Below are 115,343 nucleotides of genomic sequence, written 5' to 3'. Positions count from 1 at the left end.
TTAATGCATGAACTGAAAGGTTTAGGATTAAACGTTCAATTAGAAGAATAACAAACAGTGAAATGTCATCAAGTCTTTTTAAGGCTTGATGATAATCATATATTTAGAAGCCTCTTTAGAGGTCATTTTTACAATTTTAATTCGAATCCATTACCATGGCAAGAAAAAACGAGAAGTACACTGTAAAAAAGTTTAATAAAATCTCAATTGGATTATCATCTCCAGAATCTATTCTAGGAATCTCTAGAGGAGAGGTGTTAAAACCAGAAACAATTAATTACCGTACACACAAACCAGAAAGAGATGGTTTATTTTGTGAGCGTATTTTTGGTCCTGTAAAAGACTTTGAATGTGCTTGTGGTAAATATAAAAGAATTCGCTACAAAGGAATCGTTTGTGACCGATGTGGTGTAGAAGTAACAGAAAAGAAAGTGCGTAGAGATAGAGTAGGACACATTAATTTAGTGGTTCCTGTTGCTCATATTTGGTACTTTAGATCATTGCCTAACAAAATGGGATACCTTTTAGGTTTGCCATCTAAAAAGTTAGACATGATTATCTATTACGAGCGTTACGTAGTAATTGCTCCAGGTATTGCAAAAAATGCTGAAGGAGAACCATTGCAAAAAATGGACTTCTTAACAGAAGAAGAATACTTAGATATTGCAGAAACACTTCCGCAAGAAAATCAATATTTAGATGATGCAGACCCAAATAAGTTTATTGCTAAAATGGGTGCTGAATGTTTAATTGATTTGTTAGCTCGTATCGATTTAGACGAACTTTCTTATGAATTAAGACATAAAGCAAATACAGAAACATCTAAACAACGTAAAACTGAAGCGTTAAAACGTTTAAATGTTGTTGAAGCATTTAGAGACTCTAATAAAGAAAGAGAAAATAAACCAGAGTGGATGATTATGAAGGCGATTCCAGTGATTCCACCAGAGTTACGTCCTTTAGTGCCGTTAGATGGTGGTCGTTTTGCAACTTCAGATTTAAATGATTTATACAGAAGAGTTATTATCAGAAACAACCGTTTAAAAAGGTTAGTTGAGATCAAAGCCCCTGAAGTTATTTTACGTAATGAAAAGCGTATGTTACAAGAATCTGTAGATTCATTATTTGATAACACACGTAAATCATCTGCAGTTAAAACTGAATCTAACAGACCGTTAAAATCATTATCAGATTCATTAAAAGGGAAACAAGGGCGTTTTCGTCAAAACTTACTTGGTAAACGTGTTGATTATTCTGCACGTTCTGTAATTGTTGTTGGACCAGAATTAAAGCTATCAGAATGTGGTATCCCAAAGGAAATGGCTGCCGAATTATACAAACCTTTTGTAATTAGAAAATTAATTGAAAGAGGAATTGTAAAAACTGTAAAATCTGCAAAGAAAATAATCGATAGAAAAGAGCCTGTAGTTTGGGATATTTTAGAGAATGTTTTAAAAGGACATCCTGTATTATTAAACCGTGCTCCAACGCTTCACCGTTTAGGAATTCAAGCTTTTCAACCAAAATTAATTGAAGGAAAAGCAATTCAATTACACCCATTAGTGTGTACGGCATTTAACGCCGATTTTGATGGAGATCAAATGGCTGTACATTTACCATTAGGGCCAGAAGCTATTTTAGAAGCGCAATTGTTAATGTTGGCTTCTCATAATATCTTAAATCCTGCAAATGGTGCTCCGGTAACAGTTCCTTCTCAGGATATGGTACTTGGATTGTATTATATGACAAAAGAAAGAATCTCTACTCCAGAAGTTCCGATTAAAGGAGAAGGTTTAACTTTTTATTCACCAGAAGAAGTAAACATTGCTTTTAACGAAGAAATGGTTGACTTAAATGCTGGGATAAAAGTGAGAACTTACGATATTGATGAAAACGGAGAACAAGTTCAAAAAATTATTAAAACAACAGTTGGTAGAGTTTTATTCAACGAAGTTGTACCTGCAAAAGCAGGATATATTAATGAAGTATTAACTAAAAAGAACTTACGTGGAATTATTGGTGGTATTTTAAAAGCTACTGATATTCCTACAACTGGCGAGTTTTTAGATAATATTAAAAACATGGGATATAAGTTTGCATTCCAAGGAGGATTATCATTTAGTTTAGGTGATATTATTATTCCTGAAGAAAAAACATCAATGATTGCTGATGCTAATGAAGAAGTAGATGTTATTATTGCAAACTATAACATGGGAATGTTAACAAACAAAGAACGTTACAATCAGGTAATTGACATTTGGGGTTCTACGAACAACAGATTAACAGAATTATCTATGAAGCGTTTGCGTGAAGATCAACAAGGGTTTAACTCAGTTTACATGATGCTAGATTCTGGTGCAAGGGGTTCTAAAGAACAAATTCGTCAGTTAACTGGTATGCGTGGATTAATGGCTAAGCCTAAAAAATCTACAGCTGGTGGTGGAGAAATTATTGAGAATCCAATTCTTTCTAACTTTAAGGAAGGATTATCGATTTTAGAATACTTTATTTCAACACACGGTGCTCGTAAAGGATTAGCCGATACAGCATTAAAAACAGCTGATGCTGGTTATTTAACGCGTCGTTTGGTAGATGTTTCTCAAGATGTAATTATCAACGAAGAAGATTGTGGTACTTTAAGAGGTTTAGACATTATGCCATTAAAGAAAAATGATGAAATTGTTGAGTCATTATCAGAAAGAATTGAAGGGCGTGTTTCTTTACAAGATGTATTTGATCCAATTACTGATGAATTATTAGTTAATGCTGGACAAGAGATTTCTTCAAAAATTGCAGAAAATATCGAAAAATCTGCAATTGATAAAGTTCAAGTTCGATCTGCATTAACTTGTGAATCTGAAAAAGGAATTTGTGCAAAATGTTATGGTCAGAGTTTATCTACTCGAAATAAAGTGCAAATTGGTGAAGCAGTTGGTGTAATTGCAGCACAATCTATTGGAGAACCAGGTACGCAGTTAACATTAAGAACTTTCCACGTTGGTGGAGTTGCAGGAAACATTTCTGAAGATAACAAGTTGGTAGCTAGTTTTGGAGGTAAAGTTTCTATAGAAGATTTACGTACGGTAAAAAGTAAAGATGCAAATGGAGAAGAAATTGATATTGTAATCTCTAGAACTGCAGAAATTAAAGTTGTTGATAAGAAAACAGGAATTACGTTAAGTACAAATAATATTCCTTATGGTTCAACTATCTTTAATAAGGATATAAAAACTATTAAGAAAGGTGATGTAGTTTGTCAATGGGATTCATTTAATGGTGTAATTGTTTCTGAATTTGGAGGTAAAGTTCGTTTTGATGATTTAGAACAAGGTATTAATTACTCTGTAGAAATTGATGAACAAACAGGTTTCCAAGAAAAAGTAATTACAGACTCTAAGAATAAGAAAATTATTCCTTCTTTAATTATTGAAGATAAAGATGGTAACGCTTTACGTTCTTATAGTTTACCAGTTGGGGCTCACTTAATGATTGACAACGGAGAAGCTGTAGAATCTGGTAAAATCTTAGTTAAAATTCCTCGTAAATCAGGAAAAGCTGGAGATATTACAGGAGGTTTACCTCGTGTAACAGAATTGTTTGAAGCGCGTAATCCTTCTAATCCTGCAGTAGTTGCAGCAATTGACGGAGTTGTTTCTTTCGGGAAAATTAAGCGTGGTAATAGAGAAATTATTGTTGAGTCTAAAACTGGTGATGTTAGAAAATACTTAATCAAGTTATCTAACCAAATTTTAGTACAAGAAAATGATTTCATTAAAGCTGGGATGCCATTATCAGACGGAGCAATTACTCCAATTGATATTTTGAATATTCAAGGACCATCTGCAGTACAAGAATACTTAGTAAACGAAATTCAAGAAGTATATCGTTTGCAAGGTGTAAAAATTAACGACAAACACTTTGAGGTTGTAGTACGTCAAATGATGCGTAAAGTTAGAATTATTGATTCTGGAGATACACTTTTTCTAGAAAATCAATTGATTCATAAAAATGACTTTATCATTGAAAATGATGCAATCTACGGAATGAAAGTTGTTGAAGATGCAGGAGATTCTGAAAATTTAAAAGCAGGTCAAATCATTACTTCACGTCAGTTAAGAGATGAAAACTCTATTTTACGTAGAAACGATAAAAATTTAGCATCAGCAAGAGACGCTCAGCCAGCAACAGCAGAACAAGTGCTGCAAGGTATTACAAGAGCTTCGCTACAAACTAAATCGTTTATCTCTGCGGCATCGTTCCAGGAAACAACAAAAGTGTTAAATGAAGCAGCCGTTAATGGTAAAATAGATACTTTAGAAGGATTGAAAGAAAATGTTATTGTTGGTAAGAGAATTCCAGCAGGAACAGGTATGAGACAATACGATCATATTATTGTAGGTCCAAAAGAAGAAATGGAGCAAAATCTATAAATAATAAAAAGCCTACAAATTAATTTGTAGGCTTTTTTAATACTATTTAATATGGAAGATACTAAAAACGAACAAGGACAATTAAATATAGAATTAGATGAAACTATTGCAGATGGAACCTATTCTAATTTAGCAATTATCAATCATTCGGTTTCAGAATTTATTGTTGATTTTATCAACGTAATGCCTGGAGTACCAAAGGCAAAAGTAAAATCTAGAATTATTTTAACGCCACAACACGCTAAGAGATTAACGAAAGCTTTGGCAGATAATGTACAAAGATTTGAACAAGCTCATGGTGAAATTAAAGATTACGAACAACCACCAATTCCAATGAATTTTGGACCAACTGGAGAAGCATAAAACAAAAAACCGAAACTAATTAGTTTCGGTTTTTTTTATGGGTACTTTTTATTAAAATATTATTTTACTTTCACAGGTTTCAATTCTTCAAAAAAGAAATCGTCATTAGGTACATCAAAAGTAAAACCTGTGACTTTTAAATTATTGTTTGTGTTAATCTTAATAGTTCCGAAACTAAACCAAGCTTGTGGATAATCCCAACTTATTTTCCAAACATCGTAATTCCAATGTGTTAATGTAGCAGATAGTTTAGGTGAATGTGAAAACTCTAATTTCAGTTTTCCTTCTTTTTCTGTAATCGTAATTTTACCATATATATCTGAATGATATTCGCCAACAAAATCTTTTTCTAAAACGGTAGGTTTTGTGTTTAAAACTCTACTGTTTATTCTGTCAGAAATACGTGTGTCATTTTTAATATTTTTATTGGTGTTTTCTAAATAATCTTTAGACCAATCTTTATTGGTTTTTACGCCTAAAAATTTATCCAAAGCATAATAAGTTGCAGCCATAATTGGACTTTTCGGTCCATTTGTTAAGACAACAACTCCTAAGTTTTCATCAGGAATTAACGTAACTGCTGTAATCATTCCATCATAACCACCAGTATGTCCAACTTTCATTCTTCCTTGGTAATCACTTAATCCCCAACCTAATCCATAGGAATTAAAATGTCTGTTAAAATCATTTTTTGTTGTGTGATCTACATAATGATTGTTGTGTGGCGTCCAAACTAAATTTCGAGTCAATTTAGATAAGATTGTTTTCTCGTTGTGAACTCCGTTATTTAAATTGAAAATCATCCATTTTGCAACATCAGAGACACTAGAGATTAATCCTCCAGTTGCAGCAACGTTGTCCCATTTTGCCCACGGAATTGCATAATTCTTATCGTCTTTTCTTGCGTGTGGTGTTGCGTAATTTCCTTTAGCATCTAAATCATTAATAGAATAAATAGTTCTATTCATTCCTAAAGGATTTAAAATGCGCTCTTGAACATTTTGCCCCCAACTTTTACCAGTTACGGTTTCAATAATTTCACCAGCAGTTATAAACATCAAATTAGAATACCCATAACCAGCTCTAAACTCGTAAGCTTGTGGAACATATTTAATTCGTTTGATGATTTCTTTTGCAGGTAAATCTGATTTGTACCAAATATTATCTCCGCTAAAATTTCCCAAACCAACTCTATGACTTAATAAATCTCTAATGGTTGTATGATTGCTAACCCATTCATCATAAACATCAAAATAGGGCAAATGTTTTTTTACTCTATCATTCCAGTTTAGTTTTCCTTCTTGCACTAACATTCCAATTATTGCAGACGTAAATGCTTTTGAGTTTGATGCAATTGCATACAAAGTATTTTCATCTGGTTTTTTTGATTTACCAACTTCTAAAACACCATAATTTCCTGTAAAAATAAGTTTTCCATCTTTTACAATACCAATGGTTGCGCTTGGCACATCCCAATCTTTAACCATTTTGTTAAAATATTGATCGAGTTTTTTAAGATTTACTTTTGATTTGGTTTGCGCTTGTAAAACAGTTGTAAAAAGGAGTTGTATAACAACTATATATATAATTTTTTTCATTGAATGATTTTTAGAATGATAGATAACGAAGTTAACTATTTTAAAAAGAAAATTCAAGTGAAAAAGGAACTGTAAGAGATTTTAAATTTTTCTTGTTCTATCCAATAAATAAAAATCTGCCAATACCAAAGCAGTTAATGCTTCTACAATAGGAATTGCTCTTGGAACCACACAAGGATCGTGACGGCCTTTACCATGGATTTCTGTAAGATTTCCTTCAGAATCTATGGTTTGTTGATTTTGCATAATGGTGGCAACTGGTTTAAAAGCTACACGAAAATAAATATCCATTCCGTTGCTGATTCCACCTTGAATTCCGCCAGACAAATTGGTTTCTGTTTTTCCGTCTGCGTTAAAAATATCGTTGTGTTCGCTTCCTTGCATTTTTGCACCACAAAATCCGCTACCAAATTCAAAACCCTTTACAGCATTGATGGATAACATTGCTTTGCCTAATTCGGCATGTAATTTATGAAAAATAGGTTCGCCCAATCCAACAGGAATATTTTGCGCAACACATGTAATTGTTCCACCAATAGTATCGCCTTGTTTTTTAATTTCTTTGATTTTTGCAATCATTTTTTCTGCGGAAATTGCATCTGGACAACGAACAATATTAGCATCCGTTTTAGTAAAATCTAATTCTTGATAAGGTTTGTCAATAAAAATATCTCCAACAGAAGAAGTAAACGCATTGATATTTATATGCGCAATTAATTGTTTTGCCAATGCTCCTGCAACTACCCAATTGGCAGTTTCTCGAGCAGAAGTTCTTCCACCACCACGAAAATCTCTAATTCCGTATTTTTTATCGTAGGTAAAATCAGCGTGAGATGGACGATACACATTGGTGTTATGAGCATAATCTTTTGATTTTTGATTGGTATTCTGAATTTGAAAACCAATTGATGCTCCAGTGGTAACTCCTTCAAAAATTCCTGATAAAAACTGAACTGTATCTGGTTCTTTACGTTGTGTAACAATTGCCGATTGACCCGGTTTACGTCTGTCTAATTCTTTCTGAATAGCATCAAAATCAACTTTCATTCCTGCAGGAAAACCATCAATAATTCCGCCAATAGCAATTCCGTGAGATTCGCCAAAAGTTGTCAATTTTAATAAGTTTCCAAAAGAATTAAACATGGTCTTTTAATTTTAAAGATATGAGTAGCGAAGTTACTTTTTTTTCTTAGAAAAACCACAATTTTATAAGTTACATATTTTATAAGTTGTTATAAAATCGAGGTCATTATCAATTATAAAAATAATTGTAAAAAAGCTAAAAATTCTTTTAGGAACTCAAAAAAGATTCTATATTTGCATCCGCATTCAGGGAATACTTGATGAGACACTTGGAGAATTGGCAGAGTGGTCGAATGCGGCAGTCTTGAAAACTGTTGACTGTAACAGGTCCGGGGGTTCGAATCCCTCATTCTCCGCAAAAAAAACCTCAAAACAATTTGTTTTGAGGTTTTTTATTACACTTTTAGTAAAACTTTCTTTATTCTTTTTCGTCTTTATCCTTATCTTTTGGGTTTTCTTTTTCTTTCTGATTCTTAAAGCCAATCGTAGCTCTAGATTCACGATCTTTTTTCTTTAACTCTTCTTCTAGTCTTTTGTATCTACTTATATCTTTAATAGTTACAACTACAGCAACAATGTGATTTTCATTATCAATTATTGGTCTACCGCTTAATAATACTCGTCTAATTTTATGCGTTGCCGCATCTAATAATAATACATCAATATCATCTGTAATTTCGCCAACTAAAGCTCGTTCTGCAGGTAAATCTTGAACAGGAAACGTTTTATTTCCGTCAGGATAAAGTACTTTAAAATGATCTGAAAAATTAATAGATATCTTAGTGTCATCCTCAATTCCAAAAAGCTCATTGGCTACTTTGTTGGCTAAAATTACTTGTTTATCAGTGGTTGCCACTAAAACACCATCACTAATATTTTCTAGAATCATATTTAGTTTTTGTTGACTTCCATATAACTCGTTCAAAATTTGTTCTTCCTCTTCCTTAAGTTTTAGTTTTTCTGTAATATCTCTAACAATAGCGTATAAATTTCCTGTTTTTGTGTCTGAAGTAGCATTCCAAGAAAGCCATTTTATACTTCCGTCTTTACAAATCCAACGGTTTTTAAAATTTACAAGATTATTTCCTTCTTCAAGGTTTTTAATTTCTTGTTCTGTTATTGGAATATCTTCGGGTAAAATATATGTAGTAAAAGGATTTTCTAAAAGTTCTTTGTTACTATAACCTAAAAGTTTACTTAAAGAAGGATTTATTTTTATAAAATGATCTTTAGAAGCAATTACCAAACTATCTATTGATAAATTAAAAAAAGTGTCGGCTGCTTTTAAAGATTGTTCATTTATTTTCCGAGCTGTTATGTCTGTAGAAATATTTCCGATAGCATAAGCTCTTTTTGATGCATCAAATAATGGAAATTTAACCGATAAATAAGTATGTAAGCCATCTGGCGCTTCAATTATTTCTTCAACCTGAATTTCTTTACCAGCTTTTAAAGCTTCTAAATCTGTGCTACGATAAACATCGGCAACTTCTTTTGGTAAAAAATCGTGATTGGCTTTTCCTTTTAAATCTTTTTCTTTTGATTCGAAAAGTGATTGGTAATATTTGTTGACTAATAAATATTCGCCATTTAATTTTTTTACTGAAATAGCATTGCTTGTATTATCAATAATAGCTTGTAAAAGCTTTTCGTTTTTTATTAGTTCAGATTCAGATTGTTGTTTTGCTTTTAGCTGAGCTTTTAGAATAAAAAAAACGGTAGTTAACATTCCTAATGAAAGAACAATTAATACTAAAGAAATCCAATGCCAAAAGGTATCGTTAGATAAAAGTATTTGTCTTAAGGAAACAAATCCAAGTACAAAAACAACACTTAAATTAATAATATAACCAAACAGAATCTTTTTTTCAAAGGAAAATTTCATATAAAATATTTTAAGTAGCTAATTTAATAAAGTTCTGTTTTATACTACATACTATTTTGAAAGGTTAATAATTACTTTTTCTAGTTTATTACTTACTTTATTAGCAACGCCTTCTAATTGACTATTATGAACAGCTTGCATAGAAACCATTGGATTTATTGCAGCAACTTCAATAGTATTTTCAGCAATTTCTTGCACTATAATATTACAAGGCAACATAGTTCCGATTTTATCTTCAGCAAGTAAAGCTTTGTAAGCAAATGGCGGATTACAAGCACCTAAAATTTTATATTTTCTAAAATCAACATTTAATTTTTTATGTAGAGTTTGTTGAATATCAATTTCAGTTAAAATTCCAAATTCTTGTTCTTTTAATAATTCGGTAACTTTTTTAATAATTGCATCAAAATCTCCGGTTACAGTTGTGTTGTAATAATAACTCATAATTTTATTTTTTAAGTTCAATACTAAGTTTAGCAAGCATCATTAATTCCGATTTATTTAAACCAGCAAACGAAGCAGCTATTTTGTTTGATGTTTCTAGAATAAGTTCTTTTATTTTTGGTGTAAATAATGATGGATGTTCTGTTTTAAAATCTAAAAAAGCATCAAAACAAGTTTCTGCTTTTGGCAAGGTATTATACAGCCAATCAAAAACAATTTCTATTTGAAAAGCTGCATCAGAATAAAAATCATCATTAATAAGATCAATTTTTGTCCATTTATTTATTACAGTTTCCTTTAAAACCTTAAACTCTATTTCTTCTACATGTTTGTCTGATGCTGCAATTGCATAAAATAGCTTACCAAGACTTTGGTAAAATGCCAATAATGTATCTTGTGATGGTTTCATTGTAAATTAATTTATCAAATCAAATTTATACTATTCTATGATGATAAGGTATGATATAAATCAGTAATTTAGAAATAAAACGAGCCTTATTTTTACACTTAACAACTACTTTTAATTTAGCTAAAAATACAAACTAAATAGTAAAATATTTTTAATGTACTTTTTTGATAATGTTTGCTTTACGTGCTGTTTTAAGTTTAAGTTGCGATGTTGTATAACATGACATATATCATGGTTTATCTCCTAGGTATTGCTTATATTTAAATTAATATAAACCATTAAAAAACATACAATGAAAAAAGTACTTTTACCAACAGATTTTTCAGAAAATTCTTGGAATGCAATACTCTATGCGCTTAAATTGTATGCAGAAGAAGAATGTACTTTCTATTTATTAAACTCAGTAAAATTGAAAGCTTCAAGAGCATCAAATCTTTCTAATAAGTTAATGCGAGTTGTGCATGAACAAGGAAAAGAGGAACTGTTAGCATTAAAAAATTTAGCAGAAATTACAAGTAAAAACGCAAAACATACTTTTGAAATAATTCTAAGTTCAGAAGATTTAGAACAATCTATAGATACTGCAATTGTTAAAGATAATATAGATCTTGTTGTTATGGGAACAAAAGGAGCAACAGGAGCAAAAGAGTTCTTTTTTGGAAGTAATACCGTAAAAATTATAGAACAAGTAAAACTATGTCCGGTTTTGGTTGTGCCAGATGATTACAATTTTGCTGCGCCTCAGAAAATTGCTTTTCCAACAGATTTTAATCGTCCTTATAATTTATTGGAGCTAAAACCACTTATTGATTTAGCCGAGATAAAAGACTCTAAAATTAAAATTTTCCATATCAATCAAAAAGAAAAATTAAGCGATAAGCAAGAGCGTAATTTTGAGACTTTAAAAGACTTTATCAAAAAGTATGAACATGATTTTTATTGGGAACCAAAAGAAGAGAAAAAGGAAGTAGAAATAAATAATTTTATTAAAGATTTAGGAATAGATATTCTTGCTATGGTTAATTACAAGCATAGTTTTATAGAAAGTATTACAAAAGAACCTGTCATAAAAAAAATAGGATTTCAACCAATAATTCCTTTTTACGTTATACCAGAACAATAGGTGTAATGCATTACAATTTTAACTAGTTTTATTTGTAAACTAATAATAACTAGAAGAGTATTTAAAGAGGTAAGTTATTGTTTTACTTACCTCTTTGTTTTTAAAAACTGTTACGGTTTTATAAACAAAGGCAATAGATAGATTTTATAGCAATACGTATTTTTAAAAAACATACATGAAAAAAGAGGGCATTGAAATTATTAAAGCATCCGGAAAAAAAGTAAAATTCTCTTTACCTAAATTAAGAAAATCATTAAAGAGAACAGGAGCAGATGATGTAATTATAAATCAGATTTTAAATAAAGTTAGAGACGAATTATATCAAGGGATTTCTACCAAAGAAATTTACAACAGAGCTTTTATTTTATTAAAAAAGAAACAAAGAAACTTTGCGTCAAAATACAAACTTAAGAAAGCCATTTATGAGTTGGGTCCAACAGGATTTCCTTTTGAACGCTTTATTGGCGCGTTGCTAAAATATTCTGGATATCAAATTGAAATAGGAGAAGTTTTACAAGGAAATTGTGTTACTCATGAAATTGATGTAGTTGCTCATAAAAACTATGAAACTAGTATTGTAGAATGTAAATTTCATGGAGAACAAGGTTTAAACTGTAACGTAAAAATTCCGTTGTATATAAATGCTCGGTATCAAGATGTAAAAAAACATTGGAATGCTAACAAAAAAAATGAATCAAATCTTACAGAAGGTTGGGTGGTAACCAATACAAGATTTACCGAAGATGCGCTACTTTATGGTAAATGTGCTGGTTTGTACCTTTTAAGTTGGGATTATCCTAAAAATAATGGATTAAAAGATAGAATAGACAGATTAAGATTGTATCCAATAACGGTTTTAACACTGCTTACAAATAGGGAAAAACAATTTTTATTAAGTAGAGAAATTGTGCTTTGTAGAGAACTAATGGATTCTTCTTTTTTCTTAGATTTTTTAGAAGTTTCAGAAACTAGAAAAGAAAAAATTTTAAATGAAGTAAAACAACTATGTAATAATTAAATTTTTTGAAATGGATAATTTTGCAAAAATAAATTTTTTAGGAGCTTCGGGCACAGTAACAGGTTCAAAGTTTTTGATAGAAGCAATGCAGCAAACTATTTTAATTGATTGCGGAATGTTTCAAGGAATTAAAGCATTAAGAGAACTAAATTGGGAGGATTTATCAATTGATGCAACAAAAATAGATGTTGTGTTGTTAACACACGGTCATTTAGATCATGTTGGTTATTTGCCAAGATTATTTAAACAAGGTTTTAAAGGAAAAATTATTGGAACAGCGCCAACGCTTGCAATTGCAGAAATTATTTTAATAGATAGCGCTAAAATACACGAAGAAGACGCAAAAAGAGCAAATGAAGAAAAGTACACAAAACACAATCCGGCGTTGCCATTTTACACCAAAGAAGATGCGTTAAAAACCATTGAATTATTTCAAGTAGAAATAGATGATAAATGGATTTTCTTATCAGAACATATTTCTTACAGATTTCAATATAACGGACATATTATTGGTGCAACTTTTATAGAGTTAGACATCAACGGAAAAAGAGTTGTTTTTTCTGGCGATATTGGTAGAGATGATGATTATTTGCTAAACGACCCAAAGAAACCAGAATGGGCAGATTTTTTATTTATAGAAAGTACTTACGGAAATAAATTACACAAAGAGGAAGATTTAGAAACTGTTTTATCAGAAATAATTTTAGAAACCATTCAAAAAAAGGGAACTCTAATTATACCAAGTTTTGCAGTAGAACGCTTGCAAACGTTAATGTATGTTCTTTGGAAATTGTATCAGAAATACAAAATACCAAACATTCCTATTTTTGTTGATAGCCCAATGGGAAATAATGTTTTAGAAGTTTTTAGAAGATTTCCGAAATGGCACAGATTGTCAGATAAAGAATACAATGCAATGTGTAATCATGTAAACATTATACAATCTTATAAAGAAACTTGGGAAACAATTGACGACAAAAGAGCTAAAATTGTAATTGCAGGAAGCGGAATGGTAACTGGCGGAAGAGTGTTAACATATTTACAGCAATTAATAGACGAAACAGCTACAACAGTTTTATTAGTTGGTTATCAGGCAGAAGGAACAAGAGGAAGACAATTACAAGACGGAGCACACGAAATTCGTTTTTATGGCAAATATTATCCTGTAAAAGCAAGCATTAAAAATATTGAAAGTTTATCTGCTCATGCAGATCAAAAAGATTTAATAAATTGGATGAGCAATATAAAAAACATTCCAGAAAAAGTATTTTTAATTCATGGAGAACCAACTGCTTTAGATGCATTTAGAGTTAAAATAAAAGAAACATATCATTGGAATGTGGCAATACCAGCTTTAAATGATGTAGAAGAATTAATGATTTAAAATTGTACTTCTTTTAATGAGATTACTCAATTATTTGCGCTACGCTACCACAAGATAACATGGCATCTCCAAAATAAGGATTCAATATTTTTTCTTCTTTACTTAACCAATACGCGCCATTATTTGCATCTGCCATTGGGCAAAACTGACGATATACTTTTTCTTGAATTCCGAAAGTTTCTACTGCGCCAATTAAATTTGTAGACAACTGTATAAAGTGATTTCTATGTTCTTTAATATTAAACGTTTTAGAAATAGCAGTAACAGCAGTTTTAATTTCCTTTTCAAAAGACATCCATTTTTCGTGCGCATTCTTATCTTTTAAAAGTTTCATATCTACTTTTACTACGCTTTGCAATACATTTTTTGCAGCTGTAACTACTTTATTTTCATCATCATTTACCAAAATGTTTTTTAGTGTGATATAGTTGTCAAAAACCACTTTTAGCTGCTTCTGAAATGTTGAAGAAACATTTAGCCGCTCAATTTTTAAAGTAGTTGTTGCTTCAGTTTCAAGATGATTTTCGTGCCCTGTAGTTGTTGCTCCGCCAGTTTTGTTCATCATCGATTTTTTGCCTTGCAATTGTGCAGAAGCGTCAATAGTAAATGTTCCGTTGGTTACAATTTCATCTCCATCGTTTAATCCGTCAACAACTTCATAATGTTCTCCAATTTTATTTCCGATAGTAATTTCTTTCATTTCAAAAATCGGCTCCGTTTTGTTGGTTTTTACATAAACAACAGAGCGTTTTCCTGTCCACATTATTGCAGAAGCCGGAATCATTACTACTTGTTTTTTTGCAGAAATAGTTCCTTTAATTTTTCCTTCTACAAACATTCCAGGTTTTAAATTGCCCGCAGCATTATCAAGAACAACTCTTAATTTTACAATTCTTGTTTTGGTGTCTAAAATAGGATCAATAAAAGTTACTTTTCCTTTAAATTCTTTATTAGCAAAAGCTTTGGTAGTTATTGCAACTTCTTGTCCTTTTTTAAAGAGATCTATTTGATTTTCATACACATCAAAATTTGCCCAAACAGTACTTAAATTTGATACTTTAAAAATGGGTTTTCCGTCCATAATATGCGCGCCTTCACTAACAGAAATTTCAGTAATTACACCAGAAACATGAGAATATATTGTAAAACTCGTTTTTATTTTTCCGGTTTTTAAAACTTCTTCTATTTGCCCATCATGAATTTTCCAATTTTTAAATTTATTATACACAGCTTTGTAAAGCTCAGGTTGTGTTTCTCTTAAACTATACGTTGTTATTAATTCTTGTTGTGCAGTTGTTAATTCTGCTGAGTATATTTGAGCAACAGCTTGACCTTTGGTTACTTTTTTTCCTAAATACTTTACATATAATTTTTCTATTCTTCCATTAAAATGAGCAGGCTGAATTGCTGAATTGTCTTCGTTTTCTACAATTTTTCCCGATAGTTTTATCGCTTTATCTTCTGTGTTTCTTTTTCCAATAATTGATGTTCTAACATTTGCCAACGCCATCGCATTTTTTGTCAGCTTAAATTCATTGGCATTTAATCCATCTGCACTTGTTTCTGCAGGAATTAAATCCATTCCACAAATCGGACAATCGCCAGCTTCTGGTTGCATTATCTGCGGATGCATAGAGCAAGTCCACATTTTTGCTGTTTCCGAAACCTCAGAATGTTCGTGTGCTGTTTTTTCGTTAGAAGAAGTTCCGAATAAGAACCATCCTAAAAGTAAACCAGCAAATAATAGTACGATATAACTTATATATTTTTTCATGTTGTTTATTTTATTGCTTTAATTTAAAAGGAAACTGAATAGTTATCTTTTCCCAAGAAAGATGAATACTACCTTCAGAATCATTAATTTTCTTTACGCTATACTCTAAATGTTCTGTAATTTCATCTGAAACAATTGGTGTAATATTGAAACGAAGTACATCTTCTTTTGCATCATATTCATCTTTTCCGTGTTGATCCCAATTTTTATTAATCATTATTGTCCAATCTTCCTTTGATGGAATTGTAAAAAGACCATATTTTCCTTTTGGAAGAACTTTGCCATTTATTACCAGATCTTTACTGGTTTCTATCCAAGTTGCATTATGTGCACCAGCCTGCCAAACAGCATCATAACCAACCAATCCACCAAAAATAATTCTGCCTCTAACACCTGGAGAAGAGTAATCGATATGAATATGAGCATCTCCAATCATTGCCATGGCAGATGTATGTGGACTTAATACTTTCTTTTTAGGAGTTTTGTCTTTTACAGGTGTTGTAACATGGTTTTCATGTTCGTTTTTGTCTGTTTTTTTTACCACATTTTTACAGCTCAACACTAACAATGATACTACGAATACTATTATTAAATTTTTCATCTTTATGTATTATAATTTAATATTTCTTAATCTTAAGGCATTTGCAATTACTGATACCGAACTAAAACTCATTGCTAATGCTGCAATCATAGGTGATAATAACAATCCAAATATTGGATATAAAACTCCAGCAGCAATTGGTACTCCTAATACATTATAAACAAATGCAAAAAAGAGGTTTTGCTTGATGTTTTTAACAACTCCGTGACTTAGTTTTTTTGCTTTTACAATTCCTTGTAAATCACCTTTAACTAATGTTATGGTTGCACTTTCAATAGCTACATCAGTTCCGGTTCCCATAGCAATACCAACATCAGATTGTGCTAAAGCTGGTGCATCATTAATTCCATCGCCAGCCATCGCAACAACTTTACCTTCTTCTTGTAATTTTTTAATTTCGTTAAGTTTATCTTCAGGAAGACATTCTGCTTTATAATGTTTTAGATTTAACTGTTTTGCAACAGCATTGGCAGTGTTTTTATTATCTCCTGTTAACATAATTACTTCAACTCCATTTTTTTGAAGTTCTGTAATTGCATTCTTACTGGTTTTTTTTATCGCATCAAAAATAACAACATAACCAACTGCTTTATTTTCTACTGTGATGTAAGAAACCGTTTTACCTTGCTCTTGTTCTGCAATTACATTATTTAGTAAATCATTTGAAATTGCAATAGAGAATTGTTCTAATAATTTAGCATTACCCAAAGCAACTTTTTTAGCATCAACTGTACCAATAACCCCTTTTCCTGCAATTGCTTCAAAATCGTTTACTTTAGTAATTGATACTTTTTTAATTTTTCCATAATTAACAATTGCTTCAGCTAATGGATGTTCGCTATATTGATTTAAAGATGCGATGTATTTTAGCAGCACATCTTGTTCTATTTGATTTACAGAAACCACTTTTTCTACAGATGGTTTTCCTTCGGTAATTGTTCCTGTTTTATCAACAATAAGTACATCAACTTTATTCATTTTTTCTAAGGCTTCTGCGTTTTTAATTAGAACACCAGATTGTGCGCCTTTACCAACACCAACCATTACCGACATTGGTGTTGCCAATCCTAAAGCACATGGACACGCAATAATTAATACAGCAATAGCATTTACAAAAGCAAAAACATAGGCTGGTTCTGGACCAAAGATTGCCCAAACAAAAAATGTAATTATAGAAACGAATATTACAATTGGTACAAAGTACTTAGAAATTGTATCTGCTAATTTCTGAATTGGCGCTTTAGAACGACTTGCGGTATTTACCATATGAATGATTTGAGAAAGTAGCGTTTCAGAACCTACTTTCTCCGCTTTCATTACAAAAGATTTTGTTCCATTTATGGTTCCAGAACTTACTTTATCATCAATATTCTTATCTACAGGAATTGGTTCTCCTGTTATCATAGATTCATCAATACTACTGTTTCCTTCAACAATACGTCCATCTACAGGAATTTTTTCACCAGGTTTTACACGCAATAAATTGCCTTGTTCAATTTTATCAATTGCAATTATTTCATCAACACCATTTTTTACCAAAGTTGCTGTAGATGGTACTAATTTTAGCAATTCTTTAATTGCGCCACTAGTTTGACTGTGTGCTCTTGCTTCTAATAATTGTCCTAACAATACCAAGGTTAAAATAACTGTTGCAGCTTCAAAATAGACATGAACTGCACCAGAAGCTGATTTAAACTGACTTGGAAAAACATCAGGAAAAAACATGCCGAAAATACTAAATAACCATGCAGCGCCAGCTCCAATTCCGATAAGTGTAAACATGTTAAGGTTCATCGTTTTTATCGATGTCCAAGCACGTTTAAAAAACATCCAAGTTGCATAAAATACAACAGGAATTGATAATACAAACTGAATCCAGTTCCAATATTTTTGATGCATCAGCTCAAATAAAGGATTTTTGGTTAGCATTTCGCTCATTGCAATTATAAAAATTGGCAAAGTGAATATTGATGCTACCCAAAATTTCTTCAAAAGTTTTTTATATGTTTTTTCTTCAGCAGAAATATCAGCTTCTGCAGGCACCAAATCCATGCCGCAAATAGGACACGAGCCAGGTTTGTCTTTAACAACTTCTGGATGCATCGGACATATAAATTCTGTGCTTGTAGAAGCCAAATTTCTTTCCTCTACTAAATCCATTCCACACACAGGACAATCTCCAGCTTTATCATAAATTTTATCGCCTTCACAATGCATCGGACAATAAAAAGTTCCTGTTCCTTTTCCTTTTGGTTTTTCCTCTTTTTTTACTTCGTGATGGTGTTGTTCTCCCAAATTGTGGATGCTATATTGTTCGCCATCATTTTTTAAAGCATTTTGAAAAGTTTCAATAGAAATATGCGCATCCATCTTAATTGTAGCTTCTGCTTTTTCTAAATTTACAGATGCGCTAGAAACACCATCTATTTTTGATAGTATTTCTTCAACGTGACTTCTACAACCGTTACAGGTCATTCCGTGAATGTGATATGTGTGCTTCATGGTATTTTATTTTAAATGTTATCTCTTAATTATATAAACCATTTAATAATTTCTGTTTTCCCACTTTTGTATAATTTTCTAAAAACTAAAAAGCGTTGTAAATCTTTTTATACCAAGGATAATTAGATGAATTATTAGTTCGCTTTATAATCTTCATTTTTTACATAAGCCATTTTACAAGTTGGGCAATTACCTTCTTTGTCGCTTCCACTTCCTTTACAATGCATTGGACATACGTAAGCAGATGTGTGTTCTTTACCTAGCTTTTCTGTTTTTGTAGCAGCGTCTTTATTTTTTACATAATCCATTTTACAAACCGGACAATTCCCTTCTTTGTCGCTTCCACTTCCTTTACAATGCATTGGACATACATAAGCAGATGTATATTCTTTACCTAACTTTTCTGTTTTTACAGTTTCTTCAGTTTTGTTTGTATCTTCTTTTTTTGTGTCTTTACAAGATACTGTTGTTAACATTACTCCTAATACTAGAACTCCTAAAATTGTTTTTACTGTTTTCATTTTTAATTAAATTTATAGTTAATATTTATTTTGATTTTACTGTTTTAAATAATTGATAATTGTGGTTTGCAAATAATAATTGTGAATAGCTTCTATTTGATTGATTTGAAATTTTAATTGTAATTCTTGAATGTCTAAAATATCATTAAAGTTAATAGTTCCGGTTTCGTAATTTTTTAGCAATAATTCTTCTGCTACTTTAGCTTGTTTCAAATTTTTATTTTGAGTATTATATTTAATTCGAGATTGATTACGCAAAGAAATAGCTTTTGATAAATCTGCTTTTAATGCATTTAATCGATCATCTTTTTGAAATTGCAACACTTCCTTGTGCAGTTCATTTTGTTTAGTTTGTGATGTGTACTTCTTATTAAAAATAGGTAGCGTTATAGATACCATCGGCATTATCATATCTTTAAAAGGGCTAGTAATCATTCCGTTACTTTCTTGATTGATATACTCCAAACCAACACCAATTTTTGGTTTTTTTTCTTTTTGATTTAACAGCTCCGAAACTTCAACAGATCGATACAGCTTATCATATTTAAGCAATTCTGGATTTAAAGCGAGCATTTCATAATCATAAAGAGTATCTTCTTCGGGAATTTCCAATGAAGAATCTACTGTTACAATGGTATTGTAACTCTGATTTAACAAGCTGTTCATTGCTGCTTGAATTCCGTTATACTGTTGAATTAAAACTGCTTTTTCTTGATTAAGTTCATTCTGCCTTATTTGTAACTTCAAAACATCTACCGCAGATGCTTTACTTACTTCTAACGCAGTCAATGCTAAACGTTCATAATGTTTTAACAGCTCAATATTTTTATCAAGCACTTTTTGTTTGGCATTAATTTGATAGAGTTGGTAATACAATTGAGAAACAGAAAGCACCAATTTTCGCTTAGCGATAGTTACTTCTACAAACTCAGCTTCTGCCAGTGTTGCTGCATAATTTTTTCTTGCGGATATGGTTCCAAACCAAGGCAGCATTTGCATTACCGAAACCTTAAAACGTTGCATTGGCATATTCATTTCTGGTGATATTGCCATTACTCCCAAATTAAACTCTGTATTTGGCAAGCTATTTACTTCATGTATTTTTTCTGAAGCAATTTTATGCTGATAATCAAATTTTTTAATATCAAGATTGTTCTTTAAAGCATCATTGATTAGAGTTTCTAACTGCTGTGCATTTCCTTTAAGAATAAAGAAAAAAGAACAAAGAAAAATAACTGTTTTAATATTGAATTTTAAGTTTTTCATTTTGCTGTTCTTTTAAGTTGAAATTCTTGTTTCCAGCTAAATAAAACCGGAACTACAAATAAGGTAATTAACGCAATTAACATTCCACCAAAACTCGGAATTGCCATCGGAATCATAATGTCACTTCCTCTTCCTGTTGATGTTAGAATTGGCAATAGCGCTAAAATGGTTGTTGCGGTTGTCATTAAACAAGGGCGAATTCTTTTCTCTCCAGCTTCAACAATAGATGCTCTAATCTCTTTTTTACTTTCTGGTTTATTTCTATCAAATGTTTGTGTTAAATAGGTTGCCATAACAACGCCATCGTCTGTTGCAATTCCGAAAAGCGCAATAAATCCAACCCAAACAGCAACACTTAAATTGATGGTCTTCATTTGAAATAAATCGCGAAGATTTTCGCCAAAGAAATTGATGTTAAAAAACCAATCTTGTCCGTACAGCCAAATCATAATAAATCCGCCAGAAAAAGCGACAGCAATTCCTGTAAAAACCATTAGTGATGTTGCTACAGATCGAAACTGAAAATACAGAATTAAAAAGATAATTGCCAATGCTAAAGGCACCACAACAGATAATGTTTTTTCTGCTCTTAGTTGATTTTCATAAGTTCCTGTAAACGTGTAATTAATTCCTTTTGGAACAACTAATTCTCCTGCATCAATTTTTGATTGAATCAAAGCTTGCGCATTTTCAACAACATTTACTTCTGCAAATCCGTCTAACTTATCAAACAACACATAACCGACTAAAAAAGTGTCTTCACTTTTAATTACTTGCGGTCCTTGTTCATATTTAATTGCAGCCAATTCACCTAAAGGAATTTGGTTACCGTTTGCAACAGGAATGTAAATATTTTTTAAATCTGTTGGATTTGCTCTTAGTTCTCTAGGATAACGAACACGAACACCGTAACGTTCTCGTCCTTCAACAGTTTGTGTTATTTGTATTCCACCAATTGCAACTTCAATAATATTTTGTACATCTTGTATCGAAATTCCATAACGAGCAATCTTCTCTCTATCAATATCAATTAATAAATAAGGTTTGCCAACAATTCTATCAGCAAAAACAGCTTCTACTTTAACACCTTCTGCTTGTTTTAAAATCGTTTCTAGGGCAACTCCAAAAGCTTCAATTTGCTTTAAATCTTGTCCTTTTACTTTTATCCCCATCGGTGCACGCATTCCTGTTTGCAACATTACCAAACGTGTTTCAATTGGTTGTAATTTCGGAGCAGAAGTAACTCCAGGCAATTTTGTTACACGCACAATTTCATTCCAAATATCGTTTGGAGATTTTATTCCTGGTCGCCAGTTTCTATAAAACTCGCCATTGTTGTCTGGAATAAGCTGTTCTTTTGCATTGATAGATTGCCACGCTTCACGCTGATCCGCTCGCAATGACATTCCGTTTTTCAATACAAATTCACCATCATTATTCACTTTATAACGCTGACGTTCTCCTTTTTCATTCAACATATATTCAGGTTTGTACTGAATCATGTTTTCATACATTGATAAAGGAGCAGGATCTAAAGCAGATTCTGTTCTACCAGCTTTTCCAACAACGGTTTCAATTTCTGGAATACTAGCAACGGCCATATCTAGCTGTTGTAAAACACGTTTGTTTTCTTCAACTCCAGAATGCGGCATTGAAGTTGGCATCAATAAGAATGATCCTTCATTTAATGATGGCATAAATTCTTTTCCTGTGTTTTTCATGATAAAAAATCCAGCAATTACAATTGCTGTAGGAATAGATAAAAACAAGATTTTATTATCTAAACACCATCTTAAAATACGTGTGTAAAACTTTATAAATATGGAGAAAACGCTTAGTAATCCGAAACAAATAATACCGACGAAAATAAGATTCCAGAAAATACTTTTGTCAACACCTAAAGGTCTCCAGTATTCTGCTAAGAGAAATACAATTGCAGCTACAGAAATAATAATATTGATATAGTTAGCTCGTTTTTCGTTTAATTTTTGTTGAAGTTTAAAGATTCCTGTAACTCCAAAAGCAATTACGATTATTCCAAGCCAATATCCATAAATGATACCTGTTATTCCAGCGAATAGTAAAGCAATATTTATAACGTAACTAAAAGACTTTTTGATGCTTTTTTTTCTAAATAAAAATGCTGCAAAAGGCGGAATTAAAAATAAAGCAACAAGAATAGATGCAACTAAAGCAAATGTTTTTGTAAAAGCCAAAGGTCTAAATAATTTTCCTTCAGCGCCAATCATTGTAAAAACCGGAATAAAACTAATTATGGTTGTTAAAACGGCTGTAATAATTGCTCCAGAAACTTCGGTTGTTGCAGTATAAACGATATCATTAATTTTTCGCTTTTCACTTTTCGTTTTTAGCTTTTCTTTTTCCTCATCTAAATGCCTAATAATATTTTCTGAAAGAATAACACCAACATCTACCATGGTTCCAATTGCAATAGCAATACCAGAAAGAGCTACAATGTTTGCATCAACATTAAAAATTTTCATCGCAATAAATACCATTAATACTGCGACGGGTAACAAACCAGATATTAAAATGGAAGCTCGGAGATTAAAAACCATAATCATAATCACTAAAATGGTGATTAAAATCTCTAATGTTAATGCTTCGTTTAATGTTCCTAAAGTTTCTTGAATTAATTCTGATCTGTCATAAAAAGGAACAATTGTTACTTGCGAAGTGCTGCCATCTTTCAATATTTTTGAAGGCAATCCAGCACTTAACTCATTCATTTTTTCTTTTACGTTGTTAATGACTTCCATTGGATTTGCTCCATAACGAGCAACAACAACTCCGCCAACAACTTCTGCACCTTCTTTGTCTAAAATTCCTCTTCGAGCAGCTGGACCTAATGTAACTTTTCCAATGTCTTTAATTTTTATAGAAACAAAATCTTTAGAAACTACAACTGCATTTTCAATGTCAGAAATAGATTTAATATATCCCAAACCACGAACTAAATATTCCGCTTGATTAATTTCTAAAGTTTGTGCTCCAATATCTTTATTACTTTCTTTAACCGCTTTTACAACTTGACTTAAACCAATATTGTACTGACGCATCAATTCTGGATTGACATCAATTTGATATTCTTGCACAAAACCACCAATAGAAGCAACTTCTGAAACGCCACTTGCAGAAGACAACGCATATTTTACATAATAATCTTGAATACTTCTTAATTCGTGTAAATCCCAACCGCCAGTAACATTTCCTTTTTCGTCACGACCTTCTAACGTGTACCAAAATATTTGTCCTAAACCTGTTGCATCAGGTCCTAAAGCAGGATTAACTCCGTTTGGTAATAAATTACTTGGTAAGGAATTTAATTTTTCAAGAATTCTACTTCGACTCCAATAAAACTCTACATCTTCTTCAAAAATGATGTAGATACTCGAAAACCCAAACATAGAAGAGCTTCTGATCGTTTTTACACCAGGAATTCCCAACAAAGAAGTTGTTAAAGGATAGGTAATTTGGTCTTCAATATCTTGTGGCGAACGACCATCCCATTTTGTAAAAACAATTTGCTGATTTTCTCCAATATCAGGAATGGCGTCAACAGCTACAGGATTGCTTGGTAAAAATCCTGTATCCCAATTAAAAGGAGCATTTACAGTTCCCCATCCTATAAAAAGGACAAGCAATAAAACGGCTACGAGTTTATTTTCTATTAAAAATTTGATGCTTTTATTTAGCATTTGCTTTGATAATTAAACAGTTAAACATTGATGTTTTTAAAAACATCGAATACTAGAATTTATCCTAAAGAATTGCATCCGCAGGATAAAAATGTTATTGTTTAAAAATCAAATTAAATACGTTTCGTCAAGTTTGTAAAGTTCTCTGACGACTAAAGGTGGGGAATAATTTCTATAAGAATTAGTGTTTTCTGTTACAACTTCAAAAAGGTTGTTGTAAGCATATATAAAAGAAGTAATAAATTGTTGTTGTTCAAGTGAAAGTTTTACAATAGAAACTTGTAATTGATCTTGACCATCAGCAACAATTTGATTGTTAGTGCAACAGTTGCTTTTAATAACAGAACAACCATCGGTTGTAGGATTTTGCATTTCCATTCCGCAACCTTCTGCTTTATGAAAAATTGCAGTTTCAACCAACATATCTCCACAATAATGCATATCAACAGTAAACGACATTGTAGAAAACAATACCATTACGGCCATTAATGCAGATGTTATTTTATGGAATACTTTTTTCATATCAACTACAAATGTATGAAATTTTAATTATCTGACTTTTTGTTTCACAAAAATTAACATTAGTGCTTTATTTTTTAATAAAGTAAATCTCCGTAACCCCAAATTATAGTTCCTACCAAGCCAGTAATTACAGATGAAATTGAGATAGTTTCATACAGTAAATCTTTTTCTTTAACAGCGTTAATTTTTTCTTTTAAACGCAAATCTTTTTTAAATAAATTTTCTATCTCGGCTTTTTTTAAACTTGATAACATAAATTGAATTACAACAGAAATAAAACTCAACACTGCGCCAGATCTAGCAAACCAATTTTCATCAGAATCTATTGACATTATTGCCGATATTGCACAGAATACAATTCCAAATACAAGTAAGAAAGCAGGTATTTTATATTTTTTCTTATCAATAATCATAGAGATGAGTTTAAAAATTAATATTAGATTAAATGTAATATTATTATTTCTTAGTTATCTGTTTTAAGTATTAAAACATTTAATACTGCTGTAAATTTACACAATGATTTAAAATTTTAAGTTTTATATTGTGAACCAATTATTAAATTTCATCTTTATAATTAATTGGTGTAATAACCCATGAAAAAACTTTTTTTTTACTTTTTAATAGTCGTTAATATTACAGTAGTAGCAAATTCTAAAGATTCCTTTTTATTACAAAAAAGAGATACTATTACAAATTTGACTTTTATAAAGAAGAATTATAAAAAAGGTGTAGAATCTTTATCTAAAGATAACTTTACAGAAGCTCATACAACTTTTTCGTTAGGGTTAGAAACAGCGATTAAACTCAATAACAAAACTCAAATTGCATTAGGAAATTATTATTTTGGAACTTATTATGCAAAGCAAAAAAACTATTCTGAAGCAATAAGTTATCACACAATTTCTCTTAATCTTTATACAGAATTAAATAATAAAGTTGAAATTGCTAATTGCTATATGAATTTAGGAGCAGTATATCATGCAATTGCATCTTATGAGAAAGCTTTGTTTAATTATTTTAAATCACTCAAAATTTCGGAAAGCTTACAGGATAAAAAAAATATTGCAGTTGGCTTAGAAAGTATTGGAAGAGTGTATTTACTTACTTTAGATTTAAAAAAAGCACAAGAGAATTTTACCAAAGCGCTTGCAATTTATGAAGAGTTAAATGATAAAACTGGTATTGTTTTTAGCTTATCTAATCTTGGTGCGAGTTATCAAAAAGAAGATAATATTTTAAAAGCCATTGAATTATTTAAAAAAGCGTTACCCATAGCGCAAGAATATAATCTAAAAATTAGAGAATCTGTTTTATTAGGAAACATAGGTTCTTCTTATAGAAATATTAAAGAATATGATGCTTCTTTAGAATATTTATTTAAAGCATTATCTCTTAAGTTACAATTAAAAAGATTTGGTAGCGCAGCACATTCTTGTAATGATATTTCTGAAACTTATATAGAAATTGGAAATCTTTCTAAAGCTAAAGAATACTCTTTAAAAGCCATAGAATATGCTAAAGAAAATAACTTGCATCAAGAGAGATATGCATATTATGTTTTGTCAAATATTGAATATAGTTTAGGGAATTATAAAAGCTCCATTAAGAATTTAAAGCAATATCATATTTTACAAGACAGTCTTTTTTCTATCGATAAAATAGCCAGCATTAATGAAATGCAAATAAAATATGAAACCGAAAAAAAGAATTTAAAAATTGAAACTCAAGAGAGTAATATTGCATTATTAGATGCAGAAAATAAGGTTAAAAATCAATTACTGCTATTTGGTAGTTTAGCTCTTTTATTAATATTTGTTTCTGTTATTTTATTAAAATCAAGAAATGCGGTAAAAAAAGAGAAATTATTACAGCAACAATTTTCTGAAAATTTACTTAAATCACAAGAAGAAGAAAGAACAAGAATTGCCAGAGAATTGCACGATAGTGTTGGTCAGCAATTAACATTAATAAAACGAAAGTCGCAAAATGAAAATCAAAATGAAATTACTGTTTTAACCAATAATGCGTTAGAAGAAGTTAGAAGTATTTCTAGAGGGTTGTATCCAGCTTTGCTAAAGCAATTAGGTTTAACAGAAAGTATTGAGCAATTAATACATGATTACGATGAGCAAACCGAGTTGTTTTTTTCTGTTGATATAGACAACATAAATACGTATTTTACAGAAAGTACAAGTCTTAATTTTTATAGATTGATTCAAGAATGTTTGACTAATATCATTAAACATGCAAATGCAAAATCGGTTACAGTAAAAATTAAAATAGAAAATAAAACAATCATCACTTTAATTTCTGATAACGGAAAAGGGTTTGATATAAACGACAGTAAAAAGAAAAATAGTTTAGGACTAAAAACTATCTTTGAACGAACACGAATAATGAATGGAAATCTTTCTATTGATAGCAAACCAAATAACGGAACCAGTTTTATCTTTTCTATCCCAGTAAAAAATGAATAATACAATTAGTATACTTGTAGCAGACGATCATCCTTTGTTGTTAAAAGGATTAAGAAACGAATTATTAGATTTAGGATTTAATGTTTTAGAAGGTGTAACAAACGGCGCTCAAGCTTTACAAATGATTATTTTAAAAAAACCAACAATTGCCATTTTAGATATTAGCATGCCTTTATTAACAGGTTTTGAAGTAATAAAAAAATGCAAAGAAGAAGCTTCAGAAACAAGATTTATAATTCTTACATCGTATAAAGAAAAAGGGTTTGTACTAAAAGCAAAAAAAATGAATATTGATGGATATTTATTAAAAGACGAGCCTTTTGAAGAAATTAAAAAGTGTATTAAAGCAGTTTTAAATGGACAGTTTTATGCAACTTCTACTTTTAATGAAATTTTTAAAAATCAAGTTTCACCAGAGTTAGAAAAAATAAAATTTCTTTCGCCATCAGAAAGAACAATTATAAGGTTAATTGCTAACGAAAATTCTACAAAACAAATAGCAAATATTTTATCTATTTCTACAAGAACAGTCGAAAAACACCGTTCTAATATCATCTCAAAATTAGACATACTTTCGGGTACAGAATCACTTTCTAAATGGGTGCATAAAAACAAAGATTTAATAGAATTAATTTAAACTTGTACGTTCGAGCTGTCATATCGAGCGGAGTCGAGATGAGAGAACTATTTAAAAGTTGAAAGTTTCAGAGTTTAGATACGTAGTATTACGCGTTAATAGCACTTACTACTTATTTTGTAATCAATGGTTTATGTATATGTTTGTTTTAGCAAAAGTAAAAAAGAAACTATAGTTATTTGTTATCTTTTAATAACTAACTAAAAAAATCAACCAAATTTTTTGCTCAAACCTTGCAGCTTTTGTTGTAAGGTTTTTGTATTTTTAAACGATGAATTTATTCAATCAAGAAAAAATACAAAACATTTTACCTTACGATGGAATTACCAATTATCACGGTAAAATTCTGTCGCAAAAGCAAAGCGAAATTTATTACCAAAAGTTGTTGTCAGAAATCGAATGGAAAAACGATGAAGCTGTCATTTTTGGTAAAAGAATTATAACAAAACGAAAAGTTGCTTGGTATGGCGATACCGATTATTACTACAATTATTCTAACGTTACAAAGCAAGCACTAGTTTTTACAGAAGCGTTATTAGCGTTAAAAGAAATCGTAGAAAAAGAAAGCAATGCAACGTATAATTCGTGTTTGTTAAATTTATATCATTCTGGAGAAGAAGGAATGGCTTGGCATTCTGACGGAGAAAAAATGCTAAAGAAAAACGGAGAAATAGCTTCGTTAACACTTGGCGCTGAGCGTAATTTTTCTTTTAAACATAAATCAACCAAACAAAAAATAGATTTAGTTTTAGAAAGAGGGAGTTTGTTGGTTATGAAAGATACAACTCAAACAAATTGGTTGCATAGATTGCCACCAACAAAACTGATTAAAACGCCAAGAATAAATTTGACATTTAGAACTATAAATATTTAAAGAATCCGTTTCTTTGCAGAAGAAATAGTTTAGCACTTTTGGAACAGAAAAATCAACAATCTACAAACCTTAATAAGTTTATAAGCAGCACAGGAATTTGCTCTCGTAGAGAAGCAGAAAAATTAATTATTGCTGGTAGAGTTACTATAAACGGAAAACCTACAGAATTGGGTAACAGAGTTTTTGACGGCGATGTTGTAAAAATTGATGGAAGAAAGCTACAACCAAAACCCAAAACACTTTACATTGCTTTTAATAAACCTGTCGGAATTGTTTGTACCACAGATTCAAGAGAGAGAGATAATATTATTAGTTATATAAATCATCCAGAACGATTATTTCCTGTCGGACGATTAGATAAACCATCTGAAGGGTTAATTTTTTTAACCAATGATGGCGATATCGTTAATAAAATTTTGAGAGCTGGTAATAATCATGAAAAAGATTATGTAGTAAAAGTTGACAAACCAATTACAGACGATTTTATCAAAAAAATGAGCAACGGAATCCCGATTTTAGGAACCGTAACTAAAAAATGTAAAGTCACAAAAATTAACACAAATACTTTTCAAATTGTATTAACACAAGGTTTAAACCGTCAGATTAGAAGAATGTGTGAATATGTTGGATACGAGGTTATAAAATTACAACGAACTCGTATTATGAATGTAAATTTGGATGCTTTAAAAATTGGTGATTGGCGCGAACTTACCGAAAAAGAATTGTCAGAAATTAATGCAATGGTTGCTAGTTCTTCTAAAACGGAAGATGCTTCAGTTAATAAAGAAAAACCAAAAAAGAAAGCACCCAAAAAAGCTGTTATTAAACCAAACGAGTTTACTAAGAAAAGTGCAACTTTCAGAAAAAATTCACCAAAATCTAAACGAAATTCTAATACATCGTTCAAAAGAAAAAAGAGATAAATCCTACCATTTCTTTAACATTTCAATTCTTAAATAACTGTATCTTTGCAAGCAATGAAATTTGACTTAAAAATAACCGACCCAAAAAGTAAAGCTAGAGCTGGTGTAATGACAACAGATCATGGCGAAATTGAAACTCCAATTTTTATGCCAGTTGGTACTGTTGGTACTGTAAAAGGAGTGCATCAATCCGAATTAAAAAATGAAATCAATCCTGATATAATTTTAGGAAATACCTATCATTTATATTTACGTCCAAAAACCGACATTATAGAACAAGCTGGAGGTTTGCATAAATTTATGAATTGGGATCGTAATATTTTAACAGATTCTGGTGGTTATCAAGTATATTCTTTATCAGGAAGAAGAAAAATAAAAGAAGAAGGCGTAAAATTTAAAAGTCATATCGATGGTTCTTATCATACATTTACTCCAGAAAATGTTATGGAAATTCAACGTTCTATTGGCGCAGATATTATCATGGCTTTTGATGAATGTACGCCATATCCGTGCGATTTTAATTATGCAAGAAGATCAATGCACATGACGCATCGTTGGTTAAAACGTTGTATAAATCACTTAGAAAAAACACCATTAAAATACAATTATAATCAATCTTTTTTTCCGATTGTTCAAGGAAGTACATATAAAGATTTGCGTAAACAGTCTGCAGAATTTATCGCTTCGGTTGGAGCAGAAGGAAATGCCATTGGAGGATTATCAGTAGGAGAACCAGCAGAAGAATTGTACGGAATGACAGAAGTAGTTTGTGAAATTTTACCAGAAGACAAGCCACGTTATTTAATGGGCGTGGGAACGCCAATTAATATTTTAGAAAACATCGCTTTAGGAGTTGATATGTTTGATTGTGTAATGCCAACTAGAAATGCTAGAAACGGAATGTTATTTACAGCACATGGAACCATAAATATCAAAAATAAAAAATGGGAAAATGATTTTTCTGCCATAGATGATATGGATATTACCTTTGTAGATACTTTGTATTCTAAAGCTTATTTACGTCATTTATTTGCTGCAAAAGAATTGTTAGGAAAGCAAATTGCAACCATACATAACTTAGGTTTTTATCTTTGGTTGACCAGAGAAGCAAGAAAGCATATCTTAGCAGGAGATTTTACCGAATGGAAAGATAAAATGGTAAAGCAAATGGACAAAAGATTATAATTTGAAAATTATTGATTCTTACATATTAAAAAGATATTTAGTAACCTTTTTTTTTACGTTATTAATCTTAATACCAATTGCCATTGCTATTGATATTGCAGAAAAAGTAGATAAATTTTTAGCCTCAGATACTTTAACTCTTTTTGAAATTGTAAATGATTATTATTTAAACTTTATCATTTATTATGCAAACACATTTATGCCGTTGGCATTATTTGTTGCCGTAATTATTTTTACCTCTAAACTATCTAACAATACAGAAATTGTTGCGATTAACAATGCTAGAGTTTCGTTTACACGTTTTTTATATCCATATTTTATTGGTGCAACATTGGTAACCATTTTGGCATTGGTAATGAATCATTTTGTGGTGCCAAGTAGCAGTAAGATTCGAAAAAAGTTTGAAAACACTTACATCTTTAAACCAAAATATGGAGATGATATTGTAAAAGACTTTAGTTTACAATTAACCGATAGCACATATATTTTTATTCAAAGTTTCGATTTAAAAAGAAATACCGGATATAATTTTTCTACAGAAGTTTATGATGAAAATAAAATAAAAACAAAACTAACTGCTAAATATATCAGCTGGGATAAAAAAGACAGTACGTTTCAATTATCTAATTATAAAATTAGAAGAATTTATAAAACTAGAGATAGCATTTTTATTGGAAATGCTATTGATACTGTTTTTTCTTTTTCACCAAAAGATTTAGTTTATAAAGCTGCATTAGCACAAGAAATGCCTTCGGATGAATTGATAGAATTTATTAATGTTTCTAAAAAAAGAGGTGTCAAAAATTTGAATGCTCATTTAGTTGAACTCCATAAAAGAACAAGTTTGCCAATTGCTTCTTACTTTCTTACCATTATTGCTGTTGCATTAGCATTTAAAAAGCGTAGAGGCGGAACAGGAGTTAATTTAGCATTAGGTTTTGGATTGATGTTTGTTTACATATTTTTCTTAAAAGTTTCTGAAGTTTTAGGAGCAGTTGCAGGAGCAAATTCATTGCTAACTGTTTGGATTCCAAATATTGTTTTCGGAACCTTGGCTTTATATCTCTACTATAATGCAAGGAAGTAAATTAAAATACTTTTTACAACTTCATTTAATTGTGTTTATTTGGGGATTTACCGCAATTCTTGGTGCTTTAATTAGTATTGATGCAGTTCCGTTAGTTTGGTTTAGAATGCTATTAGCGGTCATATTTATTTTACTCTATTTTATTGTTAAAAAGAAAAAATTTTTAATTGATAAAAAAACTTTGCTTAAGTTTTTATTTACAGGAATAATAATTGCGTTGCATTGGATTACATTTTTTAAAGCTATTAAAGTTTCTAATGTGTCAATTGCTTTGGTAACAATGAGTACAGGTGCATTTTTTACATCACTTATAGAACCGTTGTTTTTTAAAAGAAGAATAAAGCCAATTGAAATGCTTTTAGGATTATTAGTTATTGGAGGATTGTATATTATTTTCAATTTTGAAACTCAGTATTATTTAGGTATTATTTACGCTTTGATATCAGCATTTTTAGCTGCTTTATTTTCGGTTTTAAACGGAATCTTTATCAAGAAAACAGCTGCGGATGTAATTTCATTTTATCAATTATTTTTTGGAGTAGCATTTGTTACCGTTTTTTTATTTTTCACAGATTCTTTTACTTTAAACTTTTTTAACCTTAAAATGTCTGATTGGTTTTATTTATTAATTTTAAGTAGTATTTGTACAGCCTATGCGTTTATTGTCTCAGTTAAAATAATGAAACATTTAACGCCATATACAGTAATGCTTACTATTAATTTAGAACCTGTTTATGCAATAATTTTAGCATTGTTTATTTTTGGTGATAAAGAAAAAATGAATCCAGAATTCTATTATGGTGCGTTTATCGTATTGTTTGTAGTGTTGTTAAACGGAATTATAAAAAACAGAGGCGCAATTCATCAAAAAATGAAAAAGAATAAAACTTAAAAAATTTACAACAAAAACAAATTTTATAGTAAGTTTGTAATGTTGTTATTTCAATCAATTTAAAATTGATTTAGTTAAAATTAACCAACTTATATATGGAATATTTAGATTTTGAACAGCCAATTAAAGAGCTAGAAGACCAATTAACAAAATGTCAGGTTATTGGTGAAGAGAGTGAGGTGGATGTAACCGCAACTTGTAAGAAAATTGAAAAAAAACTAGAAAAAACCAAAAAGGAAATCTATAAAAATTTAACTGCTTGGCAGCGAGTACAATTATCTCGTCATCCAAACCGACCTTATACGTTAGATTATATTAAAGCACTAGCAGGTAATACTTTTATGGAATTACATGGAGATAGAAGTGTAAAAGACGATAAAGCAATGATTGGTGGTTTGGGTAAAATTGGAGACCAATCTTTTATGTTTATTGGTCAACAAAAAGGATATAATACAAAAACACGTCAGTATAGAAATTTCGGAATGGCAAATCCGGAAGGATACAGAAAGGCGTTACGATTAATGAAAATGGCAGAGAAATTTAATATTCCTGTAATTACATTAATTGATACTCCAGGTGCTTATCCAGGGTTAGAAGCAGAAGAACGCGGACAAGGAGAAGCAATTGCAAGAAATATTTTAGAAATGACACGTTTAAAAACACCAATTATAACAGTAATTATTGGAGAAGGAGCTTCTGGTGGAGCATTAGGAATTGGAGTAGGAGATAAAGTATTAATGCTAGAAAACTCATGGTATTCTGTAATATCTCCAGAAAACTGTTCTTCAATTTTATGGAGAAGTTGGGAGCATAAAGAACAAGCTGCAGAAGCTTTAAAATTAACTGCAGAAGACGGAATTAAATTAAAAATTGTAGACGGTATTATTAAAGAACCTTTAGGTGGAGCACATTCTGATAGAGAAACAACTTTTAAAGAAGTAGAAAGAGTAATTCTAGAATCTTATAAAGAACTAAAAGAATTAAATGATACAGATTTAGTGATGCAACGAATGGATAAATACTCTAAAATGGGAGTTTTTAAAGGATAAAAAAATACAAATAAAAAAAGCAGGAAGAAATTCCTGCTTTTTTTATTTGTATTTTTTAAGAAATTAAATCCCCAATTCTTTAAATAGAATTTCTAAATTCGGATCCGAAGGTCTAGGAGCATTTGCGTTTACAATATTTCCTTTAGGATCAATCAACATGAACCTAGGAATCCCATAAACCTGGTAATCTTCCATAAATTTTGTGTCTTTCCCAGCATATAATTGAACTCCAGTTAAGTTTTTTTCTTTCACCATTTTTTTCCATTTAGATAACGCATTATCCCAAGATCCAGCAGTGGTAGGATTGTCAGTTGAAATACTAACAAATTCAATTTTTTTACGAGCGTATTTTTCTTCTAGTTTCTTTAAAAAAGGAATTTGTACAAGACAAGGTTTACACCAAGTTGCCCAAACATCAATATATACATACTTTCCTTTAAAAGCATCTAAAGATGTTTTACCACCTTTATAATTTAAGTAATTGTTAAATTTCGGAGAAGGTTTTCCTCTTCCTAATAATGATTCAGTTTTAATTTGCTGTAGAACTTTAGCGTGTTGAGATTCGTAGTTTTTTTCTAATAAACTAAAAAGCTCCTTATTTTGTTGATTGTTTATTCTAACAATCATGGTATCTATTTCTCCATGTAGTTTTTTTAAACTATCATAACCGTATTTAATTTTGTTTAACTCTTTTGAAAAAGCATCTTTTTCTAACATAAATAATTTACTAGTATTTCCTAAAGCTAAGTTGTATTTATATTGATCAAGTAAATAGTTGGTAGTATTTGCTCCTTTTCCAGAATATTTTGTTGTTTCAAAAAAAGAATTATTATCTGCAGTTAGTTTTAAATCGAAACCATTTCTTAAAAATGCAAAGCCATAATTTTTATTATCGATAACTAAGGTGTAGTAACCGGCTTTTTTTATGTGAAGTGTATCTTTAAAAGTGCCATCTTTATTAATTTTTATATCTTTTGAGTAATCATTACTTTTTATAGAAAAGAGATTGTCGTTTTCATTCATGTTAGTAAATTGACCAGATAAAGTAACAAAACCTGCTGTTTCTTTATTGCATGAAATATACGCTGTAAATACGATTAAAAGTAGTGTAATTTTTCTCATTGAGATGAAGTTTCAAATTTGATGCAAAGATAAGAAAATGATTGCTGTATTTTTGTTGATGTTACGTTATATTTTTCATAAAAAAACCGAGCATAATGCTCGGTTTTTTATTATTTTTCTTTTTGCTCTTCGGGAGCTTTTTTTGCTTTTTTAATTTTAATTGTTAGCGAATTGTTTTTAGAATTTAAATCCATTACAATGGTGTCTCCTTCAGACAATTTAGAACTCACAATTTCTTCAGCTAAAGCATCTTCAATATACTTTTGGATTGCTCTTTTTAATGGTCTTGCTCCATACTTTTTATCAAATCCTTTGTCTGCTATATAATCTTTTGCTTTTTCGCTTAGCTTTAACGTGTAGCCTAAATCAGAAATTCTATGTAATAATTTATCTAACTCAATATCGATAATTAAATGAATCTGTTCTCTTTCTAAAGCATTAAATACAACTACATCATCTATTCTGTTCAAAAACTCTGGAGCAAATGATTTCTTTAAGGCATTTTCTATAATTCCTTTAGCGTGTTCATCTGCTTGCGCAACTTTAGATGAAGTTCCGAATCCAACTCCGGCACCAAAATCTTTTAATTGTCTGGCACCAATATTAGAAGTCATTATAATAATTGTATTTCTAAAATCGATTCTTCTACCTAAACTATCAGTGATAAAACCATCGTCTAAAATTTGAAGCAACATGTTAAACACATCTGGATGTGCTTTTTCAATTTCATCAAGTAAAACTACAGAATACGGTTTGCGTCTTACTTTTTCAGTTAATTGTCCGCCTTCTTCGTAACCAACATATCCTGGAGGTGCTCCGATTAATCTAGAAATAGCAAATTTTTCCATGTATTCACTCATGTCAATTCTAATTAAAGAATCTTCAGAATCAAATAGTTCTTTCGCCAATACTTTTGCCAATTGCGTTTTTCCAACTCCAGTTTGACCTAAAAAGATGAATGATCCAATTGGTTTATTCGGATCTTTTAATCCAACTCTATTTCTCTGAATTGCTTTTACAACCTTGGTAACTGCTTCGTCTTGACCAATTACTTTTCCTTTAATTAAGTTAGGTAATTCGCTTAAACGACTGCTTTCTGCTTCGGCAACTCTATTCACTGGAATTCCTGTCATCATAGAAACAACTTCGGCAACATTATCTTCAGTAACAATTTCTTTATTTAATTTAGAATCATCTTCCCATTGTTTTTGGGCAGATTCTAAAGCTGCTTCAATATTTTTCTCATCGTCTCTTAACTTTGCAGCTTCTTCATATTTTTGTCCGCTAACCGCTTTTGTTTTATTAGAACGAATGCTTTCTAGTTCTGCCTCTAAAGCCAATACTTGTTTTGGAACTACAATATTTGTAATATGAATTCTTGAACCTGCTTCATCCAATGCATCAATTGCTTTGTCTGGTAAATAACGATCTGTCATATATCTGTTTGTTAATTTTACACACGCATCTATTGCGTCATCTGTATAATCAACATTATGATGTTCTTCGTATTTCTCTTTGATGTTATGTAAAATCTGAATGGTTTCTTCAACAGTTGTTGGTTCTACAATTACTTTTTGAAAACGACGTTCTAAAGCACCATCTTTTTCGATGTTTGTTCTAAATTCATCTAAAGTTGTTGCGCCAATACATTGTATTTCTCCACGAGCCAACGCAGGTTTTAACATGTTTGATGCATCTAAAGAACCTGTTGCTCCTCCAGCACCAACAATTGTATGAATTTCATCAATAAAAAGAATGATGTCATCATTTTTTTCCAATTCGTTCATCAATGCTTTCATGCGCTCTTCAAACTGACCACGGTATTTAGTGCCAGCAACTAAGCTTGCTAAATCCAAAGAAACAATTCTTTTGTCAAATAAAATTCTAGAAACTTTTCTGTTTACAATTCGCAATGCCAATCCTTCAGCAATTGCAGATTTCCCCACTCCAGGTTCTCCAATTAACATTGGGTTGTTTTTCTTTCTTCGGCTTAATATTTGCGAAACACGTTCAATTTCCTTTTGTCTTCCAACAACAGGATCTAATTTGTTTGCTTCTGCTAAAGCTGTTAAATCTCTACCAAAATTGTCTAAAACAGGAGTTTTAGATTTCTTAGCAGTCGCTCCACTTTTTTGCGGTTGCTGACCGAAAGGATTTGCTTTTTCCTCACCAAATTCATCATCAGAAGGAGTTTCTGCTATTGGGTCTATTGAGATTTCTGAATCATCTGCATGCAATTGTTTATAAAAAGCTTTTGCTTGATCGTAATCAATATACATTTTGTTTAACAACTTTGTTGTAGGATCATTTTCGTTTCTTAAAATACATAACAATAAATGTGCTGTATCAATAGATTCGCTTTGGTATAATTTAGCTTCTAAAAAAGTTGTTTTTAAGGCTTTTTCTGCTTGCCTTGTTAAATGCAAGCTTTTTTTCTTTTCCCCAACATCAGTAAAACTAATTGCAGCAGGATTTAATTTTTCAATTTTCTTGCGCATTAATTCTAAATCAACATCAAAAGCAGTCATTATGTCAATTGCTTTTCCCTCTCCTTTTTTAATTAAACCTAATAGTAAATGCTCTGTTCCAATAAAATCATGACCTAAACGTAAAGCTTCATCTTTACTAAAGGTGATTACATCTCTTACTCTTGGTGAAAAATTATCGTCCATATTTTTATATATCTAATTGTAAATTTAGTAGATTTTTTATGAAAAAAATACAAAAAAAGTGCCAGTTTAAAATATTTGTCAAATTGTCTTAAAAAATATGATTAGAAACAGTTGAAAACCAGTTGTGTAAACGCTGTTGAAAAATATTAAAAAATGTTGATAACTCTAGGTAATCAGGTGTTATTTTTTTTTGAGTAAAAAGGTAAAAAAGTGTATCTTGCTCGTTTAAGAAATTAGTATAAAAATTAATACATAAATATATATGACAGACGGAGAAAAATTGATCCCGATTAATATTGAGGAACAAATGAAATCTGCGTACATTGATTACTCAATGTCGGTTATTGTTTCAAGAGCATTACCAGATGTAAGAGATGGTTTAAAACCAGTACATAGAAGAGTTTTGTTCGGAATGCATGAATTAGGAATTAAAGCTACAGGTTCTTATAAAAAATCAGCAAGAATTGTTGGAGAAGTATTAGGAAAGTATCATCCACACGGAGATACTTCTGTGTACGATTCAATGGTGCGTATGGCTCAGAATTGGAGCGTTCGTTATATGATGGTTGACGGACAAGGAAACTTTGGTTCAGTTGATGGAGATAGTCCAGCAGCAATGCGTTACACCGAGGTTAGAATGCAAAAGATTTCTGAAGATATGTTGTCTGATATTGAAAAGGATACTGTTGATCATCGTTTAAATTTTGATGATACATTATTAGAACCAACAGTTTTACCAACCCGTATTCCGAATTTATTGGTAAACGGAGCTTCTGGAATTGCTGTTGGTATGGCAACAAACATGGCGCCACATAATTTAACAGAAGTTGTAAACGGAACATTAGCTTATATTGAAAATAGAGATATTGAAATTGATGAGTTAATGCAGCATGTTAAAGCTCCAGATTTTCCAACTGGTGGTATTATTTATGGTTACGAAGGCGTAAAAGATGCTTTTCATACAGGTCGTGGACGTATTGTAATGCGTGCAAAAGCTGTAATTGAAGAAGTAAAAGGACGTGAATGTATCATCGTTACAGAAATTCCATATCAAGTTAATAAAGCAGAAATGATTAAAAAAACTGCTGAATTAGTAAACGATAAAAAATTAGAAGGAATTGCAAATATTAGAGATGAATCTGATCGAAACGGAATGCGTATTGTTTACGTTTTAAAACGTGATGCTATACCAAATATCGTTTTAAATAAATTATATAAATACACTTCTTTACAAACATCATTTAGTGTAAATAATATTGCGTTAGTAAACGGAAGACCTGAACAATTAAATTTAAAACAATTAATTCATCATTTTGTAGAACATAGACATGAAGTTGTTGTTCGTAGAACAGAATTTGAATTGAAAAAAGCAGAAGCTAGAGCACATATTTTAGAAGGATTAATAATTGCTTCAGATAATATAGATGAAGTCATCAAAATTATTAGAGCTTCTAGTAATGCAGATGATGCCCGTGAAGCTTTAATTGCTCGTTTTGAACTAACAGAAATTCAAGCAAAAGCAATCGTTGAAATGCGTTTACGCCAATTAACAGGTTTAGAGCAAGATAAATTACGTGCAGAGTTTGAAGAAATCATGAAAACGATTGCCGATTTAAAAGATATTTTAAGTGATGTAACGAGACGTTATCAAATTATAAAAGATGAGTTAATTGCTGTTAGAGATAAATATGGTGATGCACGTCGTTCTCAAATTGAATATGCTGGTGGAGATATGAGTATCGAAGATATGATTCCAGATACACAGGTTGTGGTAACAATTTCTAATGCAGGATATTTAAAACGTACAAATCTTGATGAATATAAAGTTCAGAATAGAGGAGGAAGAGGTCAAAAAGGAGCAACTACTCGTAATGAAGACTTCTTAGAGCACTTATTTGTTGGTACAAATCACCAATATATGTTGTTCTTTACTCAAAAAGGAAAAGTGTTTTGGATGCGAGTTTACGAAATTCCTGAAGGTGGTAAAAATACCAAAGGAAGAGCAATGCAAAACCTTATCAATATAGAACAAGATGATAAAGTAAAAGCATTTTTGGTTACACAAGATTTAAAAGACGAAGAATACATCAATAACAATTATATTATCATGGCCACTAAAAAAGGTCAGGTTAAGAAAACGTCTTTAGAGCAATATTCTCGTCCAAGAACAAATGGTATTAATGCAATTACTATTAAAGAAGGTGATGAATTACTAGAAGCTAAGTTAACAAACGGTGAAAGTCAAGTAATGTTAGCTTTAAAATCAGGAAAAGCAATTCGTTTTGAAGAAAGTAAAACTCGTCCGATGGGAAGAACTGCATCTGGAGTTAGAGGAATTACGCTTCAACATGATAATGATGAAGTTATTGGAATGGTTGCGGTAAACGATGATGAAAGTAATATTTTAGTCGTTTCCGATAAAGGATATGGTAAAAGATCTAACCTAGAAGATTATAGAATTACTAATAGAGGAGGGAAAGGTGTAAAAACTTTGAATATTACAGAAAAAACAGGAAATTTGGTGGCTATTAAGAATGTTACAGATGAAGATGATCTTATGATTATTAATAAATCTGGTATTACAATTAGAATGGCTGTTTCTGATTTAAGAGTAATGGGAAGAGCAACTCAAGGAGTTCGATTAATTAACATTAAAGATTCTGATAGTATTGCTGCTGTAGCAAAAGTACAGCACGAGGAAGAAGAAGAAATAGACGAAAATGAAACTGGCACAGAAGTTGACAATAACACAACCGAAAGTCAAGAATAAAAAAAGACGATTAAAATTTTTTAGAATGAAAAAACAAATATTATTAGTAGCGTTAGGGTTGTTTACAATAACAGCTTTTTCGCAAAAAAATGAGTTAAAAGCAGCAGAAAAGGCAATAAAAAAACAAGATTTCGCTGCTGCCTTAACTGCAATTAACTCAGCAGAAGGATTAATATCTAATGCAGATGACAAACTAAAATCTAAATTTTACTTCTTAAAAGGTCAAGCTTATGGAGGTAAAAAAGATTATGAAAAAGCTGCAAAGGCTTATAATGAACTATTCGAATTTGAGAAATCAACCGGAAAAGAACGTTATTCTGATGATGCTTTACCTTTATTAAACACTTTAAAAGATGAGGTAAATAAAAAAGCATTTGCTTTAAATGATGCTAAAAACTATAAAGAATCAGCAAAAGCATTTTACTTAAGATATACATTAGGTAAAAACGACACATTATTTCTGTCTAATGCAGCCCAATTAGCTTTACAAGCTGAAGATTTAGAAGCAGCTTTTACCTATTATAGCGAATTAAAAAATTTAGGTTATACAGGTATTAAAGAAATTTACGCAGCAACTGATAAAGATACGAATCAAAAAATTACTTTCAATACTAAAGAAGAAATGCTTTTAATGATGAAGTCTGGTAAATATATCAATAACTCAATCACAAAATCACCTTCAAAAAGAAATGATATTCTAAAAAACATAGTTACTATTTTAACTAGACAGAAAAAGTTTAATGAGGCAATTGCTCTAATACAAGAGTTGCGTAAAATTGAACCAAATAATTTAGAATTGTTGAAGTCAGAAGCTTTTATTTATAATGATTTAAATCAGCCAGAAAAGTTTGCTGCATTAATGAAAGAAGCTGCACAGAAAGACCCAAACAACCCAACTTTATTCTTTAATATTGGGATTGTAAATTATAATGCTAAAAATATTGAGGAAGCAGAACTTTATTTTACCAAAGCAGTAAAACTTAAATCGGATTTTCCAAAAGCAAACTGGATGTTAGCCAATACCTTATTGTTAAAAGATGCGGATTTAGTTACAAAAATGAATGATTTGCCAATATCAGATACAGTAAACTATAATAAGTATAAAGCTGAGCGTAAAAAACTTTTTAACAAGGTTTTACCTATTTTAATAGAGGCTGATAAACAAGAAAGAAACTCAGAAACTGTACGTGTTTTAATTGGTGTTTATGAGCAATTAGAAATGTCTGATAAAGCAACCGAATTAAGAAAAGTGTTAAAAACATTAGAATAAAATTTACCATATTTAAATAAAAAAACCGAAACAATTGTTTCGGTTTTTTTATTTAAATTACTTTTTTTATTACTCTAAGTTTATGAGTATGTCGATTAGAATCTACATTGTAAATTCCACTATGATCTAATCTATCTATTCTAACTTTTCCGTGCACATGAATAATATAATTGTCTTTCATTATAATTCCTACATGCGTAATAATACCTTCATTATCATCAAAAAAAGCTAAATCTCCAGGTTCACTTTCTTCAATAAAACTTAATACTTCACCTTGAGTTGCTTGTTCTTTTGCACTTCTTAATAATTGATATCCACAAAGTTTATAAACCATTTGTGTAAAACCAGAACTGTCTACGCCAAAAGGAGTTTTTCCTCCCCAAAAATGCGGCGTATTTAAAAATAAAAAAGCAGTTTTTAAAATGTATTCTTTATCTAATTTTTTATTGATAATAGCACCATCATACGAATATGATTTTGTGCCAATAAATGTTTTTTTATTACTAAAAAAAGGCAAAGTTGCGCCAATTGGTATAGTAGATAAACTTCCGTTTTCATCGGTGATAAAATCAATAAGCTCACCTGATAAAGTTGCTTTAGAATTAGATAATTCTAAATAAGTCTCTTCGGCTACTTCCTCAAACTGTTTATTATTTATAAAACCTTCGCAAGAATCAAAATGAATTCTGATTTTGCTCCAGTTTTTTCTCTTTTCTAACACTTTAAAATGTTCGCCAAAAAGCACTTGAGAAACCATTTCAGATTCATCTGAAGCTTCAAGCCTTAAAGGAACAATACTTAAATTACAAATGCCGTATAACAAATTGTTAGTTTTGAGTTATAAGTTTTGAGTTAAAAATTATATTTTTTCAATAATCATTGCACTTGCGCCACCACCGCCATTACAAATCGCTGCAGCACCAATTTTTGCATTATTTTGTTTTAAAATAGAAGTTAAAGCAATAATTATTCTTGCTCCAGAAACTCCTAAAGGATGTCCTAAAGAAACTGCTCCACCATTTATATTTACTTTGTCAGAAGACAATTCTAAAATTTTCATATTAGCTAAGCCAACAACAGCAAACGCTTCGTTTAATTCAAAATAATCAACATCATTTATTGAAATTTCTGCTTTTGCTAATGCTTTTGGTAAGGCTTTTGCTGGCGCAGTTGTAAACCATTTTGGTTCGTGCGCTGCATCTGCATATCCTTTAATTTTTGCAAGCGGAGTAAGATGTAATTCTTTTGCTTTTTCTGCTGACATTAAAACCAATGCTGCTCCACCATCATTAATTGTTGATGCGTTTGCAGCAGTAACTGTTCCGTCTTTTGTAAAAGCTGCACGTAAAGCAGGAATTTTCTCCATTTTCACGTTCTTATATTCTTCATCTTCAGAGAAAATAACTGGTTCTCCACGACGTTGAGGAATTTCTACTGGAACAATTTCATCTGCATATTTTCCTTCTTTCCATGCATTTGCTGAACGATTGTAAGATTCAATCGCAAAAGCATCTTGATCTTCTCTTGAGAAATTATATTCAATTGCACATTCATCAGCACAAACACCCATTGCAACTTTTTCGTAAGCATCAACCAAGCCATCTTTTTGCATTCCATCTTCCATGGTAATTGGTCCAAATTTAGAACCATTTCTTGCGTGTTGATAATGTGGAATCATACTCATATTTTCCATTCCGCCAGCAACCACAATTTCTGCATCACCCAAAGCTATAGTTTGCGCAGCTAACATAATAGATTTCATTCCAGAAGAACACACTTTGTTTATCGTAGTACAAGGAACAGTATTTGGAATTCCTGCAAAAATTGCTGCTTGCCTTGCAGGTGCTTGTCCTAATCCGGCAGAAACAACATTTCCCATAAAAACTTCTTCTACCAATTCTGGATTTAAATTGATTTTATCTAAAGCGCCTTTTATGGCAACAGCTCCTAATTTTGGAGCAGGAATAGAAGATAAACTTCCCATAAAACTACCAATTGGAGTTCTAGCTACCGATACAATTACTACTTCTTTCATATCTATATATCTTAAATGTTTTGTACATTACTATTTATATTGCGAAAATAACTATTTTATTGTGAGCAATAAAATATAAGGAGCGCATTTCTTACACAAAGAATAAAGTTAAATCTAATTTTTGATGAAGAAACTATTTAAAGTAAGTTTGTAAATGTTTTTTAAGCAGCTAAAAATAACCGAATGAGTAATTTTATTAATAAAGTATATAAAAATAATGCGATAGTTTATAAAGTGTTATTGTTTTTAATAGCTGTAGTTTCTATTGTGTATTTATTTCCTAAAGGCGGACAATTTAAATACGATTTTAACAAAGGAAAACCTTGGCAATATGATAATTTATATGCAACGTTTGATTTTTCTATTCAAAAAAGTGAAGAAGAAATCAATCAAGAAAAACTACAAATCACCAGAAATAATAAGCATTATTTTAAGTTTAATACTGCTGCGGTTTTAGAAATAAAAACAGCATTTACTGCAAAAGTAAATTATATTCAAGCAAACGATTCTATTGAATCTCAGCAAATGCTAAGTTTAATTTCTGTAGGAAACTTTGTGATTGATGAGGTTTATAAACACGGTTTTATTGATGAGGCAAGTCAAGGAAAAGTTTTTAATGACAATGAAATTATTTTTCTACGCAAAGACAATGTGGTTGAAGAAATTGCTTATAATAAATTGCTAGTTTATAAAGAAGTGCTCCAATTAATTACAGAAAATATTGGAAGTTTGCCATTAAGTTATTCAGAAAATGAATTATTAAATACCTTATTAGAAGTTATAAAACCAAATGTTAGTTATGATGCTGGTTTTACACAAAAAGCATTAGAAGAATCATTTAAAAATATTTCCTACACAAGAGGTTTGGTTACTTCTGGTGAGCTTATTATTTTAAAAGGTGATATTGTAGAAGGCAGAAAATTTGCCATCTTAAATTCTTTAAAAAAAGAATCAGAATCTAAAGTTTGGACAGAATCAAATTACTTGTGGATTGTTTGTGGTTATACAATTTTAGTATCATTAGCTTTATTGATGTTGTTACTTTTCTTAAAAAAATACAGACCAGAAATTTATAGTAATAACAATAAAGTTACGTTTATCTTTTTCAACGTTTTTCTGATGGTTTTAATACAAACTTTGGTTGTAAAATACAATTCAGATTATTTATATGTTGTACCATTAAGTATTTTGCCAATCGTTTTAAAAGCTTTCTTTGATGCCAGATTAGGTTTGTTTGCACATGTATTAACAGTGTTATTATTAGGTTTTATTGTGCCAAATAGTTTTGAGTTTATTTACTTGCATATAATTGCAGGAATGGTAACTATTTTAACGGTTTCTGATCTTTATAAAAGAGCGAGTTTGTTTATATCAATCGGACAAATTACGTTAATTTATATGATAACCTATTTAGCATTTTCTATTATTAAAGAAGGAAATGCTTCGCAAATAAACTGGGATTACTTTATGTTATTTTCAGCAAATGGTTTGTTGTCCTTTTTATCATTGTTCTTTATTTATATGTATGAAAAAATCTTCGGACTGGTTTCTGATGTTACACTATTAGAGTTATCGAATACAAATACAAAATTATTAAGAGAATTAAATGAAAAAGCTCCTGGCACATTTCAACATTCAATGCAAGTTGCCAACTTAGCAGAAGCTGCTGCCAATGAAATTGGAGCAAATTCTATGTTGGTAAGAACGGGTGCTTTATATCATGATATAGGTAAAATGTTAAACCCTATGTATTTTATCGAAAATCAATCAACAGGTGTTAACCCACATAATGATTTATCTCCAAAAGACAGTGCATATTTAATTATCAATCATGTAATAAAAGGAATTGAATTAGCTAAAGAAAATAGATTACCAGACCGAATTATAGATTTTATTAGAACACACCACGGAACAAGTTTGGTGTATTATTTTTATAAAAAAGAACAAGACTTATTTCCAGATGAAAAAGTTGATGTAAAGAAATTTCAATATCCTGGACCAATTCCGTTTTCAAAAGAAACAGCAATTTTAATGATTTGTGACGCAGCAGAAGCAGCAACAAAAAGTATTAAAAATCCGACGGCACAATCTATAGAAGTTCTAATTGATAAGATTGTAGAAAAACAAAAATCTGATAATCAATTTATTAATTCTGATATTACTTTTAGAGAAATAGAAAAGATAAAAAAGGTTGTAAAAAAGAAGTTGATGAATATTTATCACTTGCGAATAGAATATCCAGATTAGTGATAAATTTTATGAAAAAAAACTAAAAAAGGTTGCTAAATTGTATTTGTAATCTTACATTTGCACTCGCAATTTTTAATTAATACTTAAGTATTGTAAAGGAGAGGTGCCAGAGTGGTAATGGAGCAGATTGCTAATCTGTCGACGGGTAACTGTCGCCAGGGTTCGAGTCCCTGTCTCTCCGCAAAATTTTGCAAACTCGGGGTGTAGCGTAGCCCGGTCATCGCGCCTCGTTTGGGACGAGGAGGTCGCAGGTTCGAATCCTGCCACCCCGACACTGTTTTCGTAGAAACATAAAAACTACGGGCTCTTAGCTCAGCTGGATAGAGCACCTCCCTTCTAAGGAGGCGGTCGAAGGTTCGAATCCTTCAGGGCTCACTTAAAGCTTCACAGAAATGTGAGGCTTTTTTGTTGTTTGTAATTTTTTTTAATTTTTCTTTTTTATATCAAAAAATAAATTACATTTGACAACTTTTTAGTAAGTAAAATGTTAAGTTTTTCTTATTTCGTGAGTACTTATTCTTGGGAAGAAAATAAGTATTTAGCATTTTGGAAATGCGTCGAAAAAATAATGGTTTTTCCCAATTCTCTTTTAAATATACAGCAGTTTTCTAAACTGCATGTTGTGTATTTAAACATAAGACAGTGATACTTTTTTGTTTAGGTTATCTCTTATCAGTACATTAGATGTTATTTTGATAAGTTAATTGTATAATTTTTTTTAAAAAGTAAATGAACACTAAATACACAGATTTAATAGAACAAACTTTTGATTTTCCTCAAGAGGAATTTCATACAGAAAACAACAACTTATTTTTTCATAATATCGATTTAGCAAAATTGGTTGAACAATACGGTACGCCTTTAAAATTCACTTATTTACCAAAAGTATCTGAGAATATTAAAAGAGCACAAAATTGGTTTCAATCTTCTATGAAGAAGCATAATTATAAAGGAGATTATTTTTATAGCTATTGTACTAAAAGCTCGCATTTTAAATTTATTTTAGATGAAGCTTTAACAAACAATATTCATATAGAAACTTCTTCTGCCTTTGATTTAGATATTATTAAAAATTTAAAAACTGAAGGAAAAATAAAAGACGATACATTTATTATTTGTAACGGCTTTAAACGAAACCAATACATAGAAAATATTGGAGAATTAATAAATTCTAATCATAAAAATTGCATTCCGATTATTGATAATTACGAAGAATTACCATTGCTTCAAGAACAAACAGAAAAGAAGTTTAAAGTAGGTATTAGAATCGCATCAGAAGAAGAGCCAAAATTTGAATTCTATACAAGCAGATTAGGAATTGGCTACAAAAATATTGTATCCTTTTACGAAAGAGAAATTGCAAATAATCCGCAAGTAGAACTTAAGATGTTGCACTTTTTTATCAATACAGGTATTAGAGATAATGCTTATTATTGGAATGAATTATTGAAATGTATCAGCGTTTACATTAAGTTAAAAAAAGCATGTCCAACTTTAGATAGTTTAAATATTGGCGGCGGATTTCCGATTAAAAATTCGTTAGCTTTTGAGTACGATTATCAATATATGATAGATGAAATCATCAATCAAATAAACGAAGCGTGTAAAAATGCCGATGTGCCTGTGCCTAATATTTTTACAGAATTTGGAAGTTTTACAGTTGGTGAAGCTGGCGGCGCAATCTATGAAGTATTGTATCAAAAGAAACAAAACGATAGAGAACGTTGGAACATGATTAATTCATCATTTATTACAACATTACCCGATTCTTGGGCAATTAATAAACGTTTTATTATGTTGCCAATTAATAAATGGAACAGACAATATGAACGTGTTTTATTAGGTGGTTTAACTTGTGATAGCGATGATTATTACAATTCAGAACAACACATAAATGCTATTTATTTGCCCGTTTATGAAAAAGAAAAACCTTTGTACATTGGTTTTTTTAACACAGGCGCTTATCAAGAATCAATTGGTGGTTTTGGTGGTTTGCAACATTGTTTAATTCCGCATCCAAAACACATATTAATAAACAAAGACAGTAACGGAAACGTTACAACCAAAGTATTTAAAGAACAACAAAAAAGTAAAGAATTATTATCAATATTAGGTTATGAAAACTAGTAAAACGTACGCAGGAATCTCTGAGAATTTCTCAAAAATTGAGCAATCAAAAATTGTTTTAATCCCTGTTCCTTATGATGGAACAAGTACATGGCAAAAAGGAGCTGATAAAGGTCCAGAAGCTTTTTTAGACGCTTCAGAAAACATGGAATTGTATGATATAGAAACCGATTCTGAAGTTTACAAAGAAGGTGTTTATTTAGCAGATGCTATTACAGAAAATTCATCGCCAGAAGCGATGGTTGATGCTGTTCATCAAACAACAAAGCAGTACATTAATAAGAATAAATTTGTAACACTTTTTGGAGGAGAACATTCAATTTCAATTGGTTCAATTAGAGCATTTAACGAGTGTTTTGATAATTTATCTGTTTTACATATTGATGCGCATGCAGATTTACGTAAAGAATACGAAGGTTCTTCTTGCAATCATGCTTGTGCAGTTTATGAAGCAAATCAAACTACAAATTTGGTGCAAGTTGGAATTAGATCTATGGACATCTCAGAAAAAAGAGTAATGAATTTAGATAAAGTTTTCTTTGCACATGACATGGCTGTAAACGAAGATTGGATGGACGATGTAATCGATCAATTAACTAGTAATGTATTTATTACGTTTGATTTAGATGCATTAGATTCTTCTATAATGCCATCAACTGGAACTCCAGAACCTGGCGGATTATTTTATTATGAAACGTTAGAATTTTTAAAGAAAGTGTTTGAAGAAAAAAATGTTGTTGGTTTTGATATGGTTGAATTATGTCCGAATCCAGCAGAAAAATCTTCAGATTTTTTAGCTGCAAAATTGTATTATAAAATGCTGAGCTACAAATTTGCATCCAATGACGACACTTATGATAATGGTGATGAAACTGACGATATGAATCCATTTAGTAAACTTGCAAAGTTTAAGAACGATGATGATTCTGATTTTTAGATTTTAAAATGATTCAAAATATAGAAAATATAGAATTGCAATTTTTAACACTTGATGATTACAAAGCGTTAAAAAAAGCAATGATTGAAGCATATGCAACGATGCCAGATTCTTATTGGAGAGAATCTCAAATAAAAGCATTAATTGATAAATTTCCGGAAGGACAAGTTGTTATCAAAATTAATAGAGAATTGGCTGGTTGTGCTTTATCTATTGTGGTAGATTATGATAGCTTTGATGATAAACATACGTATGAAGATATTACCGGAAAATACACTTTTGACACGCATAAAGAAGATGGTGATGTTTTATACGGAATAGATGTTTTTATAAAGGCAGAATACAGAGGTTTGCGATTAGGAAGAAGATTGTACGATTATAGAAAGGAACTCGCTGAAAAGTTAAACTTAAGAGGAATTGCTTTTGGCGGAAGAATACCAAATTACCATAAATTTGAATCAACTTTATCGCCAAAAGAATACATAGAAAAAGTAAAGCGTAAAGAAATTCACGACCCGGTTTTAAACTTTCAGATTTCAAATGATTTTCATCCTACAAAAATTTTAAATGGTTATTTAGAAGGTGATGAAAATTCTGGCGAATTTGCTGTATTATTAGAATGGGATAATATTTACTACAAAAAGAGATCTAAAAAAGCCGCAACTAAAAAAACAGTTGTTCGTTTAGGATTAATTCAGTGGCAAATGCGTTTGTATAAAAATTTGGAAGAATTAATGCAACAAGCAGAATATTTTGTTGATGCAGTTTCTGCATATCGTTCTGACTTTGCGTTGTTTCCAGAATTTTTTAATGCGCCATTAATGGCGGATAATAATCATTTGCCAGAATCTGAAGCAATTAGAGAATTGGCAAAATACACACCAAAAATTGTTCAAAAATTTTCTGAATTAGCAATAACGTATAACATAAACATTATAACTGGAAGTATGCCAGAGCTTAAAGATGGATTGTTATATAATGTTGGTTATATCTGTAAAAGAGATGGTACAACAGATCGTTATGAAAAATTGCATGTTACTCCAGATGAAGCAAAAGTTTGGGGAATGCAAGGAGGAAATGAACTGAAAACTTTTGATACAGATTGTGGTAAAATAGGCGTATTAATTTGTTACGATTCAGAATTCCCTGAATTAAGTAGAATTTTAGCAGAAGAAGGAATGGATATTTTATTCATCCCATTTTTAACTGATACTCAAAATGGATATTCTAGAGTTAGGCATTGTGCGCAAGCAAGAGCCATAGAAAACGAATGTTATGTTGCCATTGCTGGTAGCGTTGGCAATTTACCAAAAGTAAATAATATGGATATTCAGTATGCACAATCAATGGTGTTTACACCTTGTGATTTTTCGTTTCCAGCAAACGGAATAAAAGCAGAAGCAACAACAAATACAGAAATGATTTTAATTGCTGATGTAGATTTAGATTTGTTAAAAGATTTAAATCAGTTTGGTAGTGTACGTAATTTAAAAGATAGAAGAACAGATATATTTGAAGTACGAAAACTTTAGAAATAAAAAACAAAATAATGAAAAAACCAATTACAAATTTTATAGAAAAATACTTTTTACACTTTAATGCTGCAAGTTTAGTTGACGCAGCAAAAGGGTACGAAGCACAATTAAATCAAGGTTCTAAAATGCTAGTTTCTTTAGCGGGAGCGATGAGTACAGCAGAATTAGGGAAGATTTTTGCAGAAATGATTCGTCAAGATAAAGTACATATCATTTCCTGTACAGGAGCAAATTTAGAAGAAGATATTATGAATTTAGTAGCGCATTCTCATTATAAACGCGTTCCTAATTACAGAGATTTAACTCCGCAAGACGAATGGGATTTATTAGAAAAAGGATTAAATAGAGTTACTGATACTTGTATTCCAGAAGAAGAAGCATTTAGAAGAATTCAAAAACATATTGTAAAAATATGGAAAGAAGCAGAAGCTAAAGGAGAACGCTTTTTACCACATGAATACATGTATAAATTATTGTTGTCTGGTGTTTTAGAAGAACATTATGAAATAGACATTAAAGATTCTTGGATGTATGCAGCAGCTGAAAAAAACTTGCCAATTATAGTGCCGGGTTGGGAAGATTCAACTATGGGAAATATTTTTGCATCCTATGTAATGAAAGGAGAATTAAAAGCGTCTACTATGAAATCTGGAATTGAATACATGACGTTTTTGGCAGATTGGTATACAGCTAATTCTGCAAACGGAATTGGATTTTTCCAAATTGGTGGAGGAATTGCAGGAGATTTTCCAATTTGTGTAGTGCCAATGTTATATCAAGATATGGAAAGACCAGAAACACCATTTTGGAGTTATTTCTGTCAGATTTCAGATTCAACCACAAGTTATGGCTCGTATTCAGGAGCAGTTCCTAACGAAAAAATCACTTGGGGAAAATTAGATATTGATACTCCAAAATTTATAATTGAAAGTGATGCAACAATTGTTGCTCCGTTAATTTTTGCTTATTTATTAGAAATGTAAAAAAAATGTCAGTCAGAATTGAGTGGATTTTAAAATTCTTTTATATTTTTAAAAAACTCAATAAGACGACATAAATCAAATTAAAATGAAACGAGTAATTGTAGATTATGCAAAACTAACTACAGACATATTAGATATGTTGGTAGAAAAATATCCTGACGGATATGACTATTCTGATGTAATTTCTTTTAAGAACGCCAAAGGAGAAACTATTAAAGCGGTAGAAGTAAAAACAGAAGATACAGTATTTTTAGTAAAAATTAGTTCTAAATTAGAACAAACGATGGAAGATTATGCAGAAGATGAAGATTCATTTGAGGAAGATGATTTTGAATTGAATGATGATATCGAAGAAACTAATGACGATTTTTAAAACAAATTTAATATGAATTCATTATTTCATTTATCGTTGCCTTGTAAAGGGATTGAAAGTACAAAGAACTTTTATATAAATATTCTTGGAGCAAAATTGGGTAGAAACACAAACCAATGGTTAGATGTTGATTTGTACAACCATCAAATAACTTTTACAAAATCTGGAGATTATAATTTTGCTTTTAAAAATTACAAATTCGAAGGCACAATTTTACCTTCTTTTCATTTTGGAGTAATTTTATCTGAAGAAGTTTGGACTAATCTTTATGAAAAATTACATGCTTCTAAAACTGTTTTTATAGAAAAAACACCATTTTTAAAAGAAAAAAATGGTGAGCATATTTCGTTTTTTGTAAAAGACCCAAATGGATATGTTGTAGAATTTAAAATGTTTAAAGAAGCAGGAGAAATCTTTAAAAAAATATAATAAAATAAAAAACAATATAAATCAAAAAGCTCAACATATTATGTTGAGCTTTTCATATTCTCTTTCGTTTTTTTATTTTGCCAATTATTTAACATCCCCCGATATTTAGCAGTGTTTTAATAAAAAACATTATGCTTTTATAAATAATTGTAAAGAAACAAAAGAATTTAATTTTGTATTAATTGAACTTTACTTTATATTAATTACTCTACAAACATAGCTAGATATCTTTTTTTTGAATTGATAATTTCGTTAACTTGTCGTTATATGTCGATGAATGGAACTTTTTAGTCGTTTATCTGTGAATATAGTTTTGTTATGAATCGATTTTATAAATTTTTATTAGGAGCAATTTTAACTATAATAGTTATATATGTTATTTATAACCAATTAAAAGTAGAAAATGATAAGGTTAATGACTTTAAACCATATACAGAGATTGTAAAACTTTCTTTTTTGTATCCAAAGTTTGAAAACAATCAAATTATCAAGCATCAACTTTATACATTATCATATAGTGAAAAAGATGAACAAGCCGATTGGGTTGCATATAAATTGTTTAAAAACTCTATAAATAATTCAATAAAAAGAAAAGATAATTTCAGAAAAGATGTTAATGTAATTACGGGTTCGGCAACTTTAAAAGATTATAGAAACTCTGGTTATGATAGAGGGCATCTAGCACCTGCAAAATCAATGTCTTTTAGTGATATAACAATGAGCGAGAGTTTTTACATGAGTAATATGAGTCCGCAAATACCATCATTTAATAGAGGAATATGGAAAAAGTTAGAAGAAGAAGTAAGAAGCTGGATTTCAATTAGCGATTCTTTATACGTTGTAACTGGTCCAGTTTTAGACAATCCTTTAGGTAAAATAGGAGAGAGTAGAGTTACAGTTCCTAGGTGTTTTTATAAAACAATTATTAGGTTTCACAAAGAAGAGTTATTTGGTATTGGATTTTTATTAAAAAACGAAAAATCAAATAGTTCTGTATCTTCTTTTAGTGTTTCTATTGATAGTATTGAGAAAGTTACAGGTTTAGATTTTTTTCATCAGCTAGATATCGCTATTCAAAATCAACTAGAAAGCAATTCGAATTATCAATATTTTTTACAAAAATAAAGCTCGTTTTTAAACGAGCTTTATTTTAATTTATTAAGAAAAGATTACACTTCTTCTCCGTTTTGAATTTTCTGAGCAACTTCTTGAACTTTATCTAAAACTCTTAATAAGTTACCGCTCCAAAGTTTTTCTATCTCTGCTTCTGTATATCCTCTTTTTACTAATTCTACAGTTACATTTAATGTTTCTGATGCATCGTTCCATCCATCAACACCACCACCACCGTCAAAATCAGAGCTGATTCCAACATGGTCAATTCCAATTTTCTTTACCATATAATCAATATGATCTACAAAATCAGCAACGTTTACTGGATCAAATTTTTCAGGATTTTTAGCCATTTTTTCTTGAGCTAATTTTCTGATTTTCATGTATTGTGCGTAGTAAGCTTCTTGTGCTTTTCCGTCTAATTTTCTAGCATCAGCTCTAGACATCATTGTAAAACCTTGCTCTTTGGCAATTTCTTCCATAAATGCAGTTGCCGCTTTATTATATGCAGCATGTTTTTCTGTATTTACATAAGAATTAAATGCAACAGTTTGAACAACTCCACCGTTATCTTTAATCCATCCTAATTGCTCGTCATCTAAATTTCTACTGTGATTACATAAAGCTCTTGCAGAAGAGTGTGAAGCAATTAATGGAGCTTTTGTTAACTCAATCATATCTTTCATTGATGCTTTAGAAGGATGAGAAACATCTAACATAATTCCCCATTTATTCATTTCTTTTATCACTTCTTTTCCTAAATCACTAACACCACCATGCAACCATTTATCATCTCTTTCTCCTGTGTTAGAATCACATAATTGACTATGTCCGTTATGAGATAAAGACATATATCTTGCTCCTAAATCGTAAAATTCTTTTACTCTTTTAATATCTTTCCCAATTGGATATCCGTTTTCAATACCAATCATTGCAACTTTTTTCCCTGATGCGTAAATTCTTCTTGCATCAGCAGAAGTAACAGCTAGTTCAATTTGATCTGGAGCTAATTCTTTGGTAAGTTTATGAATTGCATCAAATTTTGAAATTGCATTTTTATATGCTTTATCAAAACCTTCATCTGTTAAATCTCCTTGACCAGTATAAACAATAAACCAAGCAACATCTAAACCACCAGCAATCATCTTAGGAAGATTTACTTGGTTTCCTAAATCTTGAGTGTAATTTTTTTCATCAGTAAAATTATTGACATTAATATCGTTGTGAGTATCTAATGTCATTACTCTTTCGTGAATACCTTTTGCTTTTGCTAGTAGTTCGGCAGCCATTGTTTCATCATTTTTTTTGGTTTCTGTTTTACAAGAAACTATTAATAGTAGTGAAGCTACTAAAAGTTTTAAATTTTTCATGAAGTTAGTTTTTGTTAGTTGAATTTATAATAATTAATAAATATATAATATTTTTAAAATCTTACTCTGTGTTTTACTGTTAATTAGCTGTTAAAAAACTAAATCTGTAGCTTAAGCCAAAATTTAAACTAGTACTATTTAAACTACCACCTCTAGCTTTTACTTTACCAATAGAAGTTTTAAAACTCAATTTGTTATTTAGTTGATAATTTAATCCGATACTTGGTTTTATAATTAATCCTTGTCCTGTACTAATATCACCACCACCAGCTGCACCGGCTAAAAGTTGAGAGAAAATTTGGACTTTATTATTAAGCAATGCGTTTGTTTGATATCCAATCCCAACAATTCCTTCTGCATAAGCACCTGCATTTCCAAAATTTGCAAAAGAAGTATAACCAGCTAAGTATATATTTTTATTCAAATGCATATTTATTTGCATCGCAATTTGATGTAAATTTTCTGAAGGGTTTGTAATTCTTTTAGCATTCAAATACAGCTCTTGCCCAATTGAAATTTCAAAACCTTTGAACTTTGAAGAACTAAAATATGTGTTATTTTCCTGTTTGATACCTTGTTGATTTGCATAATATTTTATACCAAAACTTAATGTAGAACTTGTAAAATGTTGATTTGGATTTAACAAATACCCTTTACTAATAGACAAATAAATATTATTATATATTTTTTGTTCTAAAGAAATATCAGGATAAATTAGAACGCCACCACCAGAATCTACACCGCCACCGCCACCGGCTCCAATAGCAAATTTTGTTAAAATATTTGTTCTGTTTTTATTCATTGCAAACTGATAACCAGTTCCAATAAATAAATCCATGTATCCACCTTGAATTCCATGAAAAGCACCATCAGCTCTAAAATATACAAACCAATTATTGGAGAAATACGAAGCAATTTCAAATCCAGCTAAACGAATCGTTTTACCTTTTAATGAAGAGAAATCTGTTAATTGAGAATCACCATAAGGACTAATATTATCTAAATGTAACATCAATGAAATTCTTTTTGAAGATTGATTCCATTGCGTATTTTTTAATTTTTCTACCGAAAAAGAGTGTTCTTTGTTTTTAAAAGGAGCATAATCAAAAGATAAAGGAATTTGAACTCCTAATCTAAACTGATTACTAGTTATATTTCCTTTGTCAAAAAAAATAATAGAACTATATCCAAAAGTTGTTGAGAATTTTTCAAATTGATAGCCAAAATTTAAATGAGGTAAAAACATAGCACCACCACCATCTGGAGCGCTTGCGCCTCCACCACCGCCAAAATGAAACCCCGTATCAATAAATAATTTTTTAGAAATATTTTTTTTAAACCCTAAATTTACTCCAAGTGTAAATAATCCGCCACGTTTACCGTTTACAGAACCATAAAAACCTAATCCAGCATATATAGATTTGCTTACTAAAAGGTTATAATGAATTCCAGCTAACCCCATATTAGACTCTGGATTATCAAATTCATCATTAGGCATTTTTACAGATAAATAATCTAAGTTGATAAATCCGTTTTGTGTAAATTTAGTTGGAATTGTTTCTTTTTCTTGTGAAAAATGAACTTGCGAATAGATACAAATAAATAAGAGAATAACTATTTTTTTCATTTAAAATTAGATGACTTTTGTTGGATTTGCATAAATAGTCATTTTATTTGTTCTGCTAAAACCTATCAGACAAATTCCAAATTCTTTTGCATAATCAATTGCTAAACTAGAGCATGCAGAAACAGCAACGATAATTCCGATTTTAGCAAAAAATGCTTTAGAAACTATTTCGTAAGAAACCCGACCACTTACTAACATGCAATAAGCTTTTGTCAATTTTTTAGTTTGAATTAAATCACCAACAACTTTATCAACAGCATTATGACGACCGATATCTTCTTTTATAGAAAGAATTTCATAATTTTTATCAAAAACTGCAGCAGCATGACTTCCACCAGTATGTTTAAAAGTTTCTTGTAAAGAAGCCATTTTTTTAGACATTGCTTCAATTTTATCCGAAGAAAATACTTGCTTACTTTTTAATGCCTGACCTTTTAATTCGATGTCGTCTAATTCTTGTTTCCCACAGATTCCACAAGAAGAAACAGACAATAAAGTTCGTTTATTCAAATAGCCTTTGCCTAGTTTTTCTTTTGGAATATTGAGGTTTATGATAGAAAAACCATTGCTTTCTTCTTTGATATTTTCAAAAAGTAAATTCTCTTTTCCTTTATAAATATCTTCTGCGTACAATAAACCTCTTATCAGCTCAAAATCATTTCCAGGTGTTCTCATAACAACTGTATATGATTTGTTATTAATGTTGATTTGTAACGCAGCTTCCACAACAATTCCGTCAGAAACTTTTTGTTGTTTTTCGTTTGAAACTAGAATGCCGTCGTAGGTAAAAAACGATCTATTTTTTAAATTATATTGGCTCAAAATCTACGGCTACAACTTTATATTCAGGAGTCATGGTTTCTTGATCTCCAACACTTCCAGTAACAATATTGATAAACACTTCTGGTTGATGAAACGTTGTTCTTAATACTCCACGTTTAACATCTTTAGAATATTTAACAGCAATGTTTACACTTCCTCGATCTGAGAAAATACGAACCATTTCATTGTCTTTAATTCCTTTTTTGATAGCATCTTTTGGATTCACTTCCAAAACATCTTTTGCCAATATTTTTTGGTTATCAGTTCTACGTGTCATCGTTCCTGAATTGTAATGCTCTAATTCTCTTCCTGTTGTTAATATAAAAGGGAATTTCTGTCCGTGAGATACAATTTCAGGAGATTCTTCAAAATCAAAATGATGGAAAGTTCCGATTCCTTTTTTAAATGCGCCATTAATGTGTAACATTTTTGTATCGGTTCCATCTTCTTTAATTGGCCATTGCAATCCGTTTTCTCCCAATCTATCCCAAGATAATCCTTTCATAAACGGAATTACATCAGCAATTTCTTCGATTACTTTTGCGGCATCATAAGTTAAACCTGTTGGTTGATCGTAACCTAAACGACTCATCATATCAATAATAATTTGTCCATCTGGTTTTGTATTCCCAATTGGTTCGATTACTTTATTTACACGTTGCATTCTTCTTTCTCCGTTTGTAAACGTTCCATTTTTTTCAAAATAAGAAGATGCAGGTAAAACAACATCAGCCATTTCAGAAGTTGCTGTCATAAATAATTCTTGCACAACAATCAGTTCTAAATTTTGAAAAGCTTTGATACTGTGATTTGTATTTGGGTCGGTCATTATCGTATCTTCTCCCATAATATACAAGGCCTTAAGTTTTCCATCAATCGCTGCATCTAGCATTTCAGGTATTTTTAAACCATTTGTAGTTGGCATTTTTTCAATACCATATTTATCTGCATAATATTGTTGAATATCTAACTTGGTAACATCTAAATAACCAGCTCCTTGATGTGGTTGAACTCCCATATCTGCGGCACCTTGCACGTTATTTTGACCGCGAAGTGGATTTAATCCAACACCACTTCTACCAATATTTCCAGTCATCATTGCTAAGTTAGAAAGTAGCATTACTGTTTTACTTCCCTGAAAATGCTCAGTCACTCCTAATCCGTGAAACTCCATAGCTCTTTCTGCTTTTGCATAAGCGTGAGCAGCGTTACGAACCAATTCTTTGTCAACTCCAGTTAAGACAGAAAGTTCATCCATGTTTAAGTTTTCAACATGAGATTTAAATTCTTCGTATTTCTCTGTAAATGAAGTGATAAAATTGTTGTCAACCAAATTATCTTTTACAATATAATGTGCCATCATGTTTAAAATAGCTACATTAGTTCCTGGTCTAATTTGTAAATGAAAGTCTGCTAAATCTGCTAAAGTAGTTTTAATTGGATCTACCACAATTGAGGTAACTCCTTTCATAAAAGCTTGTTTTATTTTTGCTCCTGTAACTGGATGACCTTTAATTGGATTTGCTCCAAACATAAAAATTGCATCGGCTTGTTTTAAATCTTCAACAGAATTTGTTGCGGCTCCAGTTCCGAAAGCTTGTTGCATACCCCAAGCAGTAGGAGCGTGGCAAACACGTGCACAGCCATCAATATTATTGGTTCCAACAGCTACACGAATCATTTTTTGCATTAAATAATTTTCTTCGTTGGTTGCTCTTGATGATGAAAGTCCTGCAATAGCATCTGCTCCATATTTGTTTTTGATTTCAATCATTTTTGATGCGATAAAATCATACGCTTCATCCCAAGTTACTTCTTCAAACGTGCCATTTTTCTTAATCATCGGTTCGCGTAAACGATCTGGGTGATTATAAAATTCAAAGGCAAATCGGCCTTTTAAACAAGTATGTCCTTCATTTACTTCAGCAGTTTCTGGAGCTTGAATTCCTTTGATTTTTCCATCAATTACAGAAACTTCTAACTGACAACCAACACCACAATACGTACACGTTGTTCTAACCGTTTCATCTGCAATTAAGGTTTTGGTTTCGTATTTATCGGTTAGTGCTTCAGTTGGACAAGTTTGTACACAAGCACCACAAGAAACACAAGCAGATTCGTCAAAAGAAGTATCGAATCCCTTAATAATATTAGTTGCAAAGCCACGACCAGACATTCCTAAAATCATTTCACCTTGAATTTCCTCACAAGCTCTTACACAACGAAAACAATTAATACATTGTGATAAATCTGATTTTATATATGGATGAGATCTGTCTTTTTCAATGTCTAAATGATTTGAACCTTCTGGATATCGTACATTTGGAATTCCGATTTGAGCAATTGTTTCTTGAAACGGAGTTGCTTTTTTATTTTCTGGTGGAAAAACTTTATCAGAAGGATAATCTGTTAACACTAATTCAACGATATTTTTACGAAGACGTTTCATTTTATCAGTATTGTGATAAATGTACAAACCTTCTCCAACAGGTGTATGACAAGAAGCCATTGTTCTAGTTGGCCCATCTTTTTCACGCGCAACTTCTACAGAACAAACTCTACATGAACCAAAATTTTCTAGCCGATCATCTTGACACATTGTCGGAATTGCTTCTTTATTACTTTCAATTCTTCTTACAAACTCTAATATAGTTTCTCCAGAATTAAACTCGTAACCAATATTATTTATAAATGCTTTCATATTCCTAGTTGTTTGTAAAATATCCTTTTAATTCATCCTGAAAATACTGCAATGCGTTTTTTACAGGCAACGGAATTCCACCACCCAAAGCACATAAAGAACCAATTTCTAAGGTTTCTAATAAATCATCAAACAAAACCTTGTCTATTTTATAATCAGAAGTTTGTGCTTTTTGTAGCATTTCCATTCCTCTGTGAGAACCAATTCTACACGGATAACATTTTCCGCAAGATTCATCTGCAGTAAATTCCATTAAATGTTCTAAAAATTTAATCATAGGAAAATCAACTGGAATCGACACAAAACTTGCGTGACCTAATAAAAATCCGTTGGTATTTAACGATTCAAAATCTAAAGTTAACTCTTTAATTTTATGCATCGGTACAATTCCGCCAAGCGGTCCACCAATTTGCAATCCTTTTACTTCGGATTTAAATCCGCCACCAAACTCATCAAAAATAGTTTGTAAAGGCGTTCCCATTTCTATTTCATACATTCCTGGCGTGTTGAAAAAAGAATCTAAAGAAACCAATTTTGTTCCTGTAGATTGTCCTTTTCCTAAAGCAGCATATTTATCACCACCATTTTCTAAAATCCAATGAATATTAGCAAAGGTTTCTACATTACTCAAAACCGTTGGTTTTCCGTACAATCCATATTGTGCTGGATACGGTGGGCGAACACGAACTTCTGGTCGTAAGCCTTCAATAGAATTTAATAAAGCTGTTTCTTCTCCACAAACATAAGAACCTTGTCCGCGAATAATTTTAAATCTAAAATCACCAATTAAATTTTTGTCTTTAATTTCTTGTATTGCATCATCAACAATTCTAATTGAATCAGGATATTCTCCACGGATGTATAAAACACCAGTATTTGCACCAACTGTTAATCCAGCCATATACATTCCGAACAAGACTTTATGCGGTTGATGTTCCATTAAATACATATCAGAATACGCTCCTGGATCTCCTTCATCTGCATTACAAACAATATACTTCTGTTTATTATCTTCTTTGATGACAGCGTCTAATTTGAACCAAAACGGAAAACCTGCGCCACCTCGACCTCTTAAATTTGAAGTTTTTAATTGTTGAATAACATTTTGAGAATTTTCTTTATGTTTTTCAGCTAATTGATAAAAAGCAGCAACATCATCTATTTTTGAAGTTAAAATAGGCGTTGTATTTGCAGCTACTTTATAATCATTTATTTGATATTCTTTATTCTTTATAATGTTATCTACTTCTTCAGCAGATGATGCATTATAAGTTTTATCATCATACATAAATGCATTGTTGGTATGACATCTACCAACACAAGCCGCATGACCAATTTGGTCAGAACTAAAATGTGATTCTAAATTTTTGTTTAGATCGTTTTGAGAACTCGCAACCATACAAGCAGTTCCAGAGCAAACATGTACTTTTTTGTTCTTATTGGTTTCTCTTGTAAAATCGTAAAAAGTACTTGTTCCTAAAACTACAGAATCATCAACCATAAAGTGTTTTGCAAGTTGTTGCAATTCTTCTTTAGAGTTTTCTTTTTGTGATGCTTTTGCGATGTTTTCAAATAGATTTTCTTCTAATTCTTTTCTAGATGATAATGTTCTAATATTTTTATTTGCCATGCTTCGTTTTATAAAAGTCTAAATTTAATAAAATATTACAACTAAGAAGAATCCTAAACTACTTTTTGTGTAGTTTTTTTATTGAATTGATGGAAATAAAAAAAGCCTTGAAAAAATTCAAGGCTTTCAGTATGTTTTATACCCCTAAAAATAAAACATACCGTTTATTATAAATTATGAAGAACATAATCTGTTGCAAATATAACGAATAAACTTACTGAATATTTGCAAGTTGCTTATTTTGAGAGAAAAGCATTTTTTTTTTGACGAAATATTGTTAAAAAACTTGTGAACAAATCAACACTTTTAAACTTTCATTTTTTAAAGTTGTAAAAAATAAATATTGAGAACCACCATCCAAAATTTTTGTTTTTTTTCTGATTTGAGCAACAGTTTCAGGAAAATTTCTGGTAGTTATATTTGCTTTATTTTCTTTTAAATATTTTTTAATCTCTTTTTTATTGTACTGACAATTATTCTCTAACAAAAAAATTCTTCCTGGGAATTCAATTAAATTATCTGAAGTGTATAAATGAGAATGTGGATGTAATTTTTCTAATTTAAATTGAGCGCTAATTTCGTGAAATCCACCAGATTTTAAAATGGCAGAATTGGGTTCATATACATATCTTTTTGGTTCAGAATATTTCGACAAATTATTTTTAAGATATTGAAAATCAAATTTTTGTATTGTGTTTTTAGTATAATTGATTGTTTTAATTTGAATACTTTCTTCATATTTTTTTTCTAATACAAACAGTAATTCTTTAACTTCATTTTGTATAGCTATAATATGAATTTCTTTTACAAAACGTAATTCTTCTATCGTTTTTGAAATGTCTAAAATCGGTGAATTCTTAATTAATATATTGCTAGATTTAGAAAATAACAAGTCTAAATTTTCAGGAACATTTGGTAAACAGTCTTTTAGTAAAAAAACCTTTTTTTGAACAGAGTCTCGTCTTGAAGGGTCAATATAAATCCAATCAAATTTTTCAGTAGTATTTTTTAAATAGTCAATTCCATCTCCAGAAATTAGCTCAATTCCCTCAATATTAAATTGTTGATAATTGTTGTTAACAACTGTTGATAAGTTAGTATCTAATTCACAATGAGTTACTTTTTTTAGTTTTTTAGAAAAATAATAAGCATCAACACCAAAACCACCAGTAATATCTATTAGTGAAACTCCTGTTATTATTGATGATTTGTACTTTGCCGTAACTTCTGATGATGTTTGTTCTATGTTAATTTTTGCAGGATAAAAGATGTTTTTTGTTTTGAACCAAGTTGGTAGTTTTTTCTCGCATTTTTTCTTAGAAACGATTTGAGTAGCCAATTCTTGAACAGAAACTGATTTAAACGGACTTCCTTTAAATAATAATTTAGAAATATCTGTATTTAAATGATCAGTAATAAATTGTTGTACGTCTGGATGTAGAATAGCTGGATTCAAAAAAGAGTATTTTAAATATCTTTTGTCAGTGATTTAACAATCTTATTATCTGCTAAAAATTCTTTTAAGATTACTTTTAACGCTGTATACATTGGTACAGCAGTAATCATTCCAACAACACCAAATAACAATCCGCCAATAATAATAATTAAGAAAATTTCTAACGGATGCGATTTTGTAGTTTTAGAAAATATAATTGGCTGACTAAAGAAATTATCTACTATTTGGGCGATAAAATAACCAATCATTACATACAAAGTAGTTGGCAATATTTCTGTTTGAAAATCTTGTCCTAAATTACTAGACATCGATAATAAGAACATTATTACTGCGCCAATCATTGGCCCGATGTACGGAATTAAATTTAATAGCGCACATAAAAAAGCAATTACAATTGCATTGTTAATACCAAAAATTAACAAGGTAATAGTATATAAAATAAACAGAATTGATATTTGTAACACCAATCCAATAAAGTATCTAGATAATAAATTGTTGATGATCTCTGTTGATTTTGAAAACTTATTTTCACTTCTTTTAGGTAAAATTGTAAGAATAGCATTCATTAACAACTGACTGTCTTTCATAAAGAAAAATGAAATAAATAATACTGAAAATAAGCCAACACTTAAAGTTCCTAAAGCGCTAGCAACAGAATTTAATAAATTAGGTATTGCTTGAAATCCAGATAAAAAATCAACATTTTTTAATTCAGATAATAAATTGATGTCTTTGGTTGCAAAATATCGATCTACTTGATTTATTACATCTTGTAAATTTTGTTGCAGTTTTTCTGTGTGTAATAATGATAAGCTTTCGCCTTGTTCTATAACTAACGGAATAAACATTCTAATAATTCCGACAAGTAAACTAACTAGAATTACCATGGTTGTAATTACTGCAATTGTATTTGGAAACTTTAATCTACGTTTTAAAAATCGAATTATTGGTCTAGCAATTAAGGAAATTACTGCTGCGATAATTACGTAAACAATTACAGACTGAATTAAATATAAGAAATAGAGTAGTAGTGTAATTCCTAAAATAATTGCAATAGCCCTTAAGATTCCGTTAGAAATGTTTTTTGAATTCATTTAGTAAATATAATAATTAATTATACGCTTTTACAGCTCCCATGCTCAATTTTCTTCCACCAGAAAAGGTATGATTTTTTGGTAATAATGTTCCAGATTCAGTTGTAAACCAATCATCCCAAGTTGCAGGAACTTGATCCATTTTCATGCTAGGAACTGTCATTAAATATTGTATTGGTAAAAAATCGTCATTTAAAATCCAAATATAAGAATCTCCAGGTGTAGATCCACCAGTTGTGTATTTTACTTTTAAAACTTCTTTTCCATCAACCTTTACGAGATTTCTAATTATTCCGTCTTCAAAAAGTTTGTGTGGAGCAACTAGCCAAAAACTATCATTATTAAACATTGATTCTGCTCTTTTAACGAGTTTTTCTTTGTCCTCTGTACTTTCTTTTTCATCGATAAATAATGTGCTCTTTTCTAAGTTGTTTGGATGTAAAAGCACTTTATTTTTATCCCAACTTACTTCTACAATATGTTCTTGTTTGTCCCATTTGTAGGATCTTCTTCCGCCAAAACTCCATTCTATGAAACGTGTGTTTTTATAGGCTTCATGTTTAATTGTATTAAGAATTTTATTCGCTAATGCGTCAGCTTTTGGATTTGATGCTTTTACATTTCCCATGTCTAAATCCATTCCAAATAAAATCATTTTGTGTTTTGTTGGCAATTGAAATCCTGCTTCAGTTTTTTTCCAATCGTTCCAAGAAGCTTCAATTCCGCCAATCGGAATAATGCTTGTCCACATTTTAAAACTTGTTGGAAATCCATTTTCATTTAAAATCCACAAGTAAGAATCTCCAGGCGTTGATCCGCCAGTTGTGTACGTTATTAACAATGCATCTTTGTCATTATGTTTTACAATACTTCTTTTAACTCCAGCGTCAAAAACTTTAAAAGGAGCAACTAGCCAAAAACTATCATTGTTAAAAAAACCTGTTGCTTGTTTTATTAATTGAGGGTTTTTGGTTTTTGTATTTGAAACAAACACTTCAGATTTTTCTGGTTGTTTTGTGTTTAAAACTACTTTATTATTCTTCCAAGAAACTTCAACAATGTTTTCAGTTTTATGCCATTTATAAAAATGTTTTCCTCTAAAACTCCATTCTAAAACTTCGGTGTTTCTATAAGCTTCATAATTTAAAGCCTTTGCCATTTTATTAGCTAAAGCTTCAGCTTTTTCACCTTTTACTCCGGTTGGTAAATTTTCATTCTTTGAAATATAAAAAATAGTACCAACAATAATAATCAGCGCCAATAATATTCCAATACCTTTTAAAACTTTTTTCATTTGATAGTAAATTTCTTAAAAGGCTAAATTACTATTATTTATTTGCTTTGTAATAATCTAAAACATGATTTGGTATTTCCATTTTTTGAGGCAAACCTTCATCGGCAATTGGATATTCAGCTACTTGTTTTATAGGTACGATTCCTGCCCAAATTGGCAATTGGTAATCTTCAGGTTCATCTGCAACTCCAACATCTCTAATTTTTGCGGATGCAGTTTCAATAGTGAATTCTACAACCAATGTTCTATCTAATTCTTTTTGATACATTGTTCTTAATGAATCCCAATGATTTGGGACCATTTGATCTACAATTAAACCAAGAATTTCTGTTTTTTCGGCATCGTTTTCAATCTTTTTTAAACTTCCAAAAAGTGTAGCTGATCTATAATTTACCGAATGATGTAAACCTGATCTTGCTAAAACTAATCCGTCTAAATGCATTACGGTTATTGACGTTTCTCCACTTTCTAAAATTGCTAACAGCATTCTGTTTGCTGTAGAGCCATGAATATAAACTTTGTTCTCTATTCTTGTATATGCCATCGGGATTGTAATTGGTTTTCCGTCGTAGATATATCCAACGTAACATAAAAAACCAGCATCTAAAATGGTATTTATTTTATCAACATCATAGGTTGCTCTTATTTGCCCACGCTTAACTCTGTTTAATTTTGATTTATTGTATTCTTTCATATTTATATTTCTTTTGAGAAAACTATATTATCATACTCTTTACCGTTTACTTTAAAACTTATCTCTCCTATATTTTTAAATTTATTCTTTTGGTAGAAACGAATTCCTCTTTCATTTTTGATATAAACCGAAAGCCACATTATAGTTGCATTGTATTCTTTTACTTTTTCTGTAATGTAATCAAGAAATGGTTGTCCAATTTTCACCGGAATAAAATCATTTAATATATAGATTCTTTCAAGCCGACAACTGTTGTTTTCAGTCTTCTCTTCAAAAGGTTTATTTAAAACAATTTTAGAATATCCAACAGGAAAATCATCTACATAAGCTATATGAAAAATATTGTTTTTATCTTCTAAATCTCCTAGTGTTTTCTTTATAGAGAATGCTTGTTTGCAATATTTTAGCAAATCTTTTTTGTTAGCTATAAAATGACCATGAGATTCTGTGTAGGTAACTCTACTTAGTAAAGAAAGATGAATAGTATCTGCTTTTGTAGCTTTTTTTATAGTTACCATTTTTTTAGAGATTTTAAAGTTCTTTTTCCATTTTAATATTTGCTCTTTCATAGAGCCCACTTTCTAATTCTATTTTAACAAAACCATATTTTTGATATAAATGAATTGCAGATTTTAAAATAGTATTAGAGTAAAGTATCAACTTTTTTATTTGTTTTTCTTTGGCGATATTTAAAGCATATTCTAATAAAATTGTACCAATTTTAAATCCTTGTGCTTTTTTTGTTACTGCCATTTTTCCAAGTTCAAAAATTGTATCAGTTTTTTTTAATAATGAAACAGTGCCAACTATTTCATTATTTAGTTTAGCGTAATAGATAAAGCCACCTTTATCAATAATTGTTGTTTTAGGATTAGAAAGCGAAATTTCATCTCCTTTTTCAACACAAAAATATTCTTCTAACCACTCATAATTAAGTGTCTTTATTGGTTCTTTGACCTTATTGGTAAACTTAATTATTTCTATTTTATTAGAATATTTTTCCATGATTGTAAGCTTATTTTATTTTTTTTGGTTTAAAAACTCGTTTTTCAGAAGCTGGATATTTCTCAATCATTTTAGCCGTTCTTATTGGTCTTTCAACAAAATTTCCTGAACAACTTGGGCACACATTTTTAAAAATTTCTAATGCACAAGTTTTACAATACGTACACTCAAAAGAGCAAATCATCGCTTCTTTAGAATTGCTAGGTAAATCTTTATTGCAATGCTCGCAATTTGGTCTAATTTCTAACATTATAAATAACGTTCTTTAATGATGTTAATATGCCAAACAGTATGTCCTAAAAGGATAAACCCACAAGCTCTTGCAGAAACTGGCGAGTCACTTGCAGTTCCTAAATGTTTTAAATTTTCATCAGAAATACTACTTACAAGGTTTAGAGAATACAATCTTGTTGTAATAAATTCATCTAATAAATTTGTCATAGATTTCTTGTTTGCTTCAGAAGGAACAACATAATCGTCTTGTTCATAACCAGATAATGGAGTATTGTCTTTTCTAGCAATTCTTAATAATCTGTACATAAAAATGCGTTCTGTATCAATAATGTGCTGAAACAATTCTTTGATGGTCCATTTTTCTGGTTGATAACGATATTCTAATTTGTCTTTAGATAAAGAAGAAAAGAAATCAACCACCATTTTTTTGTCTTTTTCTAAACCGTCAATCAATGTTGTTTCATCAGAAACTTGACTGATGTAAGTTTCGTAATACGGGTTGTATTCGTTTGGTTTTAAATCTGCTTTTGTCATAATTCTTTGTTTAATATGCTCATGTTATAAGTTGACCAATATAAATTATTAAATTTTATATTATCTTTTAGTAAACCTTCAATTTCAAATCCACATTTTTGATAACATTTTATGGCTTGTTTATTAAAATCGTAAACACCTAAATCAATTCTATGTAATTTCATTTTATTAAAACCTATATTAACCAATTCATCAATGATTTTTGTTCCATAACCTTTGTTTCTGTGTTCTTTTTCACCAATCAATACACTACAAATCCGTGCATTTCTACTTAATTTATTAATATTGCTAAAGTCTGCATGACCAATAATTTCATTTGTTGATTTATTAATCACTTTATATACAATTCTGTCTTTTGCTTTTAGATAATTTATTAGTTGTTTTTGTGTTAATGGGTACTTAAATCTTTCTGCACTAAAGATATACATTAGCTCTTCGGAATCTACCCAGTTTATCAATCTAGAAAAATCTTCTTCTTTAAAAGTTTCAAGTTTTATCATCTTTTCTTGTTATGTTGTTCAAAAATAATATATTTATGGATTGTTGTAAACGTCCAGAACAAATATAATAAGTAGTCCAGTTATGTTTCCTTATAAAACCAGCCTTTATTTAAATAGAAAAACACCGCAACCTTTGTATTTGCAATTGTCTAATCAGTTTATTCAGTTGATAAAAGAGCAAAAATTACCACCAAAAACCAAACTTCCAGGAAGTAGAACTTTGGCCGAAATGCTAAATGTGCATAGAAAAACTATTGTTGCTTGTTACGAAGAGCTGTTATTGCAAGGTTGGACAGAAAGTATTGCTAAAAAAGGAACTTTTGTGCACAGTAATTTGCCATTATTACATCAAACGGAATTTTCTACATCTAGTTTTATTGCAGAAAAAGAGAAAACTGGATTTTCATTTTATAAAAATGACTTAGAAAAACAAAAAAAAGAAAAGCAAGATGAAGGAGTAATTTTTTTAAATGATGGGACTTCAGACGGAAGATTAACTCCGATTGATGAAATTGTAAGAACAAACAGAAGAATTACCTCGAAGAAAAGTATTTACAAACAGTTAGGCTATAATTCTATTTATGGAAATGATAAATTAAGAGAAGTTTTAGTTGATTATTTAAATGAAACTAGAGGATTACAAATCGTTAAAGATGAAGTTTTAATTACTCGTGGAAGTCAAATGGGAATTTGGTTATCGTCTCAATTATTACTTAAAGAACAAGATATTATTGTAGTTGGAGAAACAAATTACGCTTCTGCAAATGCTACATTTTTACATCAAAAAGCAAAGCTAATTTCAGTTTTAGTTGATGAAAACGGAATTGTAACAGAAAGTATTGAAGCTATTTGTAAAAAACAGCAAATTAAGGCAGTTTATGTAACTTCTCATCATCATCATCCAACTACAGTTACCTTGTCTGCTGAGAGAAGAATCCATTTATTAAATCTTTCTAAACAGTACAATTTTGCGATAATAGAAGATGATTATGATTACGATTTCAACTACAATCATGCGCCAATTTTACCTTTAAAAAGTCATGATACAAACGGAAATGTAATTTATATTGGGTCGGTTTGTAAAACGGTTGCTCCAGTTTTTAGAGTTGGTTATTTAATTGCATCTAAAGAATTTGTTGATGAAGCCGCTAATCTCAGAAAAATGGTTGATAGACAAGGAGATGCTTTGTTGGAATTGACTTTTGCTGATTTTATAAAGTCTGGAGATTTAGATCGACATATTAGAAAAGTGATGAAAATATACAAGCAGCGTAGAGATTTGTTTTGTGAATTATTGAAAGATGAATTAGGAGCTTTTTTTGAATTTGAAATTCCGAAAGGAGGAATGGCAGTTTGGACATTTTTAAATAAAAAATATTCTTGGAAACAAGTAGATGAGGAAGCACAAAAAAACAAATTAGAAATCGGTAATTTTAAGCGGTACGATATGAATCGTATAAATCATAACGCCATAAGAATTGGTTTTGCTAGTTATTCTGATGAAGAAATCTATGAATTGATTTCTCGATTCAAAAAAACAATGAATTCGATTAGTAATTCGTAAAAATCTTCTTAAATTTTTTAGGTAATTCTTTTGAAATTGATATTTCTTCTTGTGTAAATGGATGTGTGAATTCTAATGTAGAAGCGTGTAAATACAAACCATTTCCTTTTAAAATTAAATTTGGATTTCCATATTCTTTATCGCCTAAAATTTGATTTCCAAATGCTGATAAATGAATTCTTAATTGATGTTTTCTACCTGTTTTTGGAGTTAATTTCACCAAATTTAAAAATCCAAATCGTTTTGAAGAAACGGTTTCTATTACTTCAAAAAGTGTTTCAGATTCTTTGTTCTCAATCGGGTTGTTAATGTTTCCTGACGATTTCATTTCATCAATACAAATTGCGTGATATGTTTTTTGAATCTCTTTATTTTCAAACAACTTACTTAATGTATGTATTGATGAACTTGTTTTTCCGATTAACAAAACTCCAGAAGTCGGATAATCTAAACGGTGAATAGGTTGCGGTTTTACAGCATCAATTTGATTACTTTTTTGCAGGTTTTGGGTCAGAGCATTTGCAATAGTTACAAATTTATTTCCGCTGACTAAAATTCCTGATGGTTTGTAAATAATGGCTAAATAATCATCTTCAAACAACACTTCTAACGGAAGTTCTAATCGTTTAAAATCAGTTGATTTTTCAGTTGAAAATAACTCGATAGTTTCTCTGCCATGAATATAAAGTGCGGTAGAAGCAAGGTTTCCGTTTACAAAAATCAGTTCTTTCTTTATGGCTTTTTTAATTCCAGATTTTGTGGGAATTGTATTAAAAATACCAACTGCATATTCTTGTAACCGAATTGGTTTTTCGAGCGGAATTGCAATATGAGTTTCTGTTAATTGCATTATTTTATTTTAGCTTGTCAGGTTGAGCGGAGTCGAAACCTAATATAAATTAACCTCTCGACTCCGCTCGAGGAGACAAAATGCAATTAAATTATTTTGCAAACAACTGACTCATGTCTTTAAAAGCTTTAAACTCTAAAGCATTATTTTCTGGATCATTAAAAAACATAGTTGCTTGTTCACCTACTTTTCCTTTAAATCTAATGGTTGGTTCTATCACAAATTGAGTATTTGCTGCTTTTAATCTTTTTGATAAATCTTGCCAATCATCCCAAGTTAATACCACGCCAAAATGCGGAACAGGAACATCGTGTCCATCTACAGGATTTGTAACAGATTTTTCTTTAAAAACTCCATCTTTTTGATGAATTACCAGTTGATGTCCGAAGAAATTAAAATCGACCCAATTTTCTGAGCTTCTTCCTTCTTTACATTCTAAAATATCTCGGTAAAAAATTCTACACAATTCTAAGTTTTTAACTGGAATTGCTAAGTGAAAAGGTTGAATACTCATATCTTATTGATTTTTTAATGATTTTATTGAATTTTCTAACCAGTTTAAATACCAAGAAAAAAAATCGTTTTTTAATATTTTATTGTAATAATTGGCAGGATAAATTCCTCCTTCATTTGTTCTGCTATCTATCCAAATGTTACCTTTTTCTTTACCGTTTAAGACTATATTTGTGTACATTCCACAGCCTAAGTGTCCAATCCTTAGCATTCCATCTGTCCATTTAATATTGTCATATTCATCTTCCCAAACATCATAATTGTTTTTTGATATTTCTTCTAAATTCCAAAAAGTTTTAAATCTAAATTTATTTTTAAGGGTAATAATTTCTGATTGTTTTTTGTTTAAAGGGATATCATAAATTCCATTTTCTAATTTAAAAATTCCTGAATCTGGACCACAACCACCATTTCCGAAATATGTTAAGAATTTTCTATAATCTTCTGGAAGTTTTATTTTATGATTTTCTTCAAATAAAAAAAGCTCTTCTTCACTGATTTTATCATTAAAAATATATTTGTGAGATTCTGCACCAAAGACTTTATTATAAATGTCTAGTTTTTTTAATTTCTCAATTTTATCTCTAATTAAAGCAACCATTTTAAAATTTAAAATCCAACAGCAGCATCATCTCCACGAGGATCTGCGCCACCTTCTAATTTTCCGTTTGGCAACACTAAAATTGCATCAACTCTACCAATAATTAAGGAGTTTCTTTCAATAATTTCGTATCCCAATTTATTTAAATTTGCTTTGGTTATACTATCAAATCCGTTTGGCTCCATTCTAACATTATCTGGCATCCATTGGTGATGAAAACGAGCTTTGTTTACAGATTCTTGCATTCCCATATTATAATCGATAACATTAACAATGTTTTGTACCACAGAAGTAATAATTGTAGAACCACCAGGAGTTCCAACAACCATTCTTAATTTTCCGTCTTTTTCAACAATAGTCGGAGTCATAGAACTCAACATTCTTTTTTCTGGAGCAATTTCATTTGCAGTAGAACCTAATAACCCAAAAACATTTGGTACACCAGGTTTTGCACTAAAATCATCCATTTCGTTATTTAAGAAAAATCCTGCGCCTTTAACCAATACTTTAGAACCGTAACCTGTATTTAAAGTTGTTGTAACAGAAACTGAATTTCCAAACTGATCGATGATAGAATAATGTGTTGTTTGATCGCTTTCGTGTCCTAAAATTTTTCCATTAGAAACATCTGATGATTTTGTTGCTTTGTCCCAAGAAAAAGTACTCATTCTTCTTTTAATATACGAATCTGCAATTAAACTATCTGTTGGTACATTTACAAAATCAATATCACCTAAATAATGCGCTCTATCTGCGTAAGATCTACGTTGAGCTTCTGTTAATAATTGTACATATTTTGTAGAGTTGTGTTCTATCTTTGTTAAATCATAAGGTTCAATCGATTTTAAAATTTGTGCAATACAAATTCCGCCACTTGCTGGCAATGTCATCGAAATAATTTTATGACCTTTATAAGTAAACTCAATTGGTTTACGCCAAACAGCTGTGTATTTTGCCAAGTCTTCTAAAGAAATAATTCCGCCTAATTCTTTTACATAATTCACAAACAATTCTGCGGTTTTTCCTTTGTAAAATCCATCTTGACCGTTGTCTCTAATTCTTTCTAAAGTTTGTGCTAATTCTTCTTGTTGTAATAAATCTCCTTCTTTCCATTCTCTATCAAACAAAATTTTATAATTGTTTGCTTTTTCAAAACGTTTACGTGTTCCGTTTAAAGCACTTGCTTGTTTTTTTGTAACCTTAAAACCGTTTCTTGCCATGTCGATTGACGGCTGAATCAATTCTTCAAAAGGTAAACTTCCAAGTTTGTTATATACTTCAAAAATTCCTGCAATAGTTCCAGGAACTCCAACAGAATGTACTCCAAAACTACTTTTGCCTGGAATTACATTTCCTTCTTTATCCAAATACATGTCTCGGCTTGCCGTTAAAGGTGCTTTTTCTCTAAAATCTAACGCTCCGGTTTTTCCGTCATTTGCTCTGTAAACCATAAATCCGCCACCGCCAATATTTCCAGCAACTGGATATACAACAGCTAAAGCCAATTGCGTTGCAACCATTGCGTCATAGGCATTTCCACCTTTTTTTAGAATGTCAGATCCAATTTGAGAAGCTTCTACGCGAGCAGAAACAACCATTGCTTTTTCGGCAATTAAACCTGTAACTTTATCTTCTTTTTTATCTGTACAATTTGCAAATAGAATTGCAATGAATAGGATTGAAAGTAATTTTTTCATGATGTATTTGTTAAGTTTGATTGAGTTGTATTAGTTTTTGGTTGGAAAAGATACGTAAATCTTTAAATAATTGACGAATTATGGATTACGAATTACGTGATTGTTGAGATTTCTTTTAATTTTTGTTTAGAAAATAATTGCAAATCTTCAAAGAAAAGTGTAAAATCTTCTTCAAATTCTTTATAATGTAATTTTAGGTCTTCTAAAGCGAGGTGCATTTGTGATTTTTGCTGAGTTCTACGATTCACTCCATTTAAAACCTGTTGTATTCCATCTAAGAATTGATAATTGTACAACCAGTTATGTTTGATCATAAAAGGTAATAGTTCTTGTGTTTTTTTTGGAAGTTGCTCTTTTCGATTATCCAAGATTTGATATACATTTTGTGCAAATACATCAAGCGGAACATCGGAATATACGGGCCAATTTTTAGCTAAATAATGATCGTAAAAAATATCGATAATTACCCCTTTGTAATGTCCGTATCTAGCATTTAGTCGTCGTTTACTTTTACGAACAGTTTTGTGGCTGTCTGTAAACGTATCGATATGTCGATGCAATACAATTCCTTGCTGAATTTCTGGATGAAAGTGTGTAAAATGATTTCCTTGAATATGATCTGCAATAAAATTACCAATTAAAATATTGGTGTGATTGTTTGATAAATATAAGTGTGCTAAGAAATTCATTGAAGTAAATGTAAGCAAAAATAATTGTCATTTTGAGCGAAATAAAATGAAGTCGAAAAATCTTTACCATGAGATTCATCCGTTTCAGTTGGAATGAGAGTATAGTTAATTAAACGAAGGGAATATTAAAAAAAAGCATCGTAATTAAACGATGCTTTCTTTATATAATATATGTTTTGTTTCTTAAGAATTCAACATCACTGGCATCACCAACATGGTAACTTGTTCTCCTTCGTCTGTTCCGTCAATCGGAGTTAAGATTCCGGCTCTGTTTGGTAAAGACATTTCTATCAATACATCATTAGAACTTAAGTTGTTTAGCATTTCGCTTAAAAAACGAGAGTTAAAGCCAATTTGCATGTCGTCTCCTTGATAATCACAAGACAAACGCTCGTTAGCTTTGTTTGCGTAATCTAAATCTTCTGCAGAAATGTTCAATTCTGTTCCTGCCATTTTTAATCTGATTTGATGCGTAGTTTTACTAGAGAAAATAGAAACTCTACGTACAGAATTTAAAAATGAAGCTCTGTCAACAGTTAATTTATTTGGATTTTCTTTCGGGATAACAGCTTCGTAATTTGGATATTTTCCGTCGATTAAACGACAAACCAATACAAAATTATCAAACGTAAATTTTGCGTTTGAGTTGTTGTATTCAATAGAAACATCACTTTCAGAACCATTTAAAATTCCTTTTAATAAGTTCAACGGTTTCTTTGGCATAATAAATTCTGCACTTTCATTTGCAGTAACATCAGTACGCGTATATTTAACTAATTTGTGTGCATCTGTTGCAACAAATGTTAAACTTTCTGGGCTAAACTGAAAGAAAACTCCGCTCATTACTGGACGTAAATCATCGTTTCCAGCAGCAAAAATTGTTTTAGAAATTGCGTTTGCTAAAATAGCAGACGGAATAACAGTTGTGCTTGGAGCAGATAATGAAACGGCTTTCGGAAATTCTTCTCCGCTAAAAAATGCCATGTCGTATTTTCCTTGATCAGAGCTAATTTCAATAGCGCTTTCTCCTTCAGTTTTAAACGTTAAAGGCTGATCTGGAAATGTTTTCAACGTATCTAATAACAAACGCGCAGAAACTGCAATAGAACCTTTAGAATCTGATTCTACTTCTACAACAGCACTCATGGTTGTTTCTAAATCTGATGCAGAAACTTTTAATTCGTTTTTTGATAATTCAAATAAGAAATTATCTAAAATTGGTAATGTATTATTGCTATTAATTACGCCTCCAAGTACTTGAAGTTGCTTTAATAATTGCGAGCTTGATACTATAAATTTCATTGATTTTGTTTTTTTACGTAAAGACTAAAAAGTCAAACACTTCATATTCAGTTTTTCAAAAAAGAAATGAACTACAAATATATTCTAAATAAGTGATTTTAAAAATATATTTATCAACAGTTTTTAAACGATTTATTGATGAAGAAAATTATCTGTTAGTTCGAGTGATTTCAATTGTTTTATTGAAATTATATCTAGAACACTTTTCAAACAAAAGATATTTCGATACTAATTTGATTGAGGAATGTTAGTTCGAGATTGTCATATCGAGCGGAGTCGAGATCCGAGACCTCTTTTTTTATTTAATAGTTCTCGACTCCGCTCGAACAGACAATAATTATGTTTCTATTATAATCTTAGTTTATTGTTATAATTATGTTAATGCTTTTTTAAGAATTCTGAACAAAACATATAAATACTATATTTGTTTTGACTACTTAAAGACTTTTTAATGAAGAAATACAAATATTTCACACTAATTACACTTCTTTTCTCTGTGTTATTGGTTGCTCAAAAACCACAAAAATTATCTTCTAATCAGATTTACGAAAAAATCCAAAAATTAAATTTTTTAGGTTCGGCCTTATATATTGCTGCACATCCAGACGATGAAAACACACGATTAATTTCCTATTTGGCAAATCATGAAAAAGCAAGAACAGCATATTTGTCTTTAACGCGTGGAGATGGCGGACAAAATTTAATAGGTCCAGAAATTAGAGAATTGTTGGGTTTAATAAGAACACAAGAATTATTAGCAGCCAGAAAAATTGATGGCGGCGAACAATTATTTACAAGAGCAAATGACTTTGGATATTCTAAACATCCAAAAGAAACGTTAGAATTTTGGGAAAAAGATAAAGTTTTAAGCGATGTAGTTTGGGCAATTAGAACTTTTAAGCCAGATGTAATAATCAACAGATTTAATCATAGAACTCCAGGAACAACTCACGGTCATCACACAACTTCTGCACTTTTAAGTGTTGAAGCTTTTGATTTAGCAAACGATGCAACCAAATATTCAAGCCAATTAAAACACACAGAAACTTGGCAACCCAAACGCTTGTTTTATAATACAGGACGTTTTTTCTTTAATAGCGATGCAGAATTTAAAAAAGCAACAGAAGGAAAATTAACAGGATTTAATGTTGGTACTTATTATCCGTTAAAAGGTTTGTCTAATAACGAAGTTGCTGCATTGGCAAGCAGCCAACATTTATGTCAAGGTTTTGGAAGATTAACAACACGTGGTAGTCAACTTGAATATGTTGAATTTTTAAAAGGCGATAAACCTAAAGATAAAAATGATATTTTTTCGGGGATTAATACCACTTGGAATCGTATAAAAGGCGGCGGAGAAATTGGTGCAATTTTATATGATGTAGAAAAGAACTTCGATTTTTCATATCCATCAATTCATTTGCCAGATTTATTAAAAGCGTATGAGAAAATTAAATTATTAGAAGATTCTCATTGGAGAAAAATTAAAATTAAACAAATTAAAGAAATTATTGAAGCTGCTGCTGGATTGTATTTAGAAGTTTCAGCTACAAGTTCAAGCACAACACCAAACGGAGAAGTTACCATAAAAATTGAAGCTTTAAATAGAAGTAGTATTCCAACAATTTTAGAAAGTTATAGTTTTATAGAAAACGGAACTTCGATTGTAAAACCGGCCGAAAAAACATTAAAAAATAATGTTCGTGTAAATATTACAGATAAAATTCAATTAAAAAACAAACCGTATTCAGATCCTTATTGGTTGCAAAATAAAGGAACTTTAGGAATGTATGCTGTACAAAATCAATTACAAATAGGAAAACCAGAATCAGACAGACCAATTCAAGTTCAATTCAATTTAAATATTTGGAAACATACTATTTCATTTACAAAAGATGTTGTGTACAGATATTCTAGAAGTGATGTTGGCGAAATTTATGAGCCATTTGAAGTATTGCCAAAAGTAACTACAAAACTAAATAATAAAGTCATTATTTTTTCTGATGATACACCACAAAAAGTTGAGGTTTCTGTAAGAGCAGGAACAAAAAATGTAAGTGGTGTTGTCAGTTTAGAAGTCCCAACAAATTGGACGATTTCTCCGAAACAAATTCCGTTTTCTATCGCTCAAAAAGGAGATAATGTAACTGTAGATTTTATAGTTACGCCGCCAAAAAATCAATCGGAAGGAATTTTAAAAAGTATTGCAACTATTGATGGTGAAACGTTTACCAAAGAATTGATAGAAATTAATTACAATCACATTCCGAAGCAATCTGTATTATTGAGTTCTGAAGCAAAAATTGTTCGATTAAATATTCAGAAAAACGGAAGTTATATTGGTTATATTGCTGGCGCTGGAGATGCAATTCCAGAAAGTTTACGTCAAATTGGTTATAATGTAATTACAATTGACCCAACAGAAATTAATGATGAAAATTTACATAAGTTTGATGCTGTTGTTCTTGGAATTAGAGCCTATAACACAGTTGATGCTTTAAAATTTAAACAAAAATTCTTGTTAGATTATGTAGAAAAAGGAGGAAATATGATTGTGCAATACAATACTAGTGGAAGAAGCGGAATTGATGTTGGTGCACCTTATCACTTAAAAGTTTCTAGAGATCGAGTTACCGATGAAACTGCCGAAGTTAGAATGTTGGCGAAAAAACATTCGTTATTAAATTTTCCAAATAAAATAGAAGCGTCAGATTTTGATGGTTGGGCGCAAGAACGCGGATTGTATTTTCCGAATTCATGGGGAAAAGAGTTTACACCAATTTTATCAATGAATGATAAAGGAGAACCAGCAAGAAACGGAAGTTTATTGGTAGCAAAATATGGAAAAGGACATTATATGTACACAGGATTAAGTTTCTTTAGAGAATTGCCAGCTGGTGTTTCTGGAGCGTATAAAATCTTTGCAAATATGCTGTCTATTGGAAAAGAGAATATTAAAAAAGAAGAAAAAATTAAAGAATAATAATCTGTCAGTTCTAATAATTTTTTTAAAAAAAATAAAAAAAAATGCTGCTGTCATTCCTGCGAAAGCAGGAATCTCACTATTAGAAAAAGTATATTTAATTAAAAGATTCCTGCCTTCGCAGGAATGACAATTTTAATAAAACAATAAAATTATGGAAACCGAAAAACGTCCTTGGAAAAAAATATACAGCGTTGTGTTGATTGCCAATTTTATATATATCATTTTATTTTATTTTATAACCACATATTTTTCAAATTAAGCACATAAATTATGGAATTATTAGATTGGATTGTATTGACTGCTACTTTATCTTTTATTGTAATTTATGGTGCATATAAAACAAGAAAAAACAAAAGTGTACAAGATTTTATAAAAGGAGGAAACGATACAAAATGGTGGACCATTGGTTTATCGGTGATGGCAACGCAAGCGAGTGCAATTACCTTTTTATCAACACCAGGACAAGCTTTTCATAGCGGAATGGGATTTGTGCAATTTTACTTCGGATTGCCAATTGCTATGGTAATTATTTGTTTGGTTTTTATTCCAATTTATCACCGATTAAAAGTATATACAGCTTATGAATATTTAGAAGGACGCTTCGATTTAAAAACAAGAACTTTAGCCGCCATTTTATTTTTAATTCAACGTGGATTGGCAGCCGGAATTACCATTTTTGCACCTGCAATTATTTTATCTGCTGTGTTGGGTTGGGATTTGGTAACGCTAAATATTATTATTGGAGTTTTAGTAATTATTTACACGGTTTCTGGCGGAACAAGAGCAGTAAGTGTCACACAAAAACAACAAATGTTTATCATCTTTTTGGGAATGTTTATCGCATTTTTTATGATTGTTGATAAACTTCCTCAAGATATTTCGTTTTCAAAAGCTCTAGATATTGCTGGTGCAAGCGGAAAAATGGAAGTGCTCGATTTTTCGTTTGATTTATCAAATAGATATACTGTTTGGACAGGTTTTTTGGGTGGAACATTTTTAATGCTTTCTTATTTTGGTACAGATCAAAGTCAAGTGCAACGTTATTTGTCTGGAAAATCAGTTAGAGAAAGTCAGTTAGGTTTGTTATTTAACGGACTGTTAAAAGTACCTATGCAGTTTTTTATTTTATTAGTTGGAGTAATGGTTTTTGTTTTTTATCAATTCAATGCTGCTCCATTAAACTTTAATCCAACAGCAAGTGAAGCAGTGATGAATTCTGAATATGCTACTGAATATAAAGGGTTGGAAGATCAATATAAACAAATTGAAGCCGATAAAAAGGCGCTTGTATTAAATGGTGTTCAGGCAAGTGATAAAGCCGCAATTAAAGCTTTAGAGATTAAAAGTGTAGAATTAAAAGAACAAGCAAAAGTAGTTATTAGTAAAGCGGATGACTCTGTTGAAACGAATGATAAAGATTACGTGTTTATTCACTTTATCTTAAACAATTTACCTCGAGGATTAATTGGCTTATTATTAGCAGTTATTTTGTCCGCAGCAATGTCATCAACAGCTTCAGAATTAAATGCGTTGGCAAGTACAACAGCCATAGATTTATACAAACGAAATGTAAAAGGAGAAAAATCAGAAGAACATTATGTAAAAATGTCGAAATGGTTTACATTGGGTTGGGGAGTTCTCGCCATTTTAGTTGCCTGTGTAGCCAATTTGTTTGATAACTTAATTCAGTTGGTAAATATTATTGGTTCTATTTTCTATGGAAATGTATTGGGAATTTTCTTATTGGCTTTCTTCTTTAAAAAAGTAAATGGTAAATCTGTCTTTAATGCTGCATTAATTACTCAAATACTCATTTTTTTAATTTATTATTTTGGAATTTACCAATTTGAAAGTATAGATCAGAAGCCAATAATTAGTTATTTATGGTTAAACTTTATAGGTTGTATTTTAGTGATATATTTTTCTTTATCATTTTTGTTTAAATCTATAAATAAAATAAGTAAGACTTTAATAATATTAAGTACAATTACAATTATTAAAACAACGTATGATATTTTAAATGATGTATCATTAAATATGTATCATGTGATTACTCTTATTGTTTTGTTTATATTAATTGGATACGCTAATATTGAAAAGAAAGTTAGTTCAAACTAATTGATTATTTATTACTTTTTTTAATTTGTCATTCTAAACTTAATGACAAAAGAAGATAGAACTGTAATTATTCCGATGGAAATAATTGCGTATTCAATTCCCCAAATATCAGCAATAATTCCTGATAAAATAGCACCGATTGCATAACCTAAATCTCGCCATAAACGAAACACACCAATACTTTCTGCTCGTTGTGTTGGAGTAGTAGTTGCCGCAATTGCGGATAAAAATGTTGGATATACCAACGCAGTTCCAAATCCTAAAATTGCCGCAATAAAAACCAAACTCATAAAACTTGTAGTGTAAACGATAGAAATAATTGCAACTCCTTGTAATAACATTCCCCAAAACAACATTTTCTTTTTTGAATACACATCAGACATTTTCCCTGTAAATAATTGCCCAATTCCCCAAACAGAAGGATAAACCGCAGCAATAATTCCAATACTTTTTGTATCAAATTGTAAACTGATTAATAAAATGGGTAATAAACCCCAAATCATTCCGTCATTTAAGTTATTTACCAAACCAGCTTGCGTAATTGCGCTTAGGTTTTTATTCTTAAAAGTGGTTTCTAAAAAGACGTTTTCTAATTTTTTTGTGGTGTCAATTTTTTGTTCTTGATTGACAAATTTTCGTGTGTCTTTTACAAATAAAATCGACAGTAATAATCCAACAACAGAAATTCCAATTCCGATATAAAATGGATATGGAGTTATGCCGTATTTCTGCGCTACAATTCCGGTTAAAAATGCCACAATTCCGACTGCAAAATAACCAGCAAACTCGTTAATTCCCATTGCTAAACCTCTGTCTTTTTCTCCAACTAAATCAATCTTCATAACTACAGTGCTGCTCCAAGTTAATCCTTGATTAATTCCCAATAAAATGTTAGCAAAAATCACCCAATTCCAATGTGTAGCATTCATCAAAATAAAAGGAATGGGAATTGCAAAAAACCAACCTAAAATCAACAAGTTTTTTCGACCGTATTTGTTGGCTAATTTTCCTGTAAAATAATTGGTAATTGCTTTTGTAATTCCGAATGCAATAATAAAAGAAAGAATTGCAGTTTTAGAAGCGATGCCAAATTCGAGTTCGGCAAATTTTGGAAAAATGGTTCGTTCTAAACCAACCATTCCGCCAACAAAAGCATTTACAATTACTAAAATTGTAAACTGAACCCAATTTTCTTTTAAGCCAAGTGTTGGATTGTTGCTCATAAAGCTTTTTCGAAAATTCGGTATTTCTTATATACTTCGTGATTCATACGTTCCATAACAGCACGCATTTTAGTATTATCTTCCATAATTAAATGGCTGTCCATTACAGTTAAATTTCCTTTTCTGGCAGAATCAAATAACGAAACTGCCATTAAAGCGTCCAAGCCAGAATTTTGAATATTTTGCTTTACACAACCCAGCAACATATCTAGTTGTGTAGACGTTTTTAAAGCTTTTAAAATATGTAAAAATCCAAAAGGTAAAATTCTTCCGTTGGCTTTTTTAAAGCCTTCGCTTATGTTTGGCATTGCTACAACAAATGCAACAATAACATCGTTTTTATCTTTTACTAATTTGATATAATTCGGATTTAATAATGGTAAAAACCTGTTCGAAAATTCTGTTGCTTCTCTATCATCTAAAGGTGCAAATCCGTAAATATCAGTGTATGTTTCGTTGATTAAATTAAAGACCGTTTTAACGTATGGTTTTATTTCTTTTGACTTGGTAAATTCTAAAATTTTAAAACCTCTAGCTGTTGCACGTTCTGCAATTCTGATATAAATGTCTGCTGTTTTTTCTTCTAGTTGAACTCGGTATTGAAACAAATCTAGCTTTTTTTGATAACCATTTCTTTCAGTATGTGGAATCATGTAGTCAAAACTACAATTTGTAACCATTACTGTCATAGGATCTTTAAAACCTTTTAATAAAAAACCTTGCGGATCTTTATCAGAAAAACCTAATGGACCAACAATGTTTTCCATATTTTTTTCTTTCCCCCAAAGTTCAATTGCTTCAATTAGTTTATCAAAAACTTCAGCATCATCATAACATTCTAAATAGCAAAAACGAGCATTTTTTTCGTTGTTCCCTTTGTTGTAAACATGATTGATAATTCCCATGATTCTCCCAACAACTTCTCCATTTTTAAGTGCTAAATACATAATTGTATCGCAGTGTTCAAAAGAATGATTTTTCTTTTTATCAAACACTTTAAATTCATCTGTTACTAACGGTGGCAACCATTCTTTATGATTTTTATGAATTTTATACGGTAATTTTATAAAAGTTCTTAAATCTTTATAGTTTTCGACTTCTCTAAGATGAATCATAAATTTAATTTGAAAAAATTTTCTTTTTGAATTGATAATGATACACAAAATCTGCAACATATAAGATGAATGGAGCAATTAAAAGTCCAAATATTGCATCAACTGCATAATGCGCTTTAATGTAAACAGTTGATAAAATTAAAAGGAAAGTTATTGGCAAACAAATTTTAAAAAACAATGGCAATGTTTTTCTTGCTAATAGTAAAATAGCAACGGTTACACCAACATGAGAACTTGGAAAAGCACCAGTTGGTTGTTCTGCTCCAGCTTGTATTGCATGCATTATTTTCTGAAAAATATATCCGTTTGTTGGAACAGCTCTTTCTGGTAAATCAAAATAAAATTGTGGTCCAGCAGAAGGGAAAAGAGCAAAAATAAAATAGAAAAATAACAATGAAAAAGTAACTTTAAATACATTATCTAAAAAAAGAGTTTTTCTTTTAAAGTAAATGAAAAAAATAAAGCCAATAATGATAAAATAGAATGAAAAATAGCCAAAGTACATGAGCTCAGAAAACCATGAACTAGAAAAATATTCATAAAATTTTATACTTGGCTGAAAACCAAAAATCCATTGATCGATTTCTATAAAAATGGAGTCTAAATTATTAAAAAACAGTTTATTATAATGTACGGTTTCTGTATAAAAATATCCAGCAAATAAAACTGGATAGATATTTCTAAAAAGATTAAATAGTGAAGATTTTACAATCGGATTTAAAAAAATAAAACCCAAACTTACTGTAAAAACAATTCCTCTAATTAGTAATAACTCAACTACATTTTGGGTTTGATTCCAAGAAAAAACTAATAAAATGGTTGTAATTAAAAGAAATCCTAAAAAAAGGACATCAATTTTAAGAAATCTATTCATAAATACTTAACTCAACTTTTCATTAAAAAAATCAATGGTTCTTTTCCATGATAAATCTGCTGCAGGTCTATCAAATCTTGGTGTTGTATTGTTATGAAAACCATGATTTACATTTGGATAAAAATGTGCTTGATGTTCAATGTTATTTGCTTTTAATACTTTCTCATATGCTTCCCAACCTGCATTTACTCTTTTATCTAAACCGGCATATTGTAGTAATAATGGCGCTTTTACTTTTGCAGCATCTTCATCATTTGGTTGTCTTCCGTAATACGGAACGGCAGCTGCTAAATCAGAAAGTTTTACAGCCATCATATTCGAAATCCATCCGCCAAAACAAAATCCAACAACTCCAATTTTCCCATTACAATCTTTATGATTTTTCAAATATTCAAATGCTGCAATAAAATCTTCTAACATTTCATTTTGATTGCGTTTACGTTGCATAGTTCTTCCATCATCATCATTTCCTGGATAACCACCAAGCGGACTTAAAGCATCTGGAGCTAACGAAATAAAACCATCAACAGCAGTTCTGCGACCAACATCTTCAATATATGGATTTAATCCACGATTTTCGTGTACAACAACAATTCCGGGTAATTTCTTAGAAACATTTTTTTGAGTGGATAACAAACCTTTTATAGTTCCGCCACCTTTTGGAGAATTGTAATTGATGTAATCAGAATCTATGCGTTCATCATCCGAATTTACAGTACTTGTGTCTTTGTAATTTGGCGACATAAAACTTAGTAAAGACGGAACGGTAATTCCTGCTACTGCGTACAATCCTAATTTTTCAACAAAACCTCTTCTGTCGATTTTATTATGAGCATAATCGTCATATAAATCAAAAACTTCTGGAGAAATGTCTTCTTTAGTTAGTTTTTTCATGATGTAATTTTTAAATTTTATAAAGCTTCAAATTCTTTTTGACGCTCAGAAAACCATTGTTGCATAGCTTCTGGAGATTGCATTAACTCTTGCATTTTTTTCATTGCTTGCAAATGTTCAACATCTTGTTTTTGAAACATTTCCATTCCGTGTTGTTTGCTTAATTCTGCAATTTCTTTAAAAGTATTTGCAGAGAAAGCTACATCACAAGCGCCACCCAATTGTTTACAAGTCATTGTTTTCATCATCAAAAAATTTAATTAAAAATTAAAAATAGTTAAAATGAATGACTTTCTCTATTAAATGTTTTTAGAGTAGCTTTGTTTTGATGTAGTTTGTGAGAAATAGCAATACTTAGCAATACAAAAGCTGTAAAAGAAAAGAATCCGAAAAGTACACTAGAATTGTTTGTTGTTAAAATATCTGCAGATTCAGTAAATGATTCTAATTGATTTAGTTGATCGGTAACAATTCCTTCAAAACCAATAAAAGCCATAATGATTGCAATTACAAAAACGTCTGCCATTGACCATTTACCCGTTTTAAAAATGAAAAATTGAATGATTTTATGTTCTTTTAATTTTTGACTACTTAAAAATAAGATTGAAGAAATTAATTTTGTGATTGGAAACAACACACTAAATAAAAAGATTAATGTTCCAACTGCAACCAAATCAAATTTACGTTGTGCCATCATTAATGTTACCACTTCGTAAATACTTTTACTTTTGTAAAATAGCACTTGATTTTTAAAAATAATAGTTTCATTTAAAAACGAAAAACTAATTTCAGAAATACGAGCATCAATTTCTATCATTGGTAATGTAACTCCCAAAAACAGTAATAGAAAACTAAAAAATATGGTAATTAAATACGCAAATTTTGAGAAGTTTTTACCAAAGAAAAGTAGTAAAACAAATCCAAAAAAAGCAATTACTAAAACAATCTTATAATTTTTTGACGCCTCGTTTTGATTGATTATTTTTTCTTGTAAAATAGTTACTGTGTTTTTGCTAGTTGTTCCTTCGTGCTTTTTTATAATTGTATTTACTTTTGAGTAATCTGTTCTCGAAAAAGAATTATTTGTGTACTTTTTTAAGAGTAAAACAATGTATTCTTTAATTCCGTCTTTATTATTTTTAACATCTAAAAATGCCATTACTTTTTCGGTAAGTGCAGGAATATCATCTCTAATTCCGTCAAAAGCAGAAGCATATAATGTTTTTTTTACGGAAGCAAAAAGTCCACCAGCATTTTTCTTTTCTACCGTCTTTTCATAATCATCAATCAAAGTTTTTAACAATCCAGAAACATTTTTTTTCATTTCTTCGTTTCCAGCATCATCATTTTCAAAATCTTCTAGTTTAACAACAATGATGTCTGCCAATAGATTTTCCCAAGTATCAACATTTAACAAACCATATTGAACGCCAGAAAGTTCAATTAAATCATTTTTATGTTGTGCCTGAATTTGCTCACCTTTATACATTTTAAAGGAAGCAAAAATTGCAACTAAAAACAATATGCCAAGAAAAAATGTTTTAGACTGATTCATTATTAAACTAAGTTTAAGATGTTAGTAAAACGACGAAAAGTTAACTTGTTTGTTACAATTTAACTTTTAAGTATATTTCCTTTTTCGTAAATAATTAAATACAAAACCAAAGATAGCTAATAAAAGTAAAGGTAAAAGGACATTAAAAAATTGCCAATAAGAACGTTTTTGAAAAGCTTTTTGTTTGTCAAGTAAATTAATTTTTAGTGATTTATTTCTCAGGTTGATTAAGCCATCATCATCCAGTAAATAATCTACTGTGTTTAATAAAAATTCTTTGTTTCCAAAGGTTTCTTGCGTCCATTTATCGGTTGATAAATCGTAGGGTTGATTTTTTAAAATTTGATTTTTTGCAATATCTCCATCAGCAATAACAACCATTTTGTTTGCAGTACTTTGCTCTTTGTAAAGCGATGTTTTAAAAGGTTTTATTCTGTTTTTGTAAGCTGAATTAAATTTGCCTTCCAACAATACAGCAGTTAATTGTTTTCCGCTTCTGTATTCATTTGGATTGTGCTCATCAGCAATCGTTTTTAAATCTACAAAATTTGGTGTTCCTAATTTTCCAGACAATAATGATGTTGCCAATAAAGGTGTTTTTTTGATGTTGTTTTTTAAGGTATCTATCTGAGTTGTAAATTGCAAACGAACTGGACGAATATTTTTTGTTATTGGATGATCTGCATTTCCGTTTACCAACGGATGAAAAACCCAAGGTAAATATTGAAACTGAGTTTGATTGCCAACATTTCCGGTTGCTAACGGAATTTTTGCTGCGTAAGAATCTTTAATAATTGTTGTGTTAATTCTTACTCCGTACGCAAATAATAAATCAGTTAAATTTAAATCTCTTGGATACGCGAGCATTTTTCCTGTTTGCAATAAACTGTCTTGATCTGCTTGTACATTGTCAATCATCCACAACGTTTTTCCGCCATTTGTGATGAACTGATCGAGCGTTAATTTTTCTTCATCAGAAAATTTAATGGTTGGTTTTGCAATAATTGCCAAATCAAAACTCGATAAATCTTTTAATGTTTTTTGCGGATTTGTTAACACAGAATCTAATGTGAATTTAGACAAACCATATTTGCTTTGAACGTCTTTTAAAAAGCTATATAAATAAACATCTTCTAGCTGACCATTTCCAGAAAGTACCGCAATTTTTTGTTTGTTTTTTCGGTTGATATTATTAATAGCACTTGCAAAAGAAAACTCTAAACTTTCAATGGCATTTTGCAATTGTTCGTCTTGCGAATTAGCGTTTGAATTTGGTAATAAATTTACCAAATTTATTTTATTTTGATACGAAATTTCTGCCCAAGGAAATATAATTGCTTCCGATAATTTTCCATCTTCTTCAACGGTTAATCTGCTCGGAATCAATCCTTTTTTCATTAAATCTTCTCTAAAAGAATCTGGATTTATAAATTGAATTCTGATGTTAGAATTCACCGCTCTTAGTTCTTCTAAAAACTGTTTTGTTTCAATTTGTAAACGCTTAAATTCCGCAGGAAAATCGCCTTCTAAATACACTTTTACATTTAAAACCTTATCAACAGATTTAATGATTGAAGTTGTTGTGTTTGTTAACGTGTAGCGTTTGTCTTGTGTTAAATCAAACCGTTTGTAGAATTGATTTCCTAAGAAATTAATAAACAGTAAACCAACTACTAATTTTGCGATAAATTTTAAATTCTTAGACATTACGTAACTGGTTTTTAGTTAGTAATAAAAAGAAAACACTTACAGAAATAAAGTACAAAACATCTCTGGTGTCAATAACTCCACGGCTGATACTTTTAAAATGTTCGTTGATTCCTAATAACTGAATTGTATAACTATTGGACGGAAATAATCCTGAAATGGCATCAAATCCGTAGAATAAAAAGAAAGTTATAAAAACGCCTAAAATAAATGCAACAATTTGATTTTTAGAAAAAGTTGATGTAAACAATCCTATAGAAGTGTATGTTGCTGCTAAAAACAACAAACCAATGTACGAACCAATTGTGCTTCCTAAATCGATATTTCCAATGGGATTTCCTAACTGAATTATTGTATACACATAAGTCAATGTTGGTGCTAAAGCAACTACGATTAATAGGAGCGATGCGGTAAATTTACCCAACACAATTTGCCAATCTGTAATTGGTTTTGTGCGCAACGTTTCTATTGTTCCAGCATTTAATTCGTCAGCAAAACTCTTCATGGTTATTGCCGGAATTAAGAATAATAAAATCCAAGGTGCTAATAAAAAGAAGCTGTTTAAATCGGCAAAACCAGCATTTAAAATATTGGTATCGTCTTTAAAAACCCATAAAAACAATCCGTTTACCAACAAAAAAACTCCGATGACTAAATAAGCAATTGGCGAAGCAAAAAATAAGTTGAATTCTTTTCTAAGGATTGGAAACATATTTATTGATTTAATTGGAGACGAAAAATACGATTATTTTCAAAACCTTCGTCTTTCCTTTCTGGTTGAAAAACAAATTGGTGTTTCTCTAACAACGCAATTGATGCTTTATTATTTTGATGCGTAAATGCTTCTGTTATTTTTAATTGAAAAGTAGTTTTTCCAAACTCTAAAACTGCTTGCATCGCCTCATTCATCAACCCTTTTTGATGAAATGTTGGATGTAATTCGTACCCAATTTCTGCATATTTATTTTTCAAAGAAATATTGTGATATACAATTGTGCCAATTACTTGTTTAGTTTCTTTGAGTTCTATCGCCCAGAAAATTCTGTTTTTCTTTTCAAATTCTTGATGACAAACAGCAATAAAATCTGCTGCTTCTTCAAGAGTTTTTGGTGTTTTTCTAGAAATAAATTTGTTAATTTCTTTGTTTGAACGCAATTTAAAAATCACATCAGCATCATCAGTATTTAATTGACGTAACGATAAACGTTCTGTGTTAATTTCTGGAAAAACTTTAAAGATGCTATACATAAGTTATTGTTCTATCATTAAAAAACTAAAACAAAACCTATAAATGTTCCGATTCCACTATTAATACTTTTATTATTAGACGGATTACTTATTTTTGATTTAAACATTGATTTGGTATAGTTAACGCCAAGCTCTAAACCAATAGTATCGTTAATAAAATAACTAATTCCTCCGCCTAAAATTAATATGGTTATCTCTTCTTCGGTTTCTGATTTACTAGTTGAACTTTCAAATTTGGAATATTGACTCCCAAAACCATATTCTGCTAATAAAAACGGTTTGAATACTTTTTTAGATAAATAATATTTAATAAAAGGGCCAATAACATATGTGCTATTGATGTTTTCAGAAGATGAATCTTTAAAAGAAACATTTGAATATCTTAAAATAAAATCAACTCCTACAACTAAGTTATCTGTAATAGTGTAACCTAATTTTGGGCTAAATGAAAAAGAATTTAGGTTAGCTATATCTTTACTGTAATTGTCATTTTCATTAGAATTTGTTGTAAAACTAGCACTAAAAGAACTACTAGCACCTATATAAACTTTACCTTTTTCAATTTGACTAAAACTACTGATTGCTGTAAATAGTAAAATTAGTAGTGCAATTTTTTTTCTTTTCATAGTAATATAATTTAAGTTAATGATATTGTTTTATCAACACTCCAAGCTTCTGGCTTTTTATTGAATAATGCTTTTGTTTTTTTCCAAACACTTTTAAATAATTCAGAATTTCTATAATTTTCTAAATCTTGTTCCGTTTCCCAATAACTATAGGTAAAGAAAATTGTTGGATCCTTTTTATCACGATACAATTCTAATAGCTCACAACCTTTATTGTTTCTTATTTTCTCTTTTTTACTTTCAAAAATTTCTAAAAATGTCGTTACATTCTCTTCGTGAAATCCCATTTTTACAATTCTAACAAACATTTTTATTTCTTAAAAGATTAATAAAATTCTACCATAACAGTATCTCTGTAATCTAATCCTAATAAAGAAGAAGCGCCACCAACGGTATTTAAATTACTTCTGTAAATGGCAATTTCTAAAAATCCGGCAGAATTAAAAATAGCTAATCTATTGCCATCGTAATGATTTCTATTCTCATCAATTTCGTAATTGATAATTTCGTTGTATTTTTTGTTGATTTTATCAAAAGTATAACGTCTTGCAATTACTTTGTAGTTTCTTCCTTTTCCAATATCAGAAAATAATTTTTCGCTGATATTACTGATGACATTTCCGTAATTGTCAATATAAATAACACTACCAATAATTTGAGTTTCATTGGCGTTGATTTTAGGCTGAATTTCAGTCATTTTTTTATACGTCTGAATTTCTTTCCCGATGACACCTAAACTTCCACCACGAGCGATAAAACAAGCAACTTGAACAAAAACATCTAACACAGGGAAACTGCTTTCTACACGATCGTGAATGTTAATTTCTACAATTTGTGTTGGATTAATTTCTGATGCAATCATAGAAATGATTCCGTTATCTGGACAAATAAAATAATGATTGTCTAGCAAGATTGCAATGTGCTTATTTTCTGTACTCAATTCCGCATCTACACCAACAATATGAATGCTTTTTTCGGGAAAACTTTTATAAGAGTTTTTTAAAATATATGCTGTTTCTGTAATGCTAAAAGGAGAAATTTCGTGCGTAATATCAACAATTCTAGCATCCGGCAATTCTGTGTAGATAGCACCTTTTACAGCACCTACAAAATGATCTTTAGTTCCGAAATCTGTTGTTAAAGTTATTAAAGACATGTAAAAATCACCTGTTAATGAGTTTAAAAAAAGCATTTAAGTATTTAACTTAAATACATTTTAAAATTGTTATTCCCGTGAAAACGGGAATCTAAAAAAAAACATAAAAATTTTACACAAAGCTAATCAATTCTAAAATTTTATCCGTAATTTTCTTGTATAAAAAGAAGATAGATTTTATCTCATTTTATTTTATGTAATTAATTTCAATTTACAGATTGTTAACCTATTAAAATAGAATCATTTGACTGAACGAATTATTGAGCTAACAGACATTAACCCAAAAGATTTTTTTGGAACTCAAAACAGCACCATTGCACAATTAAAAAAACACTTTCCAAAAATAAAAATCGTAGCTAGAGGAAGTAATCTTAAAATTTATGGAGAATCAGAAATTTTAGACGAGTTTGAAAAACGGATGGAAATGCTGATGAAATATTTTAATAAGTACAATAAATTAGACGAAAATAGTATTGAACGCATTTTAACATCTACAGGAAAAGAAGAAAGAACAGATGTAAAAGCCAAAGAAGTTTTGGTGCATGGCGTAAGTGGTAAATTGATCAAAGCCCAAACAGAAAATCAACGTAAAATGGTTTCGTTAATGCAAAAAAACGACATGCTTTTTGCAGTTGGCCCAGCCGGAACAGGAAAAACTTATACTGCAGTTGCTTTGGCTGTAAAAGCATTGAAAGAAAAAGAAGTTCGAAGAATCATTTTAACAAGACCCGCGGTAGAATCTGGAGAGAATTTAGGGTTTTTACCAGGAGATTTAAAAGAAAAATTAGATCCGTACATGCAACCTTTATACGATGCTTTGCGTGATATGATTCCGCATGAAAGATTAGAATCTTATTTAGAAAAAGGAGTGATACAAATTGCGCCATTGGCATTTATGCGCGGAAGAACATTAGACAATGCATTTGTAATTTTAGATGAAGCTCAAAATACAACGCACAATCAAATGAAAATGTTTTTAACCAGAATGGGAAAACATGCAAAGTTTATTATTAATGGAGATCCTGGACAAATAGATTTGCCAAGAAAACAAGTTTCTGGTTTAAAAGAATCGTTGTTGGCGTTAAAAGATATTGATGGAATTGCACAAGTGTATTTAGATGATAAAGATGTAATTCGTCATCGATTGGTAAAAAGTATTATTAAAGCATATAAAAGTATAGAAACAGAATGATAAAGATTGAAGAAGACAAGTTAGGTTTACAAGATTATTTTTACATTGGATATTTATATCTAATTGTTTTAGGAATTGTTAGTGACGCCATTTTTTATGGAATCTTTGGTGTTTCATATTTGAATTACACCACTATTTTAGATGCGTTAATTTCACCAATAAGCTTATTAACAAACAATTGGTTTATTTCGTTGTTTTTAGCTATAATGTTTTGGTTGATGTATATGTATTTTACTAAATGGATGTTTAAGTTTTATGCCTATTTAAGAGTTAAAAAGTGGTATCAAAAAGTGTATAATATCGAAAAATGGGATAAAAAATATGAAGATTTAGGTAAGAAAAAAAATATACTTCCAGGTATGATGTTTATCTTCTTTATACTTTTTGTTTCTATGAGAACAGGTATGGGAATTGGCATGAAACAGAAGTTTGCAAAAAAAGAAATTATTCCTAATTACACATTGGTTTTTAAAGATAACACAAGGTTAGATGTTCGTAAAATAGGACAAAACTCTGCGTATTTTTTCTATTTTATTCCTGGTGAAAAAGTAATTACTGCAACACCAATTTCTGATAATTTAAAGCAAATAAAAGTCTTAAAAAAGGAGGAATAAAAAACAATAAAAGTTTACTTTTGCAAGCAACAACAACACAATAATTAATGAATACAATTAACGAAACCAACTTTAATTTCCCGAAACAGAAATCTGTGTACAAAGGAAAAGTTAGAGAAGTTTATAATATAAATGACGAAGTATTGGTGATGATTGCTTCCGATAGATTATCCGCATTTGATGTCATTCTTCCACGTCAAATTCCGTTTAAAGGTCAAATTTTAAATCAGATTGCAACAAAAATGATGCACGAAACTGCTAATGTTGTTCCAAATTGGTTGGTGGCAACTCCAGATGAAAATGTAGCCATTGGTCATTTATGTGAGCCATTTAAAGTAGAAATGGTCATTCGTGGTTATTTATCTGGTCATGCAGCTAGAGAATACAAAGCAGGAAAAAGAATGCTTTGCGGAGTAACAATGCCAGAAGGATTGAAAGAAAATGACAAATTTCCAACGCCAATTATTACACCATCAACAAAAGCAGAAAATGGCGAACATGATGAAGACATTTCTCGTGAAAATATTTTAGCCAACAATATTGTTTCTGAAGAAGATTATTTGGTTTTAGAAGATTATACCCGTAAATTGTTTGCCAGAGGAACAGAAATTGCTGCAAAACGCGGATTAATTTTGGTAGACACAAAATACGAATTTGGAAAAACAAAAGAAGGTAAAATTGTGTTGATTGATGAAATACACACACCAGATTCTTCTCGTTATTTTTATGCTGATGGATATGAAGAGCGTCAAGAAAAAGGAGAAAATCAAAAACAATTATCAAAAGAATTTGTGCGTCAGTGGTTGATAGAAAATGGATTTCAAGGAAAAGATGGTCAGCAAATTCCAGCAATGTCTGATGAGAAAATTATAGAAATATCAAATCGATATATAGAGTTGTACGAGCAAATTACAGGTGAAACATTTGTAAAAGCAACTACAGAAAATGTATTAGAAAGAATCAATAAAAATGTAACGGAGTTTTTACTTCGTAATTAAAAAATAAAAACCTCTCGACTCCGTTCGAGGAGACATTTATTTGTCTGTTCGAGCGGAGTCGAGAACTATTTTAAAATATTAAAAACAACCAAATTATGATTATAGAACCAAGAACAAGAGGATTTATTTGTTTAACTGCACATCCAACAGGTTGTGAGCAAAACGTAATCAATCAAATTGACTATGTAAAATCAAAAGGAAAAATTAACGGGGCAAAAAAAGTATTGGTGATTGGTTCATCAACAGGATTTGGATTGGCATCTAGAATTTCTAGTGCTTTTGGATCTGATGCAGCAACAATAGGTGTGTTTTTTGATAAACCATCTGCACCAGGAAAAACGGGTTCCGCTGGTTATTACAATACTGCAGCTTTTGAAAAACATGCTCATGCAGCAGGTTTATATGCAAAAAGTATCAATGGTGATGCGTTTTCTAACGAAATCAAACGTCAAACTTTAGACATGATTAAAAATGATTTAGGTCAGGTTGATTTGGTTATTTATAGTTTGGCATCACCTGTGAGAACACATCCTGATACTGGTGAACGCTTTAAGTCGGTTTTAAAACCAATTGGCGATGTTTTTTCTAATAAAACGGTTGATTTTCATACCGGAGAAGTTTCTGAAATCTCTATCAATCCAGCCGAAGGAGACGATATTGCAAACACCGTTGCTGTAATGGGAGGTGAAGACTGGAAAATGTGGATGGACGCATTAAAATCAGAAAATTTATTATCAGAAGGAGCAACAACTGTTGCCTATTCTTATATTGGGCCATCATTAACAGAAGCTGTTTATAGAAAAGGAACCATTGGCGCAGCAAAAGATCACTTAGAAGCTACAGCTTTTACAATTTCTGATGATTTAAAATCAATTGGAGGAAAGGCATATGTTTCTGTTAATAAAGCCTTAGTTACACAAGCAAGTTCTGCAATTCCAGTAATTCCTTTATACATCTCTTTATTGTATAAAATCATGAAAGTAAAAGGAATTCACGAAGGTTGTATTGAGCAAATTCAACGTTTATATAGTGAGCGTTTATTTACTGGGGAAGCAATGTTGTTAGATGATAATGGCAGAATTAGAATTGACGATTGGGAAATGAGAGATGATGTACAAGACGAAGTTTCTAAGCTTTGGGATATTGCAACAACAGAAAATTTATCTGAAATTGGAGATTTAAAAGGATATAGTGATGATTTCTATAATTTATTTGGATTTAAAGTTGATGGTGTAGATTATGATGCAGATGTAAACGAAATGGTAGAAATTCCTAGTGAACAATAAATGTTAAGAAAATTTAGATTCATACCATTTTTAATTTTTTTTCTTTTTTCAGGAACTCTTTTTGCTCAAAAAAAAGATCTAGAAAAAGTAACTGTAAAAGTGTTGAGTTTTAATATTCTTCATGGAAAAACGACCAACGGAAGTTTTGATTTAGACATCATTGCAAACGTCATTAAAAAAGCAAATGCTGATTTTGTGTCTTTGCAAGAAGTAGATTTTAAAACCAACAGAGCCAAGAAATACGATTTGCCAACAGAGTTGGGTCATCGCACAAAAATGGCGTCAATTTTTGGTAGAGCTATGTATTATGATGGCGGAGAATATGGAGAAGGCGTTTTGTCTAAATATTCTTTTTTATCAACCAGAAATGTTGCGTTGCCTTACACAAAAGGAAATGAGCCAAGAGCTGCTTTAGAAATTACAACGATTTTAAAATCTGGTGATACCATTTCATTTATCGGAACTCATTTAGATCATTTAAAAGAAGATACAGACAGAGTTTTGCAGGCAATAGCTATTAATAAAGCGTTTTCTGGTAATAAATATTCAACAATTTTAACTGGTGATTTAAACGATACGCCAAATAGTAAAACCATCAATATTTTAGAATCTTTTTGGAAAGCTTCCTATGATAATGCAAATCCGTTATTGACATTTCCTTCTGATAAACCCATTAAAAAAATTGATTACGTGATGTATTATCCAAGAAACAAATGGAAAGTACTTTCAAAAGAGACTATTTGCGATACCATTGCTTCTGATCATTGTGCATATTTGGTGACTTTAGAATTACAGAAATAGATGAAAGCGGTAACGGTAAAAAAAATCAAAGATGAATTGAGTTATAAAAACTCAAAAGAATTGATTGAACTCTGTTTACGTTTATCAAAATTTAAAAAAGAGAACAAAGAATTGCTTACGTATTTGTTGTTCGAATCTTCTAACGAAGAAAATTATATAGAAAGCGTTAAAGAGCAAATTGACGATTTGTTTGAGCAAATTAACATCAACAGTTATTTTTACATCAGAAAAAGCGTTCGAAAAATTTTAACGCTAACAAAAAAGTTTATTCGGTATTCTCAAAATAAAGAAACAGAAGTAGAATTATTGATTTATTTCTGTCAGAAATTAAAGAATTTTAAACCGTCAATAAATAAAAGTCCAAGACTTACAAATACTTTTGAAAGACAAGTAGTATTAATACAGAAAGCAGTTGGTACTTTACACGAAGATTTACAATACGATTTTCAACAAGAAATAGAAGAATTACTTTCTTAAAATAAATATTTCCACAATATTCTTATACTTACAAAGGCAATCAAAATAGCGGTTGCTTTTTTTAATTGAATTGGTTTTAAGAATTTAGAGCTAAATCTACTTCCAATTTGTCCGCCAATAAAAACGGTAATTAGTAAAATAGTTGTTAAATTCCAATCGATTGTAAACTCCGGATTTACATATTGTCCGCCCAAACCAGCGATAGAGTTTACCAAAATAAACAAGCTTGCCGTTGCAGCAATTTTTTTTGGCGTGTCCCAATTGGTTAAATGTAATAATGGCGCTAAGAAAATTCCGCCTCCAATTCCGACCATTCCAGAAATAAATCCGATAAATCCGCCGTAACCAGCATTTTTTGAAAGATTTAGTTTTGTTTTTTCTTCTTCGGATGCAACAATTTTTTTAGAAATCCACATGGTAATTGCGGCAAATAACAATGTAAAACCCAATAATATAAAAAAGAACGTTTGACTGATTTTTAAATATCCACCAATAAAAGCAAAAGGAATGCTAAATAATACAAGCGGAAGTACCTTTTTAAAATTGTATGTTTTTTGTTGTTGAAAATAAAATACGTTTCCAATAACAACAACAATATTGCATAATAAAGCTGTTGCTCTAATTTGTGTAAAAGCCAAACCTGTTAATGCTAATACAGCTAAATAACTAGAACCGCCACCAAAGCCAACTGAAGAATACAACATAGCAATTGTAAAAAACAATAAAATAATATGCCAATTTGTAATTATAACAGATAAAACTTCTTGAAAATTCATAAAGCAAATATAATTTTCTATTTTTAGAATGTCTAAAGAATAATAAAAACAATAATGAGTAACTATCACATCAAACATTTAGAAGAATATTATCAAGTTTATAGAAAATCGATTCGTGAACCAGAAAATTTTTGGGAAGAAATTGCAGAAGAACATTTTTTATGGAGAAAAAAATGGGACACCGTTTTAAGTTGGGATTTTTCTAAACCAAAAGTTGAATGGTTTAAAGGAGCAAAATTAAACATTACAGAAAATTGTATTGATAGACATTTAGCAACTCGTGGAGATAAAACGGCAATTATTTTTGAACCAAACAATCCAGATGAAGCAGCAGAACACATCAGTTATAGACAATTGTATGAACGTGTAAATCAGTTTGCAAATGCATTAAAAAGCAAAGGTGTACAAAAAGGCGATCGTGTTTGTATTTATGTTCCGATGATTCCAGAATTAGCAATTTCAACCTTGGCTTGTGCCAGAATTGGCGCAATACATTCAGTTGTTTTTGCAGGATTTTCATCCAAAGCATTATCAACAAGAATAAATGATTGCGATTGTAAAATGGTAATTACTGCTGATGGATCTTATCGAGGAGCAAAAACAATCGATTTAAAAGGAATTGTAGATGAAGCATTAGAAAGTTGTCCTGGAGTAGAAAATGTGTTGGTAGCAAAACGTATCAATTCTGATATTTTAATGAAAGAAGGAAGAGATTTTTGGTTACAACCTTTATTGGACAAAGCATCAAATCAATGTAAAGCAGAAGTTATGGATGCAGAAGATCCGCTATTTATTTTGTACACTTCTGGTTCTACAGGAATGCCAAAAGGAATGGTTCATACAACTGCTGGTTACATGGTTTATACGGCGTATACATTTAAAAATGCTTTTCAATATACAGAAAATGATGTGTATTGGTGTACCGCAGATATTGGTTGGATTACTGGACATTCTTATATTGTGTATGGTCCGTTAGCAAATGGCGCAACAACGGTTTTATTTGAAGGCGTTCCACATTATCCAGATTTTGGACGTTTTTGGCAAATTATTGAAAAGCATAAAATAAATCAATTTTATACAGCACCAACAGCAATTAGAGCGTTGGCAAAACAAGGAACAGAATTGGTTGATAAGTGCGATTTATCATCCTTAAAAGTTTTGGGTTCAGTTGGTGAACCAATAAACGAAGAAGCGTGGCATTGGTATAATGACAATATTGGTAAAAAGAAAAGTCCGATTATTGATACTTGGTGGCAAACCGAAACTGGCGGAATTATGATTACTCCAATTCCGTATGTAACACCAACAAAACCAACATATGCAACGTTGCCATTCATCGGAATTCAGCCTGCATTGATGGATGAAAATGGCGATGAATTAAAAGGAAATCAAGTTGATGGAAGACTGTGTATTAAATTTCCTTGGCCAGGAATGGCAAGAACAATTTGGGGAAATCACAAGCGCTATAAAGAAACGTATTTTTCAGCTTTTGATAACATGTATTTTACAGGTGATGGAGCTTTGCGAGACGAAGTTGGGTATTATAGAATTACGGGTAGAGTAGATGATGTAATTATTGTTTCTGGACATAATCTTGGAACTGCGCCAATTGAAGACGCCATTAACGAACATCCTGCGGTAGCAGAAAGTGCTATTGTTGGTTTTCCGCATGATGTAAAAGGAAATGCATTGTATGGTTATGTGATTTTAAAAGATGTTGGAGAAACGAGAAATCATGATAATTTACGAAAAGAAATCAATCAAATAATTACAGAACACATTGGTCCGATTGCAAAATTAGATAAAATTCAGTTTACAGATGGATTACCAAAAACACGTTCTGGAAAAATAATGCGTAGAATTTTACGAAAAATTACACATAATGAAATGGATAATTTAGGAGATATTTCTACTTTATTAAATCCGGATGTTGTACAAAGTATTATTGATGAAAGATTATAGTTTAAAATATGATATGAGGTTAGTGTATCTTTTCTTGTTTTTTTCTATGTCAACTATTTTTGCGCAAAAATCAACACATCCTATTGATATTAAAAACAAGCAATGTCATGAAAATGCAATTCCAACTACAAAAGCAGCAATGAATTGTGAAAACGAAGCGTTAATTTCTTGGAATAATGAAATGAAAAACTATTTAGAGCTCTTAAAAAAGAAAAACAAACAAATAGATATTGTATTACTAGAGAAAAGTCAAAAAAAATGGTCTGATTTTTATAAAACAGATGTAGCTCTACAGTATTCTTATTTAGATAGATTATACGATGGAGGAACTATGTCTCGTATAGTTAAATGGACTTACAGAAAAGAAGAGGTTAGAAAAAGAGCATTAAAATTAAAACACCTTTTTGAAAACTTAGAATAACAACCAATTTTTTAACCTTTAATAAAATACACTTATAAGTATGTAGTTTGTTATTCTGTCATGACTTTATTAGTGGCATGTATATTGACAAATAAAAACGTACACTTTAAGAACATAAAAACATACATGAAGCACTATAGCGAGTCATCAAAAAAGAAACCTAAAGTTTCTATGGGGAAAGCCTTTAAAACAATTATTTGGCCGAGAAGAAATTTAGTTTTTATTGGATTAATATTAATAGTAATAAAGAGTCTTTCAGGTTTAATTTTACCTTGGCAAAGTAAAATATTACTAGATGATGTTGTTCCAAATAAAGATTTTGATAAATTATATTCACTCTTAGGAATTGTAATAATCGCTATTGTATTACAAGCAATAACGTCCTTTTTATTAACCCGAATTTTAAGTGTACAAGCGCAATATTTAATATCTGAATTGAGAGCTCAAGTACAAAAAAAAGTATTGTCTTTGCCAATTAGTTTTTTTGATAACACTAAATCTGGAGCGTTGGTTTCTAGAATTATGAGTGATGTTGAAGGTGTTCGGAATTTAATAGGAACAGGTTTGGTGCAATTAGTTGGAGGCACCATTACAGCAGTTATTTCATTGATAATTTTAATCAATTTAAATCCGTGGATGACGTTATTTGTTTTTCTACCAATTTCTATTTTTGGTTTGGTAGCATTAAAAGCATTCAAATTTATTCGTCCGATTTTTAGAACTCGTGGAAAAATAAATGCAGAGGTAAAAGGAAGATTAACAGAAACATTAGCAGGTGTAAGAGTGATAAAAGCATTTAATGCTGAAGAACAAGAAAATAAAGTTTTTGAAACTGGAGTTGAAAAATTGTTTCAAAACGTGAAAAAAAGTTTGACGGCAACCGCAATTATGACAAGTTCATCAACATTTTTAATTGGTGTTGCAACAACTGGAATCATGGGAATTGGAGGTTATTATATGATCAATGACAGTATGACTTCTGGTGAGTTTTTATTTTTCACTTTGATTCTTGGTTTTATGATTGCGCCAATTGTACAAATGAGTAATATTGGAAGTCAATTAACAGAAGCATTGGCAGGCTTAGATAGAACCGAAGAATTGATGAATATGGATGCAGAGGAAGATGATGAAAACAGAACAATTGAATTAGAAAGTATTGAAGGAAAATTGGTTTTTGATGATGTTTCGTTTTCTTATGAAGAAGGAAAAGAAGTTATAAATAATATTAGTTTTGTTGTTCCAAAAGGAACCGTTACCGCTTTGGTTGGAAGTTCTGGTTCAGGAAAATCTACTATTGCAGGATTATCTGCTACATTTTTAAATCCGAAATCTGGGAAAGTAACTATTGACAACAATGACATGTCAAAAGTAAAGTTAAATAGTTATCGAAAACATTTAGGCGTTGTTTTGCAAGATGAATTTTTGTTTGAAGGAACCATCAAAGAAAATATTTTATTTCCGAGACCAAATGCTACAGAAGAAGAACTTCAAAATGCAGTAAAAGCAGCGTATGTAAATGAATTTACAGATCGTTTTGAAGACGGATTAGACACATTAATTGGAGAAAGAGGCGTAAAGCTTTCTGGCGGACAAAGACAACGTTTGGCTATTGCAAGGGCGATATTAGCAAATCCTAAAATCATTATTTTAGATGAAGCAACTTCTAGTTTAGATACAGAAAGTGAAGCATTGATTCAGAAAAGTTTATCAGAATTGATCAAAGACAGAACGACTATTGTTATTGCACACAGATTGAGTACCATTAAACAAGCAGATCAAATTTTGGTGATTGAAGCTGGTGAAATCGTGGAACGAGGAACTCATGATGAATTGATAGAAAAAGAAGGAAGATATTTTGAATTGTACACCTATCAATCGAAAATTTAGAAAGTGTAGTTTATTAAATAGTTACATTTATGGATATTTAGTAATTTTAAACTTCTAAATTTGCTGTAAATCTTAAAGCTATGGATCAAAACATATCAACAGAAGATAAATTAAAAGAACGGATTAAAGAATTAACATGTTTGTACAACGTAAGTTCTTTAATTAGAAATGGCGATTATACGGATGTAAAAGAGCTTTTAACAGGAATTGCTGTAAATGTAAGATCTGCAATCAGGTTTCCTGAAGCTGCATTTGTAGAAATTGAAACCAAAGAATATAACATTGCAGAAGGCAAACAAAATTTAGAAGCTATTTTTATTTTATCTGCTATAAAAGTATTTGGAGAAATTTCGGGTTCTATAAAAGTTGGTTATCCAAAATTAGAATTTTCTCAAAATGCATTTTTAGAAGAAGAAAAATTATTATTAAATAAAATTGCTTCAGAAATAGGAGATTTGTTTGAGCGCAAACAAATTAAAGAAAAAGAAATTCTTTCTAGGAGGCAAATGGAACGTGTAGATAGATTGTCTATTTTAGGTGAGATTACAGCCGGAATTGCACATGAATTAAATACACCTTTAGCTAATATTTTAGGATTTACAGAACTTTTAAAAGAACGTTTTAAAGACGATAAAACTGGCGCAAAAGATTTACAGAAGGTAATCAATAGTGCAATTTATTCTAGAGAAGTTGTAAAGAAATTAATGTTCTTTTCTTGTGAAATGCCACAGCAAATGGAAGTTATAAATTGTGTTCCTGTAATTAAAGAAGCAATTAGTTTATTGGTTCCCAACTTTAGAAAAAAGAATATCAAAAGCGAATTATATTTTAACAAAGAAAATATTGAGTTAAAAGTTGATAAAATTCAATTAACTCAAGTAATTTTTAATTTAGTAATTAATGCCATTTATTTTTCGCCAATAAAGGGAAAAATTAAAGTTTCTGTTGAAGAAAAAAACAAATCAATACAATTAAAGATTTCAGACGAAGGTATTGGAATCCCTAAAACATTATCAGAAAATATTTTCAATCCGTTTTATACAACAAAATCTGTAGGAGAAGGTTCTGGTCTTGGTTTAAGTGTTGTTCACGGAATTGTAAAAAGTCATAAAGGAACTATAAAATATAAATCAAATAAACCAAAAGGAACAGTTTTTATAATTAGCTTTCCAAAAAATTAAACAATGTTACAGAGAGAAAATATTTTAATTGTTGATGACGATATTCATATTCTTGAACTTATTCAGCGTCATTTACAATCCCTAAATTATCATACATATAAAGCCATTTCTGTAAAAGAAGCATTACAAATTTTAAAAGATCAATCAATCGATTTATTAATTACAGATTTGCAAATGCCAGGCGTAGATGGTTTAGAGTTGATAAAATATGCCTCAGAACATTTTCCTAATATTCCTAAATTAGTAGTTACTGGCTTTCCATCAATTGACGGTGCGTTAGAAGTAATGAAATCTGGAGCTGTAGATTATATTACAAAACCATTTACAAAAGAAGAATTAAAATCAGCTGTATTAAAATCTTTAGAAAATACACCTAAAGTTTTAAAATCTATTAAGGTTGATAACGACTTATTAAAAAAATCTTACGGTGAATTAATTGGAAATTCTCCTGCAATAGAGAAAGTTACAGATATCATTGAGCGGTTGAAAGATAATAAAGCAACCGTTTTTATTTCTGGTGAAAGCGGAACAGGTAAAGAGTTGGTTGCACGTTCTATACATTATATGGGTAAGTTTTCTAACGCGCCTTTTATTGCAGTTAATTGTGGCGCGATTCCAGAAAATTTACTAGAATCAGAATTATTTGGTTATGTAAAAGGAGCTTTTACAGGAGCAGATTCAAACCGATCAGGATTTTTCCAAGCGGCTGATAAAGGAACTTTGTTTTTAGATGAAATAGGAAATGCATCTTTAGCTGCTCAATTACGTTTGTTAAGAGTTTTGCAAGAAAAAGAAGTGGTAAGGGTTGGTTCTCAAAAAGTAGAAAAAGTAGATGTTCGTGTAATTGCAGCAACCAATATCGACTTACAAGAATTAATTAAAAAAGGTAGGTTTAGAAAAGATTTATATTACAGATTAACCGTTGTGCAAATTGATGTGCCAACTTTAGCAGAACGACTTTCTGACATTCCGTTATTGGTAGAAAAATTTCTTTTTAAATACGGAATCGAATATAAAGACAAGTTTTTAAAAATAAGTGCAGATGCCATAGAAATTCTTCAAAGATATCATTGGCCAGGAAATATTAGAGAATTAGAAAATGTAATTCAGCGTGCAGTAATTATGTGCGATAAATCTGTAGAAGTAGAGCATCTTCCAGAATATGTAAAATATCAAATAGATTTTTCTAAAACAGAAGAATTAATTTCTTTAAAAGAACTTGAAAAAAAATATATAATAAAAGTATTAGCTGCAACCGGTAATAATAAAACCAAAGCTGCAGAAATTTTAAAAATAGATAGAAAAACATTACGAGAAAAATTAAAATAAATAACGAGTAAAAATGCATCAGTTGAGTAATTATTACCCATTTAGATGTTTTTATTGGTTTATACAATTGCTGATAAATACCTGATAATTAGTAGTGTATAAATTATTTTCATTTTTTATGATTTTTTGGTACAGCTGTTGCCAATAGAGATGTCATATTCAAATATTATAATTTATGGACACTTATAAAAGAAGTTTATGTAGTACTTGTATTCATGTTAACACTTGCACTTTAACATCAAATAAAGTTTTTATTTGGTCTTGTAGTGAATTTGAACAAGAAGAAGAATCAGAAAATAAAACGTCTACAACAATAATTAATGATTTTAATGCAGTCAAAAGCAAAAGAGAATTAGAACTTATTTAATTAAAAAAATGACTTTAACAACAGAATTGAAACAGAAAAAAGAACCAAAGCAAGGAATGTTGCACAATGTGATGCAGCAATTTGATGTAGCATCAGATTTGGTAAACTTAAATCCGAATATTAAAAAAATATTAGGAATTACAAACAACGAATTAATCATTCATTTTCCTGTTCGTATGGATAATGGAGATGTAGAAATCTTTAAAGGATATCGGGTACAACATAATAACGCACTTGGGCCTTACAAAGGTGGTTTAAGATATCATCCCACAATTGATATTGATGCTGTAAAAGCATTAGCAATGTGGATGACTTGGAAAACTTCTTTAACTGGTTTGCCTTATGGTGGAGCAAAAGGTGGAATTCAAATGGATCCTAAAAAATATTCTATCTCAGAATTAGAGCGTATTACAAGACGTTTTACTTTTGCTTTAGGAGATAATATTGGTCCAGAACATGATATTCCTGCGCCAGATGTAAACACAAATGCACAAACAATGGCTTGGATTGCAGATACTTATATGTCTACAAAAGCACCAGCAGAAAGATCTAGAAATCAGCATGTTGTAACAGGAAAACCAATTGGTTCAGGTGGTTTAGAAGGTAGAGATAGAGCTACAGGTTACGGTGTTTTTTTAAATATAAAATTTTGGGCAGAACAAAAAAATGTAAATCTTAAAGACAAAACATTTATTGTTCAAGGTTTTGGAAATGTTGGCTTTTGGGCAGCTCACTTTTTAGAAAAAGAAGGTGCAAAAATGATTGGAGTTCAAGATGCTTTTGGATCTATTACAAATCCTGAAGGAATTAAAGTAAGTGATTTATTTGAGTATACTAAGTTTAATAATGGAAGTGTAGTTGGGTTTGCTGAAACAAAAGAAGTTAAAAAAGAAGATTTCTTTGGTTTAGATTGTGATATCTGTATTCCTGCTGCTTTAGGAAATCAAATAACAAAAGAGAATGCATTAAAAATAAAAGCTTTTTTAATTGCTGAAGGTGCAAACGGACCAACAACAAATGAAGCAGAAAACATTTTATTAGAAAAAGGAATCTCAATTATTCCTGATATTTTATGTAATTCTGGTGGTGTTATTGGTAGTTATTTTGAGTGGTTACAGAACAGAAACGGAGAGTTATGGGAACTTGATGAGATTATGGCAAAACTTGATAAAAAAATGAGAGAAGTTTTTATTAAAGTATTAAACATGTCAGAAAGCAGAAAGTTAGATATGAGATCTGCCGCTTATGTAATTGCAATAGAACGTTTAGAAAGAGCTTATGTACAACGTGGAATTTTTCCATAAAAAGTTAGGATGATGAAATATGAAAAGTTAGTGATTGAAAAAAAAGAGTTTCTTGTACTTAAACAACTTTTAAATATTGAGGAGCAACAAAAGGAAACTACAGTTAAAAATCATATTTTAAAATTAAGAGAAGAATTAAAAGAAGCTATTTTTCTTGATGAAGAAGAAATGAAAAATACCGACGTAGTTCGGCTTAATTCTATTGTAACAGTGAGTTCTGAAGATAGTAATTGGAAAAATACATTTCAGCTTGTAGTGCCATCAAAAAGTAATACTGCTGAGAAAAAAATATCAATACTTATGCCAATGGGTTCAGCTGTAATAGGATATGCAAAAGGAGACGTAATTCAATGGGAGTTTCCTGGAGGAATAAAATCTTTAAGGATTTTAGATGTTAAATAAATAGACGAATAATAAAGTTAATATTATGCAATCAAACACTTATAACGATTACGATTCTGAAGCACAAATTATTCAGAGTAGAAGTTTTAGAGAATTAGATGTGTGGATTTCTCATGTAAATTATGTGACAGAAGAATGTGATAAATTGGCAAAAATAGCCTCTAATTTGATGAAAAATAGAGATTTAAGAGACGAGTTATTATTGATGGTTGAGAAAAACGCAGATTGTTTAACTCAGCTTCATAGTGCCAGAAACGAAACAGAAAAGCTAAATGAATGTGATGATGTTGCTTGTGATTTGTTTTATTTAAATGAACACGAAGTAACAAGATCTTTATATTTAGAGCATATTAAAGGTTATAGAAAATTAAAAGAAGAGGTTTTGTCAAATCTTTTAACTAAGTAATTTATTGTGTAATTATTTTGACTTAGTTTTTAATTGATCATATATAAAACCATAATAATTTCTAAAATTAGGCACCATAAAACTTCCATGTTTTGTGGTGTCTTTTAATATAGTAATATCAAATAATTGTAAATCATCAACCTCACCAACTTCCATTCTTAATTCTGATATCTCTTTGGTTAGTTTACACAAAAAAAGATGTTTAAACTCGTTGTCTAAAATTCCGTTTGGATGCACAATTTCATCTTTTCTTAAACCAATTTTAGTTAAATCTGAATCTTTAATTGTTATTCCAATTTCTTCTTTTACTTCTCTAATTGCAGCGGTTTCTATTTTTTCTCCAGCAGAAATATGTCCGGCAACAGAAACATCCCAGTGATTAGGAAATACTTTTTTTACGGAAGCTCTTTTTTGAAGTAGAATTTTATTATCATTTGTATAGAACCAAACATGTACAGTTGCATGATATAATCCTTTTTGATGAGCTTCAGATTTTAATGCGGTTTTTCCAGTTGGTTTGCCTTCTGGAGTTAAAATATCTATAAGTTCATCCAAAATAATAAGTTAACTTGATAAAATACAATTTGATAAAACTTTTAAATCTTCTTCAGTATTAAATAAATGACAAGATACTCTAATGTAATTTCCTCTAAATGAGACAAAAACATTGTTATTAGCTAGTTTTTCTTTTAATGCAGTTTTATCAATTTCTATTGGAATTTCAACCCCAAATAAATGATGTGCTCTAGCATCCGAATTTTCTATAATACAACCATTTTCCTTTAATAATTCAACAAAATTAGAAGTAATTTCTTTACAATAATCTTGTATTGCTTTTGGTGTCCATTCTATAATTTGTTGAAGTGCTGCAATTTGCATTTTTACATAAATAAAACTTGCATGTTCACCAACAGAATATCTATTTGCTAACGGTTTGTATCTAGATTCGTAATTAACTAAATTGCTTAAGTTTTCACTGTTAAAACGATTCGACCAATTTTCTTCAATTGGCTCTCCATTATCAAAATATTCTCCAAAATATGCGTAACCACAACCATAAGGTCCAAATAACCATTTATAACCAGCGCAAATTAATGCATCTGGTTGAATTTCTTTTATAGAGAATTCCATTGCACCAATAGATTGACTTCCATCAACAATTAAAAGCGCATTGTGTTCTGTTGTTTTTTTTCTAATTGCTTTTAAATCAAAAATGGTTCCGTTTGCCCAATGAATATTTCCTAAAGCAATAAAAGCAGTTTTGTAATTTATGGTGTTTAAAATTGCTTCGTTCCAAAGTTTACCTTTATTTTCTTTAGTTTTTGGCTGTTTTACAATTTTAATAATTGCTTCGTATTTTTCGGCTAATTTTTCCCAAACGTAATAGTTGCTTGGAAACTGCTCTTCAATCAAAACAATTTCATCGCCTTTATTTAATTTTATATTATTTGCAACAGTTGATAATCCATAAGAAACAGAAGGAATATTTGCTATTCTATTATAATCATCAGCATTTATAAGTTGCGCAAATAATTTTTTAAGTTTTATTACTGGATCAAAAAAATCTGTAACCGGAATTAGATATGGTTTACTTTTTTCTTTAATAGCTTTAACTCCTGCTTCTTCAATTGATTTAAAAGATGCTGAAAGACTAGCTGTATTTAAGTAATGAATTCCTTCAGGAATATTGAACAAATGCTTTTGATCTTGTAAACTCATAATTATTCAAAATAAGAAAACGTTTCTCCGTCTTTAATTTTTAACAAGGTTTCATAAATCATTTTAATTACATTTTCAACATCATCTCTATGCACCATTTCTACAGTTGTATGCATATAACGAAGCGGCAATGAAATCAATGCAGATGCAACTCCGCCATTACTATACGCAAAAGCGTCAGTATCTGTTCCGGTTGCTCTAGATAAAGCAGAACGTTGAAAAGGAATCTTATTTTCTTCGGCAGTTTCTGTAATTAAATCACGTAATTTTTGTTGAACGGCTGGCGCGTATGCAATAACTGGACCTTTTCCTAATTGCAAATAACCAGCTTTTTTAACATCAATCATTGGAGTAGTAGTGTCGTGCGTAACATCAGTAACAATAGCAACATTTGGTTGAATTGTATTGGTTATCATTTCTGCACCACGCAACCCAATTTCTTCTTGAACAGAATTAGTAACATACAATCCAAATGGCAAGGTTTTTTTGTTCTCTTTTAATAAACGAGCTACTTCTGCAATCATAAATCCGCCCATTCTATTATCAAGCGCTCTACAAACAAATTTATCTCCGTTTAAAATATGAAACTCATCTGGATAGGTAATTACACAACCAACGTGAATTCCTAAAGCTTCTACTTCTTTTCTAGTTGCACAACCTGTGTCGATAAAAATATTTTCTGGTTTTGGAGCTTCTTCTTTAGCTTTGTCTCTAGTGTGGATTGCTGGCCATCCAAAAACTCCTTTTACAATTCCGTTTTTAGTATGAATATTTACAATTTTACTTGGCGCAATTTGATGATCTGAACCTCCGTTTCTAATCACATAGATTAATCCGTTATCAGAAATATAATTTACATACCAAGAAATTTCATCTGCATGACCTTCAATTACTACTTTAAATTTTGCATCTGGATTGATAACTCCGACAGCTGTTCCGTAAGTATCTGTAATAAATTCATCAACATACGGTTTAAGATAATCCATCCAAATTTTTTGTCCTTCCCATTCGTAACCAGTAGGAGCATCGTTGTTTAAATATTTTTCTAAAAAAGAAATTGACTTTTTATTTAATATTGATTTTTTTGCCATTATATATGTTTATAAAGTTTTTATGTAAAAAAGTTTTAAAGTTTATAAGCGTGTTCGCTTTTGTAAAAATATCTATTTTTTTTGTGCTAATTAAGGCTCACGAAGATTTATTTTAATATTTTGTAACAAAAGTTGTAACTTTCAGACTTATCTACAATAAAAACAACTATAAAAACCAACTGATGAAATTAAAAATTGAAAACTTAACAAAAACCTATAAAAATGGTGTAAAAGCAATTGATAACCTGTCGATTGAAATTGGCACAGGAATGTTTGGATTATTAGGTCCAAATGGTGCAGGAAAATCATCTTTAATGAGAACCATTGCAACTTTGCAAAGCCCAGATTCTGGCTCAATTACTTTTGGTGATATCAATGTTTTAGAAGATAATATGTCTTTACGAAAAGTTTTGGGTTATTTACCACAATCATTTGGTGTGTACCCAAACATGTCAGCTGAAGATTTATTAGATTATTTTGCTACTTTAAAAGGAATTTCATCGAAATCAGAAAGAAAAGAATTGGTAAAAGAAGTATTAGAAATTACCAATTTATACGATGTAAGAAAAAAATATGTTGCTGGTTATTCTGGCGGAATGAAACAACGTTTTGGAATTGCGCAATTGTTATTAAACAATCCAAAATTAATAATTGTTGATGAGCCAACTGCAGGATTAGATCCCGCAGAAAGACATCGCTTTTTAAATGTTTTACGTGAAGTTGGTACAAATTGTACCGTTATTTTTTCAACACATATAGTAGAAGATGTAAAAGAACTTTGTAATGAAATGGCAATTTTAAATGGAGGTAGAATATTAAACCATACAACACCATTAGAAGCTACAAAAGAAATTGAAGGAACAATTTGGAAAAAAATTATTGATAGAGATGAGTTAGAAGCTAATATGGCTCAATACAATGTGTTGTCATCAAATTATAATCAAGATAATACATTAAATATTAGAGTGCATGCTTCAGAAAAACCTTCAGATGATTTTAATGCAGCAACTCCACAATTAGATGATGTTTATTTTATCGCTTTAAAACAAGATGAACCAGAATTGGTTGAATAACTGGATTTATAGATAACTAGATTGTTAGATAATTAGAAGCAAAAAATCTAAAAAGAACAATCTTAAAGTCTAAAAATCCAATTGTCTAATAATCAAACTATCCAATCATCTAACAATCTATAATTATGTTTTTAACAATTTTTAAACAAGAATTAAAATACTGGTTTAGCAGACCTGCATTTTATATTTATATATCAATATTTTTAATCTTATCATTATTTCTTTCTGCAACTACCGCTGGTTTTTTCGATTCAATTACCGCTACAACTGGTTCTTCAAGAATTGTAAACTCGCCAATTGGAGTTACAGGATTATTTAATGCACTAACTATTTTCATTTTCTTTTTATTTCCTTCTATTGTTGGAGTTTCTGTTTATAGAGATTATAAAAGTGAAATGCACACCATTTTGTATTCGTATCCTTTTACAAAAGCAAACTACCTTTTTGCTAAGTTTTTTAGCTCAATTTTAGTGGTTTCTTTAATTGCTATTTCTATTACAATAGGAATGGTGATTGGTTTCCGAGTTCCTGGAACAAATCCAGATATTGTTGGTCCATTTAATGCAGTTTCTTATTTACAAACCTATTTTGTATTTATTTTACCCAATATTTTATTGTTCGGAGCAATTGTTTTTGCTGTTGTAACTTTCACTAGAAATATTGCAGCCGGATTTATAACTGTAATTATTTTAATGTTTGGTCAAGGAGTTTTAGAAAGTTTACTTTCTGAACCAGAACATAGAACTTTAGCGGCAATTTTAGATCCGTTTGGAGCAGCAGCTTCTAATTATTACACAAAATATTGGACACCTTCAGAGCAGAACGAATTGCAAGTTCCTATTAAAGAAATGATTATTTACAACCGTTTATTGTGGTTGGCAATTTCTACGTTCATCTTCGGATTGGTTTATAAGTTCTTTACATTTAGTCAGAATGCAATTTCTATTTCTTTTAGAAAAACAAAATCAGAAAGATCAACAAAAACTAATTTTAGCGGAATTACAAAAATATCGTTACCAAAAGTTTCTTTCGATTATTCATTTACACAAAATTTAAAAACAACTTGGAAACTGTCAAATATCGATTTTAAATACATCGTTAAAAGTTGGGCATTTATTTCTATTGTTTTAGTTGGATTGGTTTTAATGTTTATCGGACTTTCTGAAATAGGAAATATTTTTGGAACGCCAACATTGCCAGTAACTTGGAAAATGCTAAATGTTGGAAGCGTTTTTTCTGTATCTATTAATGTCTGTACTTTTTTATATGCAGGAATGTTAGTGCACAGAGCAAAAATTGCAAGAGCAAATCATTTAATTGATGCAACTCCGATTCCAAATTGGACATTATTATTCTCTAAAGTAATTGCACTTGTAAAAATGCAATTGGTTTTATTAGCCGTAATTATGGTTTCTGGTATGCTTTTTCAAATGTATAATGGATATTATAATTTTGAAATTGGTCATTATTTAACAGAATTATATTTCTTAGAATTTCTACATTATTTTGTTTGGGTGTTGTTATCAATATTTATTCAAACATTAATTGGGAATCCGTATTTAGGATTGTTTGCTTTGTTAGTGATTTCTATTGGAATGCCTTTTTTATCACTTGCAGGAATAGAGCAATCTATCTTTAAATATAATGAAGCACCAGGTTTTGATTATTCTGACATGAATGGTTATGGGTTTTCTATGGGACCTTATTTATGGTATAAAACCTATTGGATTTTATGCGGATTTATGTTGTTGGTCTTATCAGCATTATTTTGGGTTCGTGGAATTCCGTTTTCTTTTTTAGAAAGAATTTCTGTTGCAACAAAACGTTTTAAAGGAGTTTTAGCGATCAGTTTTGCTGTTTTCTTTTTGGCTTTTTTAGGATTAGGATTTTCAATTTATCAAGAAACAGCAGCAAAAGGAAAAAGAACTTCTTCTAAAGAAGCAGAATTACAACGTGTTGAGTGGGAAAAGACTTACAAAAAATATGAAGAATATGCGCAGCCGAGAATTGTTGCTGTAAAAACAGATGTAAATATTTTTCCAAAAGAAAGAATTTTTACGGCTTCCGGAACTTATTTGATGGTAAATAAAACGGATAAAGAAATAGATAGTTTGTTTTTAAATCACAATTCTTTAAAAAGTACATTTACTTTTAACAGAGCAAATACATTGGTTTTAGAAGATACAATTCATCATTTTGATATTTATAAATTTGATAAAAAGATTTTTCCTGGAGATACTTTAGAACTTTCTTTTTCTGTTGAAAGCAAAAAGAATTCTAGGTATAGACAAAATTCTCCTGTAAGAGCAAACGGAACATTCATCAATAATTTTCAACTATTCCCTTCTTTAGGATATTCTGCCGCTGGAGAATTAACAGATGATAGCACACGTAAAAAATATGATTTACCAAAAAACAATTTACGTCCACATCCATCAGATTCTACAGCTTTAGGAAATACATATATCTCAAAAGATTCTGATTGGATAGATTTTGAAGCAACAGTTTCTACATCAAAAGATCAAATTGCAATTGCCCCAGGATATTTACAAAATGAATGGACAGAAGGAGATAGAAGATACTTTCATTATAAAATGGATAGTAAAATCTTAAATTTTTATGCGTTTAACTCCGCTAGATATGAAGTGAAGAAAGAGCAATATAACGGAGTAAGTTTAGAAATTTATTATCATAAAGGACACGAGTTTAATTTGGATAGAATGATGAAAGGTTTGAAAGCTTCGTTAGATTACAATTCAAAAAACTTTAGTCCTTATCAACATAAACAAGCAAGAATTATTGAGTTTCCAAGAACAGGTGGAGGTTTTGCGCAATCGTTTCCAAATACAATTCCATTTTCTGAAGGAGTTGGTTTTATTGCCGATGTAGATGATGAAAATGATGATGGAGTAGATTATCCGTTTGCAATTACGGTTCACGAAGTTGCGCATCAATGGTGGGCGCATCAAGTTATTGGAGCAGATGTTTTAGGAGCAACCATGTTGTCTGAAAGTATGTCGGAATACGTTACTTTAAAAGTATTAGAGCATCAACAAGGAAAAGAAAAAATGCGCACATTTTTAAAGAAAGCATTAGATGACTATTTGTTGCAAAGAACTTTAGAAAGAAAACGCGAAAACGCTTTAATGTATAATGATGGTCAAGGTTATATCAGATATCAAAAAGGTTCTTTGGTTTTTTATGCATTGAGTGATTATATAGGAGAAGAAAAATTAAACGGAGCTTTAAAAAAATATGTAGAGAAAGTACAATTTCAAGAACCTCCTTATACAACTTCTATAGAAATGGTTGATCATATAAGAGAAGTAACTCCAGATTCTTTAAAGTATGTGATAAAAGACATGTTTGAAACGATAACACTTTATAGAAATAGGGTTTTAGATGCAAAAACTACTGAGTTGGAAAGCGGAAAATTTCAAGTAGAAATTGAGTTTGAAATATCAAAATACAGAAATGATGAAAAAGGGAAACGTTATTATGGAGAAAAAGTAGGAGATACCTTGTCTTACAAAACTGCTGATATGAAAAAACCAATTTTATCTGTTCAACTAGAAGATTATATTGATGTTGGTGTTTTTATTGAAGAAGAAGTTGATGGTAAGATGAAAGAAAAAGTACTTTATTTAAAGAAACATAAGATTACAGAAATCAATAATAAAGTAATAATTGTTGTAGATAAGAAACCAACTGAGGTTGGAGTAGATCCGTACAATAAATTAATTGATATCAACTCTAATGATAATCGAATGAAAGTAAATTGATTTTTGAAAATAAGAAAATTAAAGCTCATGCGTTATTATATGTGTGAGCTTTTTTTAATATGAAAATCTAACAAAATATAATACCTTTACACTCTTATATATATTGATGATGAAGAACATAATTATTTTGTTTTTATTCCTCCTTTCATTAACTACTTCAAGTCAGGTTAAAGATTCTATTCCGTTATCTGAAAAATACATTTTAATTAAAATCGGAGATACTTTAACAATTGATCTTGATGAGGTAAAATTATTGCCAAAAACTAAGTTTAAAAACAGAGAAGACATTAATTACTATTATTGGTTTAGAAAGAAAGTTTATAAAGCTTACCCTTACGCTATTCTTGCTTCTAAAAGATTAGATACATTAAACGCTAGATTGCTTAAAATAAAAGGAAATAGAAATAAGAGAAAATACATTAAAATTATTCAGAGATATTTAGAAGGCGAATTTACCGATCAGCTTAAAAGTATGACAAGAACAGAAGGAAGGATTTTGATAAAGTTAATTCATCGACAAACAGGTAAAACAACATTCGATCAGATAAAAGAATTGAGAAGTGGCTGGAGAGCTTTTTGGTATAACACAACCGCGAACCTTTTTAAGATGTCTTTAAAGACAGAATACAACCCAGAAACTATTAATGAAGATTACTTAATTGAAGATACTCTGCAAAGAGCTTTTATAAAAGAAAGATTAATTGAGCAAAAGCCTAAATTAAAAATTGATTTAGATAAAATGTATCAAGACTTCAAAGGTTATGTTGATGTAGAAGAGTATAAAAGAATGTTTGCGAAAGCAAAAAAATAAACTCTAACCCATTTTAAACACATGTTAATTAGAAAAGTTTTTATTTTTTTTGAGACTTAAGCGTTGGACTTTTAGTGTTTTAAGAAATTGATTAAAAAAAAGATTGGTTTAGGTGTTGCAAGGTTTAAAAAGGAGTGTATATTTGCAGCCGCTAAGGAGAAAACATTAGTATTTTTTTAGCAATAGTTCATTTAAATAGGGGTTTAATTTTTTTTCGAAAAATGTTGCAGGTTATATATTAATTATAGTATCTTTGCAGTCCCGATTTTAGATAGGAAAGTTCATTAAAGTTACTGCGAAATAAATTTTTCAAAAAAACATTAAAAAAGTTTTTGTATTGTAAAAAGAGTTTATACATTTGCACCCGCTTTGAGAGATAAGGGGAAGTTCTGATAAGAAATAA

General features: G+C 30.3%; 98 protein-coding genes and 4 tRNA genes (1 of these 102 running past the window's edge). 49 read left to right on the top strand and 53 right to left on the bottom strand.

Translation table 11 applies throughout. From position 1 onward, the window contains the following. The 3 genes from rpoB to ABDX67_RS04740 form a co-directional block, all read left to right on the top strand. Positions 1–51 carry the 3' portion of a DNA-directed RNA polymerase subunit beta gene (gene rpoB, locus ABDX67_RS04750; RefSeq protein ID WP_347173826.1) on the top strand. 3,765 nt of this gene lie to the left of the window's left edge, so only the last 51 of its 3,816 coding nucleotides appear in the window; its start codon lies off the left edge, out of view; the stop codon is at positions 49–51. A 104-nt stretch (positions 52–155) separates the two neighbouring features. Beyond that, positions 156–4,430: a DNA-directed RNA polymerase subunit beta' gene (rpoC, locus tag ABDX67_RS04745; RefSeq protein WP_347173825.1), complete on the top strand. Its 4,275-nt coding sequence runs from the start codon at positions 156–158 to the stop codon at positions 4,428–4,430. A gap of 51 nt (positions 4,431–4,481) precedes the next feature. Beyond that, positions 4,482–4,793, top strand: coding sequence for a DUF3467 domain-containing protein (locus ABDX67_RS04740; RefSeq protein WP_347173824.1), 312 nt, complete (start codon positions 4,482–4,484; stop codon positions 4,791–4,793). 59 nt (positions 4,794–4,852) lie between these two features. On the opposite strand, the gene ABDX67_RS04735 is transcribed toward ABDX67_RS04740, so the two are convergent. Both ABDX67_RS04735 and aroC read right to left on the bottom strand, forming a co-directional pair. After that, on the bottom strand, positions 4,853–6,391 hold the full coding sequence (locus ABDX67_RS04735) for a serine hydrolase (protein ID WP_347173823.1): 1,539 nt from the start codon (positions 6,389–6,391) through the stop codon (positions 4,853–4,855). A gap of 81 nt (positions 6,392–6,472) precedes the next feature. Further along, positions 6,473–7,534, bottom strand: a complete 1,062-nt coding sequence (gene aroC / locus ABDX67_RS04730; RefSeq protein WP_347173822.1) for a chorismate synthase — start codon at positions 7,532–7,534, stop codon at positions 6,473–6,475. A gap of 211 nt (positions 7,535–7,745) precedes the next feature. Between aroC and ABDX67_RS04725 the strand changes: the two genes are divergently transcribed. After that, positions 7,746–7,830: transfer RNA gene (locus tag ABDX67_RS04725), tRNA-Ser, on the top strand. A 62-nt stretch (positions 7,831–7,892) separates the two neighbouring features. Here ABDX67_RS04725 and ABDX67_RS04720 read toward each other — a convergent pair. From ABDX67_RS04720 to ABDX67_RS04710, 3 genes are read right to left on the bottom strand one after another with little or no spacing between them, the layout of a single operon-like run. After that, positions 7,893–9,359, bottom strand: a complete 1,467-nt coding sequence (locus tag ABDX67_RS04720) for a PAS domain-containing protein (RefSeq protein WP_347173821.1) — start codon at positions 9,357–9,359, stop codon at positions 7,893–7,895. Between the two features lie 51 nt (positions 9,360–9,410). After that, on the bottom strand, positions 9,411–9,803 hold the full coding sequence (locus ABDX67_RS04715; RefSeq protein WP_347173820.1) for a DUF302 domain-containing protein: 393 nt from the start codon (positions 9,801–9,803) through the stop codon (positions 9,411–9,413). Between the two features lie 4 nt (positions 9,804–9,807). Further along, the gene (locus tag ABDX67_RS04710; protein ID WP_347173819.1) at positions 9,808–10,212 is read right to left on the bottom strand and encodes a hypothetical protein; all 405 of its coding nucleotides are present in this window, start codon (positions 10,210–10,212) and stop codon (positions 9,808–9,810) included. A 292-nt stretch (positions 10,213–10,504) separates the two neighbouring features. Between ABDX67_RS04710 and ABDX67_RS04705 the strand changes: the two genes are divergently transcribed. From ABDX67_RS04705 to ABDX67_RS04695, 3 genes are all read left to right on the top strand, one after another. After that, entirely contained in the window at positions 10,505–11,335 is an 831-nt protein-coding gene (locus ABDX67_RS04705) for a universal stress protein (protein WP_347173818.1), read from the top strand. A 175-nt stretch (positions 11,336–11,510) separates the two neighbouring features. Continuing rightward, on the top strand, positions 11,511–12,353 hold the full coding sequence (locus tag ABDX67_RS04700; RefSeq protein WP_347173817.1) for an ATP cone domain-containing protein: 843 nt from the start codon (positions 11,511–11,513) through the stop codon (positions 12,351–12,353). 10 nt (positions 12,354–12,363) lie between these two features. Then, positions 12,364–13,737: an MBL fold metallo-hydrolase RNA specificity domain-containing protein gene (locus tag ABDX67_RS04695; RefSeq protein WP_347173816.1), complete on the top strand. Its 1,374-nt coding sequence runs from the start codon at positions 12,364–12,366 to the stop codon at positions 13,735–13,737. Positions 13,738–13,759: 22 nt separating this feature from the next. Here ABDX67_RS04695 and ABDX67_RS04690 read toward each other — a convergent pair whose 3' ends face one another. From ABDX67_RS04690 to ABDX67_RS04655, 8 genes are all read right to left on the bottom strand, one after another. Next, positions 13,760–15,511: an efflux RND transporter periplasmic adaptor subunit gene (locus ABDX67_RS04690; protein ID WP_347173815.1), complete on the bottom strand. Its 1,752-nt coding sequence runs from the start codon at positions 15,509–15,511 to the stop codon at positions 13,760–13,762. A 10-nt stretch (positions 15,512–15,521) separates the two neighbouring features. Then, the gene (locus ABDX67_RS04685; RefSeq protein ID WP_347173814.1) at positions 15,522–16,112 is read right to left on the bottom strand and encodes a DUF2911 domain-containing protein; all 591 of its coding nucleotides are present in this window, start codon (positions 16,110–16,112) and stop codon (positions 15,522–15,524) included. 9 nt (positions 16,113–16,121) lie between these two features. Continuing rightward, positions 16,122–18,614 (bottom strand): heavy metal translocating P-type ATPase, encoded by a 2,493-nt coding sequence (locus ABDX67_RS04680; RefSeq protein ID WP_347173813.1) that lies wholly within the window; start codon positions 18,612–18,614, stop codon positions 16,122–16,124. Between the two features lie 134 nt (positions 18,615–18,748). After that, positions 18,749–19,135 (bottom strand): heavy metal-binding domain-containing protein, encoded by a 387-nt coding sequence (locus ABDX67_RS04675; protein ID WP_347173812.1) that lies wholly within the window; start codon positions 19,133–19,135, stop codon positions 18,749–18,751. Between the two features lie 36 nt (positions 19,136–19,171). After that, positions 19,172–20,401 (bottom strand): TolC family protein, encoded by a 1,230-nt coding sequence (locus tag ABDX67_RS04670; protein WP_347173811.1) that lies wholly within the window; start codon positions 20,399–20,401, stop codon positions 19,172–19,174. Continuing rightward, positions 20,398–24,120, bottom strand: coding sequence for an efflux RND transporter permease subunit (locus ABDX67_RS04665; protein WP_347173810.1), 3,723 nt, complete (start codon positions 24,118–24,120; stop codon positions 20,398–20,400). Before ABDX67_RS04665 ends, ABDX67_RS04670 begins: the two co-directional genes overlap by 4 nt. Positions 24,121–24,228: 108 nt before the next feature. Next, on the bottom strand, positions 24,229–24,642 hold the full coding sequence (locus ABDX67_RS04660; RefSeq protein WP_347173809.1) for an HYC_CC_PP family protein: 414 nt from the start codon (positions 24,640–24,642) through the stop codon (positions 24,229–24,231). A gap of 74 nt (positions 24,643–24,716) precedes the next feature. Next, complete coding sequence (locus tag ABDX67_RS04655; RefSeq protein WP_347173808.1) at positions 24,717–25,055, bottom strand: hypothetical protein; 339 nt, start codon at positions 25,053–25,055, stop codon at positions 24,717–24,719. Positions 25,056–25,235: 180 nt separating this feature from the next. Here ABDX67_RS04655 and ABDX67_RS04650 point away from each other — a divergent pair, with 180 nt between their 5' ends. From ABDX67_RS04650 to ABDX67_RS04615, 8 genes are all read left to right on the top strand, one after another. Next, on the top strand, positions 25,236–27,119 hold the full coding sequence (locus tag ABDX67_RS04650) for a tetratricopeptide repeat-containing sensor histidine kinase (RefSeq protein WP_347173807.1): 1,884 nt from the start codon (positions 25,236–25,238) through the stop codon (positions 27,117–27,119). Further along, the gene (locus ABDX67_RS04645; protein WP_347173806.1) at positions 27,112–27,756 is read left to right on the top strand and encodes a response regulator; all 645 of its coding nucleotides are present in this window, start codon (positions 27,112–27,114) and stop codon (positions 27,754–27,756) included. The genes ABDX67_RS04650 and ABDX67_RS04645 overlap by 8 nt, the downstream gene beginning before the upstream one ends. A 271-nt stretch (positions 27,757–28,027) precedes the next feature. Beyond that, complete coding sequence (locus ABDX67_RS04640) at positions 28,028–28,630, top strand: alpha-ketoglutarate-dependent dioxygenase AlkB family protein (protein WP_347173805.1); 603 nt, start codon at positions 28,028–28,030, stop codon at positions 28,628–28,630. A 38-nt stretch (positions 28,631–28,668) separates the two neighbouring features. After that, positions 28,669–29,553, top strand: a complete 885-nt coding sequence (gene rluF / locus ABDX67_RS04635) for a 23S rRNA pseudouridine(2604) synthase RluF (RefSeq protein WP_347173804.1) — start codon at positions 28,669–28,671, stop codon at positions 29,551–29,553. Between the two features lie 54 nt (positions 29,554–29,607). Continuing rightward, entirely contained in the window at positions 29,608–30,738 is a 1,131-nt protein-coding gene (gene tgt / locus ABDX67_RS04630; RefSeq protein ID WP_347173803.1) for a tRNA guanosine(34) transglycosylase Tgt, read from the top strand. Between the two features lies 1 nt (position 30,739). Then, the gene (locus tag ABDX67_RS04625) at positions 30,740–31,825 is read left to right on the top strand and encodes an LptF/LptG family permease (protein ID WP_347173802.1); all 1,086 of its coding nucleotides are present in this window, start codon (positions 30,740–30,742) and stop codon (positions 31,823–31,825) included. Beyond that, a complete protein-coding gene (locus ABDX67_RS04620; RefSeq protein ID WP_347173801.1) occupies positions 31,812–32,717 on the top strand; it encodes a DMT family transporter in 906 nt (301 codons plus the stop codon). The genes ABDX67_RS04625 and ABDX67_RS04620 overlap by 14 nt, the downstream gene beginning before the upstream one ends. Positions 32,718–32,812: 95 nt before the next feature. After that, positions 32,813–33,766, top strand: a complete 954-nt coding sequence (locus ABDX67_RS04615) for an acetyl-CoA carboxylase carboxyltransferase subunit alpha (protein ID WP_347173800.1) — start codon at positions 32,813–32,815, stop codon at positions 33,764–33,766. Between the two features lie 63 nt (positions 33,767–33,829). Here the strand turns inward: ABDX67_RS04615 and ABDX67_RS04610 are convergent, their stop codons facing one another. Both ABDX67_RS04610 and ABDX67_RS04605 read right to left on the bottom strand, forming a co-directional pair. Further along, entirely contained in the window at positions 33,830–34,888 is a 1,059-nt protein-coding gene (locus ABDX67_RS04610; protein WP_347173799.1) for a TlpA family protein disulfide reductase, read from the bottom strand. Between the two features lie 110 nt (positions 34,889–34,998). Then, a complete protein-coding gene (locus ABDX67_RS04605) occupies positions 34,999–37,560 on the bottom strand; it encodes an ATP-dependent Clp protease ATP-binding subunit (protein ID WP_347173798.1) in 2,562 nt (853 codons plus the stop codon). A 262-nt stretch (positions 37,561–37,822) separates the two neighbouring features. Here ABDX67_RS04605 and gyrA point away from each other — a divergent pair, with 262 nt between their 5' ends. Next, positions 37,823–40,330 carry a DNA gyrase subunit A gene (gyrA, locus tag ABDX67_RS04600; RefSeq protein ID WP_347173797.1) on the top strand — a complete coding sequence of 836 codons (2,508 nt, stop codon included), beginning with the start codon at positions 37,823–37,825 and terminating at the stop codon, positions 40,328–40,330. A 25-nt stretch (positions 40,331–40,355) separates the two neighbouring features. After that, positions 40,356–41,600 carry a tetratricopeptide repeat protein gene (locus ABDX67_RS04595; RefSeq protein ID WP_347173796.1) on the top strand — a complete coding sequence of 415 codons (1,245 nt, stop codon included), beginning with the start codon at positions 40,356–40,358 and terminating at the stop codon, positions 41,598–41,600. 52 nt (positions 41,601–41,652) lie between these two features. Here ABDX67_RS04595 and ABDX67_RS04590 read toward each other — a convergent pair whose 3' ends face one another. Next, on the bottom strand, positions 41,653–42,423 hold the full coding sequence (locus ABDX67_RS04590; protein ID WP_347173795.1) for a C40 family peptidase: 771 nt from the start codon (positions 42,421–42,423) through the stop codon (positions 41,653–41,655). Between the two features lie 36 nt (positions 42,424–42,459). Further along, complete coding sequence (locus tag ABDX67_RS04585; protein ID WP_347173794.1) at positions 42,460–43,635, bottom strand: acetyl-CoA C-acyltransferase; 1,176 nt, start codon at positions 43,633–43,635, stop codon at positions 42,460–42,462. 183 nt (positions 43,636–43,818) lie between these two features. On the opposite strand from ABDX67_RS04585, the gene ABDX67_RS04580 reads away from it, so the two are divergent. The 11 genes from ABDX67_RS04580 to ABDX67_RS04530 all read left to right on the top strand — a co-directional run bounded on the left by ABDX67_RS04580 (position 43,819) and on the right by ABDX67_RS04530 (position 53,394). Next, the gene (locus tag ABDX67_RS04580; protein WP_347173793.1) at positions 43,819–45,882 is read left to right on the top strand and encodes an HD family phosphohydrolase; all 2,064 of its coding nucleotides are present in this window, start codon (positions 43,819–43,821) and stop codon (positions 45,880–45,882) included. Positions 45,883–45,982: 100 nt separating this feature from the next. Further along, positions 45,983–46,066 (top strand) — tRNA-Ser (locus ABDX67_RS04575). Between the two features lie 16 nt (positions 46,067–46,082). Further along, a tRNA-Pro gene (locus ABDX67_RS04570) sits at positions 46,083–46,157 on the top strand. Between the two features lie 29 nt (positions 46,158–46,186). Then, positions 46,187–46,260, top strand: a tRNA-Arg gene (locus tag ABDX67_RS04565). Between the two features lie 354 nt (positions 46,261–46,614). Beyond that, positions 46,615–48,012: a type III PLP-dependent enzyme domain-containing protein gene (locus ABDX67_RS04560; RefSeq protein WP_347173792.1), complete on the top strand. Its 1,398-nt coding sequence runs from the start codon at positions 46,615–46,617 to the stop codon at positions 48,010–48,012. Next, positions 48,002–48,949 carry an agmatinase gene (speB, locus tag ABDX67_RS04555; protein WP_347173791.1) on the top strand — a complete coding sequence of 316 codons (948 nt, stop codon included), beginning with the start codon at positions 48,002–48,004 and terminating at the stop codon, positions 48,947–48,949. Before ABDX67_RS04560 ends, speB begins: the two co-directional genes overlap by 11 nt. 8 nt (positions 48,950–48,957) lie before the next feature. Further along, on the top strand, positions 48,958–50,481 hold the full coding sequence (locus tag ABDX67_RS04550; protein ID WP_347173790.1) for a carbon-nitrogen hydrolase family protein: 1,524 nt from the start codon (positions 48,958–48,960) through the stop codon (positions 50,479–50,481). 17 nt (positions 50,482–50,498) lie between these two features. Further along, positions 50,499–51,467, top strand: a complete 969-nt coding sequence (locus ABDX67_RS04545) for a deoxyhypusine synthase family protein (protein WP_347173789.1) — start codon at positions 50,499–50,501, stop codon at positions 51,465–51,467. Between the two features lie 85 nt (positions 51,468–51,552). Beyond that, positions 51,553–51,840 carry a hypothetical protein gene (locus ABDX67_RS04540; RefSeq protein ID WP_347173788.1) on the top strand — a complete coding sequence of 96 codons (288 nt, stop codon included), beginning with the start codon at positions 51,553–51,555 and terminating at the stop codon, positions 51,838–51,840. Positions 51,841–51,852: 12 nt separating this feature from the next. Beyond that, positions 51,853–52,269 (top strand): VOC family protein, encoded by a 417-nt coding sequence (locus ABDX67_RS04535; RefSeq protein ID WP_347173787.1) that lies wholly within the window; start codon positions 51,853–51,855, stop codon positions 52,267–52,269. A gap of 318 nt (positions 52,270–52,587) precedes the next feature. Next, positions 52,588–53,394, top strand: coding sequence for a DNA/RNA non-specific endonuclease (locus ABDX67_RS04530; RefSeq protein ID WP_347173786.1), 807 nt, complete (start codon positions 52,588–52,590; stop codon positions 53,392–53,394). Positions 53,395–53,438: 44 nt separating this feature from the next. Here ABDX67_RS04530 and ABDX67_RS04525 read toward each other — a convergent pair whose 3' ends face one another. The 14 genes from ABDX67_RS04525 to ABDX67_RS04460 form a co-directional block, all read right to left on the bottom strand. After that, the gene (locus ABDX67_RS04525; protein WP_347173785.1) at positions 53,439–54,752 is read right to left on the bottom strand and encodes a dipeptidase; all 1,314 of its coding nucleotides are present in this window, start codon (positions 54,750–54,752) and stop codon (positions 53,439–53,441) included. 79 nt (positions 54,753–54,831) lie between these two features. Further along, positions 54,832–56,379: a hypothetical protein gene (locus ABDX67_RS04520; protein WP_347173784.1), complete on the bottom strand. Its 1,548-nt coding sequence runs from the start codon at positions 56,377–56,379 to the stop codon at positions 54,832–54,834. Between the two features lie 6 nt (positions 56,380–56,385). Then, positions 56,386–57,201 (bottom strand): formate dehydrogenase accessory sulfurtransferase FdhD, encoded by an 816-nt coding sequence (gene fdhD, locus ABDX67_RS04515; RefSeq protein ID WP_347173783.1) that lies wholly within the window; start codon positions 57,199–57,201, stop codon positions 56,386–56,388. Next, complete coding sequence (fdhF, locus tag ABDX67_RS04510; protein ID WP_347173782.1) at positions 57,188–59,902, bottom strand: formate dehydrogenase subunit alpha; 2,715 nt, start codon at positions 59,900–59,902, stop codon at positions 57,188–57,190. The genes fdhD and fdhF overlap by 14 nt, the downstream gene beginning before the upstream one ends. Before the next feature lie 4 nt (positions 59,903–59,906). Next, the gene (locus ABDX67_RS04505) at positions 59,907–61,532 is read right to left on the bottom strand and encodes an NADH-ubiquinone oxidoreductase-F iron-sulfur binding region domain-containing protein (RefSeq protein ID WP_347173781.1); all 1,626 of its coding nucleotides are present in this window, start codon (positions 61,530–61,532) and stop codon (positions 59,907–59,909) included. Between the two features lie 277 nt (positions 61,533–61,809). Further along, positions 61,810–62,988 carry a class I SAM-dependent methyltransferase gene (locus tag ABDX67_RS04500; protein WP_347173780.1) on the bottom strand — a complete coding sequence of 393 codons (1,179 nt, stop codon included), beginning with the start codon at positions 62,986–62,988 and terminating at the stop codon, positions 61,810–61,812. An 11-nt stretch (positions 62,989–62,999) separates the two neighbouring features. Continuing rightward, on the bottom strand, positions 63,000–64,082 hold the full coding sequence (locus ABDX67_RS04495; protein WP_347173779.1) for an AI-2E family transporter: 1,083 nt from the start codon (positions 64,080–64,082) through the stop codon (positions 63,000–63,002). 16 nt (positions 64,083–64,098) lie between these two features. Next, positions 64,099–65,376, bottom strand: a complete 1,278-nt coding sequence (locus tag ABDX67_RS04490; RefSeq protein ID WP_347173778.1) for a hypothetical protein — start codon at positions 65,374–65,376, stop codon at positions 64,099–64,101. A gap of 34 nt (positions 65,377–65,410) precedes the next feature. Next, entirely contained in the window at positions 65,411–66,070 is a 660-nt protein-coding gene (locus ABDX67_RS04485) for a pyridoxamine 5'-phosphate oxidase family protein (protein WP_347173777.1), read from the bottom strand. Between the two features lie 2 nt (positions 66,071–66,072). After that, positions 66,073–66,639 (bottom strand): GNAT family N-acetyltransferase, encoded by a 567-nt coding sequence (locus tag ABDX67_RS04480; RefSeq protein WP_347173776.1) that lies wholly within the window; start codon positions 66,637–66,639, stop codon positions 66,073–66,075. Then, positions 66,602–67,075, bottom strand: coding sequence for a GNAT family N-acetyltransferase (locus ABDX67_RS04475; RefSeq protein WP_347173775.1), 474 nt, complete (start codon positions 67,073–67,075; stop codon positions 66,602–66,604). The genes ABDX67_RS04480 and ABDX67_RS04475 overlap by 38 nt, the downstream gene beginning before the upstream one ends. Positions 67,076–67,085: 10 nt before the next feature. After that, positions 67,086–67,325, bottom strand: coding sequence for a DUF1272 domain-containing protein (locus ABDX67_RS04470; protein WP_347173774.1), 240 nt, complete (start codon positions 67,323–67,325; stop codon positions 67,086–67,088). Then, entirely contained in the window at positions 67,325–67,843 is a 519-nt protein-coding gene (locus ABDX67_RS04465; RefSeq protein ID WP_347173773.1) for a DinB family protein, read from the bottom strand. Before ABDX67_RS04465 ends, ABDX67_RS04470 begins: the two co-directional genes overlap by 1 nt. Next, on the bottom strand, positions 67,840–68,343 hold the full coding sequence (locus ABDX67_RS04460) for a GNAT family N-acetyltransferase (RefSeq protein ID WP_347173772.1): 504 nt from the start codon (positions 68,341–68,343) through the stop codon (positions 67,840–67,842). Before ABDX67_RS04460 ends, ABDX67_RS04465 begins: the two co-directional genes overlap by 4 nt. 82 nt (positions 68,344–68,425) lie before the next feature. Here ABDX67_RS04460 and pdxR point away from each other — a divergent pair, with 82 nt between their 5' ends. Next, entirely contained in the window at positions 68,426–69,907 is a 1,482-nt protein-coding gene (gene pdxR, locus ABDX67_RS04455; RefSeq protein WP_347173771.1) for a MocR-like pyridoxine biosynthesis transcription factor PdxR, read from the top strand. On the opposite strand, the gene ABDX67_RS04450 is transcribed toward pdxR, so the two are convergent. The 6 genes from ABDX67_RS04450 to dnaN form a co-directional block, all read right to left on the bottom strand. Continuing rightward, entirely contained in the window at positions 69,894–70,757 is an 864-nt protein-coding gene (locus ABDX67_RS04450) for an RluA family pseudouridine synthase (RefSeq protein WP_347173770.1), read from the bottom strand. The two genes, pdxR and ABDX67_RS04450, sit on opposite strands and share 14 nt — an antisense overlap. Before the next feature lie 91 nt (positions 70,758–70,848). After that, complete coding sequence (locus ABDX67_RS04445; protein WP_347173769.1) at positions 70,849–71,271, bottom strand: VOC family protein; 423 nt, start codon at positions 71,269–71,271, stop codon at positions 70,849–70,851. A 3-nt stretch (positions 71,272–71,274) separates the two neighbouring features. Continuing rightward, complete coding sequence (locus ABDX67_RS04440) at positions 71,275–71,871, bottom strand: SMI1/KNR4 family protein (RefSeq protein WP_347173768.1); 597 nt, start codon at positions 71,869–71,871, stop codon at positions 71,275–71,277. A gap of 8 nt (positions 71,872–71,879) precedes the next feature. Next, a complete protein-coding gene (gene ggt / locus ABDX67_RS04435) occupies positions 71,880–73,568 on the bottom strand; it encodes a gamma-glutamyltransferase (RefSeq protein ID WP_347173767.1) in 1,689 nt (562 codons plus the stop codon). Between the two features lie 92 nt (positions 73,569–73,660). After that, a complete protein-coding gene (locus ABDX67_RS04430) occupies positions 73,661–74,257 on the bottom strand; it encodes an acyl carrier protein phosphodiesterase (RefSeq protein WP_347173766.1) in 597 nt (198 codons plus the stop codon). Between the two features lie 183 nt (positions 74,258–74,440). Next, positions 74,441–75,559: a DNA polymerase III subunit beta gene (gene dnaN / locus ABDX67_RS04425; protein WP_347173765.1), complete on the bottom strand. Its 1,119-nt coding sequence runs from the start codon at positions 75,557–75,559 to the stop codon at positions 74,441–74,443. Positions 75,560–76,010: 451 nt separating this feature from the next. On the opposite strand from dnaN, the gene ABDX67_RS04420 reads away from it, so the two are divergent. Together ABDX67_RS04420 and ABDX67_RS04415 are read left to right on the top strand one after the other, a co-directional pair. Continuing rightward, on the top strand, positions 76,011–78,542 hold the full coding sequence (locus tag ABDX67_RS04420) for a PIG-L family deacetylase (protein ID WP_347173764.1): 2,532 nt from the start codon (positions 76,011–76,013) through the stop codon (positions 78,540–78,542). A 273-nt stretch (positions 78,543–78,815) separates the two neighbouring features. Beyond that, positions 78,816–80,663, top strand: a complete 1,848-nt coding sequence (locus ABDX67_RS04415; protein WP_347173763.1) for a sodium:solute symporter family protein — start codon at positions 78,816–78,818, stop codon at positions 80,661–80,663. Positions 80,664–80,683: 20 nt separating this feature from the next. Here ABDX67_RS04415 and ABDX67_RS04410 read toward each other — a convergent pair whose 3' ends face one another. The 12 genes from ABDX67_RS04410 to ABDX67_RS04355 form a co-directional block, all read right to left on the bottom strand. Further along, positions 80,684–81,886, bottom strand: coding sequence for an MFS transporter (locus ABDX67_RS04410; protein WP_347173762.1), 1,203 nt, complete (start codon positions 81,884–81,886; stop codon positions 80,684–80,686). Beyond that, positions 81,883–83,001 (bottom strand): hypothetical protein, encoded by a 1,119-nt coding sequence (locus ABDX67_RS04405; RefSeq protein WP_347173761.1) that lies wholly within the window; start codon positions 82,999–83,001, stop codon positions 81,883–81,885. Before ABDX67_RS04405 ends, ABDX67_RS04410 begins: the two co-directional genes overlap by 4 nt. A 4-nt stretch (positions 83,002–83,005) precedes the next feature. Further along, entirely contained in the window at positions 83,006–83,875 is an 870-nt protein-coding gene (locus ABDX67_RS04400; protein ID WP_347173760.1) for a phosphatase PAP2 family protein, read from the bottom strand. A gap of 6 nt (positions 83,876–83,881) precedes the next feature. Then, positions 83,882–84,769 carry a dienelactone hydrolase family protein gene (locus ABDX67_RS04395; protein WP_347173759.1) on the bottom strand — a complete coding sequence of 296 codons (888 nt, stop codon included), beginning with the start codon at positions 84,767–84,769 and terminating at the stop codon, positions 83,882–83,884. Positions 84,770–84,786: 17 nt separating this feature from the next. Then, on the bottom strand, positions 84,787–85,005 hold the full coding sequence (locus tag ABDX67_RS04390) for a DUF1059 domain-containing protein (RefSeq protein WP_347173758.1): 219 nt from the start codon (positions 85,003–85,005) through the stop codon (positions 84,787–84,789). Between the two features lie 41 nt (positions 85,006–85,046). Then, a complete protein-coding gene (locus tag ABDX67_RS04385; protein ID WP_347173757.1) occupies positions 85,047–86,324 on the bottom strand; it encodes a paraquat-inducible protein A in 1,278 nt (425 codons plus the stop codon). Between the two features lie 66 nt (positions 86,325–86,390). Then, positions 86,391–88,031 (bottom strand): gliding motility-associated ABC transporter substrate-binding protein GldG, encoded by a 1,641-nt coding sequence (gene gldG / locus ABDX67_RS04380; protein WP_347173756.1) that lies wholly within the window; start codon positions 88,029–88,031, stop codon positions 86,391–86,393. After that, positions 88,024–88,743 carry a gliding motility-associated ABC transporter permease subunit GldF gene (gldF, locus tag ABDX67_RS04375; protein WP_347173755.1) on the bottom strand — a complete coding sequence of 240 codons (720 nt, stop codon included), beginning with the start codon at positions 88,741–88,743 and terminating at the stop codon, positions 88,024–88,026. The genes gldG and gldF overlap by 8 nt, the downstream gene beginning before the upstream one ends. Before the next feature lie 2 nt (positions 88,744–88,745). Then, entirely contained in the window at positions 88,746–89,279 is a 534-nt protein-coding gene (locus ABDX67_RS04370; protein ID WP_347173754.1) for a GNAT family N-acetyltransferase, read from the bottom strand. Positions 89,280–89,296: 17 nt separating this feature from the next. Further along, entirely contained in the window at positions 89,297–89,905 is a 609-nt protein-coding gene (locus tag ABDX67_RS04365) for an outer membrane beta-barrel protein (RefSeq protein ID WP_347173753.1), read from the bottom strand. Positions 89,906–89,916: 11 nt separating this feature from the next. Next, positions 89,917–90,213, bottom strand: a complete 297-nt coding sequence (locus ABDX67_RS04360; protein WP_347173752.1) for a putative quinol monooxygenase — start codon at positions 90,211–90,213, stop codon at positions 89,917–89,919. Between the two features lie 17 nt (positions 90,214–90,230). After that, on the bottom strand, positions 90,231–91,061 hold the full coding sequence (locus ABDX67_RS04355) for an SAM hydrolase/SAM-dependent halogenase family protein (RefSeq protein ID WP_347173751.1): 831 nt from the start codon (positions 91,059–91,061) through the stop codon (positions 90,231–90,233). A 244-nt stretch (positions 91,062–91,305) separates the two neighbouring features. Between ABDX67_RS04355 and ABDX67_RS04350 the strand changes: the two genes are divergently transcribed. From ABDX67_RS04350 to ABDX67_RS04325, 6 genes are all read left to right on the top strand, one after another. After that, positions 91,306–92,253 carry a PhoH family protein gene (locus ABDX67_RS04350; RefSeq protein ID WP_347173750.1) on the top strand — a complete coding sequence of 316 codons (948 nt, stop codon included), beginning with the start codon at positions 91,306–91,308 and terminating at the stop codon, positions 92,251–92,253. Continuing rightward, entirely contained in the window at positions 92,250–92,867 is a 618-nt protein-coding gene (locus tag ABDX67_RS04345; RefSeq protein ID WP_347173749.1) for a hypothetical protein, read from the top strand. Before ABDX67_RS04350 ends, ABDX67_RS04345 begins: the two co-directional genes overlap by 4 nt. Positions 92,868–92,914: 47 nt before the next feature. Next, on the top strand, positions 92,915–93,865 hold the full coding sequence (locus tag ABDX67_RS04340) for a phosphoribosylaminoimidazolesuccinocarboxamide synthase (protein WP_347173748.1): 951 nt from the start codon (positions 92,915–92,917) through the stop codon (positions 93,863–93,865). 95 nt (positions 93,866–93,960) lie between these two features. Continuing rightward, positions 93,961–95,151: an enoyl-ACP reductase FabV gene (gene fabV, locus ABDX67_RS04335; RefSeq protein ID WP_347173747.1), complete on the top strand. Its 1,191-nt coding sequence runs from the start codon at positions 93,961–93,963 to the stop codon at positions 95,149–95,151. Beyond that, a complete protein-coding gene (locus ABDX67_RS04330; protein ID WP_347173746.1) occupies positions 95,152–95,952 on the top strand; it encodes an endonuclease/exonuclease/phosphatase family protein in 801 nt (266 codons plus the stop codon). Then, on the top strand, positions 95,953–96,429 hold the full coding sequence (locus ABDX67_RS04325; protein ID WP_347173745.1) for a hypothetical protein: 477 nt from the start codon (positions 95,953–95,955) through the stop codon (positions 96,427–96,429). On the opposite strand, the gene ABDX67_RS04320 is transcribed toward ABDX67_RS04325, so the two are convergent. Then, positions 96,426–97,205 carry a sulfite exporter TauE/SafE family protein gene (locus ABDX67_RS04320; RefSeq protein WP_347173744.1) on the bottom strand — a complete coding sequence of 260 codons (780 nt, stop codon included), beginning with the start codon at positions 97,203–97,205 and terminating at the stop codon, positions 96,426–96,428. The genes ABDX67_RS04325 and ABDX67_RS04320 overlap by 4 nt on opposite strands. Positions 97,206–97,259: 54 nt before the next feature. Between ABDX67_RS04320 and acs the strand changes: the two genes are divergently transcribed. From acs to ABDX67_RS04275, 9 genes are all read left to right on the top strand, one after another. Beyond that, positions 97,260–99,167 (top strand): acetate--CoA ligase, encoded by a 1,908-nt coding sequence (gene acs, locus ABDX67_RS04315; RefSeq protein WP_347173743.1) that lies wholly within the window; start codon positions 97,260–97,262, stop codon positions 99,165–99,167. Next, positions 99,154–99,588, top strand: coding sequence for a lysozyme inhibitor LprI family protein (locus ABDX67_RS04310; RefSeq protein ID WP_347173742.1), 435 nt, complete (start codon positions 99,154–99,156; stop codon positions 99,586–99,588). Before acs ends, ABDX67_RS04310 begins: the two co-directional genes overlap by 14 nt. A 126-nt stretch (positions 99,589–99,714) precedes the next feature. Further along, positions 99,715–101,475, top strand: a complete 1,761-nt coding sequence (locus tag ABDX67_RS04305) for an ABC transporter ATP-binding protein (protein ID WP_347173741.1) — start codon at positions 99,715–99,717, stop codon at positions 101,473–101,475. 80 nt (positions 101,476–101,555) lie between these two features. After that, a complete protein-coding gene (locus tag ABDX67_RS04300; protein ID WP_347173740.1) occupies positions 101,556–102,656 on the top strand; it encodes a sensor histidine kinase in 1,101 nt (366 codons plus the stop codon). A 3-nt stretch (positions 102,657–102,659) separates the two neighbouring features. Next, the gene (locus ABDX67_RS04295) at positions 102,660–103,985 is read left to right on the top strand and encodes a sigma-54-dependent transcriptional regulator (protein WP_347173739.1); all 1,326 of its coding nucleotides are present in this window, start codon (positions 102,660–102,662) and stop codon (positions 103,983–103,985) included. A 175-nt stretch (positions 103,986–104,160) separates the two neighbouring features. Further along, positions 104,161–104,352, top strand: coding sequence for a hypothetical protein (locus ABDX67_RS04290; protein ID WP_347173738.1), 192 nt, complete (start codon positions 104,161–104,163; stop codon positions 104,350–104,352). Positions 104,353–104,360: 8 nt separating this feature from the next. Then, a complete protein-coding gene (locus ABDX67_RS04285; protein ID WP_347173737.1) occupies positions 104,361–105,656 on the top strand; it encodes a Glu/Leu/Phe/Val family dehydrogenase in 1,296 nt (431 codons plus the stop codon). A 12-nt stretch (positions 105,657–105,668) separates the two neighbouring features. Continuing rightward, a complete protein-coding gene (locus ABDX67_RS04280; RefSeq protein WP_347173736.1) occupies positions 105,669–106,058 on the top strand; it encodes a GreA/GreB family elongation factor in 390 nt (129 codons plus the stop codon). Positions 106,059–106,083: 25 nt separating this feature from the next. Beyond that, positions 106,084–106,464: a hypothetical protein gene (locus ABDX67_RS04275; RefSeq protein ID WP_347173735.1), complete on the top strand. Its 381-nt coding sequence runs from the start codon at positions 106,084–106,086 to the stop codon at positions 106,462–106,464. Positions 106,465–106,476: 12 nt separating this feature from the next. On the opposite strand, the gene ABDX67_RS04270 is transcribed toward ABDX67_RS04275, so the two are convergent. Genes ABDX67_RS04270 through ABDX67_RS04260 form a run of 3 tightly spaced genes read right to left on the bottom strand, consistent with a single transcriptional unit; the run spans position 106,477 to position 109,274 of the window. Then, entirely contained in the window at positions 106,477–107,019 is a 543-nt protein-coding gene (locus ABDX67_RS04270) for an NUDIX hydrolase (RefSeq protein WP_347173734.1), read from the bottom strand. A 9-nt stretch (positions 107,020–107,028) separates the two neighbouring features. After that, complete coding sequence (locus ABDX67_RS04265; protein WP_347173733.1) at positions 107,029–108,183, bottom strand: aminotransferase class V-fold PLP-dependent enzyme; 1,155 nt, start codon at positions 108,181–108,183, stop codon at positions 107,029–107,031. A gap of 2 nt (positions 108,184–108,185) precedes the next feature. After that, entirely contained in the window at positions 108,186–109,274 is a 1,089-nt protein-coding gene (locus tag ABDX67_RS04260) for a M42 family metallopeptidase (protein WP_347173732.1), read from the bottom strand. A 182-nt stretch (positions 109,275–109,456) separates the two neighbouring features. Between ABDX67_RS04260 and ABDX67_RS04255 the strand changes: the two genes are divergently transcribed. The 3 genes from ABDX67_RS04255 (at position 109,457) to ABDX67_RS04245 (ending at position 114,940) form a co-directional block, all read left to right on the top strand. Next, a complete protein-coding gene (locus ABDX67_RS04255; protein ID WP_347173731.1) occupies positions 109,457–110,347 on the top strand; it encodes an ABC transporter ATP-binding protein in 891 nt (296 codons plus the stop codon). Between the two features lie 125 nt (positions 110,348–110,472). Beyond that, a complete protein-coding gene (locus ABDX67_RS04250; RefSeq protein ID WP_347173730.1) occupies positions 110,473–114,129 on the top strand; it encodes an ABC transporter permease/M1 family aminopeptidase in 3,657 nt (1,218 codons plus the stop codon). Positions 114,130–114,238: 109 nt separating this feature from the next. Further along, positions 114,239–114,940: a DUF4294 domain-containing protein gene (locus tag ABDX67_RS04245; protein ID WP_347173729.1), complete on the top strand. Its 702-nt coding sequence runs from the start codon at positions 114,239–114,241 to the stop codon at positions 114,938–114,940. The last annotated feature ends 403 nt before the right edge of the window (positions 114,941–115,343 follow it).

It is taken from the genome of Polaribacter uvawellassae (assembly GCF_039748955.1).
GTDB classification, from domain to species: Bacteria; Bacteroidota; Bacteroidia; order Flavobacteriales; family Flavobacteriaceae; genus Polaribacter; species Polaribacter uvawellassae.
This window is presented reverse-complemented; position numbering and strand designations above follow the sequence as displayed.

Coding starts and splice junctions, on each gene's coding strand:
- ABDX67_RS04325 (WP_347173745.1), top strand. CDS start 95,953: ATGAAAGCGGTAACGGTAAAAAAAATCAAAGATGAATTGAGTTATAAA.
- ABDX67_RS04440 (WP_347173768.1), bottom strand. CDS start 71,871: ATGGTTGCTTTAATTAGAGATAAAATTGAGAAATTAAAAAAACTAGAC.
- ABDX67_RS04605 (WP_347173798.1), bottom strand. CDS start 37,560: ATGGACGATAATTTTTCACCAAGAGTAAGAGATGTAATCACCTTTAGT.
- ABDX67_RS04580 (WP_347173793.1), top strand. CDS start 43,819: ATGAGTAATTTTATTAATAAAGTATATAAAAATAATGCGATAGTTTAT.
- ABDX67_RS04715 (WP_347173820.1), bottom strand. CDS start 9,803: ATGAGTTATTATTACAACACAACTGTAACCGGAGATTTTGATGCAATT.
- ABDX67_RS04560 (WP_347173792.1), top strand. CDS start 46,615: ATGAACACTAAATACACAGATTTAATAGAACAAACTTTTGATTTTCCT.
- ABDX67_RS04255 (WP_347173731.1), top strand. CDS start 109,457: ATGAAATTAAAAATTGAAAACTTAACAAAAACCTATAAAAATGGTGTA.
- ABDX67_RS04245 (WP_347173729.1), top strand. CDS start 114,239: ATGAAGAACATAATTATTTTGTTTTTATTCCTCCTTTCATTAACTACT.
- ABDX67_RS04535 (WP_347173787.1), top strand. CDS start 51,853: ATGAATTCATTATTTCATTTATCGTTGCCTTGTAAAGGGATTGAAAGT.
- ABDX67_RS04470 (WP_347173774.1), bottom strand. CDS start 67,325: ATGTTAGAAATTAGACCAAATTGCGAGCATTGCAATAAAGATTTACCT.
- ABDX67_RS04680 (WP_347173813.1), bottom strand. CDS start 18,614: ATGAAGCACACATATCACATTCACGGAATGACCTGTAACGGTTGTAGA.
- ABDX67_RS04550 (WP_347173790.1), top strand. CDS start 48,958: ATGATTCAAAATATAGAAAATATAGAATTGCAATTTTTAACACTTGAT.
- acs (WP_347173743.1), top strand. CDS start 97,260: ATGAGTAACTATCACATCAAACATTTAGAAGAATATTATCAAGTTTAT.
- ABDX67_RS04495 (WP_347173779.1), bottom strand. CDS start 64,082: ATGAATTCAAAAAACATTTCTAACGGAATCTTAAGGGCTATTGCAATT.
- ABDX67_RS04390 (WP_347173758.1), bottom strand. CDS start 85,005: ATGACTTGTAAACAATTGGGTGGCGCTTGTGATGTAGCTTTCTCTGCA.
- ABDX67_RS04675 (WP_347173812.1), bottom strand. CDS start 19,135: ATGAAAACAGTAAAAACAATTTTAGGAGTTCTAGTATTAGGAGTAATG.
- ABDX67_RS04320 (WP_347173744.1), bottom strand. CDS start 97,205: ATGAATTTTCAAGAAGTTTTATCTGTTATAATTACAAATTGGCATATT.
- ABDX67_RS04650 (WP_347173807.1), top strand. CDS start 25,236: ATGAAAAAACTTTTTTTTTACTTTTTAATAGTCGTTAATATTACAGTA.
- ggt (WP_347173767.1), bottom strand. CDS start 73,568: ATGAAAAAATTACTTTCAATCCTATTCATTGCAATTCTATTTGCAAAT.
- ABDX67_RS04450 (WP_347173770.1), bottom strand. CDS start 70,757: ATGCAATTAACAGAAACTCATATTGCAATTCCGCTCGAAAAACCAATT.
- ABDX67_RS04620 (WP_347173801.1), top strand. CDS start 31,812: ATGCAAGGAAGTAAATTAAAATACTTTTTACAACTTCATTTAATTGTG.
- ABDX67_RS04480 (WP_347173776.1), bottom strand. CDS start 66,639: ATGAAAGAGCAAATATTAAAATGGAAAAAGAACTTTAAAATCTCTAAA.
- ABDX67_RS04275 (WP_347173735.1), top strand. CDS start 106,084: ATGCAATCAAACACTTATAACGATTACGATTCTGAAGCACAAATTATT.
- ABDX67_RS04340 (WP_347173748.1), top strand. CDS start 92,915: ATGAATACAATTAACGAAACCAACTTTAATTTCCCGAAACAGAAATCT.
- ABDX67_RS04465 (WP_347173773.1), bottom strand. CDS start 67,843: ATGACAAAAGCAGATTTAAAACCAAACGAATACAACCCGTATTACGAA.
- ABDX67_RS04545 (WP_347173789.1), top strand. CDS start 50,499: ATGAAAAAACCAATTACAAATTTTATAGAAAAATACTTTTTACACTTT.
- ABDX67_RS04280 (WP_347173736.1), top strand. CDS start 105,669: ATGAAATATGAAAAGTTAGTGATTGAAAAAAAAGAGTTTCTTGTACTT.
- gldG (WP_347173756.1), bottom strand. CDS start 88,031: ATGTCTAAGAATTTAAAATTTATCGCAAAATTAGTAGTTGGTTTACTG.
- ABDX67_RS04260 (WP_347173732.1), bottom strand. CDS start 109,274: ATGGCAAAAAAATCAATATTAAATAAAAAGTCAATTTCTTTTTTAGAA.
- ABDX67_RS04670 (WP_347173811.1), bottom strand. CDS start 20,401: ATGAAAAACTTAAAATTCAATATTAAAACAGTTATTTTTCTTTGTTCT.
- ABDX67_RS04395 (WP_347173759.1), bottom strand. CDS start 84,769: ATGAAAAAACTAACTAAAGAAGACATTTCTCCAGAAGTTTTTGATTTA.
- aroC (WP_347173822.1), bottom strand. CDS start 7,534: ATGTTTAATTCTTTTGGAAACTTATTAAAATTGACAACTTTTGGCGAA.
- ABDX67_RS04310 (WP_347173742.1), top strand. CDS start 99,154: ATGAAAGATTATAGTTTAAAATATGATATGAGGTTAGTGTATCTTTTC.
- ABDX67_RS04540 (WP_347173788.1), top strand. CDS start 51,553: ATGAAACGAGTAATTGTAGATTATGCAAAACTAACTACAGACATATTA.
- ABDX67_RS04400 (WP_347173760.1), bottom strand. CDS start 83,875: ATGAATAGATTTCTTAAAATTGATGTCCTTTTTTTAGGATTTCTTTTA.
- ABDX67_RS04595 (WP_347173796.1), top strand. CDS start 40,356: ATGAAAAAACAAATATTATTAGTAGCGTTAGGGTTGTTTACAATAACA.
- ABDX67_RS04660 (WP_347173809.1), bottom strand. CDS start 24,642: ATGAAAAAAGTATTCCATAAAATAACATCTGCATTAATGGCCGTAATG.
- fdhF (WP_347173782.1), bottom strand. CDS start 59,902: ATGAAAGCATTTATAAATAATATTGGTTACGAGTTTAATTCTGGAGAA.
- gyrA (WP_347173797.1), top strand. CDS start 37,823: ATGACAGACGGAGAAAAATTGATCCCGATTAATATTGAGGAACAAATG.
- ABDX67_RS04305 (WP_347173741.1), top strand. CDS start 99,715: ATGAAGCACTATAGCGAGTCATCAAAAAAGAAACCTAAAGTTTCTATG.
- ABDX67_RS04640 (WP_347173805.1), top strand. CDS start 28,028: ATGAATTTATTCAATCAAGAAAAAATACAAAACATTTTACCTTACGAT.
- ABDX67_RS04405 (WP_347173761.1), bottom strand. CDS start 83,001: ATGATTCATCTTAGAGAAGTCGAAAACTATAAAGATTTAAGAACTTTT.
- ABDX67_RS04710 (WP_347173819.1), bottom strand. CDS start 10,212: ATGAAACCATCACAAGATACATTATTGGCATTTTACCAAAGTCTTGGT.
- ABDX67_RS04370 (WP_347173754.1), bottom strand. CDS start 89,279: ATGTATAGCATCTTTAAAGTTTTTCCAGAAATTAACACAGAACGTTTA.
- ABDX67_RS04265 (WP_347173733.1), bottom strand. CDS start 108,183: ATGAGTTTACAAGATCAAAAGCATTTGTTCAATATTCCTGAAGGAATT.
- pdxR (WP_347173771.1), top strand. CDS start 68,426: ATGTTTCCTTATAAAACCAGCCTTTATTTAAATAGAAAAACACCGCAA.
- ABDX67_RS04460 (WP_347173772.1), bottom strand. CDS start 68,343: ATGATAAAACTTGAAACTTTTAAAGAAGAAGATTTTTCTAGATTGATA.
- gldF (WP_347173755.1), bottom strand. CDS start 88,743: ATGTTTCCAATCCTTAGAAAAGAATTCAACTTATTTTTTGCTTCGCCA.
- ABDX67_RS04330 (WP_347173746.1), top strand. CDS start 95,152: ATGTTAAGAAAATTTAGATTCATACCATTTTTAATTTTTTTTCTTTTT.
- ABDX67_RS04250 (WP_347173730.1), top strand. CDS start 110,473: ATGTTTTTAACAATTTTTAAACAAGAATTAAAATACTGGTTTAGCAGA.
- ABDX67_RS04475 (WP_347173775.1), bottom strand. CDS start 67,075: ATGGAAAAATATTCTAATAAAATAGAAATAATTAAGTTTACCAATAAG.
- ABDX67_RS04445 (WP_347173769.1), bottom strand. CDS start 71,271: ATGAGTATTCAACCTTTTCACTTAGCAATTCCAGTTAAAAACTTAGAA.
- ABDX67_RS04285 (WP_347173737.1), top strand. CDS start 104,361: ATGACTTTAACAACAGAATTGAAACAGAAAAAAGAACCAAAGCAAGGA.
- ABDX67_RS04490 (WP_347173778.1), bottom strand. CDS start 65,376: ATGAAAAAAGTTTTAAAAGGTATTGGAATATTATTGGCGCTGATTATT.
- ABDX67_RS04585 (WP_347173794.1), bottom strand. CDS start 43,635: ATGAAAGAAGTAGTAATTGTATCGGTAGCTAGAACTCCAATTGGTAGT.
- ABDX67_RS04505 (WP_347173781.1), bottom strand. CDS start 61,532: ATGGCAAATAAAAATATTAGAACATTATCATCTAGAAAAGAATTAGAA.
- ABDX67_RS04420 (WP_347173764.1), top strand. CDS start 76,011: ATGAAGAAATACAAATATTTCACACTAATTACACTTCTTTTCTCTGTG.
- ABDX67_RS04645 (WP_347173806.1), top strand. CDS start 27,112: ATGAATAATACAATTAGTATACTTGTAGCAGACGATCATCCTTTGTTG.
- ABDX67_RS04485 (WP_347173777.1), bottom strand. CDS start 66,070: ATGAAAGAATACAATAAATCAAAATTAAACAGAGTTAAGCGTGGGCAA.
- ABDX67_RS04410 (WP_347173762.1), bottom strand. CDS start 81,886: ATGAGCAACAATCCAACACTTGGCTTAAAAGAAAATTGGGTTCAGTTT.
- dnaN (WP_347173765.1), bottom strand. CDS start 75,559: ATGAAATTTATAGTATCAAGCTCGCAATTATTAAAGCAACTTCAAGTA.
- ABDX67_RS04690 (WP_347173815.1), bottom strand. CDS start 15,511: ATGAAAAAATATATAAGTTATATCGTACTATTATTTGCTGGTTTACTT.
- ABDX67_RS04290 (WP_347173738.1), top strand. CDS start 104,161: ATGGACACTTATAAAAGAAGTTTATGTAGTACTTGTATTCATGTTAAC.
- ABDX67_RS04295 (WP_347173739.1), top strand. CDS start 102,660: ATGTTACAGAGAGAAAATATTTTAATTGTTGATGACGATATTCATATT.
- ABDX67_RS04695 (WP_347173816.1), top strand. CDS start 12,364: ATGGATAATTTTGCAAAAATAAATTTTTTAGGAGCTTCGGGCACAGTA.
- ABDX67_RS04530 (WP_347173786.1), top strand. CDS start 52,588: ATGAATCGATTTTATAAATTTTTATTAGGAGCAATTTTAACTATAATA.
- ABDX67_RS04610 (WP_347173799.1), bottom strand. CDS start 34,888: ATGAGAAAAATTACACTACTTTTAATCGTATTTACAGCGTATATTTCA.
- ABDX67_RS04685 (WP_347173814.1), bottom strand. CDS start 16,112: ATGAAAAATTTAATAATAGTATTCGTAGTATCATTGTTAGTGTTGAGC.
- ABDX67_RS04655 (WP_347173808.1), bottom strand. CDS start 25,055: ATGATTATTGATAAGAAAAAATATAAAATACCTGCTTTCTTACTTGTA.
- ABDX67_RS04665 (WP_347173810.1), bottom strand. CDS start 24,120: ATGCTAAATAAAAGCATCAAATTTTTAATAGAAAATAAACTCGTAGCC.
- ABDX67_RS04700 (WP_347173817.1), top strand. CDS start 11,511: ATGAAAAAAGAGGGCATTGAAATTATTAAAGCATCCGGAAAAAAAGTA.
- ABDX67_RS04360 (WP_347173752.1), bottom strand. CDS start 90,213: ATGTTTGTTAGAATTGTAAAAATGGGATTTCACGAAGAGAATGTAACG.
- ABDX67_RS04525 (WP_347173785.1), bottom strand. CDS start 54,752: ATGAAAAATTTAAAACTTTTAGTAGCTTCACTACTATTAATAGTTTCT.
- ABDX67_RS04720 (WP_347173821.1), bottom strand. CDS start 9,359: ATGAAATTTTCCTTTGAAAAAAAGATTCTGTTTGGTTATATTATTAAT.
- ABDX67_RS04300 (WP_347173740.1), top strand. CDS start 101,556: ATGGATCAAAACATATCAACAGAAGATAAATTAAAAGAACGGATTAAA.
- tgt (WP_347173803.1), top strand. CDS start 29,608: ATGAAATTTGACTTAAAAATAACCGACCCAAAAAGTAAAGCTAGAGCT.
- ABDX67_RS04740 (WP_347173824.1), top strand. CDS start 4,482: ATGGAAGATACTAAAAACGAACAAGGACAATTAAATATAGAATTAGAT.
- ABDX67_RS04365 (WP_347173753.1), bottom strand. CDS start 89,905: ATGAAAAGAAAAAAAATTGCACTACTAATTTTACTATTTACAGCAATC.
- ABDX67_RS04615 (WP_347173800.1), top strand. CDS start 32,813: ATGGAATATTTAGATTTTGAACAGCCAATTAAAGAGCTAGAAGACCAA.
- speB (WP_347173791.1), top strand. CDS start 48,002: ATGAAAACTAGTAAAACGTACGCAGGAATCTCTGAGAATTTCTCAAAA.
- ABDX67_RS04415 (WP_347173763.1), top strand. CDS start 78,816: ATGGAATTATTAGATTGGATTGTATTGACTGCTACTTTATCTTTTATT.
- fabV (WP_347173747.1), top strand. CDS start 93,961: ATGATTATAGAACCAAGAACAAGAGGATTTATTTGTTTAACTGCACAT.
- ABDX67_RS04705 (WP_347173818.1), top strand. CDS start 10,505: ATGAAAAAAGTACTTTTACCAACAGATTTTTCAGAAAATTCTTGGAAT.
- ABDX67_RS04430 (WP_347173766.1), bottom strand. CDS start 74,257: ATGAATTTCTTAGCACACTTATATTTATCAAACAATCACACCAATATT.
- ABDX67_RS04345 (WP_347173749.1), top strand. CDS start 92,250: ATGATAAAGATTGAAGAAGACAAGTTAGGTTTACAAGATTATTTTTAC.
- ABDX67_RS04355 (WP_347173751.1), bottom strand. CDS start 91,061: ATGTCTTTAATAACTTTAACAACAGATTTCGGAACTAAAGATCATTTT.
- ABDX67_RS04385 (WP_347173757.1), bottom strand. CDS start 86,324: ATGAATCAGTCTAAAACATTTTTTCTTGGCATATTGTTTTTAGTTGCA.
- ABDX67_RS04735 (WP_347173823.1), bottom strand. CDS start 6,391: ATGAAAAAAATTATATATATAGTTGTTATACAACTCCTTTTTACAACT.
- ABDX67_RS04520 (WP_347173784.1), bottom strand. CDS start 56,379: ATGAAAAAAATAGTTATTCTCTTATTTATTTGTATCTATTCGCAAGTT.
- rpoC (WP_347173825.1), top strand. CDS start 156: ATGGCAAGAAAAAACGAGAAGTACACTGTAAAAAAGTTTAATAAAATC.